Origin of the sequence: Aeromonas lacus (genome assembly GCF_000764665.1) — a bacterium.
In the GTDB taxonomy this organism is placed as follows: Bacteria; Pseudomonadota; Gammaproteobacteria; order Enterobacterales; family Aeromonadaceae; genus Aeromonas; species Aeromonas lacus.
Genome location: NZ_JRGM01000145.1, coordinates 1 through 111,655, shown reverse-complemented (window position 1 = coordinate 111,655; position 111,655 = coordinate 1). Strand labels below are relative to the sequence as shown.

Annotated in this window: 106 protein-coding genes, 4 tRNA genes and 1 riboswitch; of the genes, 77 read left to right on the top strand and 33 right to left on the bottom strand. The window is 59.4% G+C overall.

What is annotated here, in order from left to right; all coding sequences use genetic code 11:
* Positions 1–369 precede the first annotated feature (369 nt).
* Positions 370–861 carry an RNA recognition motif domain-containing protein gene (locus LG31_RS0115300; protein ID WP_033115300.1) on the top strand — a complete coding sequence of 164 codons (492 nt, stop codon included), beginning with the start codon at positions 370–372 and terminating at the stop codon, positions 859–861.
* A 7-nt stretch (positions 862–868) separates the two neighbouring features.
* Here the strand turns inward: LG31_RS0115300 and murI are convergent, their stop codons facing one another.
* The 3 genes from murI to LG31_RS0115285 form a co-directional block, all read right to left on the bottom strand.
* A complete protein-coding gene (murI, locus tag LG31_RS0115295) occupies positions 869–1,672 on the bottom strand; it encodes a glutamate racemase (RefSeq protein ID WP_033115299.1) in 804 nt (267 codons plus the stop codon).
* Between the two features lie 109 nt (positions 1,673–1,781).
* Positions 1,782–3,656 carry a TonB-dependent receptor domain-containing protein gene (locus LG31_RS0115290; RefSeq protein WP_033115298.1) on the bottom strand — a complete coding sequence of 625 codons (1,875 nt, stop codon included), beginning with the start codon at positions 3,654–3,656 and terminating at the stop codon, positions 1,782–1,784.
* Positions 3,657–3,708: 52 nt separating this feature from the next.
* Positions 3,709–3,886: riboswitch (cobalamin riboswitch) on the bottom strand.
* 35 nt (positions 3,887–3,921) lie between these two features.
* The gene (locus LG31_RS0115285; protein ID WP_033115297.1) at positions 3,922–4,824 is read right to left on the bottom strand and encodes a LysR family transcriptional regulator; all 903 of its coding nucleotides are present in this window, start codon (positions 4,822–4,824) and stop codon (positions 3,922–3,924) included.
* Positions 4,825–4,933: 109 nt separating this feature from the next.
* Between LG31_RS0115285 and LG31_RS0115280 the strand changes: the two genes are divergently transcribed.
* The 4 genes from LG31_RS0115280 (at position 4,934) to LG31_RS0115265 (ending at position 7,861) form a co-directional block, all read left to right on the top strand.
* Positions 4,934–5,860 (top strand): sodium-dependent bicarbonate transport family permease, encoded by a 927-nt coding sequence (locus tag LG31_RS0115280; RefSeq protein ID WP_033115296.1) that lies wholly within the window; start codon positions 4,934–4,936, stop codon positions 5,858–5,860.
* Between the two features lie 4 nt (positions 5,861–5,864).
* Positions 5,865–6,167, top strand: coding sequence for a P-II family nitrogen regulator (locus LG31_RS0115275; RefSeq protein ID WP_005321666.1), 303 nt, complete (start codon positions 5,865–5,867; stop codon positions 6,165–6,167).
* A gap of 63 nt (positions 6,168–6,230) precedes the next feature.
* Positions 6,231–6,740 (top strand): 5-(carboxyamino)imidazole ribonucleotide mutase, encoded by a 510-nt coding sequence (gene purE / locus LG31_RS0115270; protein ID WP_033115295.1) that lies wholly within the window; start codon positions 6,231–6,233, stop codon positions 6,738–6,740.
* The gene (locus tag LG31_RS0115265; protein WP_033115294.1) at positions 6,737–7,861 is read left to right on the top strand and encodes a 5-(carboxyamino)imidazole ribonucleotide synthase; all 1,125 of its coding nucleotides are present in this window, start codon (positions 6,737–6,739) and stop codon (positions 7,859–7,861) included. Before purE ends, LG31_RS0115265 begins: the two co-directional genes overlap by 4 nt.
* A 74-nt stretch (positions 7,862–7,935) precedes the next feature.
* Here the strand turns inward: LG31_RS0115265 and LG31_RS0115260 are convergent, their stop codons facing one another.
* From LG31_RS0115260 to fabV, 6 genes are all read right to left on the bottom strand, one after another.
* The gene (locus tag LG31_RS0115260) at positions 7,936–9,126 is read right to left on the bottom strand and encodes an L-lactate MFS transporter (RefSeq protein ID WP_033115293.1); all 1,191 of its coding nucleotides are present in this window, start codon (positions 9,124–9,126) and stop codon (positions 7,936–7,938) included.
* A 109-nt stretch (positions 9,127–9,235) separates the two neighbouring features.
* A complete protein-coding gene (locus LG31_RS0115255; RefSeq protein ID WP_033115292.1) occupies positions 9,236–9,967 on the bottom strand; it encodes a LytR/AlgR family response regulator transcription factor in 732 nt (243 codons plus the stop codon).
* A gap of 46 nt (positions 9,968–10,013) precedes the next feature.
* A complete protein-coding gene (locus LG31_RS0115250) occupies positions 10,014–11,687 on the bottom strand; it encodes a sensor histidine kinase (RefSeq protein ID WP_033115291.1) in 1,674 nt (557 codons plus the stop codon).
* A gap of 78 nt (positions 11,688–11,765) precedes the next feature.
* A complete protein-coding gene (locus tag LG31_RS0115245) occupies positions 11,766–12,950 on the bottom strand; it encodes a BaiN/RdsA family NAD(P)/FAD-dependent oxidoreductase (RefSeq protein WP_084059648.1) in 1,185 nt (394 codons plus the stop codon).
* Between the two features lie 147 nt (positions 12,951–13,097).
* Positions 13,098–13,622 (bottom strand): non-heme ferritin, encoded by a 525-nt coding sequence (gene ftnA, locus LG31_RS0115240; RefSeq protein WP_005339225.1) that lies wholly within the window; start codon positions 13,620–13,622, stop codon positions 13,098–13,100.
* Positions 13,623–13,714: 92 nt separating this feature from the next.
* Positions 13,715–14,902: an enoyl-ACP reductase FabV gene (gene fabV, locus LG31_RS0115235; RefSeq protein WP_033115289.1), complete on the bottom strand. Its 1,188-nt coding sequence runs from the start codon at positions 14,900–14,902 to the stop codon at positions 13,715–13,717.
* 401 nt (positions 14,903–15,303) lie between these two features.
* Here fabV and LG31_RS0115225 point away from each other — a divergent pair, with 401 nt between their 5' ends.
* On the top strand, positions 15,304–15,741 hold the full coding sequence (locus LG31_RS0115225) for a universal stress protein (protein ID WP_033115287.1): 438 nt from the start codon (positions 15,304–15,306) through the stop codon (positions 15,739–15,741).
* A gap of 192 nt (positions 15,742–15,933) precedes the next feature.
* The gene (gene trpS / locus LG31_RS0115220) at positions 15,934–16,947 is read left to right on the top strand and encodes a tryptophan--tRNA ligase (RefSeq protein WP_033115286.1); all 1,014 of its coding nucleotides are present in this window, start codon (positions 15,934–15,936) and stop codon (positions 16,945–16,947) included.
* On the opposite strand, the gene LG31_RS0115215 is transcribed toward trpS, so the two are convergent.
* Positions 16,926–17,885, bottom strand: a complete 960-nt coding sequence (locus tag LG31_RS0115215; protein WP_033115285.1) for a LysR family transcriptional regulator — start codon at positions 17,883–17,885, stop codon at positions 16,926–16,928. The genes trpS and LG31_RS0115215 overlap by 22 nt on opposite strands.
* A 91-nt stretch (positions 17,886–17,976) precedes the next feature.
* On the opposite strand from LG31_RS0115215, the gene LG31_RS0115210 reads away from it, so the two are divergent.
* Positions 17,977–18,876, top strand: a complete 900-nt coding sequence (locus LG31_RS0115210) for a DMT family transporter (protein ID WP_033115284.1) — start codon at positions 17,977–17,979, stop codon at positions 18,874–18,876.
* Positions 18,861–19,022 (top strand): hypothetical protein, encoded by a 162-nt coding sequence (locus tag LG31_RS21450; RefSeq protein WP_104016764.1) that lies wholly within the window; start codon positions 18,861–18,863, stop codon positions 19,020–19,022. The genes LG31_RS0115210 and LG31_RS21450 overlap by 16 nt, the downstream gene beginning before the upstream one ends.
* A 125-nt stretch (positions 19,023–19,147) precedes the next feature.
* Here the strand turns inward: LG31_RS21450 and LG31_RS0115205 are convergent, their stop codons facing one another.
* The gene (locus tag LG31_RS0115205) at positions 19,148–19,606 is read right to left on the bottom strand and encodes a DUF6314 family protein (protein WP_033115307.1); all 459 of its coding nucleotides are present in this window, start codon (positions 19,604–19,606) and stop codon (positions 19,148–19,150) included.
* A gap of 43 nt (positions 19,607–19,649) precedes the next feature.
* Between LG31_RS0115205 and LG31_RS0115200 the strand changes: the two genes are divergently transcribed.
* Complete coding sequence (locus tag LG31_RS0115200) at positions 19,650–20,504, top strand: carboxylate/amino acid/amine transporter (RefSeq protein WP_033115283.1); 855 nt, start codon at positions 19,650–19,652, stop codon at positions 20,502–20,504.
* Positions 20,505–20,511: 7 nt separating this feature from the next.
* Here LG31_RS0115200 and LG31_RS0115195 read toward each other — a convergent pair whose 3' ends face one another.
* Positions 20,512–21,375, bottom strand: a complete 864-nt coding sequence (locus LG31_RS0115195) for a GGDEF domain-containing protein (RefSeq protein ID WP_033115282.1) — start codon at positions 21,373–21,375, stop codon at positions 20,512–20,514.
* Positions 21,376–21,445: 70 nt separating this feature from the next.
* The gene (locus tag LG31_RS0115190; RefSeq protein ID WP_033115306.1) at positions 21,446–22,159 is read right to left on the bottom strand and encodes a 3-deoxy-D-manno-octulosonic acid kinase; all 714 of its coding nucleotides are present in this window, start codon (positions 22,157–22,159) and stop codon (positions 21,446–21,448) included.
* 200 nt (positions 22,160–22,359) lie between these two features.
* Between LG31_RS0115190 and LG31_RS0115185 the strand changes: the two genes are divergently transcribed.
* From LG31_RS0115185 to LG31_RS0115150, 8 genes are all read left to right on the top strand, one after another.
* Positions 22,360–23,415 (top strand): glycosyltransferase family 9 protein, encoded by a 1,056-nt coding sequence (locus tag LG31_RS0115185; RefSeq protein ID WP_033115305.1) that lies wholly within the window; start codon positions 22,360–22,362, stop codon positions 23,413–23,415.
* A 299-nt stretch (positions 23,416–23,714) separates the two neighbouring features.
* Complete coding sequence (gmk, locus tag LG31_RS0115180) at positions 23,715–24,341, top strand: guanylate kinase (RefSeq protein WP_033115281.1); 627 nt, start codon at positions 23,715–23,717, stop codon at positions 24,339–24,341.
* 80 nt (positions 24,342–24,421) lie between these two features.
* Complete coding sequence (rpoZ, locus tag LG31_RS0115175) at positions 24,422–24,697, top strand: DNA-directed RNA polymerase subunit omega (protein WP_026456240.1); 276 nt, start codon at positions 24,422–24,424, stop codon at positions 24,695–24,697.
* Positions 24,698–24,833: 136 nt separating this feature from the next.
* A complete protein-coding gene (spoT, locus tag LG31_RS0115170) occupies positions 24,834–26,951 on the top strand; it encodes a bifunctional GTP diphosphokinase/guanosine-3',5'-bis pyrophosphate 3'-pyrophosphohydrolase (protein WP_033115280.1) in 2,118 nt (705 codons plus the stop codon).
* A gap of 43 nt (positions 26,952–26,994) precedes the next feature.
* Positions 26,995–27,726, top strand: a complete 732-nt coding sequence (gene trmH, locus LG31_RS0115165) for a tRNA (guanosine(18)-2'-O)-methyltransferase TrmH (RefSeq protein ID WP_033115279.1) — start codon at positions 26,995–26,997, stop codon at positions 27,724–27,726.
* Positions 27,726–28,385 (top strand): CatB-related O-acetyltransferase, encoded by a 660-nt coding sequence (locus LG31_RS0115160; RefSeq protein WP_033115278.1) that lies wholly within the window; start codon positions 27,726–27,728, stop codon positions 28,383–28,385. The genes trmH and LG31_RS0115160 overlap by 1 nt, the downstream gene beginning before the upstream one ends.
* Positions 28,385–29,425 (top strand): alpha/beta fold hydrolase, encoded by a 1,041-nt coding sequence (locus LG31_RS0115155; RefSeq protein WP_033115277.1) that lies wholly within the window; start codon positions 28,385–28,387, stop codon positions 29,423–29,425. Before LG31_RS0115160 ends, LG31_RS0115155 begins: the two co-directional genes overlap by 1 nt.
* Positions 29,426–29,514: 89 nt before the next feature.
* Positions 29,515–30,327: a Cof-type HAD-IIB family hydrolase gene (locus LG31_RS0115150; RefSeq protein ID WP_033115276.1), complete on the top strand. Its 813-nt coding sequence runs from the start codon at positions 29,515–29,517 to the stop codon at positions 30,325–30,327.
* Positions 30,328–30,360: 33 nt separating this feature from the next.
* Here the strand turns inward: LG31_RS0115150 and LG31_RS0115145 are convergent, their stop codons facing one another.
* The 6 genes from LG31_RS0115145 to LG31_RS0115120 all read right to left on the bottom strand — a co-directional run bounded on the left by LG31_RS0115145 (position 30,361) and on the right by LG31_RS0115120 (position 32,017).
* Positions 30,361–30,903 (bottom strand): RICIN domain-containing protein, encoded by a 543-nt coding sequence (locus LG31_RS0115145; protein WP_238567528.1) that lies wholly within the window; start codon positions 30,901–30,903, stop codon positions 30,361–30,363.
* Positions 30,900–31,382, bottom strand: a complete 483-nt coding sequence (locus LG31_RS0115140; protein ID WP_033115304.1) for a ricin-type beta-trefoil lectin domain protein — start codon at positions 31,380–31,382, stop codon at positions 30,900–30,902. Before LG31_RS0115140 ends, LG31_RS0115145 begins: the two co-directional genes overlap by 4 nt.
* A gap of 181 nt (positions 31,383–31,563) precedes the next feature.
* Positions 31,564–31,640: transfer RNA gene (locus LG31_RS0115135), tRNA-Pro, on the bottom strand.
* A gap of 67 nt (positions 31,641–31,707) precedes the next feature.
* A tRNA-Leu gene (locus LG31_RS0115130) sits at positions 31,708–31,793 on the bottom strand.
* Positions 31,794–31,813: 20 nt separating this feature from the next.
* Positions 31,814–31,889, bottom strand: a tRNA-His gene (locus tag LG31_RS0115125).
* A 51-nt stretch (positions 31,890–31,940) separates the two neighbouring features.
* Positions 31,941–32,017 (bottom strand) — tRNA-Arg (locus LG31_RS0115120).
* Positions 32,018–32,269: 252 nt separating this feature from the next.
* On the opposite strand from LG31_RS0115120, the gene LG31_RS0115115 reads away from it, so the two are divergent.
* From LG31_RS0115115 to LG31_RS0115070, 10 genes are all read left to right on the top strand, one after another.
* Positions 32,270–32,866, top strand: a complete 597-nt coding sequence (locus LG31_RS0115115; RefSeq protein WP_033115274.1) for a TetR/AcrR family transcriptional regulator — start codon at positions 32,270–32,272, stop codon at positions 32,864–32,866.
* Positions 32,863–33,996: an efflux RND transporter periplasmic adaptor subunit gene (locus LG31_RS0115110; protein ID WP_033115273.1), complete on the top strand. Its 1,134-nt coding sequence runs from the start codon at positions 32,863–32,865 to the stop codon at positions 33,994–33,996. Before LG31_RS0115115 ends, LG31_RS0115110 begins: the two co-directional genes overlap by 4 nt.
* Positions 33,997–34,011: 15 nt before the next feature.
* On the top strand, positions 34,012–37,092 hold the full coding sequence (locus LG31_RS0115105; protein WP_033115272.1) for a multidrug efflux RND transporter permease subunit: 3,081 nt from the start codon (positions 34,012–34,014) through the stop codon (positions 37,090–37,092).
* A gap of 119 nt (positions 37,093–37,211) precedes the next feature.
* The gene (locus LG31_RS0115100) at positions 37,212–39,179 is read left to right on the top strand and encodes a PAS domain-containing sensor histidine kinase (RefSeq protein ID WP_033115271.1); all 1,968 of its coding nucleotides are present in this window, start codon (positions 37,212–37,214) and stop codon (positions 39,177–39,179) included.
* Positions 39,180–39,255: 76 nt separating this feature from the next.
* A complete protein-coding gene (gene gorA / locus LG31_RS0115095) occupies positions 39,256–40,605 on the top strand; it encodes a glutathione-disulfide reductase (RefSeq protein WP_033115270.1) in 1,350 nt (449 codons plus the stop codon).
* A 303-nt stretch (positions 40,606–40,908) separates the two neighbouring features.
* The gene (gene kdpA / locus LG31_RS0115090; protein WP_033115269.1) at positions 40,909–42,585 is read left to right on the top strand and encodes a potassium-transporting ATPase subunit KdpA; all 1,677 of its coding nucleotides are present in this window, start codon (positions 40,909–40,911) and stop codon (positions 42,583–42,585) included.
* Positions 42,586–44,643, top strand: coding sequence for a potassium-transporting ATPase subunit KdpB (gene kdpB / locus LG31_RS0115085; RefSeq protein ID WP_033115268.1), 2,058 nt, complete (start codon positions 42,586–42,588; stop codon positions 44,641–44,643). It begins immediately after the preceding gene.
* A gap of 60 nt (positions 44,644–44,703) precedes the next feature.
* Complete coding sequence (locus tag LG31_RS0115080) at positions 44,704–45,231, top strand: potassium-transporting ATPase subunit C (protein ID WP_033115267.1); 528 nt, start codon at positions 44,704–44,706, stop codon at positions 45,229–45,231.
* A gap of 69 nt (positions 45,232–45,300) precedes the next feature.
* Positions 45,301–47,889: a sensor histidine kinase gene (locus LG31_RS0115075; protein WP_033115266.1), complete on the top strand. Its 2,589-nt coding sequence runs from the start codon at positions 45,301–45,303 to the stop codon at positions 47,887–47,889.
* Positions 47,889–48,572, top strand: a complete 684-nt coding sequence (locus LG31_RS0115070) for a response regulator (RefSeq protein ID WP_033115265.1) — start codon at positions 47,889–47,891, stop codon at positions 48,570–48,572. Before LG31_RS0115075 ends, LG31_RS0115070 begins: the two co-directional genes overlap by 1 nt.
* Positions 48,573–48,576: 4 nt before the next feature.
* Here the strand turns inward: LG31_RS0115070 and LG31_RS0115065 are convergent, their stop codons facing one another.
* A complete protein-coding gene (locus tag LG31_RS0115065) occupies positions 48,577–49,704 on the bottom strand; it encodes a multidrug effflux MFS transporter (protein ID WP_033115264.1) in 1,128 nt (375 codons plus the stop codon).
* Positions 49,705–49,796: 92 nt separating this feature from the next.
* On the opposite strand from LG31_RS0115065, the gene LG31_RS0115060 reads away from it, so the two are divergent.
* Positions 49,797–50,579 carry an AraC family transcriptional regulator gene (locus LG31_RS0115060; protein WP_033115263.1) on the top strand — a complete coding sequence of 261 codons (783 nt, stop codon included), beginning with the start codon at positions 49,797–49,799 and terminating at the stop codon, positions 50,577–50,579.
* Between the two features lie 206 nt (positions 50,580–50,785).
* Positions 50,786–52,036: a valine--pyruvate transaminase gene (locus tag LG31_RS0115055; RefSeq protein ID WP_033115262.1), complete on the top strand. Its 1,251-nt coding sequence runs from the start codon at positions 50,786–50,788 to the stop codon at positions 52,034–52,036.
* A 72-nt stretch (positions 52,037–52,108) separates the two neighbouring features.
* Here LG31_RS0115055 and LG31_RS0115050 read toward each other — a convergent pair whose 3' ends face one another.
* Both LG31_RS0115050 and LG31_RS0115045 read right to left on the bottom strand, forming a co-directional pair.
* Positions 52,109–52,549: an Hsp20 family protein gene (locus tag LG31_RS0115050; RefSeq protein WP_005339297.1), complete on the bottom strand. Its 441-nt coding sequence runs from the start codon at positions 52,547–52,549 to the stop codon at positions 52,109–52,111.
* A gap of 92 nt (positions 52,550–52,641) precedes the next feature.
* Positions 52,642–53,055: an Hsp20 family protein gene (locus LG31_RS0115045; protein ID WP_005339298.1), complete on the bottom strand. Its 414-nt coding sequence runs from the start codon at positions 53,053–53,055 to the stop codon at positions 52,642–52,644.
* A gap of 280 nt (positions 53,056–53,335) precedes the next feature.
* Between LG31_RS0115045 and LG31_RS0115040 the strand changes: the two genes are divergently transcribed.
* From LG31_RS0115040 to LG31_RS0115020, 5 genes are all read left to right on the top strand, one after another.
* Positions 53,336–54,106, top strand: a complete 771-nt coding sequence (locus LG31_RS0115040; protein ID WP_033115261.1) for an MBL fold metallo-hydrolase — start codon at positions 53,336–53,338, stop codon at positions 54,104–54,106.
* A 90-nt stretch (positions 54,107–54,196) separates the two neighbouring features.
* A complete protein-coding gene (locus tag LG31_RS0115035) occupies positions 54,197–55,156 on the top strand; it encodes a helix-turn-helix domain-containing protein (protein WP_033115260.1) in 960 nt (319 codons plus the stop codon).
* Positions 55,157–55,221: 65 nt separating this feature from the next.
* Positions 55,222–55,926, top strand: coding sequence for a helix-turn-helix transcriptional regulator (locus LG31_RS0115030; protein WP_033115259.1), 705 nt, complete (start codon positions 55,222–55,224; stop codon positions 55,924–55,926).
* Positions 55,927–55,992: 66 nt separating this feature from the next.
* Positions 55,993–56,370, top strand: a complete 378-nt coding sequence (locus LG31_RS0115025) for a VOC family protein (RefSeq protein WP_033115258.1) — start codon at positions 55,993–55,995, stop codon at positions 56,368–56,370.
* A gap of 80 nt (positions 56,371–56,450) precedes the next feature.
* Positions 56,451–57,215 (top strand): GNAT family N-acetyltransferase, encoded by a 765-nt coding sequence (locus tag LG31_RS0115020; protein WP_033115257.1) that lies wholly within the window; start codon positions 56,451–56,453, stop codon positions 57,213–57,215.
* A 68-nt stretch (positions 57,216–57,283) separates the two neighbouring features.
* Here the strand turns inward: LG31_RS0115020 and gyrB are convergent, their stop codons facing one another.
* Genes gyrB through dnaA form a run of 4 tightly spaced genes read right to left on the bottom strand, consistent with a single transcriptional unit; the run spans position 57,284 to position 63,293 of the window.
* Positions 57,284–59,695: a DNA topoisomerase (ATP-hydrolyzing) subunit B gene (gyrB, locus tag LG31_RS0115015; RefSeq protein WP_033115256.1), complete on the bottom strand. Its 2,412-nt coding sequence runs from the start codon at positions 59,693–59,695 to the stop codon at positions 57,284–57,286.
* Complete coding sequence (gene recF / locus LG31_RS0115010) at positions 59,692–60,795, bottom strand: DNA replication/repair protein RecF (protein WP_033115255.1); 1,104 nt, start codon at positions 60,793–60,795, stop codon at positions 59,692–59,694. Before recF ends, gyrB begins: the two co-directional genes overlap by 4 nt.
* Positions 60,796–60,797: 2 nt before the next feature.
* Positions 60,798–61,901: a DNA polymerase III subunit beta gene (gene dnaN / locus LG31_RS0115005; RefSeq protein WP_033115254.1), complete on the bottom strand. Its 1,104-nt coding sequence runs from the start codon at positions 61,899–61,901 to the stop codon at positions 60,798–60,800.
* Between the two features lie 15 nt (positions 61,902–61,916).
* Positions 61,917–63,293, bottom strand: coding sequence for a chromosomal replication initiator protein DnaA (gene dnaA, locus LG31_RS0115000; RefSeq protein ID WP_033115253.1), 1,377 nt, complete (start codon positions 63,291–63,293; stop codon positions 61,917–61,919).
* 311 nt (positions 63,294–63,604) lie between these two features.
* Between dnaA and LG31_RS0114995 the strand changes: the two genes are divergently transcribed.
* The 34 genes from LG31_RS0114995 (at position 63,605) to LG31_RS0114835 (ending at position 96,316) form a co-directional block, all read left to right on the top strand.
* Entirely contained in the window at positions 63,605–64,363 is a 759-nt protein-coding gene (locus LG31_RS0114995; RefSeq protein ID WP_033115252.1) for an amino acid ABC transporter substrate-binding protein, read from the top strand.
* Complete coding sequence (locus tag LG31_RS0114990; RefSeq protein ID WP_152598406.1) at positions 64,364–65,032, top strand: amino acid ABC transporter permease; 669 nt, start codon at positions 64,364–64,366, stop codon at positions 65,030–65,032.
* Positions 65,033–65,044: 12 nt separating this feature from the next.
* The gene (locus LG31_RS0114985) at positions 65,045–65,779 is read left to right on the top strand and encodes an amino acid ABC transporter ATP-binding protein (RefSeq protein WP_033115251.1); all 735 of its coding nucleotides are present in this window, start codon (positions 65,045–65,047) and stop codon (positions 65,777–65,779) included.
* A 270-nt stretch (positions 65,780–66,049) separates the two neighbouring features.
* Positions 66,050–66,184 (top strand): 50S ribosomal protein L34, encoded by a 135-nt coding sequence (gene rpmH, locus LG31_RS0114980; protein WP_005307156.1) that lies wholly within the window; start codon positions 66,050–66,052, stop codon positions 66,182–66,184.
* Positions 66,184–66,543 carry a ribonuclease P protein component gene (gene rnpA / locus LG31_RS0114975; protein WP_005342318.1) on the top strand — a complete coding sequence of 120 codons (360 nt, stop codon included), beginning with the start codon at positions 66,184–66,186 and terminating at the stop codon, positions 66,541–66,543. The genes rpmH and rnpA overlap by 1 nt, the downstream gene beginning before the upstream one ends.
* Positions 66,510–66,758: a membrane protein insertion efficiency factor YidD gene (gene yidD, locus LG31_RS20540; RefSeq protein ID WP_010672280.1), complete on the top strand. Its 249-nt coding sequence runs from the start codon at positions 66,510–66,512 to the stop codon at positions 66,756–66,758. The genes rnpA and yidD overlap by 34 nt, the downstream gene beginning before the upstream one ends.
* Positions 66,759–66,763: 5 nt before the next feature.
* Positions 66,764–68,410: a membrane protein insertase YidC gene (yidC, locus tag LG31_RS0114970; protein WP_033115250.1), complete on the top strand. Its 1,647-nt coding sequence runs from the start codon at positions 66,764–66,766 to the stop codon at positions 68,408–68,410.
* A 110-nt stretch (positions 68,411–68,520) separates the two neighbouring features.
* Entirely contained in the window at positions 68,521–69,882 is a 1,362-nt protein-coding gene (gene mnmE / locus LG31_RS0114965) for a tRNA uridine-5-carboxymethylaminomethyl(34) synthesis GTPase MnmE (RefSeq protein WP_033115249.1), read from the top strand.
* A gap of 413 nt (positions 69,883–70,295) precedes the next feature.
* On the top strand, positions 70,296–70,745 hold the full coding sequence (mioC, locus tag LG31_RS0114960; RefSeq protein ID WP_033115248.1) for an FMN-binding protein MioC: 450 nt from the start codon (positions 70,296–70,298) through the stop codon (positions 70,743–70,745).
* A gap of 508 nt (positions 70,746–71,253) precedes the next feature.
* Positions 71,254–73,143, top strand: coding sequence for a tRNA uridine-5-carboxymethylaminomethyl(34) synthesis enzyme MnmG (gene mnmG / locus LG31_RS0114955; RefSeq protein WP_033115247.1), 1,890 nt, complete (start codon positions 71,254–71,256; stop codon positions 73,141–73,143).
* 8 nt (positions 73,144–73,151) lie between these two features.
* Positions 73,152–73,778, top strand: a complete 627-nt coding sequence (gene rsmG / locus LG31_RS0114950; protein ID WP_033115246.1) for a 16S rRNA (guanine(527)-N(7))-methyltransferase RsmG — start codon at positions 73,152–73,154, stop codon at positions 73,776–73,778.
* Between the two features lie 26 nt (positions 73,779–73,804).
* Positions 73,805–74,608 carry a ParA family protein gene (locus tag LG31_RS0114945; RefSeq protein ID WP_033115245.1) on the top strand — a complete coding sequence of 268 codons (804 nt, stop codon included), beginning with the start codon at positions 73,805–73,807 and terminating at the stop codon, positions 74,606–74,608.
* Entirely contained in the window at positions 74,605–75,513 is a 909-nt protein-coding gene (locus LG31_RS0114940; protein ID WP_033115244.1) for a ParB/RepB/Spo0J family partition protein, read from the top strand. Before LG31_RS0114945 ends, LG31_RS0114940 begins: the two co-directional genes overlap by 4 nt.
* A 190-nt stretch (positions 75,514–75,703) precedes the next feature.
* A complete protein-coding gene (locus LG31_RS0114935) occupies positions 75,704–76,114 on the top strand; it encodes an ATP synthase subunit I (RefSeq protein ID WP_033115243.1) in 411 nt (136 codons plus the stop codon).
* A gap of 8 nt (positions 76,115–76,122) precedes the next feature.
* Entirely contained in the window at positions 76,123–76,902 is a 780-nt protein-coding gene (gene atpB / locus LG31_RS0114930; RefSeq protein ID WP_033115242.1) for a F0F1 ATP synthase subunit A, read from the top strand.
* A 61-nt stretch (positions 76,903–76,963) separates the two neighbouring features.
* The gene (gene atpE, locus LG31_RS0114925) at positions 76,964–77,206 is read left to right on the top strand and encodes a F0F1 ATP synthase subunit C (protein WP_005307205.1); all 243 of its coding nucleotides are present in this window, start codon (positions 76,964–76,966) and stop codon (positions 77,204–77,206) included.
* A gap of 55 nt (positions 77,207–77,261) precedes the next feature.
* Positions 77,262–77,732: a F0F1 ATP synthase subunit B gene (gene atpF, locus LG31_RS0114920; RefSeq protein ID WP_005342350.1), complete on the top strand. Its 471-nt coding sequence runs from the start codon at positions 77,262–77,264 to the stop codon at positions 77,730–77,732.
* 13 nt (positions 77,733–77,745) lie between these two features.
* Positions 77,746–78,279: a F0F1 ATP synthase subunit delta gene (gene atpH / locus LG31_RS0114915; RefSeq protein WP_033115241.1), complete on the top strand. Its 534-nt coding sequence runs from the start codon at positions 77,746–77,748 to the stop codon at positions 78,277–78,279.
* 15 nt (positions 78,280–78,294) lie between these two features.
* Entirely contained in the window at positions 78,295–79,836 is a 1,542-nt protein-coding gene (gene atpA / locus LG31_RS0114910; protein WP_033115240.1) for a F0F1 ATP synthase subunit alpha, read from the top strand.
* Between the two features lie 43 nt (positions 79,837–79,879).
* Complete coding sequence (gene atpG / locus LG31_RS0114905; protein ID WP_005339343.1) at positions 79,880–80,746, top strand: F0F1 ATP synthase subunit gamma; 867 nt, start codon at positions 79,880–79,882, stop codon at positions 80,744–80,746.
* Between the two features lie 33 nt (positions 80,747–80,779).
* The gene (gene atpD, locus LG31_RS0114900) at positions 80,780–82,168 is read left to right on the top strand and encodes a F0F1 ATP synthase subunit beta (RefSeq protein WP_005342353.1); all 1,389 of its coding nucleotides are present in this window, start codon (positions 80,780–80,782) and stop codon (positions 82,166–82,168) included.
* Between the two features lie 18 nt (positions 82,169–82,186).
* The gene (locus LG31_RS0114895) at positions 82,187–82,615 is read left to right on the top strand and encodes a F0F1 ATP synthase subunit epsilon (protein WP_033115239.1); all 429 of its coding nucleotides are present in this window, start codon (positions 82,187–82,189) and stop codon (positions 82,613–82,615) included.
* A gap of 94 nt (positions 82,616–82,709) precedes the next feature.
* Positions 82,710–84,077, top strand: coding sequence for a bifunctional UDP-N-acetylglucosamine diphosphorylase/glucosamine-1-phosphate N-acetyltransferase GlmU (gene glmU, locus LG31_RS0114890; RefSeq protein ID WP_033115238.1), 1,368 nt, complete (start codon positions 82,710–82,712; stop codon positions 84,075–84,077).
* A gap of 20 nt (positions 84,078–84,097) precedes the next feature.
* Positions 84,098–85,501 (top strand): undecaprenyl-phosphate glucose phosphotransferase, encoded by a 1,404-nt coding sequence (locus tag LG31_RS0114885; RefSeq protein WP_033115237.1) that lies wholly within the window; start codon positions 84,098–84,100, stop codon positions 85,499–85,501.
* The gene (locus LG31_RS0114880) at positions 85,485–86,804 is read left to right on the top strand and encodes an outer membrane beta-barrel protein (protein WP_033115236.1); all 1,320 of its coding nucleotides are present in this window, start codon (positions 85,485–85,487) and stop codon (positions 86,802–86,804) included. The genes LG31_RS0114885 and LG31_RS0114880 overlap by 17 nt, the downstream gene beginning before the upstream one ends.
* 1 nt (position 86,805) lies before the next feature.
* Positions 86,806–87,345: a polysaccharide biosynthesis/export family protein gene (locus LG31_RS0114875; protein WP_033115235.1), complete on the top strand. Its 540-nt coding sequence runs from the start codon at positions 86,806–86,808 to the stop codon at positions 87,343–87,345.
* A 15-nt stretch (positions 87,346–87,360) separates the two neighbouring features.
* Positions 87,361–89,502 (top strand): GumC family protein, encoded by a 2,142-nt coding sequence (locus LG31_RS0114870; protein WP_033115234.1) that lies wholly within the window; start codon positions 87,361–87,363, stop codon positions 89,500–89,502.
* Positions 89,499–90,713: a lipopolysaccharide biosynthesis protein gene (locus LG31_RS0114865; RefSeq protein WP_033115233.1), complete on the top strand. Its 1,215-nt coding sequence runs from the start codon at positions 89,499–89,501 to the stop codon at positions 90,711–90,713. Before LG31_RS0114870 ends, LG31_RS0114865 begins: the two co-directional genes overlap by 4 nt.
* Positions 90,710–92,089, top strand: coding sequence for a capsular biosynthesis protein (locus LG31_RS0114860; protein ID WP_238567527.1), 1,380 nt, complete (start codon positions 90,710–90,712; stop codon positions 92,087–92,089). Before LG31_RS0114865 ends, LG31_RS0114860 begins: the two co-directional genes overlap by 4 nt.
* Complete coding sequence (locus LG31_RS0114855; protein WP_033115232.1) at positions 92,086–93,096, top strand: glycosyltransferase family 2 protein; 1,011 nt, start codon at positions 92,086–92,088, stop codon at positions 93,094–93,096. Before LG31_RS0114860 ends, LG31_RS0114855 begins: the two co-directional genes overlap by 4 nt.
* Positions 93,093–94,310 carry a glycosyltransferase family 4 protein gene (locus LG31_RS0114850; protein ID WP_033115231.1) on the top strand — a complete coding sequence of 406 codons (1,218 nt, stop codon included), beginning with the start codon at positions 93,093–93,095 and terminating at the stop codon, positions 94,308–94,310. The genes LG31_RS0114855 and LG31_RS0114850 overlap by 4 nt, the downstream gene beginning before the upstream one ends.
* The gene (locus LG31_RS0114845; protein ID WP_050513473.1) at positions 94,307–94,798 is read left to right on the top strand and encodes a serine acetyltransferase; all 492 of its coding nucleotides are present in this window, start codon (positions 94,307–94,309) and stop codon (positions 94,796–94,798) included. Before LG31_RS0114850 ends, LG31_RS0114845 begins: the two co-directional genes overlap by 4 nt.
* Entirely contained in the window at positions 94,785–95,912 is a 1,128-nt protein-coding gene (locus LG31_RS0114840) for a glycosyltransferase family 4 protein (protein ID WP_033115230.1), read from the top strand. The genes LG31_RS0114845 and LG31_RS0114840 overlap by 14 nt, the downstream gene beginning before the upstream one ends.
* Complete coding sequence (locus LG31_RS0114835) at positions 95,909–96,316, top strand: hypothetical protein (protein WP_033115229.1); 408 nt, start codon at positions 95,909–95,911, stop codon at positions 96,314–96,316. Before LG31_RS0114840 ends, LG31_RS0114835 begins: the two co-directional genes overlap by 4 nt.
* 32 nt (positions 96,317–96,348) lie before the next feature.
* On the opposite strand, the gene LG31_RS0114830 is transcribed toward LG31_RS0114835, so the two are convergent.
* From LG31_RS0114830 to blrA, 6 genes are all read right to left on the bottom strand, one after another.
* The gene (locus LG31_RS0114830; protein WP_033115228.1) at positions 96,349–97,746 is read right to left on the bottom strand and encodes a DUF4832 domain-containing protein; all 1,398 of its coding nucleotides are present in this window, start codon (positions 97,744–97,746) and stop codon (positions 96,349–96,351) included.
* 135 nt (positions 97,747–97,881) lie between these two features.
* The gene (gene creD / locus LG31_RS0114825) at positions 97,882–99,231 is read right to left on the bottom strand and encodes a cell envelope integrity protein CreD (RefSeq protein ID WP_033115227.1); all 1,350 of its coding nucleotides are present in this window, start codon (positions 99,229–99,231) and stop codon (positions 97,882–97,884) included.
* A 117-nt stretch (positions 99,232–99,348) separates the two neighbouring features.
* Positions 99,349–99,828, bottom strand: a complete 480-nt coding sequence (locus LG31_RS0114820; protein WP_033115226.1) for an Lcl C-terminal domain-containing protein — start codon at positions 99,826–99,828, stop codon at positions 99,349–99,351.
* Between the two features lie 111 nt (positions 99,829–99,939).
* The gene (gene blaOXA, locus LG31_RS0114815; protein WP_033115225.1) at positions 99,940–100,734 is read right to left on the bottom strand and encodes an OXA-12 family class D beta-lactamase; all 795 of its coding nucleotides are present in this window, start codon (positions 100,732–100,734) and stop codon (positions 99,940–99,942) included.
* Between the two features lie 77 nt (positions 100,735–100,811).
* Positions 100,812–102,233, bottom strand: coding sequence for a beta-lactam sensor histidine kinase BlrB (blrB, locus tag LG31_RS0114810; RefSeq protein ID WP_033115224.1), 1,422 nt, complete (start codon positions 102,231–102,233; stop codon positions 100,812–100,814).
* Positions 102,230–102,901, bottom strand: a complete 672-nt coding sequence (gene blrA / locus LG31_RS0114805) for a beta-lactam response regulator transcription factor BlrA (protein ID WP_033115223.1) — start codon at positions 102,899–102,901, stop codon at positions 102,230–102,232. The genes blrB and blrA overlap by 4 nt, the downstream gene beginning before the upstream one ends.
* 122 nt (positions 102,902–103,023) lie before the next feature.
* Here blrA and LG31_RS0114800 point away from each other — a divergent pair, with 122 nt between their 5' ends.
* Positions 103,024–103,797: a DeoR/GlpR family DNA-binding transcription regulator gene (locus LG31_RS0114800; RefSeq protein ID WP_033115222.1), complete on the top strand. Its 774-nt coding sequence runs from the start codon at positions 103,024–103,026 to the stop codon at positions 103,795–103,797.
* 56 nt (positions 103,798–103,853) lie between these two features.
* A complete protein-coding gene (gene glmS, locus LG31_RS0114795; protein WP_033115221.1) occupies positions 103,854–105,686 on the top strand; it encodes a glutamine--fructose-6-phosphate transaminase (isomerizing) in 1,833 nt (610 codons plus the stop codon).
* A gap of 60 nt (positions 105,687–105,746) precedes the next feature.
* Here the strand turns inward: glmS and LG31_RS0114790 are convergent, their stop codons facing one another.
* Positions 105,747–106,523 (bottom strand): helix-turn-helix transcriptional regulator, encoded by a 777-nt coding sequence (locus LG31_RS0114790; RefSeq protein ID WP_033115220.1) that lies wholly within the window; start codon positions 106,521–106,523, stop codon positions 105,747–105,749.
* Positions 106,524–106,733: 210 nt separating this feature from the next.
* On the opposite strand from LG31_RS0114790, the gene LG31_RS0114785 reads away from it, so the two are divergent.
* Genes LG31_RS0114785 through LG31_RS0114760 form a run of 6 tightly spaced genes read left to right on the top strand, consistent with a single transcriptional unit; the run spans position 106,734 to position 111,561 of the window.
* A complete protein-coding gene (locus LG31_RS0114785) occupies positions 106,734–107,495 on the top strand; it encodes a DUF3450 domain-containing protein (RefSeq protein ID WP_033115219.1) in 762 nt (253 codons plus the stop codon).
* Positions 107,492–108,796 carry a MotA/TolQ/ExbB proton channel family protein gene (locus tag LG31_RS0114780; protein ID WP_033115218.1) on the top strand — a complete coding sequence of 435 codons (1,305 nt, stop codon included), beginning with the start codon at positions 107,492–107,494 and terminating at the stop codon, positions 108,794–108,796. The genes LG31_RS0114785 and LG31_RS0114780 overlap by 4 nt, the downstream gene beginning before the upstream one ends.
* Positions 108,793–109,323: a MotA/TolQ/ExbB proton channel family protein gene (locus LG31_RS0114775; protein WP_005339367.1), complete on the top strand. Its 531-nt coding sequence runs from the start codon at positions 108,793–108,795 to the stop codon at positions 109,321–109,323. The genes LG31_RS0114780 and LG31_RS0114775 overlap by 4 nt, the downstream gene beginning before the upstream one ends.
* Positions 109,320–109,721, top strand: a complete 402-nt coding sequence (locus LG31_RS0114770; protein ID WP_005339369.1) for an ExbD/TolR family protein — start codon at positions 109,320–109,322, stop codon at positions 109,719–109,721. Before LG31_RS0114775 ends, LG31_RS0114770 begins: the two co-directional genes overlap by 4 nt.
* On the top strand, positions 109,718–110,380 hold the full coding sequence (locus LG31_RS0114765) for an energy transducer TonB (protein ID WP_033115217.1): 663 nt from the start codon (positions 109,718–109,720) through the stop codon (positions 110,378–110,380). The genes LG31_RS0114770 and LG31_RS0114765 overlap by 4 nt, the downstream gene beginning before the upstream one ends.
* A 2-nt stretch (positions 110,381–110,382) precedes the next feature.
* Positions 110,383–111,561, top strand: coding sequence for a hypothetical protein (locus tag LG31_RS0114760; protein ID WP_033115216.1), 1,179 nt, complete (start codon positions 110,383–110,385; stop codon positions 111,559–111,561).
* Positions 111,562–111,655 lie beyond the last annotated feature (94 nt).

Genomic DNA, 111,655 nt, shown 5'->3' with positions numbered 1-111,655 from the left:
TCTTTCGGCGCCCACTTCATTAAGAAGCTGGCTCATCAGTTCGGCGTGTTCCGCCGTGCTGGTAGGGGCGCATTATAGGGAGCCGCGCCGCGATGACAATAGTTTTTTTGAAGAAAATCACGAAAATTTCAAATTATTCAATTAGAAACAGCTTATTCAGTGTATATATACAAGGTTATCCACAATCCAGCTGTTTCACTCCCCTTTTAGCGTCATTAATATCGCCGCCAGAGCCTTTGGGAGTGCCATACTGGAGCCGATAACCTCTTCCGAGTGGACCATGGTAGCGCCAATCAGGAAAGCTGGTTACCATGGAGGTGAATACAGTGTTGCACCTTTTTTGCTTTCATTTACAAAAGGTCTTTTAAGATGAATTTATCCAAGTTTCCCGTCTATATGCAGGCCGCAATCCTTGCTCTGGTATTGGCAGTGGTTGGCTACCTGGTTGCCCAGGCCCTGCAATTCTCTTTGAAAGCGGAAGTCATTTTTGCAGCAGGTCTGGCGATTGGCGGTTTTGTGGTACCGCTGCTCCTGAAAAAAAACCCGGCTAATGTAGCCGAAGCGATCGCCAATCAGGAGACTTGCACCTTATATGTAGGCAACCTGCCATATCGCGCCAACGAGATTGCCGTGCGCGAATTGTTTGCCGAACAGGGCCAGGTAATTTCCGTACGTCTGATGAAGGACAAGGCAACCGGCAAGCGCAGAGGATTTGGTTTCGTCGAAATGCCTGCTGCCGATGCCGCCAAAGCGATTACCGCATTGAATGACAAAGAGTATCAGCAGCGTACCCTCAAGGTACGCGAAGCGAACGACAAGCGAGACAAAGAGGAGAAGGAGGGTGGTGAAGTCGAGGCTTGATCCCTCGTCAGAACCCCACCTCTTCCAGTGATGACAGCCCCCATGCTTGCAAGGGGGCTGTCAGTTTTTGGGCCTCCCCATCCAGCCGGGTACAGTAAGCCCTGGCAATCACCTCTTCTATATGTACAGGCTGCACGGCGGCATGCCCGCCATTGTTCAGCAACCAGGCTACCCGTTTGGCAACGGCACTACCGGAATCAATTAACTGACATTGCGGCATCAGCTGCCCAATCTCTTCATTGAGTAGCGGGAAGTGGGTACAACCGAGCACCAGCGTATCCGGCTGCTCTTCCCCCTCCAGCCAGTCAGCCAGCACTTCACGCAGCAGCGCCATATTGACCGGCAGGCCCGCCAGCTTGTGCTCCGCTTCTATTACCAGCTCGGTGGTGCCCTTGAGCAACACCCGCTTGCCGGGAGCAAACTGGGCGATCAGTTCGTGGGTATAGTCGCGGCTGACGGTGCCCGGTGTAGCCAGCAGACCGATACAACCGTTGCGAGTCTGCGCGGCGGCGGGCTTGATGGCAGGCACCACCCCCACTACGGGAATATCAAGTGCCTCACGCAGAGCCGGCAACGCTATGGTACTGGCTGTGTTGCAGGCGATCACCACCAGATCGATCTGATGACGGGCCACCATGGTGGTAACCAGTCGGGAACAGGCTGCGATGAGAGCGGGCTCGCTCAATTCACCATAGGGGAAGTTGGCATTGTCGAAGCAGTAGAAATAGTTGTGTGCCGGCAGAACGCGACGGATCTCGCGGTAGATGGTCAGGCCACCCATACCGGAGTCAAACACGAGAATATTGGCCACTTGACCTCCCCCTTTGGTGCAAGGCGGCGATCATACTCCCGCCTACCGCCAATAGAAAAGGCCCTGCCAATGGCAGGGCCCCTGATTTTTCCGCTTGGCCGGATCCGGCTTAGAGTGAGTAATCCATTGTCACGTAGTAAGCGCGCTCATCGGCAGGATAACCCACCGCCGTCTGATAGTGCTTGTCCAGCAGGTTGTTGATCTTGCCCGATACCTTGAGTGCTGGCGTCACCTTGTAGCCGACGGCCAGATTCCAGAGGCTGTAACCACCCAGTTCGGTGGTGTTGGCCACATTGCCATAGCGCTCACCCTGATAGATCCAGCTCAGCGAGCCATCAAACTGTTGCCACTGCGCCTGCGTAATCCACTTGGCCCCTTTGCGGGAGATCAGCTGCAACTGCTTGTCAGTCACCTTGTCTTTGGGATCCTTGTACTCGGCAGAGACCCGATGGCTCAACCAGCCGGTGTCGAACTCCCCTTCCAGCTCGACCCCTTCAATGCGTGCCTTACCAACGTTTTGTGGTGATGACCCACCATTGCCATTAGGGGCCCACTGGATCATCTGCTCGAAGTCATTGCGATAACCTGTCATGCGCCACTCGACACCCGCAGTTTGACCGTCCAGCATCAGCTCGCTGCTCTTCGACTCTTCCGGTTCCAGGTTGGGATTACCTGGCATGGATTTACTGGGGTAGTAGAGATCATTGAATGTGGGGGCCCGGAAACCGGTGCCGTAACGGGCACTCAGGCGGTAATCCTCCACAAAGCGCCAGCCTGCGCCGGTCTGCCAGGTGTTGTGGCGGCCATACTGTTCATTGTCATCGCTACGGCCGCTCAACTCTGCCTGCCAGGTCTGGTTATCGAACTGGGCAAGGGCATAGACCCCGGTATTGTCCCGTTCCTTGGCCCCTGCCGGATAGGGAGAGCCAGAAGATCGCGAGCGATCGTCCAGCATATCGCGCTGCCAGTCAGCCCCGCCGCCGAGCGTCCACAGCTCGTTCAGCTTGAGGCTGTTGACCCAGTTCAAGGTGTATTGACGGGTATAGCCACGATCATTGGCCTGATCGCGGCCACTGTTGTCCTGATAGTCGTAGGCATCCTGTCTGGAGAAGGCGCCACGCAGTTCGCTCAGATAGCGCTCGTTGTGATAGCGGGAACCCAGCTGATAGCTCTGGTTTTCAGTCCAGGTCTCGTTGCGCTGATGGGTGGCTGGACCCCAGGCTGAGGCAGTGGAAGAGCGATCGTACTGGGCCACATTGCGGAACCAGCGGGTCGTACCGAACAGATCCCAGTTGCTGCCGAGCGCCTGCTGATAATCGAGCATGGCGTTGTAACCACGATGCCCGTGACGGTCGCCATCGTTGATGCCGGGCAAGGGGTGTACGTTGTAACCCTCTTCATCATCAAAACCGCCAGCCACCTTGAGCTGACCCGCCTCGCCCACCTGACCGGTGCTGCTGAAAGAGGCTTGGCGTTGTTGATGAGAACCGGCCCCTACATTGAACTTGTGCTGGCTCGCCCCCTTGTCGGGACGGGTAATGATGTTGATCACCCCGCCGATGGCATCGGAACCGTAAATGGTAGCGCGCGGGCCACGAATGTATTCGATGCGTTCCACCTGATTGAGCGGCAGGTTGTTCAGTTCGGTCATCCCTGCGGTCAAAGAGGCACTGCGCACCCCGTCCACCAGCACCAGTGTCTGGGCAGAGGTGCCGCCACGCACCCGCAACGTGCTCATCTGGCCACGGCCGCCATTGCTGACCACTTCCACACCGGGCAGGGTCTTGACCACATCGGTCACGGTCTGGGCTTGCAGACGATCGATCTCGTCCCGGGTCACCACATTGACCGGGGCCAGAACGCTGGAGGCAGGTTGGGCGACGCGGGTAGCGGTCACCACCATGGTGGGATTAACGGGAATGGTCAGCTGCTGGGCAAACGCCGCCGTCGGCAACAGGGCAGCCGCCAGAAATTTCTTCGACATGAGAGATCCTTAAGTTCGCGTAAGTATCTACTTCGTGGCCGGTTTCTCTCGGCCCGAAATACGAACTCTGGCAGGTCTTCGGGCTCGGGGGCTGATAGCCTACGGCGACGGCTTCCCGCCTGACGGCAGTGCCCTGATGTCGCTTCGTTCCCCCTTACCGCTGCGCGCCAGCTCCGGATTCTCACCGGATTCCCTATTAAGCATGATGCGCCAAAGCGGGAGGATTATAGGCAGAGCAAAGCTGGATGTATAGCCATCCAGATTTCTATTTATTGCCAGCCAGCGCCGCCAGCCGCTGCTGGGCCCCCTCCATCACCGCCTGCACCCCGGGATGGGAGAGATGGCGCCCTGCCGAGACCAGATAATAAGAGAGGGTGACGTCGGCCAGGGTCGCAATTCGCTCCACCCCGTAGAGACGGCCAATCTCGTCGGCCATCGCCAGCGGCGCCGGAAAAATCCCCATCCCCGCCTTGCCGAACGACTTCATCAGGGTGGAGTCATCAAACTGCCCCACCAGATGGGGATGAATACCCTGCTGGCGATACCACTCCAGCAGCCGATCGTGAGTGGCCGACTTCTCTCCGGGAATAAGCAGCGGCAACCCCTCTAGCGAGGCGGGAAAGCCATCCCGTGCCCGAGCCGCCAGCTCGGGGCTGGCAAACAGCGCCAGCGGGCTGCGTCCCAGTTCGTGGTTATAGCCGCGCACACCGCTGTCGGGAGGAAGCGGGCGATCGATCAGCACCATGTCAAGCTTGTGGCGGGCCAGCTCGCTGAACAGCTGCTCGGCCCGCTCCTCGTGACACACCAGCCGCAGCGGCGTCGCCAGCGCCATGGCGGGGGCCAGCAGCTCGAACGCCAGAGTACGGGGCACCGAATCGGCGATCCCCACCTGCATGGTCAGCTCTTGGCTTGCATGGCGCAGGGTGTGCTCCAGCTCGGCGCCGAGCGAGAAAATCGCCCCCGCCTGCTCCTGCGCCTGCCGTCCGGCGGCGGTCAGCACCAGACGCCGACCCACCCGGTTGAACAACGCCACCCCGAGGGACTGCTCCAGCTCGGCCACCTGACCACTGATGGTCTGCGGCGTAAGGTGCAACTGTTCAGCGGCCTGCGTCACGCTGCCACTGCGTGCCACGTGCCAGAAGTAGTAGAGCTGTTTGTAGTTGAGCATGCCGTTCCCTATCAGTTTTTACCGAACAACCATCAGCGAGAATCTGATTTTATCGAACCATCGCGGGCTCTAGCATGCAACCATTATCTGAACTGCCCTGCGAACCATCATGCTGGACGTCGTTGTTCTCTTCTTTCTGTTTGGTCTGCTGGCCGGTCTGATGCGCTCCGAGCTCAAACTGCCGCCCGCTCTCTACGACACCCTCTCCCTCTTTTTGCTACTGGCCATCGGCCTCAAGGGCGGCGTCGGTCTGGCCCAGCAACCCTTGTTGCCCCTGCTGCCACAGCTGGCGCTGGTGATCCTGCTCGGCGTGGTGCAAACCCTGATCGGCTTTGCCGTGCTGCGCCTCAAGATGAACCGGGTCGATGCCGCCGCCACCGCTGCCCACTACGGCTCGGTCAGCGTCGCCACCTTTGCGGTCGGGGTGAACTGGCTCACCGAACGGGGCATCAGCTTTGAATCCCAGCTCTCCATCTTCCTCGCGGTGATGGAGATCCCGGCCATTCTGGTGGGCATAGTGCTGGCCCGTGGCATCAGCCGCGAGACCCGCTGGCGCATGCTGGCCCACGAGACTTTTCTCGGCAAAGGGGTAACCCTGCTGCTGGGCGGCATGGCCATCGGCTATCTGGCCGGGCCGGACGGGATTGCCCCGCTCAAACCGCTGTTTGTTGACCTGTTCAAGGGAGCGCTGGCGCTGTTCCTGCTGGAGATGGGCCTCATCGTCGCCCGCCAGTGTCAGGATCTGCGCCGCCACGGCCTGTTCCTGCTCGGCTTTGCGCTGTTGATGCCACTCGCCTCGGCTGGATTGGGGCTGGTGGTTGGCCAGATCATCGGGCTCTCCCTCGGCGGCCTGACCCTGCTGGCGACTCTGGCGGCCAGCGCCTCCTATATTGCCGTACCAGCCACCATGCGCATCGCCGTGCCTCAGGCCAACCCGGGGTTCTCCCTTAGCGCCGTGCTGGGGGTCACCTTCCCGTTCAACATCATGCTGGGGATCCCGCTCTACCACAGCTGGGCCCGCCACTTTACGGAGTAGCCACATGCAGACCGAGACCCGCACCCTGCTGACCGTCATCACGGAAGCCAATCTGGAGCCCACCCTGCTGCGCACTCTCACCCGCGAGGGGCTGCGCGGCTACACCATCACAGATGCTCGCGGCCGGGGAGATCATGGCGAACGCAACGCCAGCTGGAGCGAGAGCGGCAACATCCGGCTGGAGGCGATCTGCAGCCGGGAGCAGGCGGAGCGGCTGCTGGCCCACCTGCAGAGTCGCTACTACCCCGACTACGCCATGATCGCCTTTCTGCAACCGGTCGAAATCGTGCGACCCGAGAAATTCTGAGCCGGCTTGCCGGCTCTTTTTGTTCACCGAAAGCAAACGTTTCACCTCAAGGATTTAGAAAAAATGAACACCCCTCCCCTGATCGGCCTGGTAATGGGCTCCGACTCCGACTGGCCCGTGCTGCAGGCCGCCGCCCGTATCCTCAAGGAGCATGGCGTGCCCTACGAGGCGCGCGTAGTCTCGGCCCATCGCACCCCGGATCTGCTGTTCGAGTATGCCGCCACTGCCCGCGATCGCGGTCTGCGCGCCATCATCGCCGGAGCAGGTGGTGCCGCCCACCTGCCGGGCATGGTCGCCGCCAAGACCACATTGCCGGTACTGGGTGTGCCTATCCCTTCCCGCCATCTCAAGGGGATGGACTCCCTGCTCTCCATCGTACAGATGCCTAAAGGCGTGCCGGTCGCCACCTTCGCTATCGGTGAGGCGGGGGCGGCCAACGCCGCCCTGTTCGCGGTCTCCCTGCTCTCGGTCGCCCGGGATGACGACGCCCCCCGCTACCGGCAGCAGCTCGACGATTTTCGCACCCACGAGCGCGACCGGGTGCTGGCGCTGCAGCTGGAGGAGCCGACATGACAGTGCCACCCGCCACCCTCGGCATGCTGGGAGGCGGTCAGCTTGGCCGCTACTTCGTGATGGCTGCCCACCGCCTCGGCTACAAGGTGGTGGTGCTGGATCCCGACCCGGCCAGCATCGCCGGTGCCGCCGCCGATCACCATATTGTCGCCCCCTATGACGACCAGACCGCCCTGCACGATCTGGCCAGCTGCTGCGCCGCCATCAGCTGCGAGTTCGAGAACGTGCCCGCCGCCACCCTAGCGCTGCTGGAAAAGCATAAACCGGTGCGGCCAGCCGCCAGTGCGGTGCGCATCTGTCAGGATCGCCGCGAGGAAAAAGCCTTTCTGCGCGGAGTCGACGTCCCGGTCGCCCCCTATCTGGCGCTGCTGCCGGAAGAGCCCATCCCCGCACAGGCCAGCGAACTCTTGCCCGCCATCCTCAAGACGGCCCGCGAGGGGTATGACGGCAAGGGGCAGTGGCAAGTGAACAATCTGGATGAGCTGGCGAGCGCGCTGACTGCCAGCGGCGTACCTTGCGTACTGGAAAAACGGCTGGCGCTGGAGGGGGAGTTTGCCCTGACCCTTGCCCGCAGTCCGAGTGGCGCCATCAGCGCCCTGCCGCTGGTGCAGAACTGGCACAGCGGCGGCATTCTCGATCAGACCCGCTCCCCGGCCAACATGCCTGCGCTGGAGCGCGAAGCCAAGGGGATCGCCGAGCGGCTGATCGCCGCACTCGATTATGTCGGGGTGCTGACGGTGGAGTTCTTTCTGGTGGAGGGACGACTGCTAGTCAACGAGCTGGCGCCCCGCCCCCACAACTCGGGCCACTCCAGCCTCGACAACGCCGCATGTAGCCAGTTCGAGTTGCAGGTACGGGCCCTGTGCGATCTGCCGCTGCCGGAACAGAAAGCCGTGCGACCCGCCCTGTTAATCAACCTGCTGGGGGATCTCTGGCAGAACGGCACGCCCGACTGGGGCGCCCTGCTGGCACTGTCCGGCCTGCATCTGCACCTCTACGGCAAGGGCGACCCCCGCCCCGGCCGCAAGATGGGCCACATCACCATCACGGGTAACGACTGGCCAACAGTGGAGGAGATCTGCCGCAAGGCTCGCCAGCTGCTGGGGCTAGCGCCACGCTGATCGATCATCGGAAATGCAAAGACCCGGGCATGGCCCGGGTCTCTGTTTTTGCTTGCTGTGGCAGGGAGGCTTAATCAGGCCCGCTCCACCGATACCGGCGCCGGCAGGCGGATGGTGAGGGAGAGCACCAGCGCCACCACCAGCAACACCAGGATCAGGTGGAAGGTCGCCATAAAGCCGCCAAACAGGGAGGCCACGATGGAGCCGATGATGCTGCCCAGACCAAAGCCCAGGTAGATGACGCCGTAGTTCTTGGTCAGGTTGTTGAGACCGAAGAAGTCGCTCACCAGCGAGGGGTAGACGGTGATGGTGCCACCGAAGCTGAACGCCACACAGGCGACCGCCACGAAGAACAGGTTGGCATTGAGCGGCACGAACAGCAGCAGCGCCATGCCCGCCAGGGTAATCAGCTGGGCGATGGTGATAACCCGGATGCGGGACATCTTGTCGGAGAGGATACCCAGTACCAGACGGCCACCCAGGTTGGCCATGGCGATGATGGCGACGGCATTGGCGGCAACTACAGCAGGCAGACCCACCATCTTCTCGCCGATATCCTTGGCCACGCCGATAACGTAGAGGCCACTCATGCAGGCGGTGAGGAACATCAGCGCCAGCATCCAGTACTGCGGCTTGCGCATCGCCTCGGCCAGAGTGAAGTCACGGCTCTCGCTCTGCTGCACGGAAGCGGCCTGCTTGGGCGCATCCTTCATCAGCATGCCGCCCACCAGCACCATGGACATGGCGATCAACCCCCACAGCTGGAAGGTGGTCTCAAGGCCGGAGCTGGAGAGCAGCAGCAGGTTGATGTATTTGAAACCGAGACTGCCGAGACCATAGGCACCGATGGAGCAGGCGGAGATGAGCCCCTTGCGCTCCGGGAACCACTTCACGCAGTTGGAGAGGGTCATCAGGTAGCCGGTACCGTCGGCAAAGCCGACCAGAATGCCCGCGCAGAGGTAGAGCATCGCCAGATTGCTGGCATGGGCGGTGAGGAAGAAGCCGATGCCGAGCAACACACCGGCGCCCAGGGTCACGTTGCGTACCCCGAATCGCTCCTGCAGCTTGCCCGCCATGGAGGAGGCGACCGCCAGCGACAGGCTGAGCAGGCCGAAGGCGAAAGCGACCTGACTCACCGGCTCGTCCAGCTTGTCGGAGAGCTGGGCGTTGAACAGGCTCCAGGTATAGACAGAACCCAGTGCAAACTGGGTGATGATGGTACCGATCAGTGTCAGGTACCGGGTGCGATTCATCTCTTTGGTCATGATGCGTCTCGGTCGATGGCCTTAAGGAAATTGAGGCCACTATAGGCAAGACGCAGCTCGCGCCGATCGATTAAGGCATGAAATGCAGATCGGCGGGAATGAATGACAATCAGAGCCGCATCAGCTGACGGAACGCCTTGATGTTGCTGCGACTGACCGGCACCTCGAACGGCAGATCATGGAGCCGGATGAGATAGGTGCTGTTAAACCAGGGGACGATTTCGCGGATTTTGTTGATGTTGACGCAGTAGGAGCGGTGACAACGGAAGAACCCCTCGGCAGGCAGCCGGCTGACAAACTCGCTGATGGTCATGGTCATCACGTAGCGGTCATCGCGGGTGTAGACATAGGTAAGCTTCTCGTCTGCTTCCGCGTAGTAGATCTGCTCGCAGGGGGTGACGATGATGCGCTCCCCCTTCACCAGATTGACGGTGCGATTTTGCGCTGCCCCCGGCTCGCTCCCCTGCCCCGCCTGCGACTTGCCCGCCTGCTCCAGCTTTTGCAGCAGGCTGATGAGGCGCGGCTCGTTGTAGGGTTTGAGGATGTAATCGAATGCCTCCAGCTCGAACGCCTCCACCGCAAACTCCTTGTAGGCGGTGACGAAGACGATGTGGGGCGGATGGCTCGACTTGTGCAGGTTCTTGGCCAGCAACAGGCCATCGATGGAGGGGATCTGGATATCCAGAAACACCACGTCCACCTCGTGATCCTGCAGGTATTTGAACGCCTCCAGCCCATCCTCAAAGCTCGCCACTATCTCGATCTGGCTGTGCTGATTCACCAGATAGATCAACTCCTCGCGGGCCAGATACTCGTCTTCCACAATGATCGCTTTCAGCATGACAACACCTCTCGCGGCACACACTTATCCTCAACCATGATGGCACTCAGCATGGCATCGACTCCTGATCCGGCAGATAGAAACTCACTTCGGTACCCGGTTCCAGCCGTTTGAGGTGCAGGCCGTCGCCATAGAGCAGCTTGACCCGCTGATGCACGTTCATCAGGCCGATGCTGCGGCTCTCCACCCGCCCGGCGGCCACCCCGTCGATCACCTCCTGACTGATGCCGTAACCGGTGTCCCGCACCGCCACCCGGATGCCACCTGCCAGCTGTTTCACCTCGATGGTGACCCGACCCGGCGCACTGCGGGGCTGGATGCCGTGCAGGATGGCGTTTTCCACCAGCGGCTGCAACAGCAGGCTCGGTACCTCGATATGCACGTCATCCACATCGAACACCACCTCCAGCTTGTCGCCAAAGCGGGCCTGCTCGATGGCCACGTAGTCGCGCACCTGCTGCAACTCCTCCTTGATGTCGATGAGGGTGTCACCCTTGTTGAGGTTGTAGCGCAGGTAATCCGCCAGATTGGCAATGAGCTGGCGCGCCTGCTGGGGGCGGATGCGGATCAGCGACGAGATGGCGTTGAGGGCATTGAACAGGAAGTGCGGATTGATCTTGCTCTGCAGGGCGGTGAACTCCGCCTTGCGGGTCATCTCTTTCAACTGCTCGATGCGCGACACCTCCATCTGGGTGGAGATGAGCTGGGAGAGGCCGACCGCCATCTCCCGCAGCGAACTGGTGATGCTGTGGGTACGGCGGTAGTAGATCTTGAGGGTGCCGCTGACGGCGCCATTCTCCCGCAGCGGAATAATGATGACCGAGTGGAAGTCGGCCAGATGGTACTGGCGCAGATCGTTGTTGATGATGATCTGGTCGAGCAGCACCGCCTGCTGGGTCATGCCGCTAATGGCGTGGTGCTCCTCCAGCTCGTAGTAATCCTTGCCCACCCCGACATAGGCCAGCACGTCACGGGTGTCGGTAATGGCCACGGCATCGGCACTGATCTCGCTGCGAATGATGGCGCAGACCTGGCTCAGGGAGTGGCGATCGATGTTCTGGAAGAAGGGCAGCGTCTTGTTGGCGATATCGAGCGCCAGCTTGGCCTGCTTGGCGGCAATCAGCTCCTTCTCGTCATCCAGATCCTGCACCAGCTTGATGATGAGACCGATGCAGAGCGCCCCGGCAATCATCGGGTAAGCGATATGGCTGACGATCTCGACGCCCACCTCGTGCGGCTCGGTCAGCAGCCAGATCAGCAACATGGTGAGCCCTTCACAGAGCATTCCCGCCAGAATGCCGTAGAGCCAGAGCCGCGACTTGCGGCAGCGCAGGTGCAGCCAGGTGGCGAGCAGGCCGGCGATGATGCTGGCGATGAGGCACGGGATAGAGGTGTGGCCATCCATGTCAATGAGATAGCGGTGCAGGCCGGAGATGACCCCGGCCGGAATGCCGACCCAGGGGCCAAACAGAATGCCGCCGGAGATAATGGCGATGATCCGCACGTTGACCAGCGCCCCCTCCACCGGAATGCCGGTGTAGGTACTGAACACCGCAAACAGACAGAAGATGGTGGCAACCAGCACCCGCTCCGCCGGGGTGTGATCCTGTTTCTGGAACAGCCGCTGGAACGGCCGGGTGCGGGTCAGGAAGAAGAGGGTCATCAGCATCAGCGCCGCCCGTTCGAACACCGCCAACAACATCATCTGATTTTCAAGCATCCAGACCCCCTCGTTGTCACTCGTTCAATCCGCAATCATCACCAAAAACCGGGGCCGGATAAACCAGCCCCAGCGACATCAACAATATTGGCCAGCTACCCAGCCGGAGGACCAGGCCCACTGGAAGTTGTAGCCACCGAGCCAGCCGGTCACATCCACCACCTCGCCGATGAAGTAGAGACCCGGCACCTTGCGCGCTTCCATGGTCTTGGAGGAGAGCTCGTTGGTATCGACGCCACCCAGGGTCACTTCGGCGGTGCGATACCCCTCGGTGCCGTTGGGCAGGATCTGCCAGTCACCCAGCAGGTTGGCGATCGCCTCAAGTTCCCGCTCGTTGTACTGGCGCATCGGCTTGCTGACCAGCTGACCCAACTCCACCAGCTTGTCGACGAAGCGCTTGGGCAGCTCGCGCCCCAGCACGGTTTTCAGCTCCTGCGCCGGATGCGCCGACGCCCATTCGCGCAGGGCAGCCGGAATATCCAGCTCCGGCAGCAGGTTGATATGGATCTTCTCGCCGGCGTGCCAGTAGGAGGAGATCTGCAGGATGACGGGGCCGGAGAGGCCGCGATGGGTGAACAGCATCGCCTCCTTGAAGCGGGTGCCATCCTCGGCGGTCACCGCGACCGGCAGGCTGATGCCCGCCAGATCGGCAAAGGCCTCTTTCTCCGCCTGATGGAGGGTGAAGGGCACCAGACCGGCGCGGGTCGGAATGACCTTGAGGCCAAACTGCTCCGCCAGCTTGAAGCCGTAGGGAGTCGCCCCCAGCTTGGGCATGGAGAGGCCGCCGGTGGCGATGACCAGCGAGTGACAACCGATCTCCCCCTTGCTGGTCGTCAGCACGAAGCCCTCGTCCTGCTTGCTGACGGTGAGGATCTCGGTCTGAAACTGCAGGGTCACCCCGGCCCAGTCACACTCGGTAAGCAGCGCATCGACGATCTCCTTGGCGCTCTCGAGACAGAACAGCTGCCCCAGAGTGCGCTCGTGATAGTTGACCCCGTGGCGATCCACCAGATCGATGAAGTCCTGCTGGGTGTAGCGAGCCAGCGCCGACTTGCTGAAGTGGGGATTCTCCGACAGGTAGGCGTGAGCGCCAGCCTGATGGTTGGTGAAGTTGCAGCGACCACCGCCACTGATGAGGATCTTGCGGCCCGGTTTCTTGGCATTGTCGAGCACCAGCACCGAGCGGCCCCGATAGCCCGCCTGCGCCGCACACATCAATCCGGCCGCACCGGCCCCGATCACCACCACATCGACCTGCTTCATCATCACTCACTTATCAAAATAGAAACGGCACTTGGCCAGAACCGTGATTGCCTCTGGCGGAACAGAACGTTGGTTTCGCATCAGAATAAACAACGGCCCTTAAAAGGGCCGTTATTGTACTGGCTGAACACTAAGTGTCCACGACTATCAGGCGTTGCTGTCCATGATGCTGGCAGGGGCACCCTTGGCCAGTTCGGCCAGCTCTTTGTCGATGAAGTAGAGGCCTTTGCCATCTTCACCCACCAGACCCAGACGGTCGACGATGCTCTTGAACAGCTTCTCCTCTTCATGCTGCTCGGCCACATACCACTGCAGGAAGTTGAAGGTGGAGTAGTCCTGAGTGGTGAAGGCTACGTGAGCCAGACCATTGATGCACTTGGTGATGTGGTACTCGTGCTCCAGGGTGGTGCGGAATACGTCGCCCAGCGACTTGAACTCGTGGGGAGGGGCATCGATGGCACCCAGTTTTGGCATGGCGCCGGTCTCGCTCACATAGGTGAACAGACGCTCCATATGCTGGCGCTCCTCGACCGCATGCTGGCGCAGGAAGGTCGCCGCCCCTTCAAAGCCCTTGTCTTCGCACCAGGCGCTCATCTGCAGATAGAGATTGGAGGAGTAGAACTCCAGGTTAATCTGCTCGTTCAACTTCTCGATCATGGCTTGGGCCAGCATCTTGTTTCTCCTCAGTGATTTGGTATCGATTGTCGCCACACTCCCGCCATGAATCAACCCGCCAACGAGAGGGAGATCCCGTTTCTTTCAGCTCAGGGGGTCAGCTCGCCAAGGGAGGCGACATCCACCGGGGCACCGTAATCGACGCCCGGCAGCGCAAAACCGTTGAGCAGCATGAAATCCTGGCGCAGCCCGGCAAAGTCCCCCAGAGCGTGGAAATTGTCCGGCGTCACCTTGGGCCAGAGCGCCGAAACGGCGGCCTGAATGGCCGGGTCGAGCTCGTGGTCATCCATCCGGATCAACCTGTTGCCATCGGCCACCACCCCATTGGGCCCATACATCTTGGCGGCAAACAGTCGCTGCATCTGCTCGATGCAGCCCTCATGGACACCGCGCTCCTTCATCACCCCCATCAGCAGCCCCAGATAGACCGGCAGCACAGGAATATAGGCGCTAGCCTTGGTCACCAGCGCCTTGCAGACCGATACCCAGGCGTGGCCGCCAATCTCGGCCAGCTGCAGGTTGATGGTCTCGGCGGTGGCGTGCAGATGCTCCTTGGCATAACCGATGGTGCCATCGCGATAGAGGGGATAGGTGGATTCGGGGCCGATATAGGAGTAAGCAACAGTTTGCGCGCCCGGCGCGAGACAATCCGCCTGCTGCAACGCCTGCATCCAGAGCTGCCAATCCTCGCCCCCCATCACGGTGACAGTATCGCGGATCTCCTCCGGGGTGGCGGGCGCCAGCGACTGCTGCACCAGAGTATCGCGCTCCAGATCCAGCCCCCAGCCGCTGAACGGCTGGCCTGTAGTCTTGAGCACAGAGCGCACCTGCGTGCCATCGGGCAGCACCCGGATGCCGCTCGCCAGCGAGTAGATCACCAGATCCACCTGCCCCAGCTGCTGACGAATGGTGTCGATGGCCTGCTGGCGCATGGCATCGGAGAAGGCATCACCGATCAGGTTGATGGCGGTACGCCCCTCCTGCTCTGCCTCCTTGCGAAACCAGATGTTGTTGTACCAACCGGCGCTACCCAATCCCTTGTCGGAGGGGCCCCGCTCGAACGAGATGCCAATGGTGTCGGCACCGGCACCGAAGGCGAGCGCAATACGTGACGCCAGCCCGAAACCGGAGGAGGCCCCCAGCACCAGCACCCGCTTGGGCCCGTTGAACGGGCCAGCCGCCTTGATGCGTTCGATCTGCTGCTGCACGGCGGCGCGGCAGCCGATGGGGTGACAGTTGCGGGCTACACAGCCCTGGATCTGCGGATGAATGATCATGAGAAGGCCTCCAAAGAAACTGGCTACAGCATAACCAACTCGCGGGAGATTAACTTGATACCGGATCGCTATCAGCAAGAAAAGCAGCGGGGAATGAGGCAGAAAAACAAAAGGGAGCACGTGGCTCCCCAAAGCGGTATTCAGATGCTTTTTGTTGTTTTGTGTTCATTGCGAAGCACGGGCCCATCCTATGCCTCTCCCCCCTGATCGGCAAGCCGAGGGGTGTGACCGGCTTCAAACTCTTGTTTAATTTACAGGCAAATAATGGTTAATAACTGAGTGGCTGACCCTGTGCCACAGGAAATTAAACTCATTTAAATCCCAAAACTGTGCCTGAGACACCATTTTAGTTTCAGCAGAGATTGGTATAGTGGGCTGAAGGATCGGTAAGGAGAACCCCCATGAGTGGAACAACCTATTACAAGCATATTCTGGCCGCGATCGACCTCTCTGAAGATAACCGCAAGGTGATCGACAAGGCGGTGGACAGAGCCCGTTCCAACGGCGCCAAGCTGTCGGTTATCCATGTCGATGTGGACCTCAAGGATCTCTACACCGAAATGATCGATATCGACATCGACAACGTGCAGGATCAGGTGATCGCCGAAGCGAAAGAGAAGCTGGAGTCCTTCCTCGCCTCGGTGGACTACCCCATCGAGAAGAAGCTGGTGATCTGCGGCGATCTGAGCGAGCGGGTCAATCAGGCGGTCAAGGAGTACGAGATCGACCTGCTGGTGTGCGGCCATCGCCAGAGCTTCTGGAGCCTGCTCACCTCGAGTGCGCGCCAACTGATGAATACCGTGCCCTGCGATCTGCTGGTCGTCCCCTTGCAGAAGTAATGAAACCGGCGTAGTTTGATTTGCTATGAACATGACCGCATTCAATCACAACTACTGGTGGTGCTGCTCCTAAACAGGCGGCACCGCGTTTCTATTGTAGATTTCCCAAAGAAAACACCGTGACCGCCGAGAGGCGGTCAACTGTTTTTATCCCTTTGTCGCCTCCCGGCTCACCCAACTGGAGAGAGTGACATGCACAACCCCGTAATCCTGACTGGCGATCGTCCCACCGGTAAACTGCACATCGGCCACTATGTCGGTTCCCTGCGCCAGCGCGTCGAAGCCCAGCACCACTACCGTCAATTCGTGATGATCGCCGATCTGCAGGCGCTGACCGACAACGGCCACAACCCGGCCAAGGTGACCGACAACGTGCTGGAGGTAATGGCCGACTATCTGGCGGTCGGCCTCGACCCGGCCAAGACCACCTTCTGTCTGCAGAGCGCCCTGCCCGCCCTCGCCGAGCTCACCTGCTACTACCTCAATCTGGTCAGCGTCGCCCGGCTGGAGCGCAACCCCACCGTCAAGGCGGAGATCCAGCAAAAAGGGTTCGAACGCACGCTGCCGGCCGGTTTTCTGGTTTATCCGGTGAGTCAGGCCGCCGACATCACTGCCTTTCGCGCCAGCCATGTGCCGGTTGGGGAAGATCAGCTGCCGATGCTGGAGCAGACCAACGAGATCGTTCGCCGCTTCAACTCACTGGTGGGCAAAGAGGTGCTGACCGAGTGCCAGCCGATCCTGAGCGACACCGGCCGCCTGCCCGGCATCGACGGCAAGGCCAAGATGTCCAAATCCCTCGGCAACACCATCGAGCTCGGCATGTCGGCGGAAGAGGTCAAGCAGGCGGTGTTCGCCATGTATACCGACCCCAACCACCTCAAGGTGAGCGATCCGGGTCAGGTGGAGGGGAATACGGTGTTCGCCTATCTCGATGCCTTCCACCCCGACAAGGAGCTGGTCGCCGAGATGAAGGCTCACTACCGGCGCGGCGGACTGGGGGACATGCGCTGCAAACAGGTGCTCAACGACTGCCTGCAGACCCTGCTCGCACCGATGCGGGAGCGCCGTGAGGCCGCCATCGCTGACAAGGAGAAGCTGCTGGATCTGCTCTATCGGGGCACCGAGCAGGCCCGCATCATCACCGACGAGGTCTTGGCTGAGGTGAAAAGCGCCATGGGGCTCGACTACTTCGCCAGCATCCGCTGAGTCGGCGTACCGAGCGCATCGGCGCCGTAGAGGTCATACACCAACTGGTGCAGCAGGCTCTTGAACCAGCTGATCGCCTCGTCATGGGCGGTCAGCGGGTGGCCCGCCATCAGATAGACGATGGGGATCTCCGGGTCCAGCTGATGCATCCGCAGCGGGTAGTAGCGGCAGAAGTGGCGCCCGATCATCTCGGGCACCACCACCAGATAGCGGCCGGTCGCCATCAGCGGCGGCACTGCCATAAAGCTCGGCAATCTGACCCCCAGCTCCCGCTCCACCCCGAAGCGGGCCAGCCAGAGCTCCACCATCGCCTGACTGTGGCCCCAGCTGGAGGTGTGGATATGGGGGCGGCTGACCAGCTCGACCGGAGTCAACAGGTCGGGCAGCTCGCTGCCAAGGGGCGACAGGCAGACCAGCGGATTGCTGAACCACTCCTCGCGCCAGAGACGGGGCGAGAGGTGGTTGGCACCGGCAAAACCGATCACCAAATCCAGCTCTCCCTTCTCCAGCTCCCGCTCGTAGTCGCTGTCGGCCAGTTCGCACACCTCCAGCCGGCAGTGGGGCGCAGCGCGGAACAAACGATCCACCAGCAGCGGCACCAGCCCGTGCTCTACCGAACCCGGTGTGGCAATACGGAAAATCCGCCGCGCGCTGGCAGGTTCGAATCCCTTGGCCTGACGCAACCCCTGCTCCAGCATCGCCAGCGCCTGCCGGACCGGCCCAGCCAACGCCTTGGCGCGCTCGGTCGGCATCATCTCCCGTCGGCTCATCACGAAGAGAGGGTCATCCAGCGCGATCCGCAGTCGACCCAGCGCATGGCTGACGGTGGATTGGGAGAGATGCAGCCGCTCGGCAGCGCGAGTGACGTTGCGCTCCTGCATCAGCATGTCGAATACCGCCAGCAAGTTGAGGTCGAGGCGGGAGAGAGAGCTATCCATCGATATTAGCCATAGTTGAATGCCGACAATTCATTTTTACCATAGTAACAGATTGCCTAGAATGCGCAGGCTTAATACATCGGAGATTAAAATGCGTAGCTATCTGTTATTGCTGGCCATCGGCCTGCTGTGGGGTTCCCAGTTCATTTTCATGCACCAGGCCGTTGCCGAGCTGCCCCCCATTCTGGTGGCTGCGGGTCGTGCCCTGTGCGGCAGCCTGACCCTGGGTCTGCTCTGCCTGTTCATGCGCCTCAAGAGTGAACACACCCCGTGGCGTACCTACATGCTGATCGCCCTGCTGGATGCCACCATCCCCTTTATCATGGTCGCCTGGGGCCAGCAGTACGTGGATAGCGCCATCGCGGCCGTGGTCATGGGTTGTATCCCGTTTGTGACCATTCTGGCTGCACCGCTGTTTATTTCTGGTGAAAGAATCACCAAAACCGGTTTGCTTTCCGTGATCATCGGCTTTGCCGGTGTGCTCACCCTGTTCTGGCCAAAACTCTCCCAAGGCATGAACGCCGGTCTGCTCGGTGCCATGGCCATCCTGCTGGGCGCCAGCTGCTTCGCCATCGGTCTGCTGATGATCAAGCGCTTCGCCAAGGATCACCCTGTAGTCGTTGCCCGCAACATCCTGATCTCCTCGGCAATCCAGTTGCTGCTGGTCGCACCCTTCATGGTTGACCTGAGCAGCCTGACCCTGCCGAGCAGCCAGGCCCTGAGCGCGATTACCGTGCTGGGTACCCTCTGTACCGGTCTGGTCTACTTCCTCTACATGGCGCTGATCCAGAAGGCCGGCCCGACGTTCGCCTCCTTCAGCAACTATCTGGTGCCGCTGTTCGGCGTGATGCTGGGCGCCCTGTTCCTCGGCGAACAGATCCACCCCACCACCGGCGTGGCACTGGCTCTGATCCTCGGCTCGGTCGCCATGAATCAGTGGGCCCAGCAGCGTCGTGTACAACGTGAGGCAACCCTATGTCAGGCATCTTGACCACCCTGTGCGGCGGCCTGGTCCTGATTGCCGGCTGGCAATATCGCCAGCGACTGGCGGGCATGCTGGGGCTGTTGATGGTACTGCTGCCCTGGTTCTTCGATAGCAAGCTGCAAGCCATGCTGAGCTATGCCCTGAGTGCCTGAATAGCTTTTCTGAGTGTGTGAAGAGAGTTCATCTCTCCTGTTTTTTGGGACTGTTTTAAAAAACCTCCGATTTGTCCCCCGCTACCGGCGCTCTGCGCCGGTTTTTTTATGCCTGCCAGCCGGCGTCAGAGCAGATAGCGATAGCTGAGCCGCTCGTTCTTGCGCGGCCCGGTGATTTGCCAGCTCAGCAAAAAACCGCCGTCGATCTCGGTCAGCTCGGCGCTGTAGTGATCCGCCCCGCACAGATGAGGCTCGGCGGTCAGCCAGCGGCCATCCCCCTGCGGCAGCAGCTCGAACAGTTTGACCGGCGCCTCATAACGCAGGTGAGAAAGGCGGATCCCCCGCTCGCTACGTTGCCACCAGAAACGGTTGTGCATGGTGAGCACCCGGCCATGGGGCGTGGTGTAGCGGCCCTGCTCGCTAAACAGCCAGCCCCCCTGATGATCGGTCACCTGCACACGCCCCTCGCCCCGACCATTCCAGTCGGTCGCCGATCCCTCGCCATTGCTGGCGGTGAAGCCAAATGCTCCGACCTGTGGCAATCGTGCCCATAAACGCTGGATTGCCGCTTCCATCTCGGCCATCATAGCCCCCTCAAAAATTGACAACTGATGACAAATCAACCACATGAACTACTTGATAGGGGTCACCCTGCTCTGGTCATTCTCCTTCAGCCTGATCGGGGTCTACCTCGCCGGTCAGGTGGATGCCTACTTTTCGGTGCTGACCCGCATCGCTCTCGCCACCCTCGTCTTTCTGCCCTTCCTGCGCCGCCGCTGGCTACGCCCGGCTCTGGCAGGCAAGCTGATGGCTCTCGGTGCCATCCAGCTCGGCATCATGTATCTCTTCTACTACCACTCCTTCCTGCTGCTGACGGTACCGGAAGTGCTGGTCTTTACCATCTTCACCCCCATCTACGTCACCCTGCTCCACGACCTGCTTGAACGGCGCTTCAACCTCGCCTATCTGTGGGGAGCCCTGCTGGCCGTCGCCGGCGCAGCCGTGATCCGCTTTGACGGGTTGACCGAGAGCTATGCGCTGGGCTTTCTGGTGGTGCAGGGAGCCAACCTCTGCTTTGCCATGGGTCAGGTGGGCTACAAGGTACTGCTGGCGAGGGAGGCGGAGCAACCGCCACAGCTGGCGATTTTCGGTTGCTTCTATCTGGGGGCGCTGGTGATCGCCCTGCCCGCCTGGTGGTTGCTGGGCAAACCCCAGTACCCGAACAGCGGGCTGCAGTGGGGCATTCTGCTCTGGCTGGGGGTGGGCGCTTCGGGGCTGGGCTACTTCCTGTGGAACAAGGGGGCAACGCTGGTCAGTAGCGGGGTGCTGGCCATCATGAACAATGCGCTCATTCCGGCCGGCTTGCTGGTCAATCTGCTGATCTGGGGCAAGGATACCGATTTGACCAGACTGGCCATCGGCGGCGTGCTGATGCTGGCATCCCTCAAGGTGTGCCAGCATCGCAAGGTCACTTCATCCTGAGTGATAGCTAGCCGACGACGGCGTTGCGCTCCCGTCTGGCCTGACCATGGCAGGTGGCCAGCCGGGCCAGCAGATGGTCAAGCTGCTCGCCGGACTGGCTCTGTACCAGTCCGATGCTGACGGTCACCGGCCGCTGTGGCAGCAGGCTGGCGTCGGCAATCTCGAGGCGCAGCCGCTCGGCAATCTCCAGCCCCTTCATCCGCTCGGTGCGGGAGAGCATCAGAATAAAGCCATCCTCATCCCTGCGGGCGAAGGGATCTTCGCGGCGCAGCTCGTGGCGCACGATGCGCGCCAGCTTGGCCAGCATGGCGTCACAGGCAACCTCGCCAAAGAGCTGGCGGATCTTGGCCATGTGATCGACGGAGAACTGCAGCAGACTGAAACTCCCCCCCTCGGCCAACAACCTCTCCTCCAGCAGTTGCTCGAAGCGGCTGCGACTCTCCAGCCCAGTCAGCGGATCGGTGCCGTGCCGCTCTTCCACCAGCACGACGGCGGGATCGAGATGGCGCACCACGCCAAGCAGATGGCCCCGCTCGTCACGGCGGATCCTCTCTTCCAGCCGGATGTAATGGCCGTGGTGGTGAAGAATGCGATATTCGAGGCGCAGACCGCTGCTGCGGCCGCTCTGGCAGGCGCTCAGGGCATCTGCCAGCCGGGCAACGTCGTCGGGATGCACCCGCTCCAGCCAGCCGAGATCATCCGGCCAGCTTTCGCCAAGCCCCAGCAGGCGCAGGCAGGAGGGATCGCGGCGCAGTCCCTGTTGCGGGGACCAGGTCCAGATCCCGGCCTCCAGCAGCGCCATGGCATCGAACAGCAGACCCGGATCAAGCCGGGCGGTGACATCCACCAAAGGTGTCTTGAGCATTTCCATGGGGCACCTCGAAACCGAATCTGAAGAGCTGATTCATAAGTAACATTGGCCATGGCGGCGAGCAACAGGGTCAGCTCGCTTTTCCGTGATAACCCTCCATCAGGGTTTGCCAGTTGTCCGGTACGAAGTGGAAGCTGGTGTGCAGTTGGGACTCCTTGTTGAAGGAACGCAATAGCCGCTCCAGATTGCCCTTCTGCCACTCGCCGGGGGAGCGGATCGCCCCCTTGTCGAAGTCGATCACCCACACCTTCTCATCCTGATCGAGCAGCAGGTTGTGGCTGTTGAGATCGGCGTGGTAGACCCCGGCATCGTGCAGCTGGCGTACCGTCTGGCCAATCTTGTACCACACCTCGCTGGCAACCGGCCCCTGCTTGAGCAGGGCGACCATGTCCTTGGCACCGCGAATACGCTCGATCAGGATGTCGGCGCGATAAAATGGGCCCTGTTTGGCCATCCGTGCACCAAACGGACGCGGCACCGGCAACCCCAGCTCGCACAACTTGGCCAGCAGGGTGTATTCCGCCATGGCGCGGCTCGATTCGACCCCTTCGAACCAGAAGCGATCCCGCACCACCTTGCCCACCATGCCGCCGCGATAGTAGTGGCGCAGCACCAGATGGCGGGACTCATCCTTGACGAACCAGGTCACGCCGCGGCCAATGGAGGTTCCCACCACCTGACGGTTGTTCTGCCACCAGGCCGGTTCGAATAACTGGGAAGTGGGGTCACGAAAGGCCCCTTCGGCGAACCAGCAAACCTGGTTGTGTTCGGTCTGTATCAGCATCATGGAGATCCCGCTCGGTGGGTCGTTGATCGCCCCTGTTTATGGGCGATGAGGCTGCGACTGTGGCATGCCCGCAACATGTGCCAGCCATGGCGGCTATTCGGGTGGCAAAGCCCGGCTGACGATTGCGCGCAATTTTACAATCCACAGGGGAGTTTGCATAATGCCATCCACCCTTTTTGCCAGCCGTGCGCCACATCATGCCGCTATTTCAAACGCCTCCCTCCTCCATCTGCATTCTGCGGCTCTCCGCCATCGGCGACTGCTGCCACGCACTGGCACTGGTACGGGTCATCCAGCGGGAGTGGCCGCAAACCCGCATCACCTGGATCACCGGCAAAATCGAGGCAACCCTGTTTGCCGATCTGCCCGGCGTCGAGGTGATCCCCTTCGACAAGAGCAAGGGGTGGCGCGGCTATCGCGACCTGTGGCAGACCCTCAATGGACGTCAGTTTGATGCCCTGCTGCATCTGCAGGCGGCCATGCGCGCCAGCATCGCCACCCTCGGCATCAAGGCCAAGGTCAAACTCGGGTTTGATCGGGAGCGAGCCAACGACGGCCAGTGGCTGTTCACCAACCATCGGGTACCCTCGCCCGCCTCTCCCCACGTGCTGGACGGTTTCCTCGCCTTTGCCAAAGAGCTCGGCATCAAGGATCTGACGCCGGATTGGCAGCTGCCCATCAGCGCCGAACATCAGGCTTGGGCAAAGGAGAAGATTGGCGGCAAACCGACCCTGCTGATCTGCGCCGCCGCCAGCAAGGCATTCAAGAACTGGACGGCCGCCGGCTATGCCGCGCTGGCGGATCACGCCGCCAACGAGGGTTTTCAGGTCTACCTCTGTGGCGGGCCAGCCAAACTGGAGCGGGATCTGGCCGCCGACATCCAGCAACTCAGCCAGAGCAAACCGGTCGATCTGGTTGGCCAGACCAACCTCAAGCAGCTGTTGGCGCTGATTGGTGAGGCGAGTCTGGTGCTGGCCCCCGACACCGGCCCAACCCATATGGCCACCATTGTCGGCACACCGGTGATCGGCCTCTATGCCCACCACAATCCGGCCCGCACCGGCCCCTATCTCTGCCGGGATTATGTTGTCAGCGTCTATCAGACCCTGATCGAGCAAGAGACCGGCAAGCCGCTGGCCGAACTCGGCTGGCGCACCCGTCTCAAGGATCCCGATGCCATGAGCAAAATCACCAGCGAGCAGGTGATCGCCGCCTTCGATCGCCTCTGCGCCGATCGCCACCTGCCTGACTGAAAGCAGCTCGGAAATCCCGAGCAGTGAGGCAGGGATAACCTGATGGCCCCATGCCGGAGCGACAGGCAGAATAACGACCGATGTGGGTTACGCTCCCGCAACAAGCTACGAACACTTTGATCGGCCGGAATATGATTCCGGCCGTTTTTTTATTCGCCACCTTCTGTTAAAATTCGCCGCCTTTACATCCCCCTGATCCAAGAATTTATCCGCATCATGCGTTTGGCTGTCTCCCTTTCGGGCACAAGACGGCGGCCTCTGCTACAACCAAAATGCGGGTTCCGATTAAAGGTAATAACATGGCGCAACAAGGCACTCTCTATATCATCTCCTCCCCGAGCGGCGCAGGTAAATCCAGTCTGCTCAACGCCTTGCTGACCAACCACAATCAAGCTGGCAAGATGCAGCTGTCGGTCTCCCACACCACGCGCGCCACTCGTCCCGGCGAAGAGCACGGTGTCCACTACCACTTCGTCAAGGTGGAAGAGTTCAAGGAGCTGATCGAGCGCGGCGATTTTCTGGAGTGGGCCGAGGTATTCGGCAACTACTACGGCACCTCCCGCGCCGCCATCGAAGCCTGTCTGGCGCAGGGAATTGACGTATTCCTCGACATCGACTGGCAGGGCGCACGCCAGATCCGCGAACTGATGCCGACCAAGTCCATCTTCATCCTGCCTCCCAGCCGTGAAGAGCTGGAACGCCGTCTGATTGGCCGCGGTCAGGACAGCGCAGAAGTGATCGCCGGCCGGATGGCGAAAGCCATTGCCGAAATGGTGCACTACGACGAATATGACTACGTGATTATCAATGAAGAGTTCGAGCAGGCACTGTTCCAGCTCAGAGCCATTATTGAGTGCCAACGGCTGGAGATGCGTCATCAACAGCAGGCACAACAAAACTTGCTGCAACAGTTACTGGCAGAATAAGCCAAAAACGAGTAAACTTTTGCGTCATTTTTAAACACCGCTTTTCTAAACACAGAAAGCCCACATAACTGGAGTCCTGCATGGCACGCGTTACTGTAGAAGATGCTGTAAAACAGGTTGGTAACCGTTTTGACCTGGTGCTGGTCGCCGCACGCCGCGCCCGTCAAATCGCGGTTCAAGGCAAAGATCCGCTGGTTGAAGAAGAGAACGACAAGCCGACCGTGATCGCCCTGCGTGAGATCGAACTGGGTCTGGTAAACAACCAGGTAATGGACACCCAGGACCGTTACGAGCAGCAAGAACAGGAAGCCGCCGAGCTGGCTGCCGTTGCTGCCATCGCCGAAGGCCGCGGTTAAGTCACTCTTTCCCCATAGTCGGCACCCGCCCGGGTGCCGACTGTTCATCCCCATTTACAACCGCTCGAAAACCTCGCAAACTCAGGTCTACACGCTCAACTCCACGAATTGCCGTTTCACCGCTGCGGGGACTGTCTTGTATTTATTTGAAAATCTTAAAGAAATAGCCAGTTCCTACCTGCCTCCAGAGCAGGTCGAGAAGCTCAGGCAAGCCTACGTGGTGGCCCGTGATGCCCACCAGGGACAGATGCGTTCCAGTGGCGAGCCCTATATCACTCACCCCGTCGCCGTAGCCCGAATTCTGGGCGATATGCGCCTCGATCATGAAACCCTGATGGCCGCCGTGCTGCACGACGTCATCGAGGATACCCCTATCACCAAGGCCGATCTGGCCGAACAGTTTGGCGATGCGGTCGCCGAGCTGGTAGCCGGGGTCTCCAAGCTCGACAAGCTGAAGTTTCGCGATCGCAAGGAGGCCCAAGCCGAGAACTTCCGCAAGATGGTGATGGCGATGACCCAGGATATCCGGGTCATTCTGATCAAGCTGGCCGACCGTACCCACAATATGCGCACCCTGGGCTCGCTGCGGCCGGACAAGCGCCGCCGCATCGCCCGGGAAACCCTCGAAATCTTCGCCCCCATCGCCAACCGCCTCGGTATTCACACCATGAAGAACGAGCTGGAAGAGCTGGGCTTCGAGGCGCTCTACCCCATGCGCTCCCGCGTGTTGCGCGAATCGGTGCGCCGCGCCCGTGGCAATCGCCGCGAGATCATCGACTCCATCCAGAGCGAAATCAGCGGTCGCCTGCGTGAGGCTGGGATCGAACATCAGGTCAGTGGCCGCGAGAAGAACCTGTTCTCCATCTACAACAAGATGGAGAAAAAAGAGCTGCAATTTCATGAGGTAATGGATATCTACGCCTTTCGGGTAAAAGTGAAGGACATAGATACCTGTTACCGGGTGCTGGGGCAGATGCACAGCCTCTACAAGCCGCGCCCCGGCCGCTTCAAGGATTACATCGCCATCCCCAAAACCAACGGCTACCAGTCGCTGCACACCTCGCTGGTGGGGCCGCACGGGGTGCCGGTCGAGGTGCAGATCCGCACCGAGTTCATGGATCAGATGGCCGACAAGGGGGTTGCCGCCCACTGGGCCTACAAGCAGGATGGCGACAGCTCGGGCACCACCGCCCAGATCCGCGCCCAGCGCTGGATGCAGAGCCTGCTGGAATTGCAGCAAAGCGCTGGCAGCTCCTTTGAATTTATCGAAGGGGTCAAAACTGACCTCTTCCCCGACGAAATCTACGTCTTTACCCCCGAAGGGCGCATCATGGAGCTGCCTGCTGGCGCCACGCCGGTGGACTTTGCCTATACGGTGCACACCGACATCGGCCACGCCTGCGTCGGTTCGCGGGTCGACCGTCACCCCTACCCACTCAGCAGCCCGCTGCACTCCGGTCAGACGGTGGAGATCATCACAGCGCCGGGCGCCCGTCCCAACGCGGCATGGCTCAACTTCGTGGTGACCACCAAGGCGCGCTCCAAGATCCGCCAGTTCCTCAAGAACCTGCGCACCGAAGAGTCGGTGGTGCTGGGTCGCCGCTTGCTCAACCATGCGCTGGGCGCCAAGAATATCGAAGACATTCCCGAGCCGCGCATCAAGCAGGTGCTGGCCGATACCAAGCACGAGAACCTGCAGGGGCTGCTGGCCGATGTGGGCCTCGGCAACGCCATGAGTGTCATGGTGGCGCGCCGCATGCTGGGGGATGAACTGCCGCCGGAAGAACAGCACAAAACCAGCAGCAAGAAGATGCCGATCAAGGGTGCCGACGGTATGCTGGTCACCTTCGCCAACTGCTGCCGCCCGATCCCGGGGGATGCCATCATCGCTCACATCAGCCCGGGCAAGGGACTGGTGATCCACCAAGAGTCCTGCCGCAACATCAAGGGCTACAGCAAGGAGCCAGACAAGTACCTGCCGGTGCAGTGGGAAGTGGACAAGGAGCAGGAACAGGAGTTCCGCACCGGCATCAGCATCGAGATCATCAATCATCAGGGTGCGCTGGCCGAGCTGGCCAACGTGATTGCCGCTACCGGCGCCAACATTCACGCAATCAGCACCGAAGAGAAGGATGGCCGGGTCTATCAAGTGAGCCTGCTCATCACCACCAAGAGCCGCATCCACTTGGCCAACATCATGCGCAAGATCCGCGTGATGCCCAACGTGCTCAAGGTGAGCCGACAGAAGAACTGAACACAGGCGGCGCAAGCCGCCTGCTGCTTTTTAAGAGACAACCATGACCCCCGAACGCTTCAAGCGCATCACCGATATGCTGGCCCAGCGTCAGCTCGATTTGACCGTCTGTATGGAAGAGGTACACAAACCTCACAATCTGGCCGCCATCGTGCGTACCGCCGATGCCATCGGCATCCACCGGGTACACGCCGTCTGGCCCAAGACCTGGATCCACAAGCGCAAGGGCACCGCCCGCGGCAGCCAGAACTGGGTGGATGTAAAACTGCACCCGGACATCGGCAGCGCGGTAGCCGAGCTGAAAGCCTCCGGCATGCAGATCCTGGCAACCCATCTCTCCGACAGCTCGGTCGATTTTCGCGCTATCGACTACACCAAGCCGACCGCCATTCTGGTGGGACAGGAGAAACACGGCATCGGCGAAGAGGCACTGGCGCTGGCCGATCACCATATCGTCATCCCCATGGTGGGCATGGTGCAGTCCCTCAACGTCTCGGTGGCCGCAGCCGCCATCCTCTACGAAGCGCAGCGCCAACGCGAGCTGGCCGGTTGCTATCAACGCGGCTGCCCGCTCACTCTGGAGGAGCAGAACAGCATCCTGTTCGAAGGGGGTTATCCCATCTATGCCCAGCTCTGCAAGGAGAAGGAGATGCCCTACCCCCAGCTCGGCCCTGCCGGTGAAATTCTGGCAGACGAAGAGTGGTGGCAGCGGATGCAGCTGACCCGCAAAGGCTGGGCCCAGCAGAGCGAGCAGGACGACCTACAGGAGACGTGATGGAGAACCCTTTTGGCAGTTGGCTGGAATCGCAAATCATCCGGGATCACCTGACCAACCCGAACATAGAGGCTGGCGACTACAGCTACTACTCCGGCTACTACCACGGCAAGCCGTTCGAGGATCACTGTGTCCGCTACCTGCTCGGCGATGGCTCGACCCGCGAAACCTGGGAGAGCGGCCTCTGGGGCGAAGTGGATCGGCTGATCATCGGCAAGTTCTGCTCCATCGCCTCGGGCGCCACCTTCATGCTGGCAGGCAATCAGGGCCACCGGCTGGATTGGGTCTCCACCTTCCCGTTCAACCCCGACACCTTTGGCAAAGGGGCCCGTAGTGGCTTTCTGCGCAAAGGAGATACCCGGATCGGCAACGATGTCTGGATCGGCTCGGAAGCGATGATCATGCCCGGCATTACCATAGGTGATGGCGCCGTCATCGCCACCCGCGCCGTGGTGACCAAGGATGTGGCCCCTTACACCATAGTCGGCGGCAACCCGGCCCAACCGATCCGCCGCCGTTTCAGCGATGAGCAGATCGCCATACTGCAAGAGATGCAGTGGTGGGACTGGCCTCTGCCCACTCTGCAAAGCGCCATGTCGCTGCTCTGTTCCGGCGAAATCGCAATGCTTTATCAATACTGGCAAACGGAGTGTGCCTGATGAAATCCCTCTCGATTCCCCTGTTGGCCCTGACCCTGTTTTCTGCCGGAGCCCTTGCCGTGACCAATCCCTATGCGCTGACCAGCGAAGCCGATGTGCCCACCCTCTACCAGCAAACCCTGCCCGACTTCTGGCGCCAGCATGCCATAGAAGGAGAGTTCAAGGGCAAGGATGGCATCGCCATCCGCTATGCCGCGCTGCGGCAGGAGAAGGTTGATCGCGCCATCCTGATCGTCAATGGGCGGGTCGAGAGCTACCTCAAGTATCAGGAGCTGGCGTGGGATCTCTGGCGCCAGGGCTACAGCCTCTACCTTATCGACCATCGAGGTCAGGGGATGTCCGGCCGCATGCTAAGCGACCATGACAAGGGATATGTCGACCAGTTCGACGATTATGTCGTCGATCTCAAGCAGTTTCACGACCAGATAATCATGGCGGACAAGCCCGCCAAGCTGTTTCTGCTGGCTCACTCCATGGGGGGTGCCATCTCAGCCCGCTATCTGGAGCGCTGGCCGGATGATATCCGCGCCGCCGTGCTCTCATCCCCCATGATGGGCATCAATCTGGGCGGCCTGCCCAAATGGCTGGCTAGGGGACTGGCCACCACCATAGGCACGGTCGGCGGCTGGTTTGGCCAACCACCCTATGGGCCGGGTCAGGGCCCCTATCAGGATCATGGCTTTGCCGATAACGAACTGACTCACAGCCAGTCCCGCTATCAGGCTTTCCGCCAGATGTATGAGCAGCACCCGCAGATCAAGCTGGGGGGTGCTACCGCCCACTGGATTTATCAGGGGATCACAGGTGCCGATGCCGCCATCGCCGATGCGGGCGCCATCAAGACGCCGCTGCTGCTACTGCAGGCTGGCAACGACAGCGTGGTGGATAACGCGGCGCAGGATGCGTTTTGCACCAAAGCCAGCTGCGAAGGGGGCAAACCGCTGCGTATCGAGGGGGCCTGGCACGAGCTGTTTATCGAATCCGACGACAAGCGCCAGCCTGCACTGACCGCCATGCTCGATTTCTTCGCCCGCTACTAGGCTGGCTATTTTTTGTAACCCTAAATAAATGGGGTGACCATGCAGGCTGGGGTAAACTGCCCCCGCTTTCAATTGATGCCGAGGTAAAGATGTTCAAGGTAGTTGTATCCGATCTCGATGGAACTCTGCTCAACAAGCAGCACCAGATCTCCTCCCGCACCCGGGAGACCGTCCGCCGTCTGGTTGAGCAGGGCGTGAAATTCGTGGTCGCCACCGGCCGTCACCACGTCGATGTACGCAGCTTCCGCGATGCACTCGGTCTGGATATCTACCTCATCACCTCCAACGGCGCCGTGGTGCATGACAAGCAGGGCAAGCTGGTGTTCAACCAGCCGCTGCCGGCCGACATCGCTGCCGAGCTGATCGCCCTCGAACGTGACCCATCCATCCATCTCAACGTCTATCAGGGCGATGACTGGGTGGTCGAGGAGGAGCTGCCCTGGTTGCTGCAATTCCACGACGAATCCGGCTTCACCTATCGTCTGGTCGATGACCTGAAACAGGAGTCGATGGAGCAGATCAACAAGGTTTTCTACATCGGCGAGCACGAGAAGCTGCTGAAGATCGAGTCGCACCTCAATCAGCTCTATGGCGACCAGCTCAACGTCACCTTCTCCCTGCCGGATTGTCTCGAAGTGATGCACGCTTGCGTCCACAAAGGCAATGCAGTGCGCGCCGTATTGGAGCAACACGGGCTGGAGATGTCCCAGGCCATCGCCTTCGGTGACGGCATGAACGACTTCGAAATGCTGAGCATGGTGGGTCGCGGCATCGTCATGGGTAACGCCCACGACCGCCTTAAAATGGCGCTACCGGAGCATGAGCAAACACTCACCTCCGATGAAGACGGCGTTGCCGTCTATCTGGAGCGCTGTTTCGAACTGGAACCGGTCGCCAGCTAAATAAAAACGGGAACCTGATGGTTCCCGTTTTTATTACTTCCGCCGAAAGCGCTGGTTGCCACCACCATGGCACTGCCAGAGGATCAGGGGAGTGCCATTGGCGCTTCCCCCCTGAGAGACATCCAGACAGAGCTTGCTGCTGCGGCTGATCAGCCGCTCCCGCTCCCAGCGCCACTGCTGGTTGTCGCCACCATGGCAATCCCAGGCAATCACCTTGGCTCCGGCATCGCGGCCACCACCGGCAACATCCAGACACTTGTCGCCAACCCTTATGGCATTGCCATCAAGACGAAAACGCTGGTTATCCCCTCCGTGACAATCCCATAGCTGCAAGCGGTTGCCATTACGTACTCCACCGGCAATATCGAGACATTTGCCATTGGCTGCCACGATTTGCCCACCATGCTCTTCCCGGGCGCGAGCTTCTTTCTTTTCCTGCTTGTGGCCGTAATACGCAGCAGCACCGATGGCGCCAATCACTACAGTGCCCAACAGCAGATCAGAAGAGTCGAGATTCTGGCACCCTCCCAGAGACAGCGAGAGGCACGCCGCAATCACAGGTGACGGGCGTATCATTCAATCCCCCCTACCAGAAAGCTCTGGTTGGCCCCACCGTAACAGTCGGCCAAGCGCAGAGGCGTATTCGGGGAGTGACGTCGGCCAGCGACGTCCAGACAACGGGAGACCTTGCTGTTAAAGAGTTTGTCCTCCTGCCACACCCACTGCGCATGGCCATCGCAGGGAGCCAGCATCAACTCATTGCTGTTTCTGGCCTGCAGGCAGGTCTGCTGCAACTTCAACTCGCCCAGATCCCACTCCAATGGTTGCGCATCTTTATCAGTGCAAACCTGTGTCACCGCCAGCTGGCGGGCAATGCCGACACAAAAACCGTTGTTGGTCAGCAAAAGCGAGGGTGCAGACTCATTCTTCGGATGGGCAACCACGATAGTGCTCAGCATCTCATCCGTCGATGGCGGTTTAAGGGTACACCCGCCCAGTACCATGGCCGCTATAAGTGCGGGGTAGCGGGAGAAAATCGAAATTCTGTTATGCATAAAAACAAGCCTGAAAGAGGTCTGTGACATCCGGTCACCAAGGACTCCAGCTGGCAGGATAACTGAAGAGAGGTCAAGACTGTCCGGATAGAGTGTAAACAGACGTTACAGCAACGCAGAAAAACGAGGATGGAAGCGGCAGAAAGCAAAAAACCTCGCCGAAGCGAGGTTTTTCAGAATGTGGTCGGTGATAAAGGATTCGAACCTTTGACCCTCTGGTCCCAAACCAGATGCGCTACCGGGCTGCGCTAATCACCGAGAATATTTTGTCTTACAAAAAACAAAGACGACCTACCTAGTGGTCATCCTCGTTATACAGCAAGTATGGTGCGAAGAGAGGGACTCGAACCCTCACACCCGGGGGGCACTAACACCTGAAGCTAGCGCGTCTACCAATTCCGCCACCTTCGCGTACCTGACAAGCTGTAAAATGGGGTGGCTGATGGGGCTCGAACCCACGACAACCGGAATCACAATCCGGGACTCTACCAACTGAGCTACAGCCACCACAGCTGTTTTCGTTCCACAACAACGCCCGTTTAACCGGCGCACTTTGGATGGTGCGCCCGACAGGATTCGAACCTGTGACCTCTGCCTCCGGAGGGCAGCGCTCTATCCAGCTGAGCTACGGGCGCTACGCTGTCGAACGGGGCGCAATATTAATGATGGGGGGCATGCTTGTCTACACTTTTTTTATCCCTTTGCACCAAGCGTTGTTTTTTCAAACAAACAGCGCGTTTTTGGCTCATTTTTTCCCCTACAACACACCCGCTTGTCCGCCTGGATGATCGCTTCCGGCGCTATTTTCCGTATTAACCATGTTGCCGCCTTGACTTGATCTCTTCCCCACCTAGAATGAATGAACGTTCATTCACGAGTTCATTCTGATGAGTCACGACAAGAAAGAGATCATCTTCAATGCAGCCCACGAGGTGCTGGGTGAACGGGGTTTTCATGGCCTGTCGATCGCCGAAGTTGCCAAGAAAGCCGGCGTCGCCGCTGGCACCATCTATCGCTACTTCAATGACAAGGATGATCTGATTCGACAGTTGCATCAGCACACGATATTGCAGTGCGTGCCGCTGGTCATAAGAGAAGTGAATTTCAATGAAGTTTCATTTCAACAATTTCGACAATTATGGCTCAATATTCATGCCATTTTTGTGAACGAACCCAACGCTCTGAAATGCAAATTACAGTATGAGAGCTCGCCCCTCGGGGCCGAGCTGGCCACCAATCCTGTTCTGCTGTCGGCATGGGAGCCACTGGACAGATTTTTTGAGCGAGGTGTTGAGCAAGAATTGTTTATTGATTTACCGATACGAGCACTCCAGGTATTGAGCCTGGACAGTGTGGTACACCTGGCCCTGCAGTGCGGGGTTCACAAGATCACGCTGACCGAACAGCAGTTGGAAACTGTTATTCGTGCCAGCTGGAATGCAATTTTATCTCCCAATACTTCCACCTCAGGAGCCTGTTCATGAAAAAGTGGATGGCCATTATGTTGCTGATAGCGATCGCCTTGTTTGGCAGCGTCATCGGCTTCAATTTGTTTAAACAGAAAATGATTGCCAAATACATGGCCAACCGGCCAGAGCCAGATTTCCCGGTAACGGCCATGGTAACCAAGGCGCAGGACTGGATCCCGACCATCGAGGCGATCGGCTTCATCGAGCCGAATCAGGGTGTTACCCTCTCGACCGAGCTGGCCGGCACCATTGATGCCATCACCTTCGAATCAGGCAAGCCGGTCAAGGCTGACCAGCTGCTGCTGAGCCTCGACTCCAGCGTGGAGAAGGCCAATCTGCGCGCCTCCCAGGCCAAGCTACCGGCGGCAAAAGCCAAATTCGACCGTTTCCAGAACCTCTACAAGACCAGCTCCATCTCCAAAGAGCAGCTGGATGAAGCCGAAGCAGCCTATCGCTCGCTGGAAGCGGATATCGAGAGTCTGAAGGCGACCATTGCCCGTCGTGAAGTCCGCGCCCCCTTCAGCGGCGTGGTCGGTCTGCGCAATGTCTTCTTGGGTCAGTACCTGCAACCGGGTACCGATATCGTGCGTCTGGAAGACACCAGCGTGATGCGTCTGCGCTTCACCGTGCCCCAGACCGATATCTCCAAAATCAAACTGGGTCAGACCATCAAAATCAATGTGGATGCTTATCCCCAGACCCAGTTTGATGGCCACATCACCGCCATCGAGCCTGCCGTCAACTACCAGAGCGGCCTGATCCAGGTGCAGGCGGATATCCCGAACAACGATGGCCAGCTCCGCTCCGGCATGTTTGCCCGCGCCAGCATCATCCTGCCAACCGTACAGAACCAGATCGTGGTGCCACAGTCTGCCATCTCCTTCACTCTCTACGGTCAGAACGTCTACGTGCTCAAAGAGAGCGAAGAGACCGACAAAGAGGGCAAGAAGGTGATGGTCAAACGCGCCAAGCAGGTAGTCGTCAAAGCGGGTGAGCGCCGTGGCAATGACGTGCACGTGCTCTCCGGCATCCAGGCTGGCGACGAGATCGTACTGTCAGGCCAGGTTCGTCTGAGCAATGACACCAAGGTGCATGTGGTCGAGAACGATGCTCTGGCCGTTCCGGCACAAACCCCGATGCTGTAAGCGCGGAGATCTGCGATGCGATTTACTGACATATTCATAAAACGACCCGTGCTGGCGATCTCGCTCAGCTTCCTGATCGCCCTGCTGGGCTTTCAGGCAGTCTTCAAGATGCAGGTACGGGAATACCCCGAGGTGACCAACACGGTGATCACGGTCAGCACCAGCTATTACGGTGCCAGTGCCGACCTGATCCAGGGGTTCATCACCCAGCCGCTCGAACAGGCGGTCGCGCAAGCCGACAACATAGACTTCATGACCTCCTCAAGCCAGCTGGGCAGCTCCACCGTCACCGCGTACATGAAGCTCAACACTGACCCGAATGCCGCGCTGTCCGACATCCTGGCCAAGGTCAACTCGGTGCGCTCCCAGTTGCCCAAAGAGGCGGAAGACCCCTCGGTCACCTCCTCCACCGGTTCAACCACAGCGGTGCTCTACCTCGGTTTCACCAGCCCGGAGCTCAACTCCAGCCAGATCACCGACTATCTGGAGCGGGTTATCAAACCGCAGCTCTTTACCGTCGGCGGGGTCTCCAAGGTTGACCTCTACGGTGGTGTGAAGTTTGCGCTGCGGGTATGGCTGGATCCGGCCAAGATGGCGGCGTTCAATCTGACCGCCAGCGACGTGATGACAGTGCTCAACAGCAACAACTATCAGTCGGCCACGGGTCAGGCGACCGGTTACTTCACCCTCTTCAACGGCAATGCCGAAACGCAGGTCGGTGATATCGAAGAGCTGAAGCGTCTGGTGGTAGCAAGCCGTGACAGCAAGGTGATCCGTCTCTCCGACATCGCCAAGGTCACGATGGAGAAGAGCCACGACGTCTACCGTGCCAGCGCCAACGGCCGCGAAGCCGTGGTTATGGCCGTCAACGCCGCACCGACTGCCAACCCCATCAACATCGCCCACGATGTACTGGAGCTGCTGCCGAGTCTGAAGCGCAACATGCCGAGCACCATGCAGGTGAACGTGCTGTATGACTCAACCATCGCCATCAACGAATCGATCAGCGAGGTTATCAAGACCATTCTGGAAGCGGCCGCCATCGTACTGGTGGTGATTACCCTGTTCCTGGGCTCGTTCCGCGCGGTCATCATCCCGATCATCACCATCCCGCTCAGTCTTATCGGCGTGGTGATGATGATGGACATGTTCGGCTTCTCGATAAACCTGATGACTCTGCTGGCGATGGTACTGGCCATCGGTCTGGTGGTGGATGACGCCATCGTGGTGCTGGAGAACGTGGACCGTCACATCAAGGAGGGTGAAGAGCCCTTCCGGGCAGCCATTATCGGTACTCGCGAAATCGCCGTGCCGGTTATCGCCATGACCGTCACGCTGGCGGCGGTATACGCGCCGATCGCCCTGATGGGCGGTATCACAGGTTCACTGTTCAAGGAGTTTGCCCTGACCCTGGCGGGCGCCGTGTTCGTTTCGGGCATCATCGCCCTGACCCTGTCGCCGATGATGTGCTCCAAGATGCTCCGGGCCAACGAAACGCCAAGCAAGTTCGAAAGCACAGTCCACCACCTACTGGAGCGGATGACCGATCGCTATGACCGCATGCTGCACGCCGTGATGCAAAAACGCATCGTGGTAGTGCTCTTTGCCATCATCGTCTTCGCCAGCCTGCCGCTGCTGTTCAAGTTCATTCCGAGCGAACTGGCACCGTCGGAAGATAAAGGGGTAATGGCGGTACTGGGGACAGCCCCCTCCAACGCCAACCTGGACTACATCGAAAACACCATGGCCGATGTGAACAAGATCCTGGATGAGCAGCCGGAAATCGCCTACTCCCAGGTCTTCTCCGGTGTGTTCAACTCCAACCAGGCGTTCGGTATCGCCTCCATGGTGCCCTGGAGCCAACGTGACGCGAGCCAGAAAGAGGTGCTGGATCGAGTCGCCAAGCTGGTGAAAGACATCCCGGGCATGGCCATCACCACCTTCCAGTTCCCTGAACTGCCGGGTGCTTCCAGCGGTCTGCCGATCCAGTTCGTCATCACTACTCCGAACAGCTTCGAAAGCCTGTTCCTGGTGGCTGGCGAGATGCTGAGCGCGGCCGAGAGCAATGGTCAGTTCGTCTACTCGGATCTCGATCTGAACTACGACTCTGCCACCATGAAGATCAAGATCGACAAGGACAAGGCGGGTGCCTACGGCATCACCATGCAGGACATAGGTATCACCATGGGTACCATGATGGCGGACGGTTACGTCAACCGTATCGACCTGGATGGCCGCTCTTATGAAGTGATCCCGCAGGTCGAGCGCAAATATCGCCTCAACCCGGAATCCATGAAGGGGTACTACGTCCGCGCCGCTGACGGCAAGTCGATCCCGCTGGGCAGTCTGATCAGCATTGAAGTGGTCGGTGAGCCGCGCGCCCTGCCCCACTTCAACCAGCTGAACTCCGCTACCATAGGTGCGGTTCCGGCGCCCGGGGTTGCCATGGGTGATGCCATCAACTGGTTCAAGACCACTGCCGACGAGAAGCTGCCGCAAGGCTATCGCTACGACTTCATGGGTGAAGCTCGCCAGTTCGTCACCGAAGGTAATGCGCTCTACGCCACCTTCGCACTGGCACTGGCCATCATCTTCCTGGTGTTGGCCATCCAGTTCGAATCGGTACGCGACCCGCTGGTGATCATGGTATCGGTTCCGCTGGCCATCAGTGGTGCCCTGATCGCGCTCGCATGGGGTCTGGCGACCATGAACATCTACTCTCAGGTAGGCCTCATCACCCTGGTGGGTCTGATTACCAAGCACGGTATTCTGATCTGCGAGGTGGCCAAGGAGGAGCAGCTGTTGCACGGCATGAACCGGATGGAAGCTGTGATGCAGGCCGCCAAGGTACGTCTGCGTCCAATCCTGATGACCACGGCCGCCATGATTGCCGGTCTGATCCCGCTGCTCTATGCAGCAGGTGCAGGTGCCGCCCAGCGGTTCAGTATCGGTATCGTCATCGTGGCCGGTCTGGCCATCGGTACCCTGTTCACCCTGTTCGTACTGCCGGTGATCTACACCTTCCTCGCCTCCGAGCACAAACCGCTGCCGGTCTTTGATGAGACCATTCCGCCCAAGGCAAACAGCGGAAACTAAGCGTTCATCTCAAGCAAAAGGCCCCGTTACGGGGCCTTTTTTATGCTTTGCAGGAAAGACGACATAAGTCCATGAAGCAGTTAAACTAAAAAACATCACATCCAGACCGCAAGGACGCCATGTCAGGACATTTCTTCAAGACCGCCAGGGCCGTCGGCAGTAACGGACTCTCATACCGTCTGCTCTCCTACATTCTGGTCTGCAGTACCGTACTGGCGATGATCATCACTGCACTGCAACTTGCCTGGGATTACCGCAAGGACGTTGCCGTCATCGAAGACAGCATTGGCCAAATCGAGGCCTCTTTTCTGCAGCCTATCGCTGCCAGCTTGTGGAACCTGGATGAAGAGCAGGTGAAGGTGCAGATCGAGGGCATCATGAACCTGCCCAACATGCAGTTCGTGATGGTCAAGGAGATGCTCGGCAACTCCGAAGTCCCGCTGCTGACCCAGGGGGTGGAGCGGGAAAGCTACGATATCTCCCGCGAATTCAACCTCACCTATCAGGGCGAAATTGTCGGCAAGCTGTTCGTAGCCGCCTCGCTGGAGCAGATCTACCAGCGCCTGATCGAGAAATCGGTGCTCATCATGGTCAGCCAGACTATCAAGACGCTGGTAGTCTCGTTTTGCATCCTGATCATCATTTACTATCTGGTGGTTCGTCACATCAACCGCATCGCCAGCTATGCCCAGAAGTTCAATCTGGATCGGCTCGACATGGAGCTTGAGCTGGAAGGGCGCCCCCTGCCCCGCAAAAAGCCTGATGAGCTGGATACCCTGGTCGCAACCCTCAACCAGATGCGCACCCGGCTGCGCGATGAGCTGCTGGCTCGCCATCAGGCCGTCGAGCAGTTGCAACAGGAGCGCGACTTCTCTGCCACTTTGATAAATTCGGCCAATATGGTCATCTGCTGCATGGAGCCGGATCTCACCATCGCCAGTATCAACCCGGCAGCAATTCTGCTTACCGGCTACCACCAGCAGGAGCTGTTGCAGCACAACTGGCTCGATCTCTTTGTCAGCAACACCCAACGTCAGGAGCTGAGCAACATTCTCTCGGCAGAAGGCTCACTCGCCGACAAGGTGGTCATCATGCATGACCAGCAGGCCCATGAACTGGTGCTGCAGTGGACCTTTGTCCCCTTCTACGAAGGGCCCAACCTCAAATACCAGATCGGGTTTGGCTACGACATCACCCAACTGAAGAAGGTCGAGCGGGAGATTATCCAGCTCAACGAGCAGCTGGAAGGCAAGGTTGCCGAGCGGACGCGCAGCCTGAGCGAAGCCAACACCCAGCTAGGCAAGGCTTACGACGATCTGAAGCAGGCTCAACAGACCCTGGTCGAGTCGGAAAAAATGGCGTCCCTCGGTTCACTGGTGGCCGGTGTGGCCCACGAGATCAACACCCCGATCGGTATCAGTGTGACCGCCTCCTCCTATCTGCAGGAGCGGGTTGCCGACTTCAAATCGCACATTGAGTCAAAACAGCTGTCACGCTCCTATCTCAACGAGTTCACAGTCAACCTCGACGAGTCCATGCAGCTGCTGCAAGGCAACCTGCGCCGCGCCTCAGAACTGATTGCCAGCTTCAAGCAGGTGGCTGTCGATCAGTCATCGGAAGCTCGCTACAACTTCAGCCTCGCCGACAACCTCCATCAGGTGGTCGTCTCCCTCGGCCACAAGCTGAAAAAGGCCCAGTGCGAGGTCGATATCCAGTGCGATCCCAAGCTGTCTATCTTTTCCTTCCCCGGCAGCTTTACCCAGATCTATTCAAACCTGATCCTCAACTCCATCAACCATGGTTTCGACAACTGGGACAAACCCAAGAAGATCACCATCAAGGTGGAGCAGCAGGGAGAAGAGCTGCTGATCGACTACAGCGACAACGGTCGCGGCATTCCGCCGGAGATATTGCCGCGCATCTTCGATCCGTTTGTCACCTCCAAGCGGGGTCAGGGCGGTAGCGGCCTCGGTACCCACATCATCTACAACCTGGTGGTGCAACTGCTGCGCGGCCGCATCCACTGTGCCAGCGAACCGGGCAACGGCGCCGAGTTCCATATTCGCCTGCCGATCCAACATAACTGAGCGCTGGCTCTTGTGAGCCAGCCGCTTTATCCCCATCATGCTGTGATTGCATTCTTAATGAGCGGAGAACCTCGCAATGGCACAGCATTTTGACTATATCGCCATCGGCGGCGGCAGCGGCGGTATCGCCTCTGCCAACCGGGCTGCCATGTACGGTAAGAAAGTTGCCCTGATTGAAGCTAAAGAGTTGGGTGGAACCTGCGTCAACGTAGGCTGCGTCCCGAAGAAAGCCATGTGGTATGCCGGCCAGATTGCCGATGCTCTGAAATATGGCGCCGATTACGGCTTCGACACCACTCTCAACCACTTCGACTGGGCCAAGCTGGTCGAGTCCCGCCAGGCCTACATCGGCCGTATCCACACCTCCTATCAGAATGTGCTGGGCAAGAACCAGATCACCGTCATCAAGGGATTCGCCCGCTTCGTCAATAGCAACACGATCGAGGTCAATGGCGAGCAATACACCGCAGATCACATCCTGATCGCTACCGGTGGCCGTCCGGAAATTCCGGCCATCCCGGGTGCCGAGCTGGGTATCGACTCCGACGGTTTCTTTGACCTGCAAAGCCAGCCCAAACGGGTTGCCGTAGTGGGTGCCGGCTATATCGCCGTCGAGATCGCCGGGGTGATGCAGGCGCTGGGCTCAGAAACCCATCTGGTGGTGCGCAAGCACGCGCCGCTTCGCAACTTCGACCCCATGATCCACGAGACACTGGTCGAAATCATGGCGCAGGAAGGGCCCAAGCTGCACACCCACGCCATTCCCAAAGCCGTGCTCAAGAACGCTGACAACAGCCTGACCCTGCAGCTGGAAGATGGTCGCCACCTCACCGTTGACTGCCTGATCTGGGCCATCGGTCGCGTACCGGCTACCGACAACCTGAATCTGGCCTCCACCGGTATCGAGCTGGACGAGAAGGGCTTCATCCCGACCGACAAGTTCCAGAATACTGCCATCGCCAACATCTATGCAGTAGGTGACAACACTGGTCGCATCCAGCTCACGCCGGTAGCCGTCGCAGCGGGTCGTCGCCTCTCCGAGCGGCTGTTCAACAACAAGCCGAACGAGCACCTCAACTACGATCTGGTGCCGACCGTGGTCTTCAGCCACCCGCCCATCGGCACCATTGGCCTGACCGAGCCGGAAGCCATCGCCGAATACGGTGAGGGTCAGGTGAAGGTCTACCGTAGCCAGTTCACCGCCATGTACTCGGCGCTGACCCAGCATCGCCAACCTACCCGGATGAAACTGGTCTGCGTCGGCCCCGAAGAGAAGGTGGTTGGTCTGCATGGCATCGGCTTTGCCATGGACGAGATCCTGCAAGGCTTTGGCGTCGCCATGAAGATGGGTGCCACCAAGGCGGACTTCGACAACTGCGTCGCCATTCATCCGACCAGCGCGGAAGAGTTTGTAACAATGCGATAAGCATATTGGAAGCTGGCCTGTCACTATCAGGTCATCTTCATCCACCAGCGTTCAAACCCGGCTCAGGCCGGGTTTTTTGATCCCGCCTCGCCACCAGAACTCTCGCAAAAGCGTCGTTCTTTACGCCGATTTTACGCCTGTCAAATGGGGCTTTATGGCGCCTTTACGCCGGTTCTTCTTACCATTTAAGCGTCAATTACACCAATGGAGTCGATATGAATTGGCTATATCTGCTGCTGGTCCTCGCCTTGATGGTCTATCTGCTGCGCGCACTCACGCGCAGTCACGAGTGAGGAATCCGCTATGTGGCAAGAAATGATCTACCCCGTCGCATTTGTGCTGCTGGTACTGCTGCCAGCACCTCTGCTTGGCAATTATCTCTACCGGGTATTTGAAGGCCAGTGCCGCTGGCTGGCCCCCGTGGAGCGTGCCACCCTGTTCTGCTGCGGCACGGACGGACGGGAACAGGACTGGAAGTCCTATACCCTCAGCCTGCTGGCCTTCAATGGCGCTGGCTTCGGCCTGCTGTTCCTGATCCTGATGGCGCAGGGTCTGCTACCCCTCAACCCGCAGCAGTTGCCGGGCCTGAATTGGCAGCTCGCCTTCAACACTGCGGTCAGCTTTATGACCAACACCAACTGGCAAGCCTATTCTGGTGAGGCCAGCCTCTCCTACTTCAGCCAGATGGTAGGACTGACCACCCAGAACTTCGTCTCTGCAGCCACAGGTGCTGCCGTAGCGGTTGCGATGTTCCGCGGTATCGCCCGCCAGCAGACAACCCACCTTGGCAACTTCTGGCTGGATCTGGTGCGTTTCTGCCTCTACGTGCTGCTGCCGATGTCGCTGATCCTGGCGCTGCTGCTGGTATGGCAAGGGGTTCCGCAGAGCCTGTCAGCCTATCTGCCGTTCCACACTCTGGAAGGCCAGGAACAGCTGCTGCCGCTCGGCCCGGCCGCTTCGCAAATTGCCATCAAGCAGCTCGGCTCCAACGGTGGTGGCTTCTTTGGCATCAACTCCGCCCACCCGTTCGAGAACCCGACCGCCCTCTCCAACTGGCTGGAGATGGTCGCCCTGCTGACCCTGGCCGCCGCCATGGTCTTTACCCTGGGTCGCTATGTGAAAGACATGGCCCACAGCCGCGCTATCGTCATTGCCATGACCATCATGCTGGCACTGGGACTCTTCGTTTCCATCACTCAGGAGATGAAACTGGATCCGGCCCTGACTCATCTTGCCAGCGAAGCGGGCAACTGGGAGGGCAAAGAGAGCCGCTTCGGCCCTGTGCTCTCCAGTATCTGGGAAGTGGCGACTACCGCCGCCTCCAACGGCTCGGTCAACGCCATGCACGACAGCTTCGCCCCGCTCTCCGGCATGGTCGCCATGATCAACATGCTACTGGGTGAAGTAGTGTTCGGCGGCGTAGGGGCCGGCATCTACGGCATGATGCTGTTCGTGCTGCTCACCGTCTTCCTGTGCGGTCTGATGGTGGGTCGTACCCCGACCTATCTGGGCAAGCGCCTCGGTATCACCGAGATGAAATGGGTCGTCGCCAGCATGCTGGTGATGCCGGTGGGGGTTTTGGTGATCGGCGGTGTCACTCTGCTGATGCCGGATGCGGCCACGATCATAGGTCACGATGGCCCGCACGGTCTGTCACGGCTCATCTATGCATACGCCTCGGCTGCCGGCAACAACGGCTCCGCTTTCGCCGGCTTTGCTGCCGGTGACAACTGGCAGTGCATTGCCATCGGTCTGGCCATGCTGCTCGGTCGCTTCGGCTACATCATCCCCATCATGGCCATTGCCGGCCAGCTCGCCCGCGCTCCGCGCCAGGAGATAAGCGAGGGGGATTTCCCGATCCGCGGCCTGCTCTTCATTACCCTGCTGATCATCACCGTATTGCTGATTGGCGGCCTCTCCTTCCTGCCGGTGCTGGCACTGGGCCCCGTGGCAGAACATCTGATGCTGGGAGCTTTCTAAATGAGCAAGTCCACTTCAATGAGTTCCGACACCATGCTGGTGAAGGGCAAAAAACAGCAATCGCAGATCCTGCAGGCCATGGTTGAAGCCATCTACCGCTTCAATCCCAAGGCGCTGTTTGGCAGCCCCATTCTGTTCACCCTCTGGCTGGCAGCAGTCATGGCGACTGTGGAGTCACTGCTGGGGCAGCCGTTCTCCGGCGTCGCCCCCTCGCTGGCCTGGCAGCTGACAGCCTGGCTCTGGCTCACCCTCTGGTTTGCCAACTTCGCCGAGACGCTGGCCGAAGGACGTGGCAAAGCGCGGGCCGACAGCCTCAAGGCAGGCATGAGCCAGCTCAAGGCCCGTCGGGTGGCCGATGCCAAAGATGGACAGGGCGAGTGGGTACCTGCCACCAGCCTGATGAAGGGTGATCTGGTGTTGGTACGCAGCGGCGAGATGATCCCGGCCGACGGCGAGGTGATCGCAGGTATCGCCTCGGTCAACGAGGCCGCCATCACCGGCGAATCCGCCCCCGTCATTCGCGAGTCGGGCACCGACCGCAGCGGCGTAACCGGCAACACGACGGTCGTCTCCGACGAGATCTGGGTGCGTGTCAGCAACAATCCGGGCGAAAGCACACTGGATCGCATGATTGCACTGGTGGAAGGGGCCAAGCGCCAGAAAACTCCCAACGAGATGGCGCTGGATGCCCTGCTGGTTGGGCTGACCCTGATCTTCCTGCTGGTGGTCGCCACCCTGCCCTGGTTCCTCGACTACAACGGCACTCAGGTACCGCGCCTCTACCTGATCGCTCTCTTTATCACCCTGATCCCGACCACCATCGGTGGCCTGCTCTCCGCCATCGGCATTGCCGGCATGGATCGACTGGTGAAACTGAACGTCATCGCCAAATCGGGCCGGGCCGTCGAAGCGGCTGGTGACGTGCGCACCCTGCTGCTGGACAAGACCGGTACCATCACCTTCGGCAACAGGATGGCTGACGAACTGATCCCGGCTCCCGGCGTTGACCCTGCCCTGCTGGCACAAGCGGCCATGCTGGCCTCTCTGGGTGACAACACTCCCGAGGGTAAATCTATCCTGACTCTGGCGGGCAAGAGCCACACCAAACCGAGCCAGCTGGATGATGACAAGGTGATCCCCTTCAGCGCCGAAACCCGTCTGAGCGGGCTGGATCGCAACGGTCACCAATATCGCAAGGGGGCTGTCGATGCGGTACTGAACTACCTCTCCCTCGATCGCAAAGCGGTACCGGAGCTGGTGCTCAAGTCAGTCGACAACATCGCCCGCCAGGGTGGTACTCCGCTGCTGGTCTGTACCCATGAACAGTTGCTGGGGGTGGTCTACCTCAAGGACATCATCAAGCCCGGCATCAAGGCCCGCTTCCAGATCCTGCGCCATATGGGGATCCGTACCGTGATGATCACCGGTGACAACCCGAAAACGGCCGCAGCCATTGCTGCCGAAGCCGGAGTGGATGACTTCATCGCCGAAGCGACGCCGGAGAAGAAGCTTGCCTATATCCGCCAGGAGCAGGCCGATGGCCGTCTGGTCGCCATGTGTGGTGACGGTGCCAACGATGCGCCTGCGCTGGCACAGGCTGATGTGGGTCTGGCCATGAACGAGGGTACCCAGGCCGCCAAGGAGGCGGGCAATCTGGTGGATCTCGACTCCAACCCCACCAAGCTGCTGGACGTAGTGCTGGTCGGCAAACAGCTGCTGGTGACCCGTGGCGCCCTGACCACCTTCTCCATCGCCAACGACGTGGCCAAGTACTTTGCCATCCTACCGGCCCTGTTCATCGCCGCCTACCCGCAACTGGGTGTGCTGAACCTGATGCAGCTGGGCAGCCCGCAGAGCGCCATCCTGTCTGCCATCATCTTCAACGCCCTGATCATCGTAGCGCTGGTGCCGCTGGCCCTGCGCGGTGTCGACCTGAAGGGGTCGGCCGCCAGCCTGCTGCGCCGCAACCTGCTGATCTACGGCGTCGGCGGCCTGCTGGTGCCTTTCATTGGAATCAAGCTGATCGACCTGGTCATCACCGGCCTGGGTCTGGTGTAACGGCATAACCGGGATGCGGGTCAGCCCGCATCCCCACAACGAATTCGGAGCATATCCATCATGATCGCAATCAGAACCCTGCTGACCCTGACCCTGCTGCTGGGCGTGGGCTATCCGCTGGCCGTCACCGGACTGGCCCAGTTGATCTTCCCCTGGCAAGCCAACGGCAGCCAGCTGACCGACAGCAAGCAACAACTCATCGGGAGCGCCCTGCTGGGGCAGAAATTCGAGCGAGCTGACTATTTCCACCCCCGCCCCTCTGCCAGTGATTTCAACACCATTGGCGGTAGTGCCAGCAATCTGGGGATGAGCTCACCGCTGCGGGCAGAGTTCGCCGAACAGGCCGCCAAGGCACAGCCTGAAACCAGCTCTCCCGCCATGCTGACCCGTTCCGCCTCTGGCCTTGACCCCCATCTGCCACTCGATGCGGTGCTGGCGCAGGTGGATCGCGTCGCCAGAGAACGTGGACTGGATCCCGCCCAACTGACGGAGCAGGTCAAGTCGGCCACACAAGCTGGTATCCTTGGCCCGCAGGTGGTCAACATTCTCCAGCTGAACCTGCAACTGGATCATCAAAAGGGCGCCTGAGGGCGCTCCTTGCCGATCTGGCGTTGACCTCCATTTTCGACGCGGGCAGTTGGCTCGATAGGGATAAGCATGCGTGATGAGGTAAGGGCTGACGCCCTGCTGGCAAGTCTGGAACAGGAGCACAAGGGCAAGCTGAAGGTTTTTCTCGGGGCCGCCCCCGGTGTGGGCAAGACCTACGCCATGTTGCAGGCGGTACGGGAACAAGCCAAGGAGGGGGTCGACATCCTGATCGGCGTGGTGGAGACCCACGGCCGGCAGGAGACGCTGGCCCTGCTCGACAAACTCGCCATCCAGCCGCGCAAGATCCACATGCACCGTCAGCAGCGGCTGGAGGAAATGGACCTCGACGGCCTGCTCGCGCGCAAACCGGCCATCGCCGTGGTGGATGAACTGGCCCACAGCAACGCCCCCGGCAGCCGCCACGAGAAGCGCTGGCAGGATGTGGAGGAGCTGCTCAACGCCGGTATCGACGTCTACAGCACCCTCAACGTCCAGCATCTTGAGAGCCTCAACGATCTGGTGTGGCAGCTGACCGGTGTCAGGGTCAAAGAGACCCTGCCCGATCAGGTTCTGCTCGATGCAGACAGCATTATCCTTATCGACCTCCCCCCCAAGGAGCTGCTCGGCCGCCTGCGCGAGGGGAAGGTTTATGTCCCCCATCAGGCCAAAGCCGCCCTGCAATCCTTCTTCTCTCTCAACAACCTCACCGCATTGCGGGAGCTGGCGATGCAGACCGCTGCCAGCCATGTGGAGGGCGATCTGCAACTGCAATGGCAGGCGGCGGGCAAGACCACATTGCCGCTGCGGGGCAAGCTGATGGTCTGCCTCGGCAACCAGCACGGGGCTGCGCTGGTGCGCTATGGCCACCGCTTTGCCCAGCGTCGTCAGCTGCCCTGGCTGGTGGTTCACGTGGACAGCAATGGCCACAGCTCGGCCGACGTGGAGCAGGCGCTGGCACTCGCCTCCCAGCTGGGAGCCAAGGTGCTGACCCTCTCCAGTCCGGCGGTCGCCAACACCCTGCTGGAGACCGCCGAGCAGCAGCAGGTCTCCCAGCTGCTGCTCGGCAAACCCCACAAGGCGCCGTGGCGTCGCTCGCTGGTACAGCACCTGCTCAAGCAGGCACAGGGGCTGGAGATCACCCTGGTCGATACCGAGAAGCAGAAACACAGAGTGGGGATGCGCTCCCCGACTCCAAAGGATATTCACCACAGCCTGCTGGCGGTTGCCATCATGGGGATCACCTCGGCCATTGCATGGGGGCTATCCTACTGGCTGCCCCCCGCAGCGTTGCCGCTCATCTTCGTTCTGGGGGTGCTGGCGACTGCCCTTACCACCAGTCTGGTGCCCGCCACGCTGGCAGCAGTGCTGGGCTTTATCGCCCACAATCTGCTCTTCACCGCCCCCTACTTCTCCCTGAGCGTCGCCAACCACAGCGACCTGCTCACCCTGTTCGTACTGCTTATCGTCGGCATGACGGCGGGGCGCCTCGCCTCCCGCCAGCGCCAGCAGCTGATCGGCCTGCGCGAGACCCAGCAGCTGGGCAATGCCCTGCTCTCCCTCAGTCAGGGGCTGGCGACCGCCAACAGCCCGGAGGAGGTACTGAGACAAGGGGCCCAAGCGATCTCGCTGGCACTGGGCCAGCCGACCGTAGTCATCGACAAGGACTTTCACGATCGCCTCGGCAACGAGAAGCACAGGCCCGGCCAGACCGACAAGGCGGCCATCGACTGGTGTCTGGCCCAGAAGCAGAGTGCCGGAGCCCACACCGCGACCCTCAATGCCGCCGAGGCACAGTATCACCACCTCAGCGATGATCTGGTGATCGGCATAACGCTGGCCAATCCGCTCTCCTCCTCTGCCGAGCATCAGCTGCAGGCATTGCTCACCGACATTCGCGCCGCACTGGCGCGGATCGACCTCAACGAGCGGCTGGCCGACAGCCAGCTGCAGGCGGAGACCGACCGGATGCGCGCAGCCCTGCTCTCCTCGGTCTCCCACGATTTGAAGACGCCGCTGGCCACCATCATGGGCGCCGGCAGCACTTTGCTGGAATATGGTGACCGGATCCCGCCGGATGATCGCAACGAACTGCTCCACTCGGTGCAGGACGAGGCGCGCCGCCTGCACAGCTATGTGCAGAACCTGCTGGATATGACCCGCATCGGCTCCCCCGACTTCCAGTTGAAGCGGGACTGGGTCGACCTGACCGATCTGGTGGAGAGCGCCCGCAAGCGGCTCGACTCCTCCTGGCGCCAACACAAGCTGCTGGTACACATCGATCAGCATGTGCCCCAGCTCTATGTGCATGGCGCCCTGATCGAACAGGTGCTGGTCAACATCCTCGACAACGCCTCCCGCTACTCGCCGGCAGGCACCCCCATCGAGTTCAAGGTGATGGTGGCCGAACCCGATCTCATCATCGACATCATCGATATCGGGGTCGGTATCGCCGAGTCGGATCGGGAGAAGATCTTCAACCTCTTCTACACCCAGCCGGTGGGCGATTGCGGTAGCCGTGGCACCGGGCTTGGCCTCGCCATTTCCCGCGCTATGATAGAGGCCCACGGCGGCAAGATTTGGGCATTCTCTGGCCCGAACGGCAACGGCACCTGCATGCGCATCTCCCTGCCGCTCGCTCTCAATTCACCGGAGGTTTGATGGCGCACATTCTGGTCATAGATGATGAAGCGGCGATCCGCCGCTTTCTGCGGATCAGCCTGATTGCCGAAGGGCATCAGGTAAGCGAAGCGGTCAGCGTCACCGAGGGGCTGGAGCAATACCGCCACCTCAACCCCGACCTGGTGATCCTCGATCTCGGCCTGCCGGACGGCGATGGTATTCAGGTATTGCAGGCCATTCGCGAACACCACCCCAATCCGGTGCTGGTGTTGTCGGCCCGCGATTCCGAGCAGGAGAAGGTGCGCTTGCTGGATGCCGGAGCCAACGACTACATGAGCAAGCCGTTCGGCATCGGCGAGATGATGGCCCGCATTCGCGTGCTCTTGCGCCAGCGGGCCGGGGTCAGCAGCGGCGAGCGGCGCCACTTCCCCCAATGCGGCCTGACGCTCGATATCAGCAGCCACAAGGTGACCATGAAGGAAGAGGAGATCCCCCTCTCCCGCAAGGAGTTCGCCCTGTTGCAGGCGCTGGTGTGCCACCCGGGCAAGCTGGTAATGCAAACCCAACTGCTCAACGATATCTGGGGGCCAAGCCACAAGGAGGACACCCACTACCTGCGCATCGTCATCGCCAGCCTGCGCAAAAAGCTGGGGGATAACCCCCAGCAACCGACGCTTATCGAGACCGAATCCGGTATTGGCTACCGCTTTATCGGTAACTGACGTTTCACGTGGAACGACGCCCGCAGCAAAGCAGTGCCAGCAGACCGCAGCCACTGAGCAACAGGCCGAGATCCTGCAATCCGGCCGCCACCGCCAATCCCAGACTGAGCAGCAGGTAGTAGCCAAGCCCGAACAGGGCGCCAGCACTGCCTGCCACCTCGCGATAGGCCAACAGAGCCTGACTCAGCACGTTGGGGATCGCCAGTCCGAAGGCCACCACGATTCCCATCATGGGCAGCAGGAACCAGAGGCTGGCCTGAGTCGTCCAGACCAGCAGCCCGGCAACCAGTGCCAAAACGCAAGCCAGTCTGATCAGAGATGACGGCAGCCACCCCCTCCCCAGCAGATGCTTGTTAAGCAGGCTGCCAAGCAGGGTCGCCAGTGCCAGCAAGATCCCCGAGTAACCAAACTCGCCGGTGCTCAATCCCAATTCGGCAAACAGGAACGGGGCCAAACTGTAGTAGCCAAACAGCATGGTGTTGAACAGGGCGACCAGCATGGCACTGCGCCAGAGCCCGCCATCCTTCATCATCCGGCACGCCAGCGGCCAGAGTGCGACTTGCCGGGTGGTGGCCGGACGGGTTTCCGGCAGTTGCCAGCAGGCAACCAGCAGCAAGAGAGCCGCAAGCACCAGCAGACCGCAGAATACCCCGAGATAACCGAACCCGCTCGCCAGCTGACCGCCACTGAGCAGCCCCAGCACCGGACTGAGTGAGAGCGCAATGCCCATCACCGAGAAGACCCGCGCCAGATCGCAGCCCTGATAACTATCGCGCAGCATGGTCTGGGTCACCACGGAGCCCACGGCGGCGCCAAAGGCCGAGATGACCCGGGCCAGCAGCAGGGTTTCAAACTGATTGGACAGCAGTGCCAGCAAGGTGCCGACGCCATAGGTGAGCAACCCGGCCAGCATGGCGGGACGGCGCCCGATCAGATCGCAGAGCCGTCCCCAGCAGACCACCCCCACAGCAAACGCCAGAAAATAGACCGACAGGGTCTGGGATGCCTGCCCCTCGCTCACCCGAAATTGGATGGCGATGTGGGTCAGTACCGGGCTGTAGATGGTCTCCACAATTTGGGGAAACATCATTAATCCCACCACCAGCCAGAGCGGTGGCAACTTGTTGTTCATGACACACCTCCTTCACAAGAGGTCGCCATTCTAGAGAGATGCCAATTGTCTGATTACAATAAGCAGGACTATAAACATCAAAAATCGGACATATGGCCTTTATTCTTCCCGATCACCCTTTTGACCCCGACCAGCTGACGGGCAGCGTGATCGGCATAGCCTCCGCCCTCGGCTGGCACGACTCGGGTCTGCATCAGCATCAGCGCCATCAGCTGCTGTTCGCCCAATCCGGCTGCATGACCATGGAGCTGGAAGGTCGGGTCTGCCTGCTACCGCCCACCCGCGCCGCCTGGCTGCCTGCAGGCACCGCCCACCGGATCTTGATGCGTGGTGTGGTGGCCTACCGCTCCCTCTACTTCCAGCCGCACCCCGAGTTGCCCGGCACGATGGAGGTGTTGGCGGTCAATCCGCTGCTGCACGAGCTGATCGAACGGATGGCGCTCTGGCCGTGGGACAAACCGCAAGAGCAGCAACAACGGACGGTGGCACTGTTTATGGAGGAGTTGGGGCAGGCGCCGCGGGAGTCATGGCAGCTGCCGCTACCGACCGATCCCAGACTGGGCGGCTGGCTACAACAGTTGAAACGGGGAGATGCCCTGCCGGAGCGGCTAAATCAGTTAGCCGGACAGATTGGTGCTAGTGACAAGACCATTGGCCGCATCTTTATGCGGGAGACCGGCATGAGCTATCAGGCGTGGCGTCAGCAGTGGCGACTGCTACGGGGGATGGAACTGTTGGCCGAGGGGCAATCCATCAGTCGCATATCCTCGGCACTGGAGTTCTCCAGCGACAGCGCCTTTATCAGCTTCTTCAGGCAACACACCGGGCAGACTCCTGCGCGCTATATCACTCCCCACCAGGGAGTAGCTGAATAGTTGCTACAACCAGCTGATTTGGTTCAAATAAATCCATTTCCCCTGTGCGCTTGTCCGGTTAATGTTTCTTTCGAAACCGCTGTGCTTCCGCGCTTAATTTTTACTCCATGTTCCACGTGGAACGTCCCATCTTTTTGATCGACACCCGCTTTTAAACTGAGCTATGGTGCTACATCCCCGTAACTCAAATCTGGATCTGTCACTGAATGGAATTTTCCTTGTTCGGCGAGAAGTTCACTCGCCACGCCGGCATTACCCAACTCATGGATGACCTCAATCAGGGGCTGACCAATCCGGACGCCATCATGCTGGGTGGCGGCAATCCGGCCCCCATCCCCGCCATGCTGGAGCGCTTTCAGGCCGAGGCCAAAACCCTGCTCGACAACGGCGAACTGGTGAAGGCGATGGCCAACTACGATGGCCCGCAAGGCAAAGACAGGTTCACCAAGGCGCTGGCAGCCCTGCTCAGCAAAGAGCTGGGCTGGGATATCTCGGCCCGCAATATCGCCCTGACCAACGGCAGCCAGAATGCCTTCTTCTACCTCTTCAACCTGTTGGCCGGTGAATTTGCCGATGGCCGCAAGAAGAAGGTGCTGTTCCCGCTCGCCCCCGAATACATCGGCTATGCCGACTCGGCGCTGGCAGATGACTACTTCGTGGCCTACAAGCCCACCATCGAGAAACTGCCCGATGGCCAGTTCAAATACCACGTGGATTTCGAGAGCCTGCAGGTGGGTGACGATATCGGGGTGATCTGCGTCTCCCGCCCGACCAACCCCACCGGCAATGTGCTGACCGACGAAGAGATCGAACACCTCGATCAGATCGCCCGCGACAGGGGGATTCCGCTGCTGATCGACAACGCCTACGGCGTGCCCTTCCCGGGTATCATCTTCAGCGAAGCCAAGCCATTCTGGAACGCCAACACCATCCTCTGCATGAGCCTCTCCAAGCTGGGCTTGCCGGGCACCCGCTGCGGCATCGTTATCGCCGACGAGAAAATAATTCAGGCCATCACCAACCTGAGCGGCATCATCAATCTGGCACCGGGAAGTCTGGGCCCCGCCATCACCATCCCGATGATCGAGAGCGGCGATATCATCGCCCTCAGCGAACAGGTGGTGAAGCCCTTCTATCAGCAGAAGGCGGAGCTGGCGGTGCAGCTGCTGCGCGAAGCGATCCCCGACCCGCGCTTCCACATTCACAAGCCGGAAGGCGCCCTCTTCCTCTGGCTCTGGTTTGAAGATTTGCCGATCCACTGTCAGGAGCTCTATGAGCGACTGAAGGCGAAGAACCTGCTGATCGTGCCGGGTCACTACTTCTTCCCCGGCATTGATGACCCCGAGTGGCGCCACAGCCAGGAGTGCATCCGCCTCAACTACTCCCAGAGCGAGGAGCTGGTGCGCCGTGGCATCGCCATTCTGGCCGACGAAATCAACGCCCTCTACGCCGGCTAAGTCAGTCCGGCCAGCCAAAAACAGAAAGGCCTGCAGATGCAGGCCTTTATTGTTTATCGGAATCCGGTTTGCTTAGCCGGGCAACGCCAGCTGCTCGGGTTTACCGATGGGGATGGCGCGGGGCTTCAGCGCCTCCGGCAGCTCACGGGCCAGATCTATGGTCAGCAGACCATGCTCCAGCTTGGCACCCTGCACTTCCACGTGCTGGCTCAGCTTGAAGGCAAGCTCAAAGTCACGCTCGGCAATTCCCTGATGAAGGAACTGACGCTCACCGGCTGCCGCCCCTTTGCGCCCCTTCACCTTGAGGGTGCCGTTTTCAGTCTCCAGCTCCAGCTCTTCGCGCTCGAAGCCAGCCACGGCGACCGTGATGCGATAGCCATCCTGATCGCGCTTTTCAATGTTGTACGGGGGGTAAGCGGCGGTCTTCTGCTCGAACAGACCTTCCAGCTCACGGGCCATCCGCTCGAAGCCGACGGCGTTGGAATAGAGATGAGAAAAATCGAGGTTACGCATAATCCTATCCTTCTAATAAGCAACAGGTTCAACTCTCCACAGGCCCGTCATCGGCACCCGGGAAATTTTAAAATTTCAGTGAATTCAGGCTATCAGCCGTTGATCTCAATCTTGCGCGGCTTCATCGCCTCGGGCACTTCACGCACCAGCTCGATGTGCAGCAAGCCGTTTTTAAGGTCGGCCCCTTTCACCCGCACATAATCGGCCAGCTGGAAGCGGCGCTCGAAACCGCGTTCGGCGATCCCCTGATAGAGATAGTTGCGCCCGGTGTCGGCCTGCTTGTTGCCCTTCACCGTCAGCAGATTTTCCTGGAAGCTCAGCTCCAGCTCTTCCTGGGTAAAGCCCGCCACCGCCATGCTGATGCGGTAGTCGTTGTCGCCCAGTTGCTCAATGTTGTAGGGGGGATAACCGGCATTGCCATTGCTGGCCGCAGATTCGATGAGATTGGCCAGACGATCGAAACCGATGGCAGAACGATAGAGCGGAGAAAAGTCGATAGAACGCATAGTATTACCCTCTTGTGAGCGATAACGGATTGTTTGCCCTCCTTATGGACGGGCGCGTGGTCGAAACCTCTGTCGAGCGTTTCGGCCTTGTTACCTATATAGGGGCTCACTTTTTCCTTTCAAGGGGATTTTTTCAAATTTTTTAAATGGCCGAGCCGACCTTTGGCGCATCAATTTGTTGGCCCGATAGTGATGATAATCGACCCGTGGGCCACTAATGGCAACTCGCTCCTCGCCCCATAATTGGTTGCATATCCACCAGCCAACATGGAGCCATCCCATGAAGATTACCCAGGTTCGCAACGCCACCCTGCTGCTCGACTATGCCGGCACCCGCTTTCTGATCGACCCCATGCTCTCGGCCAAGGGGGCCTTCCCCGGCTTTGAGGGCACCGCCAACAGCCAGCTGCGCAATCCGCTGGTCGAGCTGCCGCAGCCGATCGATGAGCTGGTCGATGTGGACGCCGTTATCGTCACCCACGACCATCCCGACCACTGGGATGACGCCGCCAGAGCACTAATCCCCAAGCATCTGCCGCTCTTGGTACAACATCAGAAAGATGCCGATGCCATTCGTGCCAGTGGATTTGAGGATGTGCGCCTGCTGAGCGACCAGCCCGAGTTTGCCGGCATTCTCCTGCAGCAGACCGGTGGCCAGCACGGCAGCGACCAGCTGATGGCGGTACTGGGCGAGCGCATGGGAGAAGTATGTGGCGTGGTCTTCTCCCACCCCGATGAGCAGTGCCTCTATCTGGCCGGTGATACCATCTGGCATCCCTCGGTCGAGCAAGCCCTGCAACAGCATCAGCCCGAGGTCATCATCCTCAACTGCGGCGATGCACAGGTGCCCGGGCTCGGTTCCATCATCATGGGCAAGGAGGATGTCGCCGCCGTTTATCAAGCGGCACCGCAAGCCACGCTGATCGCCAGCCATATGGAAGCGGTCAACCACGCCGTGCTGTCACGCCAGGAGCTGCGCGAATATCTGGCGGAACGGGGCATGATGGATCGGGTGCGGGTGCCGGAAGATGGCGAGGCGATATCGCTGTGATCCGCAGGATGGCCAGCCAGACATGGCCCTTCGGCTTTCACTGCCGAACGCTTATGATGAGAGTCCTGCGCGCAGAGAGGAGTCAACATAATGCCCACCCCGATCGTTGCCGTGGTGACCTTCGATCACTTCAGCCCTTTTCACTGCGCCGTCCCCTGCCTCATCTTCGGCGATATCCTGCCGGGCCAGCCGCTGTTCGAGCTCAAGACCTGCTGCGGTGATGGCAACCGCCACTCACACTCGGCGCAAGGCTTCACCATTCAGGCCCCCCATGGGCTGGAGGTGCTGGCCGAGGCGGAGATCATCGTGATCCCCTTCTGGCATGACCCGGCAGCACGGCCACCCGCAGCGCTGCTCGATGCCCTGATTGCCGCCAGAGCCAGAGGTGCACGGCTGGTCGGGCTCTGTCTCGGCACCTATGTGCTCGCCTACGCCGGGCTGCTCAATGGTCGCAAGGCATCGACCCACTGGGAGTACGAACAGGATTTCTGCCGCCGCTTTCCCTGCGTGCGGCTCGATACCAACGCCCTCTATGTCGATGACGAGGGGCTGGTCACCTCGGCAGGCACCGCCGCCGGACTGGACTGCTGCCTCTATATGGTACGCCAGTACCACGGCTCGGCCATCGCCAACAAGGTGGCGCGGCGGCTGGTGATCCCGCCTCACCGGGAAGGGGGTCAGGCCCAGTTTATCGAGCAGCCGGTGCCCGCCTCCACCCGCGATGTCCGGATGAACCGGTTGCTCGATCACCTGCGTGCCCATCTGGATGAACCCCATACCCTGGATTCTCTGGCAGCCCACACCCTGATGAGCCGACGCACCTTTACCCGCCGCTTTCATCAGGCTACCGGCCTCTCGGTAGGTGAATGGCTGTTGGCGGAGCGGCTCAGGCGCAGTCAGGAGCTACTGGAGGTAAGCGGTCATTCCATCGATCGCATTGCCGAGCTGGTCGGCTTCAAGAGTGCTACCTCACTACGCAATCACTTCCGTGCCCGCTTTGCCATCTCCCCCAGCGAGTGGCGACGATCTTTTCGCGGCCAGAACTCCTGATGATGCCCGCTGTACCAACTCACTCCGCTATGGCAGGCTAACCAGAGATCCCGAGGAGTCATACCATGTCTCGTTCCGAACGTCTGCTGGCCCTGCTCCAGCTGCTGCGCGGCCACCGCTACGCCATCACTGGCACTGAACTGGCCAGCCAGCTTGGCATCAGCCTGCGCACCCTCTATCGGGATATTGCCACCCTGCAGGCACAAGGTGCCCACATTGAGGGCGAACCGGGTATCGGCTATGTGCTGCGTCCCGGCTTCATGCTGCCACCATTGATGTTCAGTGAAGAGGAGCTGGATGCGCTGGTGCTGGGATCGCGTTGGGTGGTTGCCCACGGTGATGGAGCCTTGAGTGCATCGGCCAGCAGTGCGTTGGCCAAGATAGAAGCCGTGCTGCCCGCCGACTATCGCCAGCAGCTCCAGAGCAATGCCCTGCTGATCGGCACCTCCCGCAGCGACAGCCTCAATGATGAAGCCCCGTTGCGCAGCGCCATCCGCCAGCAACGCAAGGTGACCTTGGGCTATCGCGACCTCAAGGATGAGGCCTCTGAGCGCACCGTCTGGCCCTTTGCCCTTGGCTACTTCGAACAGGTGCGGGTACTGGTGGCCTGGTGCGAACTGCGTCAGGGCTTTCGCCACTTTCGGGTCGATCGCATCACCCGGATGCAGCCTGAAGATTGCCGCTATCCCAAAAGCAGAGAGAGCCTGCTGAAGGAGTGGCGCGCCACCCAGCAGATCCCGCAGCCGAAATTCATTGCTGACAGAAACTGACAGCAGGTGACGCCATGCTGAGGGGGTCGGCGCCGATACGCCATCTCATCAACAAGGAGCATCGCCATGTTAGTCCCCCAATTCACCATCCTCTACGTTGCCAACCCGACCCGCAGCGCTCTCTTCTACCGCGAGCTGTTCGGGCGTGAACCGGTGGAGGAGTCACCTACCTTTGCCATGTTCGTATTCGATTCAGGCGCCAGACTGGCGCTCTGGTCCAGCGCCACGGTCGAACCTGCCGTGACCCAAACGGCCGGAGCGATGGAGCTGGCCTTCGCCCTCCCCGATGATGATGCCGTCGATCGCCTGTCTGCCGAGTGGCTGGCGCGCGGGCTCCCCCTGATCCAGGCTCCAACCAAGATGGAGTTTGGCTACACCTGCATGGCGCTTGATCCGGACGGCCATCGCCTGCGCCTTTACTGCCCGGCACCTGAGCTGAGGTAATCAGGCTCAATGTTCCACGTGGAACGTGCCCATCCCATCGGCTGTGTTATCATCTGCGCGCATCATTTTATGGATAAACAATGACCACTCGACATAATCCACTCAAACTGTATCAGCCAGAGAACTGCACAGCCGATGAACTGAGCGAGAAGCAGCTGGCGCTTTTCGCCCTGCTGCAACTGCGTGAGCAGGAGTTTGGCTTCAACCCTAACGTCATCGTCCACTACCCGGAAGCCAGCTTTCTCGGTACTCCGCTCGATTATCTGGATCAGCTGATCGATGAACAGCGGCAGCAGGGCCACCTCATCAATGAGGTGGTGATACTCACCACGTATCAGGAGCTCTATTCCCCTCTCATCCAAAGCGGTTATCAGCACGAAGCCGTTCATATGCCCGCAGGCCCGGATCACACGGCAATCTTCCGATTGGATTATGGTGCTAATCCGGCAGGCAAAACCCTCTATATCGAGGCCGTCAATGAGCAGGATCCCAAAATCCGGCCGACCTTTGTCTTGATGCTGCATGATGAGAATGGCGAACTGCAGGGAGGTATGTCAGGGTCTATCTACTCCACAGACAATCGGCGATACGCCTATATCGGCACTGTGGTGGTGCAACCTGGGCAACCCGCAGGAACTGGCACCCTGCTCGCCAATACCGTGCTGGAGTACCTGACGCAGCAAGGGGTTTACGAGGTCAATCTCGGTACCCAGACCGCCGAGCCTTTCTATACCAAGCTGGGGTTCAGGGTCATCCACCACATAGTGCCAGCGTTGCGCCATCGCACGGCTAGCGATGGCGCTGTGCTACCTCACAACCTGGTCATCATGAGCAAAATGCTCTGATAAAGCAGACTGCAGATGTAAAAAAGCCGCTCTTGTGAGCGGCTTTTTATTGCAATCAGCGAGTCTGATTAAACGTCGAGGTTGGCTACGCGCAGGGCGTTGGTCTCGATAAAGTCGCGACGCGGCTCTACAGCATCACCCATCAGGGTGGAGAAGAGCTGGTCGGCACCAACGGCGTCGTCGATGGTGACGCGCAGCATGCGGCGAGCTTCCGGATCCATGGTGGTTTCCCACAGCTGATCCGGGTTCATCTCACCCAAGCCTTTATAGCGCTGGATATAGATGCCGCGTTTGCCTTCGCCCATCAGCCACTCGACCGCTTCGACGAAGCTGGAGACCGGCTTCACCTTCTCGCCGCGCTTGATGTAACCACCGTCCTCGATCAGGTTGGCGATCTCCTTGCCCAGCGAGACCAACTGACGGTACTCGGAGGATTGCAGGAAGTCGTAGCTGATCGGGTATTCGCGGTCGACACCGTGCTGACGTACCACGGCATGCGGCACGAACAGGCGGCGCTCTTCATCGCGGCGAACCTGCATCTGGTACTGGATGCCCTGGTTGCTCTCGTTGAGCACGGCTTCCATACCCTGACACCAGGCCAGCAGATCGCTCTCGCTGTTCAGCAGCGCTTCGTTCAGCTCCGGCTGATAGATCAGCTGGGTCAGTACAGCTTCCGGTGCACGGCGAGACATGCGGGTAATCAAGTGAGTCACCGAGCGATGCTGGTTGACCAGACGCTCCAGCGCCTCGCCACCGATGGCCGGAGCGGACTCATTGACGTGCAGGGTCGCACCATCCAGCGCCATGGCGGTCTGGTACTGCAGCAGCGCATCTTCGTCTTTCAGATACTGCTCCTGCTTGCCCTTCTTCACTTTGTAGAGCGGCGGCTGGGCGATATAGACATAGCCACGCTCGATGATTTCCGGCATCTGACGATAGAAGAAGGTCAGCAGCAGAGTTCGGATGTGCGCACCATCGACGTCCGCATCGGTCATGATGATGATGTTGTGATAACGCAGCTTGTCCGGGTTGTACTCGTCGCGACCGATACCGCAGCCCAGTGCGGTGATCAGGGTGCCCACCTCTTGCGAAGAGATCATCTTGTCGAAACGGGCCTTCTCCACGTTCAGGATCTTGCCCTTGAGCGGCAGGATGGCCTGGTTCTTACGGTTGCGACCCTGCTTGGCGGAACCGCCAGCAGAGTCCCCTTCCACTATGTAGAGTTCGGAGAGCGCCGGGTCTTTTTCCTGACAGTCAGCCAGCTTGCCGGGCAAACCGGCGATATCCAGCGCGCCTTTGCGGCGGGTCAGTTCACGGGCCTTGCGGGCCGCTTCACGGGCACGAGCCGCATCGATGATCTTGTTGACCACGATCTTGGCGTCGCCCGGGTTTTCCAGCAGGAAGTCGGCCAGCTTCTCACCCATAGCCTGTTCAACGGCGGTCTTCACTTCGGAAGAGACCAGCTTGTCTTTGGTCTGGGAGGAGAACTTGGGATCCGGCACCTTGACGGAGATAACGGCAATCAAACCTTCACGCACGTCATCACCGCTGGCGGCAGATTTGGCCTTCTTGCTGTAGTCCTCTTTCTCCATGTAGGAGTTGAGGGTACGGGTCAGCGCGGTACGGAAACCAACGAGGTGGGTACCACCATCGCGCTGCGGAATGTTGTTGGTGAAGCAGTAGACCCCTTCCTGATAGGCGTCATTCCACTGCATGGCGACTTCCACACCGATGCCATCCTGTTCGGTGGTGAAGTGGAACACCTTCGGGTGGATCGGGGTTTTGTTCTGGTTCAGGTACTCAACGAACGCCTTGATACCGCCTTCATAGCAGAAGTGCGCCTCGCGGCCATCACGCTCATCCATCAGACGGATGGAAACGCCGGAGTTGAGGAAGGAGAGTTCGCGCAGGCGCTTGGCCAGGATCTCGTAGTGAAACAGGGTGTCGCTGAAGATAGTCGGGCTCGGCCAGAAGCGAACTTCGGTACCGGTGCCAGTGCTGTCACCAATCTGCTTGAGCGGAGCCTGCGGCTCACCCAGATGATAGGTCTGTTCGTAGACGTGGCCGTTACGACGAATGGTCAGCAGCAGCTTGTCAGAGAGCGCGTTAACAACGGAGACGCCGACGCCGTGCAGACCACCGGAAACCTTGTAGGAGTTGTCATCGAACTTACCGCCAGCGTGCAGCACGGTCATGATGACTTCAGCAGCGGAGCGGCCCTCTTCCGGGTGAATATCGACCGGAATACCACGGCCGTTATCGCGTACGGAGACGGAGCCATCGGAATGGATCTTGACCTGAATATCGGAGCAGTAGCCAGCGAGCGCCTCGTCAATGGAGTTATCGACGACTTCGAACACCATGTGGTGCAGACCCGAGCCATCATCCGTATCGCCGATATACATCCCCGGGCGCTTGCGGACCGCATCCAGGCCCTTCAGCACCTTGATATTCGAGGAGTCGTAAGTATTTTCACTCATAGCTTACTCTCTGCCTTCTCTAACGTTTCGGAGATCTTGCCTTGTTCCACGTGGAACAACTTGCAGTCATTCGCATCCATCATGTCTGCGAGCTGACCGGTATCGATGGCGGTGATAAACACCTGGGACGCGCACTGCTTCAGCCTTGCGGCTAGGAGGCGACGCTTCTCGACATCCAGTTCAGAGGCAAAATCGTCAATTAAAAAAATACAGCCACGGCTGCTATGTTGATTCAAATAGAGCCCTTGGGCCAAGCGCATGGCACAAACCAGCAGCTTGAGCTGACCCCGGGACAAAATATCCTGAGCAGGCACCCCGTTCGCCTTGAGGCGCACATCGGCTTTCTGCGGACCGACACCGGTGTAGCCCAGCGCCCGATCCCGCTCAAACCCCGCCTCCAGCAGTTCGTTGAGGGGGGTATCTTTCTCCCAGCCCCGGTAAAAACCAAGACTGATATCGAATTCCGGCAGGAAATCCGCCGTCATCTCCTTGATCAGGGGCGTAATGGCCTGACAATAACTGGCGCGAAAGCCTGCCAGTTCACCACCCAGCCGCACCAGCTCCTGATCCCAGAACGCCAGCTGGCGATATTGGGTACTCTGGCGCAGCAGCGCATTACGCTGTTTCAGCAGCCGCCGCACCCGCCCCCACAGGGCGAAGAAGGTGGGTTCCTGATGAAACACCCCCCAATCGAGCCAGGCCCGACGAGCCTGCGGCCCCCCGGTCAGCAGATTGAAGCCATCCGGATGAATGAGTTGCACCGGCAGCAATTCGGCCAGATCGGCCAATCGCTGCGCCTGCGCTCCGGCAATCTTGAGCTGGGTCTCGCCACTCTTGTCCTTGGCAAGACCGATAGGCACCTGACGCCCATCCAGTTCGCACTGGGCAAACAGGGTAAACGCCCTCTCCCCCTGGCGGATAACCCGCCCGGTCAGATGAGTGCGAAAGGAGCGCCCCAGACCAAGGTAGTGAATGGCTTCCAGCACGCTGGTCTTGCCGCTGCCATTGCACCCGACCAGAATATTGAGGCCGGGTGACAACGCGAGACTGGCTTGCTGGATATTGCGAAAGTCGCTGAGCTGGAGTTTGACCAGAGACACGACTAGATCCGCATCGGCATTACCACGTACTGAGCATCCTGATTTTCAAAATCCTCAATAATGGCGCTGCTGACGGAATCGCTCAGGCTAACCCGGATTTGCTCACATTTTAACGTATTCAGCACGTCCAGCACATAAGAGACGTTGAATCCGATCTCCATCTCGCCAGCAGCGTATTGTACGTCAAGCAGCTCTTCCGCTTCTTCCTGTTCCGGGTTGTTGGCGGTGATGCGCAGCAGGTTTTCCTGCAGATTGAGACGCACCCCACGGAATTTTTCGTTGGAGAGGATCGCCGCGCGGGCAAACGCCTGACGCAGATCCTCACGGCCGGCGATCAGAGCCTTGTCGCTGTTGCGCGGAATGACCCGGCGCCAGTCCGGGAAACGACCATCCACCAGCTTGGAGGTGAAGATGAAGCCGTCGAGGGCGGCACGCAGGTTGCTGCGACCGATCTGCAGTCGCACCGGCTTGTCTTCCGCTTCCAGCAGACGCACCAGCTCCAGCACCCCTTTGCGCGGCAGGATAACCTGATGATCGGGCAGCGATTCCCCGACCACCTCGCGGCGGCAGGTGGCCAGACGGTGACCGTCGGTCGCCACGGTACGCAGACCGTGACCTTCACTCTCGAACAGCATGCCGTTCAGGTAGTAACGCACATCCTGGCTGGCCATGGAGAACTGGGTCGCGTCGATCAGCTTCTTCAGCTCCAGCTGGCTGATATCGAACTCGAGCACGGACTCCCAATCCTCGATGTTCGGATACTCAGTCGCTGGCAGGGTCGACAGATTGAAACGGGAACGGCCGGAACGGATGATCAGGCGATCGCCTTCGGTGTTGAGGCGGATCTCGGCGCCTTCCGGCAGACCACGGCAGATGTCCAGCAGCTTGCGTGCCGGCACAGTGGTGCGACCATCTTCGCTGGCGCCATTCAGATAGACCTGACCGATCATCTCTACTTCGAGATCGGTACCGGTCAGCGACAGCAGACCGTTGCTGACATCAAGCAGCACATTGCCGAGGATCGGCAGGGTCGGTCGGCCACCCAGGGCACCGGACACCAGTTGCAGAGGACGTAACAGGGCCTCACGGCTAATTTCGAGCTGCATCTGTGCTCTCCGTTATCAGGAAGAAAGGGTACGGATCAGGTTGGAGTAGTCCTCCTTGATGTCGTGACTCTCCTCCTTCAGCTGCTCGATCTTGCGGCAGGCATGAAGAACGGTGGTATGGTCACGGCCACCAAAGGCATCACCTATCTCCGGCAAACTGTGGTTGGTCAGCTCCTTGGCCAGTGCCATCGCCAGCTGGCGCGGGCGGGCCACGGAGCGGGAACGGCGCTTGGAGAGCAGATCCGCAAGCTTGATCTTGTAGTACTCCGCCACCGTCTTCTGGATATTGTCGATGGTGACCAGCTTCTCCTGCAACGCCAGCAGATCGCGCAGCGCTTCGCGTACGAAGTCGATGTTGATGGCGCGACCGGTGAAGTTGGCGTTGGCGATCACCCGGTTGAGGGCCCCTTCCAGTTCACGGACGTTGGAACGCAGCCGTTTGGCGATGAAGAAGGCCACTTCGTCCGGCAGGTGGATCTGGTTCTCGTCCGCCTTGCGCATCAGGATGGCGACGCGAGTCTCCAGCTCCGGTGGTTCGATCGCCACAGTCAGGCCCCAGCCGAAGCGGGACTTGAGGCGATCCTCGACACCGTTGATCTCTTTCGGATAGCGATCCGAGGTGAGGATGATCTGCTGGTTGCCTTCGAGCAAGGCGTTGAAGGTATGGAAGAACTCCTCCTGGGAGCGCTCCTTGTTGGCGAAGAACTGGATGTCATCGATGAGCAGGGCATCGACGCTGCGATAGTAACGCTTGAACTCTTCAATGGCGTTGTTTTGCAGCGCTTTCACCATGTCCTGCACGAACCGCTCGGAGTGCATATAGATGACTTTCGCATCTTTTTTGCTCTCCTTGATGGCATTGCCAACGGCGTGCAGCAGGTGGGTTTTACCTAAACCGGTACCGCCATAGAGGAACAGCGGGTTGTAAGCGCCACCCGGATTGTCCGCCACCTGACGGGCAGCCGCACGAGCCAACTGGTTGGACTTACCCTCGACGAAATTCTCGAAGGTATAGTTCACGTTGGTGTTGCTCTTGTGATTCGGCTCGGGCTTGGTTTCGGGCTTGCTTTCCCAGCTCTTCTGCAAGTTATTCACAGGCGCAGCTCCCTGCGCCGGCGCTCTGCTTGCAGCGACGGTGACGGGGTGGGGACGATTGCCAATATCAAAACGCAGGGCGGGGCCATCGACTCCGCAAAGTTCGTTAATGATGCCGTTCACCCGGATGAGGTACTTGTCTCGTACCCAGTCCAGAACGAAGCGATTCGGTGCATACAGGGTCAGAGTATTGTCACTCAACTCCGCTTGAAGCGGCCGGATCCACATGCTGAATTCTGCCGAGGGCAACTCATCTTGCAGCCGGTTAAGGCACTGCTGCCATAGCGAAGCAGTCACTCTAAACTCCTGTCGATTGATTAACTAAAGACCGGCTATTCTACGTTTTTAGCCGCCGGATCTCCAGCCGTGCCCCCACGGATCCAGCAAATAAGATCCTTGACTTTCAAGGATCCAGCGCCTCCGGATCATCTTTCATCCCCAAAGTTACCCACAGCTTGATCCACTGCTGCAACTGGCGGATCTCATGCTGCACTCCTGTTATTTCATATAACCAAATGTCATTTATTTTTTAAATTTTATTCCAATAACATCAGCGCCAAAGCAGTTATTACAACTACAAATACAAGATATTTAGAGAGAGAAACCCCATGAAAACTTCCATCAAGCTTATTTCCGGCGCAGCCATCCTGTTGGCCACCCTGTCTGGTCAGGCCATCGCCCAGGAGACCATCAAGGTCGGCATGTCCGGCAAGTACTTCCCGTTCACTTTCGTCAAGCAGGACAAACTGCAGGGCTTTGAAGTGGATATGTGGAACCAGATCGGCGAGCGTACCGGCTACAAAGTCGAGTTCGTGACCGCCAGCTTCTCCGGCCTGTTTGGCATGCTGGAAACCGGCCGTGTCGATACCATCTCCAACCAGATCACCATCACCGACGAGCGCAAGGCGAAGTACGACTTCTCCCAGCCCTACGTCTATGACGGCGCCCAGATCGTGGTCCGTCAGGGCAACAACACCATCCACGGCATCAAGGATCTGGAAGGCAAGAAGGTCGCGGTCAACCTTGGCTCCAACTTTGAAGAGCTGCTGCGCAAGAATGATCCGAACCACAAAATCGATATCCGCACCTATGACTCCGCCTTCGAGCAGGATGTCGCGCTGGGCCGCATCGACGCCTTCGTGATGGACCGCGTCTCCACCGCCCAGCTGATCAAGGAGTCCAAGCTGCCGCTGCAACAGGCTGGCGCACCGTTCGAGACGATCGAGAACGCCCTGCCCTTCCTGAAGACCCCGGAGAAGCAGGCGCTGCTGAAGAAGGTCGATGAGGCGCTGACCGCCATGCGCAAGGATGGCTCCCTGCGTCAAATCTCCGAGAAATGGTTCGCGTCCGACATCACCGACAAATAAATGATGCACTTCGATATCGAGTACACCCTGGGGCTGTTTCCCATCCTGCTCAAATATCTGGGCACCACGATGGAGATGGCCCTGTGGGGATTCGCGTTGGCACTCGTACTGTCGCTGGCCCTGGCGATAGTACGGGTCTTTCGCATCCCCGTGATCCACTGGCTGGCGATGCTCTATATCTCGTTCTTTCGGGGTACACCGCTGCTCGTCCAGCTGTTTCTGCTCTATTACGGGCTACCGCAACTGTTCCACATATTTTCCGGGATGGATGCCTTTACCGCTGCCATCATAGGTTTGACCCTCCACTTTGCCGCCTACATGGCCGAGTCGATCAGGGCGTCGATCCTGGGTATTCACAAAAGCCAGATGGAAGCGGCGCTCAGCATCGGCATGAGCCGTTATCAGGCGATGCAGCGGATCATCCTGCCGCAGGCGGCACGCATCGCCACCCCGTCGCTGATGAACTACTTCATCGACATGATCAAAAGCACCTCGCTGGCCTTTACCCTGGGTGTGGCCGAGATCATGGGCAAGGCACAGATGGAAGCCTCTTCCTCGTTCAAGTTCTTCGAGAGCTTTATGGCGGTGGCGCTCATCTACTGGGTGGTGGTCATCTTCTTCACCCGCTTGCAGCACCTGCTGGAAATTCGTCTCAATCGTGCCTATTAAAGGAGGGCTCTCATGATCAAGCTAACCGGCCTCTCCAAGGCATATCACGGCAATCAGGTGCTCAACGGCATCGATCTGGAGGTAAAGAAGGGGGAGATAGTGGTCATTATCGGCCCCTCCGGCACCGGCAAATCGACCCTGTTGCGCTGCCTGAACCTGCTGGAGACCCCGGATGCAGGCTCGCTTGCCATCGACGATCTGCAGCTCAATCTGGCAGATGCCAGCGAGCAGCAAGCCATCGAGCTGCGCAAACGGGCATCCTTCGTGTTCCAGAACTACGCCCTGTTTGCCAACAAGACGGCGCTGGACAACATCGCTGAAGGGTTGATTACCGTCTGGAAACAGCCGAAGGCGGAAGCTCGTGCTACCGCCCTCGGCATCCTTGAGGACATTGGTCTTGCCGACAAGAAGGACGCCTATCCGGCCTCCCTCTCCGGCGGCCAGCAGCAACGGGTCGGCATCGGCCGGGCCATGGCGGCCCACTCCAAGGTGATCTTGTTTGACGAACCCACCTCGGCGCTCGATCCGGAATGGGTCGATGAAGTGCTCGGGCTGATGAAAAAGCTGGCTAGCCAGCACCAGACCATGGTGGTGGTGACCCACGAGATTGAATTCGCACGGGATGTGGCCGATCGGGTGATCTTCATGGAAGGTGGCCGGATCGTGGAGCAGGGCCCGCCGGATCAGATATTGGTCGATCCCAAGGATCCCCGTACCCGGGAGTTCTTGCGGAAAGTCCTTAAATAGCTCTCTCTTTGGCGGCCTGGCCGCCTTTTTTATTGAGGGATCCCTTGTTTAACCCCGGGTTGCCAGTATAATCCGGAGCCCTCGATCCTCTGGATCCTCACGCTCGGCAGTGGCCTTTTCAAGACCACCGCAGGATGAGAGGGAACGGCGGATTGACTAAAAGCCGAACTCTGTTTAGAATTCGGCCTCTTTTGCTAGTCGTCACACGCTATAGCTGGCGCGTCGGCTAAGTGTGACAATCAAAACTGTACAGTAATACGGAATCGAATCATGAAACGTACTTTTCAACCGTCCAACCTGAAGCGCAAGCGCTCTCACGGTTTCCGCGCCCGCATGGCAACTGCCAACGGTCGTAAAGTTCTGGCCGCTCGTCGTGCCAAGGGTCGTGCCCGCCTGGTAGTCTAATGCCTACCCAGCACACCTTCTCTCGGGAGTTACGTCTGTTAACTCCCGAACACTTCAAACGCGTTTTCGCCGAGCCTGTCCGGGCCGCCTCTCCGCAGATTACTCTTCTCGCCTCTCCCAATTCGCTCGAACACCCTCGTCTTGGTCTCGCTGTGCCCAAAAAAGCACTCAAGCGTGCCGTTTGGCGTAACCGTGTCAAACGGGTGGTTCGGGAAAGTTTCCGCCTCAAACAACATCAGCTGCCCGCTATCGACATCGTGGTGATCGCCAAGGCCGGTGTGAAAGAGATGGATAACGAGGAACTGTTCAAGTTACTGGAAAAGCTATGGCGCACTCTGTCACGCCGTTGCAATGGGTAGCTATCAAACTGATACGTCTGTATCAGCTAATCATTAGCCCTCTGCTGGGGCCGCGCTGCCGTTTTACCCCGACTTGTTCCCAATTTGCGATAGAAGCAATCCGACTTCACGGTTTCATAAAAGGCGTTTGGTTAGCCAGCAAACGTCTATTAAAATGCCATCCCTTATCCGAGGGTGGTTATGACCCGGTTCCGCAACCAAAGCGAAGAAACTGAAGACTATGGAATCACAACGCAATCTACTCCTGATCGGTTTGCTGTTCGTGAGCTTTTTGCTCTGGCAACAGTGGGAGTCCGACAAGGCTCCCAAGCCGGCCCCGACTACCGTGGCCCAAACCGAACATTTCGTACCTGAAGCCGGTCAATCCGGTGATATTCCTCAGGTTTCCGAGCAAGCCAATGCGACTGCCGCACGCAAGCTGATCACCGTCTCCTCCGACGTGCTCAAGCTGACTCTGGATACCCAGGGTGGCGACATCGTCTCTGCTGAACTGCTGGCCCACAAGCTGGAAGAAGGCAAGGATCAACCGTTCGTACTGCTGACCAGCCAGCCTGAGCATCTCTATGTTGCCCAGAGCGGTCTGGTTGGTCGCGATGGTCCTGACAGCCAGGCCCAGGGTCGTCCCACCTATGAAGCCGCCCAGACCAGCTACCAGCTGGCCGATGGTCAGGATCAAGTCGTCGTACCGATGACCTGGACCGACAGCAAGGGCGTTGTCTTCACCAAGGAGTTCATCCTCAAGCGTGGTGACTATGCCGTTGGCGTCGACTACAAGATCGACAACAAATCCGCCGAGCCGGTACAGGTGCAGTTCTACGGTCAGCTGAAGCAGACCGTGGCGACTCCGAAAGACCAGCAAGGCCATGCCATGGTAGCCAGTGCTTACCGCGGCGGTGCCTTCTCCACTGAAGATACCCGCTACAAGAAGTACACCTTCGATGAGATGAAGGATGCCGACCTGAGCAAGACCACCAAGGGTGGTTGGGTCGCCATGCTGCAACACTACTTCGTCTCTGCTTGGGCTCCGAACGCAAACGATACCAACAGCTTCTACAGCCGTGTGATCCCGGGCAAAGGCCAGGCTATCATCGGTTACAAGGCGCCGATGGTTGACGTGGCTGCCGGTCAACAGGCCGAAGTGACCAGCAAACTGTGGGTTGGTCCCAAGCTGCAAGACCAGATGGCCAAGGTGGCAAACCACCTCGACCTGACCGTCGATTACGGCTGGCTGTGGTTCATCGCCCAACCGCTGCACTGGCTGCTGACCGTGTTCCACGGTTTCGTCCAGAACTGGGGTGTAGCCATCATCATGCTGACCTTGCTGGTACGCGGCATCATGTTCCCGCTGACCAAGGCCCAGTACACCTCCATGGCCAAGATGCGCATGCTGCAACCCAAGATTGCGGCCCTGCGCGAGCGCTTCGGCGACGATCGCCAGAAGATGTCTCAGGGCATGATGGAGCTGTACAAGAAGGAGAAGGTCAACCCGCTCGGTGGCTGTCTGCCGATCCTGGTTCAGATGCCCATCTTCATTGCCCTCTACTGGGCACTGATGGAGTCTGTTGAGCTGCGCCACGCGCCGTTCGCCCTGTGGATCACCGACCTGTCAGTGAAGGATCCCTTCTTCGTGCTGCCAATCCTCATGGGTGCGTCCATGTGGTATCTGCAGAAGATGAGCCCGACCACCATTACCGACCCGATGCAGCAGAAAGTGATGCAGTTCATGCCGATCATCTTCACTTTCATGTTCCTCTGGTTCCCGGCTGGTCTGACTCTCTACTGGCTGGTGAGCAACGTTATCTCCATCACCCAGCAGACCATCATCTATCGTCAGCTGGAGAAGAAAGGCCTGCACACTCGTAACTGATGCGCAGCTAATCTTCCCGTGATGACAAAAGAGGCGGCCTTCGGGCCGCCTTTTTTATTACAATGTCTCCCACTACGTTTTCCTATCAGCGAACAAACGAGCCAAGCAAGATGACAACAGATACGATCGTGGCCCAAGCCACCGCGCCAGGCCGTGGTGGCGTCGGCATAGTCCGGGTATCCGGCCCCGCCGCCGAACAGGTTGCCGAGATAGTGCTCGGCAAGTGCCCGCGGGTACGCTACGCCGAATATCTGCCGTTCAGGGATGAGCAAGGCGAAGTACTGGATCAGGGCATAGCCCTGCTGTTCAAGGCCCCCAACAGCTTCACGGGCGAAGATGTGCTGGAGCTGCAGGGCCACGGCGGCCCCGTCATCATGGACATGCTGATCCGCCGCATTCTGCAAATCGACGGGATCCGCCCTGCCCGCCCCGGCGAGTTCAGCGAGCGCGCCTTCATCAACGACAAGCTGGATCTGGCACAGGCCGAGGCGATTGCCGACCTTATTGAAGCCTCCAGCGAACAGGCTGCCCGCAGCGCCATGCACTCCCTGCAGGGGCAGTTCTCCAGCAAGATCCAGCAGCTGGTGGAAAACCTGACCCGGCTGCGCATCTATGTGGAAGCGGCCATCGACTTCCCGGACGAGGAGATCGACTTCCTATCTGATGGCAAGGTAGCGGGCGACCTCTACGCCATCATGTCCGAGCTGGACGACGTGCGTGGTGAAGCCAAGCAGGGCGCCCTGCTGCGGGAAGGGATGAAGGTGGTGATCGCCGGTCGCCCCAACGCCGGCAAATCGAGCCTGCTCAACGCTCTGGCAGGCCGTGAGTCAGCCATCGTTACCGAGATTGCCGGTACCACCCGCGACGTACTGCGCGAGCACATCCATCTCGATGGCATGCCGCTGCATATCATCGACACCGCCGGCCTGCGCGACACCCAGGACAAGGTGGAGCAGATCGGAATCGAGCGCGCCTGGGCCGAGATTGAACAGGCAGATCGGGTGCTGTTTATGGTGGATGGCACCACCACAGACGCGGTCGACCCGCGGGAGATCTGGCCGGAATTTGTTGATCGGTTGCCAAAAAACATCGGCCTCACCGTTATTCGCAACAAGGCCGACCTGACTGGCGAAGATCTGGCACCGAGCCAAGAGCAGGGCCACGCCGTCTACCGCATCTCCGCCAAGACCGAGCTGGGGCTGCCCGCCCTGCGCGAGCACCTGAAGGCTTGCATGGGCTTCCAGGGCAACACCGAAGGGGGCTTTATGGCCCGCCGCCGCCATCTGGATGCGCTGGAGCGCGCCGCCGAGCGCCTGCTGGTGGCCAAAGAGCAGCTGGAAGTGTTCGTGGCCGGCGAGCTGGTAGCCGAAGAGCTGCGCCTCGCGCAGGAGTCCCTCTCCGAGATCACCGGCGAATTCAGTTCTGACGATCTGCTGGGCCGCATCTTCTCCAGCTTCTGCATCGGCAAATAAGCCGGTACCGCAGACAACAAAAGCCCGGGTTCATCCCGGGCTTTTGTTGTGCATTTTTCATCCACCAACCTAGAGGCGGCGCAGACACCACATGAAGTAAGCACCTCCTTACTGCTGCTTTATATCGTGCAATAAAGGGAAATCCCCACCATTTCACATGCTCAAGCACTTGATGAAAAGGAAGTAGAAAGAGCCCAGCCACCTTAAAATGCCATCGGGAATGGCCCCCAAGTATCCTGACAAGCCTCTTTTATTTCATCCGCTCAACAGCACCACCCAGCTGGCCTCACAGAGACAAGATCCACAGCTATCTCTGAGTGGATCCATTATCCCCAAGCTTTATCCATATTTATCCACATCCTTTGGAGTTAGAATCCGGCTTCGCCTCTTTTCTCTGAATCAGGATCCATTCCATGGCAAAACTCAATATCGTCGTCGGTTCCATGCTGGGGGCCGCCGAATATGTCGCCGATCATGTGGCCAATCTGCTGGAACAGGCGGGTCACCAGACCCGGATCCACAACCCTGCCTCGCTGACCGAAGTACTGGATGAGCCCGGATCCATACTGCTGGTGGTCACTTCCACCCATGGTGCAGGAGATATACCGGACAACCTGCAGCCCTTCGCCAAGGATCTTGCCGAGCAGCATCCGGATCTTAACTCACTGAAATATGGAGTGATCGCTCTTGGTGACAGCAGTTATGACACCTTCTGTCAGGGCGGCAAGACGTTGGATCGGCTGCTGGCCAAGTGCGGTGCCAGCCGGATCGGCGAACGGCTCGATATCGATGTAACCCGTTACGAGATACCGGAAGATGCAGCAGAAGCCTGGATCCATAACTGGATGACCATGATCGCCTGATCACTCACGGGAGATCCGCAATAAAAGTGCGATCTCCCGACTTATCCCCAGATCGGCTATCCACCAGGTTATTAACAGCTGGATCTTGCAAAGTTGTTCTACACGGTTACCCACAGCAATCCATATAAATGTGCATAACTACAGGTTTAACCTCTGTAAAACCTATAGTTATCCTATGAATGAGATCTTGCGCAGGTTTGCCCTGTGTATAAATGTCAGGGTTGTCCCATGGTTCAAGGAGCCAGGATCCAAGCTTTTCCACAAGCTGGGATCGCCTTTAACTGAATGATCTTTATGATCAAAAAGTGCTTATCAACAGATCTTGCTGATCCTAATAAAAGATCCAGTAAAAGATCGATCTAAAGATCCTTAAGATCTATTTAGTGGATCCTCTCTTCATACTGAACGTTAAGTAGACGTTCCCCTCAGGGCGTGAAACAGATAGAATGTTCCGCCTTTTAGCTCAGGCAAATACAGATCTTCAGGCGTGCAGATCAAGGTGATCCCAATGCAATACCATGAACAATTTGATGTGATCGTCGTCGGTGGCGGTCATGCCGGAACCGAAGCAGCAACAGCGGCAGCCCGTATGGGCATGAATACCCTGTTGCTGACCCACAATATCGATACGCTGGGGCATATGTCCTGCAACCCGGCGATCGGCGGGATCGGCAAGGGACACCTGGTCAAGGAAGTTGACGCTCTCGGCGGGATCATGGCTCGAGCCATCGATCTTGGCGGGATCCAGTTCCGCACTCTCAACTCATCCAAAGGGCCAGCAGTACGCGCTACCCGCGCTCAGGCAGATCGCCTGCTTTACAAGGCTGTCGTACGCCAGATGCTGGAGAACTACCCCAACCTGAAGATCTTCCAGCAGGCCTGTGACGATCTCATCATGGACGGGGATCGTGTTGCCGGTGTGGTGACCCAGAGCGGGATCCGCATTAGCGGCAAGACTGTGGTGTTGACTGTAGGCACTTTCCTGAATGGTTTGATCCATATCGGGATGGAGAACTACAAGGGCGGCCGTGCCGGGGATCCTCCCTCGATCGCCCTCGCCCAGCGCCTGCGCGAACTGCCGCTGCGCATCGATCGCCTCAAGACCGGCACTCCGCCCCGCATCGATGCCCGCAGCGTCGATTTCTCCGTAATGCAGGAGCAGCACGGTGACGATCCGCGTCCGGTATTCTCTTTCATCGGTGATGCCAGCCAGCATCCCCGTCAGGTGCCTTGCTACGTAACCCATACCAACGAGCGCACCCATGATGTGATCCGCAATAACCTGGATCGCAGCCCCATGTACGCCGGGGTGATCGAAGGGATCGGCCCGCGCTACTGCCCGTCGATCGAGGACAAGATCACCCGCTTTGCCGACAAGACTGCGCACCAGATCTTCGTCGAGCCGGAAGGCCTGACCACCCACGAGCTCTACCCGAACGGGATCTCCACCAGCTTGCCGTTTGACGTGCAGGTGCAGATCGTTCGCTCCGTGCGCGGCTTCGAGAATGCCCACATCACCCGCCCGGGTTATGCCATCGAGTACGATTTCTTCGATCCGCGGGATCTCAAGGCCAACATGGAGAGCAAGTGCATTCCAAACCTGTTCTTCGCTGGCCAGATCAACGGGACGACCGGTTACGAAGAGGCGGCAGCACAAGGCCTGATGGCCGGTCTGAACGCAGCCCTGCGTGCGCAGGACAAGGATCCCTGGAACCCTCGCCGGGATCAGGCCTACATGGGCGTGATGATGGACGACCTCTCCACCCTGGGTACCCGTGAACCCTATCGCATGTTCACCAGCCGTGCCGAATATCGTCTGCTGCTGCGTGAAGACAACGCCGATATCCGCCTGACCACCATCGGTCGCGAGCTGGGTCTGGTGGATGACGAGCGCTGGAGCAAGTTCAACGCCAAGATGGAGCAGGTAGAGCTGGAGCGTCAGCGTATGCGCTCGACCTGGATCCACCCGCAGCATCCGTCGCTGGAGGCGGTCAACGCCCTGGTCAACACCCCGCTGACGCGCGAACAGAGCCTGGAAGAGCTGCTGCGTCGTCCGGAAGTGACCTACGATGCCCTGATGACCATCGACGGGATCGGCCCTGCCGTGGCGGATCCTGCCGCTGCCGAGCAGGTGGAAATCCAGATCAAGTACGCCGGTTACATCGATCGTCAGCAGGACGAAGTGGAGAAGCAGCTGCGCAACGAGAACACCCTGTTGCCGCTGGATCTCGACTATCGCGATGTGAATGGCCTCTCCAACGAGGTGAAAGCCAAGCTCAACGATGCCAAGCCGCAGACCATCGGTCAGGCTTCCCGCATCTCCGGCATCACCCCGGCGGCCATCTCCATTCTGCTGGTGCACCTGAAAAAACACGGCCTGCTGCGTAAAACAGCCTGAGGAATCCCATGTTGGAAAGATTGAACGGCCTGCTCATGCAGGCCGGAATTGTTATCACCGATACCCAAAAGAGCCAACTGGTGCAGCTGGTCGAGTTGCTGCACAAGTGGAACAAGGCTTACAATCTCACCTCGGTTCGTGATCCGGACGCCATGCTGGTCAAGCATATCCTCGACAGTCTGGTGGTAAGCCCCCACTTGCATGGGGAGCGCTTCATCGATGTGGGGACCGGTCCCGGCTTGCCTGGACTGCCGCTGGCCATCATCAACCCGGACAAGCAGTTCGTTCTGCTGGACAGTCTGGGCAAACGGATCAACTTCATCCGCCAGGTCATTCTGGAGCTGGGGTTGACCAATGTGACGCCGATCAAATCCCGGGTGGAAGAGTATCAACCCGAAGTCGGGTTTGATGGTGTACTCAGCAGAGCGTTCGCTTCGCTGGAGGACATGCTGAGCTGGTGTCACCACCTGCCGTCAGAACAGGGCAGCTTCCTCGCGCTCAAGGGACAATATCCCGCAGAGGAGCTGGCCCAGTTGCCTGCCAATATCCGTCTGGTAGCCTGTCATGAGTTGCGGGTGCCGGAGCTGGAAGGCGAACGTCATCTGCTGGAATTCAAACATATCCAGCCCGAATAGGGTCGCAGTTTCATTTAGGGGATAGTGTGGGAAAAGTCATTGCCATAGCCAACCAGAAGGGTGGAGTGGGTAAAACCACCACCTGTGTGAACCTGGCCGCCTCCATGGCCGCCACCCGGCGCAAGGTGCTGGTGATCGATCTGGATCCGCAGGGCAATGCCACCATGGGCAGCGGCGTCGACAAGTACGAAGTCGAGCGTACAGCCTATGAGCTGCTGATCGAAGATGCCCCCATCAGCGAGGTGATCATCCCCGAAACTTCCGGTGGCTATCACCTGATCGCCGCCAACGCCGACGTGACCGCGGCCGAAATCCGCCTGATGGAATTTTTCGCCCGCGAGATCCGCCTGCGCAATGCGCTGGCCTCGGTGCGGGACAAGTACGACTACGTCTTCATCGACTGTCCCCCTTCCCTCAACATGCTGACCGTGAATGCCATGGCCGCCGCCGACTCCGTGCTGGTGCCCATGCAGTGCGAATACTACGCGCTGGAGGGGCTCACCGCCCTGGTCGACACCATCAGCAAGCTGGCTGCCGTGGTCAATCCCGATCTCAAGATCGAAGGGGTGCTGCGTACCATGTACGATCACCGCAACCGGCTGGCCAATGATGTGTCCGATCAGCTAAAACAGCACTTCGGCGACAAGGTCTACCGCACCATCATTCCCCGCAACGTCAGACTGGCGGAGGCGCCGAGTTTCGGTGCGCCGGCCATGCACTATGACAAATCATCGGTGGGCGCCAAGGCCTACCTGGCTCTGGCTGGCGAGATCCTGCGCCGCCAGGAGCAGGAACGTCAGGCGACCATCGCAGACCGAGAGAGCGTATGACTCCGAAAAAACGTGGACTGGGCAAGGGGCTGGATGCTCTGCTCAGTACCAGCACGGCTGCCCGCCAGAAACAGGTGATGAGCGATCAACGTACCGAGCAGGCTATGGCCCCGACCAATCAGGGTGAGCTGCGCAAGCTGCCGGTGGAGTGGCTGCACTCGGGCAAATACCAGCCGCGCAAGGACATGTCGCAGGATGCGCTGGAAGAGCTGGCCAACTCCATCCGCGCCCAGGGGGTGATCCAGCCCATCGTGGTGCGCCCGGTCGCCGAACACTCTTTTGAAATCATCGCTGGCGAGCGGCGCTGGCGCGCGTCCCAGCTGGCCCGGCTTGAAGTGGTGCCCTGCATCGTCAAGGATGTGCCTGACGAAGCGGCGGTGGCCATCGCGCTGATTGAGAACATCCAGCGTGAAGATCTCAATGCCATCGAAGAGGCCGTCGCCCTGCAGCGACTGCTGACCGAATTTGAACTCACCCACCAGCAGGTGGCCGAGGCAGTGGGCAAGTCCCGCACCACGGTAACCAACCTGTTGCGTCTCAACCAGCTCAACGATGACGTGAAGCGTTTCGTCGAGCATGGCGATCTCGACATGGGCCACGCCCGTGCCCTGCTGGCCCTGAGTGGTCAGGCCCAGTCCGAACTGGCCAAGCTGGTTGCCCAGAAAGGGCTGACCGTGCGCGATACCGAAAAGCTGGTGCAAAAGGCGCTGGAGCCGGCAAAAACCAAGGTCGAGCCGGTTCGCGATCCCCAGTTCGGTTACCTGGAGCGCCAGCTGGCTGAAAAAATTGGCAATCAGGTACAACTTCAGCCTGGCAAGCGGGATAGCGGAAAGTTAGTAATTAGTTACGAGAACTTGTCCGATTTGGACCGCATATTGGGCTATTTTGGCGTGTCGGAATCGTGATTTTTACGCTTTTTGTAGTAATAAAACATCCATTCCTTTTGATATGGGCATAACCCTGATTTTGCGCTGAAAGCCGCAAAAATTAAGGATTTTTGTCATATTGCAATAGTGGCCCTCAAGGGTATAATTTGACCGGCTTTTAGAGCTGTTAACATGGGGTCTTCGGATCCCGATTTTTTACAGTTCTGTAATGTTCAGGGGTAGGTTGGTGAAGCAGAAAATAGCCTTGGAAGGTTTGACACTGGCCTTGGTTATGCTCGTTTGTCAGCTGGTCCTGATCCTGGCGATGAGTGCCGTCTGGTATTACCTGACTGGTGCCAGCGCCGGTTATTCCGCCCTTTACGGAGGGGGGATGTACTGGGTTCCTCAAGCCTTGTTCACTCTCTGGGTACTGCGCCGCAAGGTAACGGCCGAGAGTGTGGGTCTGGTTCTGCGGGACTTTTATGGTGGGGCAGGGATTAAGCTCATTACTACAACAGGTCTATTCGCCCTGATGTTTGGTGCGGGAGTCGAGGTCGTTACCGTCTCGTTTTTCGCCACTTATATCCTCGCCCTCGTTGTACAGTGGATAGTCTCATTCACGCTTAACAACCACTATTAGGAAAACTCATGTCTGCAACCGGAGAAGTCCTGACTCCTCAGGGATATATCTCCCACCACCTGACCCACCTGCAAGTCGGGTCCGGGTTCTGGACGGTCAATATCGACTCAATGGTATTTTCCGTCGTGCTAGGCGCCCTGTTTATCCTGTTGTTCCGCAAAGTAGCCGTCAACGCTACCAGCGGGGTGCCGGGTAAGCTGCAGTGCTTTGTGGAGATGCTGGTCGAGTTTGTGAATGGTAACGTCAAAGACATCTTTCACGGTCGCAACAAGGTCATCGCACCTTTGGGGCTGACGGTGTTTGTCTGGATCTTCCTGATGAACCTGATGGATCTGATCCCTGTTGACTTTATCCCTCACGCTGCACAATTGATGGGTATTCCCTATCTGCGTGTGGTTCCCTCTGCTGACGTTAACATCACCATGTCCATGGCTTTGGGCGTGTTCTTCTTGATCCTGTACTACAGCATCAAGGTCAAGGGTATCGGCGGGTTTGTGAAGGAGCTGACTCTTCAGCCTTTCAACCACCCGGCTGCCATCCCGGTTAACCTCATCCTGGAAACTGTTACGCTGGTATCCAAACCGGTCTCTCTGGGTCTTCGACTGTTCGGCAACATGTATGCTGGCGAACTGATCTTTATCCTGATTGCGGGTTTGCTACCCTGGTGGTCACAGTGGATCCTGTCCGTGCCTTGGGCAATTTTCCACATCCTGATCATCACTTTGCAGGCATTCATCTTCATGGTTCTGACCATCGTCTATCTGTCGATGGCGCAGGAAGACCATTGATAATGCGACTCAAATAATCCTTTTTATACAATCAATTACATCTAAATAAATGGAGATCCTCATGGAAAACTTGAACATGGACCTGCTGTACATCGCTGCTGCAATGATGATGGGTCTGGCTGCTATCGGCGCTTCCATCGGTATCGGTATTCTGGGTGGTAAATTCCTGGAAGGTGCTGCTCGTCAACCTGACCTGATCCCTGTTCTGCGTACCCAGTTCTTCATCGTAATGGGTCTGGTCGATGCGATCCCGATGATCGCCGTTGGTCTGGGTCTGTACGTGATGTTTGCGGTTGCTGGCTAAGTCGTTACGACATCTCCAGGCATAACCCATTAACTAACTAAAGAGGACATCGGCTGTGAATATCAACGCCACCCTCCTCGGCCAAGCAATTGCTTTTTTCTTCTTCGTAGTGTTTTGCATGAAGTACGTATGGCCGCCGTTGATTGCTGCCATCGAAGCCCGTCAAAAAGCTATTGCTGACGGTCTCTCTTCTGCAGAGCGTGCCAAGAAAGATCTGGATTTGGCCAAGGCCAACGCCGTCGATCAGCTGAAAGAAGCCAAGCTCCAGGCTGCTGAAATCATTGAACAGGCCAACAAACGCAAGGCCCAGATCATTGATGAGGCAACTGTCGGAGCTCAGTCTGAGCGGGAGAAAATCCTGGCTCAAGGCCGTGCCGAGATTGAAGCTGAACGTCATCGTGCCAAAGAAGAACTGCGCAAGCAGGTTGCTGCTCTTGCCATTGCTGGTGCAGAGAAGATCCTGGCGCGCCAAATCGACCAGGCTGCCAACAGCGACATCGTCGACAAACTGGTAGCAGAACTGTAACGGGAACGGGGCTATGTCTGAACTGACTACAATCGCTCGCCCCTACGCCAAGGCTGCTTTCGAGTTTGCCGTTGAGCACAAGGCGGTTGATCAGTGGCTGGGGATGCTCAGCTTCGCTGCGGAAGTAGCGAAGAACGAGACCATCCACTCCCTGGTAAACGGCTCTGTGGCTGCCGAAGAGCTGGCAAAACTGTTTGTCAGCATCTGCGGTGAGCAACTCGACGAGCATGGCCAGAACCTGATCCGGGTAATGGCTGAGAATGGTCGCTTGGGTGTGCTGCCGGCGGTCGTTGCCGAATTTGTGGTGTTCAAGGCTGAACTGGATAAAGAAGTTCAGGCTGACGTGACATCGGCGATTGCACTGACCGACCAGCAGAAAGCCAATATTCAGGCTTCTCTGGAACAACGTCTCGCGCGCAAAGTGAAGCTGAATTGCAGCATTGATGCGTCCTTGATGGCCGGGGTGCTCATCAAGGCCGGTGATCTGGTAATCGACGGCACAGTCCGCGGTAAGCTGGATCGCATGGCTGACGCGCTGCAATCTTGATTGGGGTATTAGAGCATGCAACTGAATTCCACTGAAATCGCCGAGCTGATCAAGCAGCGCATTGCGCAGTTTGATGTAAAGAGCGAAGCGCGTAACGAAGGTACTATCGTCTCTGTGAGCGACGGTATCATTCGTATTCACGGCCTGGCTGATGCCATGCAGGGTGAGATGATCGAGCTGCCGGGCAACCGTTACGCTCTGGCATTGAACCTGGAGCGTGACTCCGTCGGTGCGGTGATTATGGGTTCCTATGACGGTCTGTCAGAAGGAATGAAAGTAAAAGGTACTGGCCGTATTCTGGAAGTGCCGGTAGGTCGTGGTCTGTTGGGCCGGGTGTTGAACACCCTGGGTCAGCCGATCGACGGTAAAGGTCCGATCGACAACGATGGCTTCTCGCCGATCGAAGTGATCGCACCGGGCGTTATCGAGCGTAAGTCTGTTGACCAGCCGGTCCAGACCGGTCTGAAAGCCATCGATGCCATGATCCCGATTGGTCGTGGCCAGCGTGAGCTGATCATCGGTGACCGTCAGGTTGGTAAGACCGCCATCGCGATCGACACCATCATCAACCAGAAAGATTCCGGCATTAAGTGTGTCTACGTTGCGATTGGCCAGAAGGCCTCCACCATCGCCAACGTGGTGCGCAAGCTGGAAGAGCACGGCGCCCTGGCCAACACCATCGTGGTTGTTGCCTCTGCCTCCGAAGCGGCTGCCCTGCAGTACCTGGCTCCGTATGCCGGTTGCTCCATGGGTGAGTACTTCCGTGACCGCGGTGAAGACGCGCTGATCATCTATGATGACCTGTCCAAACAGGCCGTAGCTTATCGCCAGATCTCCCTGCTGCTGCGCCGTCCGCCAGGACGTGAAGCTTACCCGGGTGACGTTTTCTATCTGCACTCCCGTCTGCTGGAGCGTGCTGCTCGCGTTAACGCCGAGTACGTAGAGAAGTTCACCAATGGTGAAGTGAAAGGCAAAACCGGTTCTCTGACCGCGCTGCCGATCATCGAAACCCAGGCGGGTGACGTATCAGCGTTCGTTCCGACCAACGTGATCTCCATCACCGATGGTCAGATCTTCCTGACTTCACAGCTGTTCAACTCCGGTATTCGTCCGGCGGTTGACCCGGGTATCTCCGTATCCCGTGTAGGTGGTGCTGCTCAGACCAAGATCGTCAAGAAGCTGTCCGGTGGTATCCGTACCGCGCTGGCCCAGTATCGCGAACTGGCGGCGTTCGCCCAGTTCTCTTCCGATCTGGACGAGGCGACTCGCAAGCAGCTGGATCACGGTGTGAAAGTGACCGAGCTGATGAAGCAGAAGCAGTACTCTCCGCTGAGCGTGGCTCACCAGTCTCTGGTGCTGTTCGCCGCCGAGAAAGGCTATCTCTCCGATGTCGAGCTGAACAAGATCGTCGACTTCGAAGCCGCTCTGCTCTCTTACGCCAATACCCAGCATGCCGAGCTGATGGCTGAAATCAATGCCAAGGCCGATTACAACGACGCGATCGTTGGCAAGCTGACTGCGTTGCTGGATGACTTCAAGGCAACCCAGACCTGGTAAGCGTGTGTGGCAGCGCGAGCTGCCACCTGATGGAGAGTAAGAGATGGCCGGCGCAAAAGAGATACGTAACAAGATCGGGAGTGTGAAAAACACTCAGAAGATCACCGGCGCTATGGAAATGGTGGCAGCAAGCAAAATGCGCCGTGCGCAGGAACGCATGTCTGCCAGCCGTCCGTACGCTGAAACCATGCGCAAGGTGATCGGCCATATCGCTCAGGGGAACTTGGAATACAAGCACCCCTACCTCATCGAACGTGAGGTCAAGCGAGTGGGTTACATCGTCGTCTCCACCGACCGTGGCCTGTGTGGCGGTTTGAACATTAACCTGTTCAAGGCTGCCCTCAATGATATGAAGCAATGGAGCGCGAAAGGTGCCAAGGTTGACCTGGCACTGATCGGTAACAAGGCCTCCAACTTCTTTGAACGGCACGGCGCCAAGGTTAAAGCTCATGTCGCAGGACTGGGCGATAGTCCGAGCGTCAATGACCTGATTGGTTCAGTCAAGGTCATGCTGAAGGCTTACGACAACGGTGAGATTGACAAGCTGTATCTGGTGTACAACAAGTTCGTCAACACCATGGTGCAGCAACCACGGGTCGATCAACTGCTGCCTTTGCCCGTAACTGAAGACAGCAAGCTCGCCAAGAAACACCACTGGGATTACCTCTATGAGCCGGATCCCAAGAAGCTGCTGGATACCCTGCTGGTTCGCTATGTCGAATCCCAGGTGTACCAGGGTGTAGTGGAAAACTTGGCAAGTGAACAGGCAGCCCGAATGGTTGCCATGCAAGCCGCGACTGACAACGCCGGTAACCTGATTAACGATCTGCAACTGGTATACAACAAGGCCCGTCAGGCCAGTATTACCCAGGAGCTGACAGAGATCGTATCCGGTGCTGCTGCGGTGTAAGGCAAGGGTTATCAAAGGTTTAGAGGATTTGACATGAGTAACGGTTTCATCGTCCAAATCATCGGCGCTGTGGTGGACATCGAGTTCCCGCAGGATGCCGTGCCCCAGGTGTACGATGCACTGAAGGTCGTTAGCGAAGGTCAAGGCCAGGGTCTGGTGCTGGAAGTTCAGCAACAGATCGGTGGCGGCGTCGTTCGTTGCATCACCATGGGCTCCTCCGACGGTCTGCGTCGTGGGTTGGAAGTAGTGAATAGCGGTAAATCCATCCAGGTTCCGGTCGGTACTGCGACTCTGGGTCGGATCATGAACGTACTGGGCGAGCCAATCGACGAAAAAGGTCCGATCGGTGAAGAAGAGTGCTGGTCTATCCACCGCGCTGCCCCCAGCTACGAAGATCAGTCCAACAGCAACGATCTGCTGGAGACCGGCATCAAGGTTATCGACCTGGTATGCCCGTTCGCCAAGGGTGGTAAAGTTGGTCTGTTCGGTGGTGCCGGTGTAGGCAAAACCGTAAACATGATGGAGCTGATCCGTAACATCGCGATCGAGCACAGTGGTTACTCTGTGTTCGCCGGTGTAGGTGAGCGTACCCGTGAGGGTAACGACTTCTACCACGAGATGATGGAGTCCAACGTACTGGACAAAGTATCTCTGGTTTACGGTCAGATGAACGAGCCGCCCGGAAACCGTCTGCGCGTAGCGCTGACCGGCCTGACCATGGCCGAGAAGTTCCGTGACGAAGGTCGTGACGTGCTGTTCTTCGTGGACAACATCTACCGTTACACCCTGGCCGGTACTGAAGTATCCGCACTGCTGGGCCGTATGCCTTCCGCAGTAGGTTACCAGCCGACCCTGGCCGAGGAGATGGGTGTTCTGCAAGAACGTATCACCTCCACCAAGACTGGTTCTATCACCTCCGTACAGGCCGTTTACGTTCCTGCGGATGACTTGACTGACCCGTCTCCGGCGACCACCTTCGCCCACCTGGATGCGACTGTCGTACTGTCCCGTCAGATCGCGGCACTGGGTATCTACCCGGCCGTTGACCCGCTGGACTCTACCTCTCGTCAGCTGGATCCGCTGGTAGTTGGCAAAGAGCACTACGAGACCGCTCGTGGCGTTCAAACCGTACTGCAGCGCTACAAAGAGCTGAAGGACATCATCGCCATCCTGGGTATGGATGAACTGTCAGAAGAAGACAAACTGACCGTAGCCCGTGCCCGTAAGATCGAGCGTTTCCTGTCCCAGCCGTTCTTCGTAGCAGAAGTGTTTACCGGTTCTCCGGGTAAATACGTGCCGCTGAAAGAGACCATCCGTGGTTTCCAGGGCATCCTGAAAGGCGAGTATGACGATCTGCCCGAGCAGGCGTTCTACATGGTTGGCGGTATCGACGAAGTCGTCGAGAAATCCAAGAAACTGTAAGCCTCTACTGGAGGGCCCATGGCTGAGATGATCTCCTTTCACCTGGATGTGGTGAGCGCCGAAGGAAAACTGTTTTCCGGTCGCGTGCAATCCGCTCAGGTATCAGGCTCCGAAGGTGAGTTGGGTCTCCGCCACGGTCATGCTCCGTTGCTGACTGCCATCAAGCCGGGCCTGGTCCGCTTGGTGAAGCAGAATGGAACTGAAGAGGTGCTGTACATCTCCGGCGGTATGCTGGAAGTACAACCCGAAGCCGTGACCGTGCTGGCGGACACCGCGATTCGTGCCGATGACTTGGATGAGGCGAAAGCCCAGGAAGCCAAGCGCGCAGCCGAAGAGCGGATCCACAGCTCCCATGGCGATATGGACTATGCCCAGGCCGCTACCGAGCTGGCCAAGGCGATGGCTCAACTGCGAGTCATCGATATCGTCAAAAAGAATTACCGCTAATAACGGTGATGTAAAAAGCGACCTTCGGGTCGCTTTTTTTTTGCCCGTTGGATAGACTCCGCCGAGTATTTCCTCATGTTCCAAAGGTCAATTTATGTCCCTCAACGTCGTGATCCTGGCTGCGGGTAAAGGCACCCGCATGCGCTCCTCCCTGCCCAAGGTACTGCACCCGGTCGCCAACAAACCCATGGTCTCCCATGTGATCGATACCGCCCGTCAGGTCGGTGCCGAGCAGTTGCATCTGGTTTATGGCCACGGTGCCGAGCTGCTGAAAGAGCGGATCGTGGCGGCTGATGTCAACTGGGTGCTGCAAGCCCAGCAGATGGGAACCGGTCACGCCGTTGCCCAAGCCATCCCGTTCTGGAAGGATGAGGATGATGTGCTGGTACTGTACGGCGATACCCCGCTGATCCAGCCCGAGACCCTGCAGCGTTTGCTCGCCGCCAAAGCGGAAAACGGGATGGCACTGCTGACCGTGGTGCTGGACAACCCCACTGGCTATGGCCGCATCGTCCGTGAAAATGGTCAGGTAGTCGGCATCGTCGAGCAGAAGGATGCCAATGCCGAACAGCTGGCGATCCGTGAGGTGAACACCGGCGTGTTGGTGGCCAATGGGGGCCAGTTGCGTCAATGGCTGTCTCGTCTCGATAACAAAAACGCCCAGGGCGAGTTCTATCTGACCGATGTGATCGCCATGGCTCACGACGATAATTGCCCGATTGCCGCCGTTCATCCGGAGCGCGCCGCTGAAGTGGAAGGGGCCAACAATCGGGTGCAATTGGCCCAACTTGAGCGCAGTTATCAGCAGATGCAGGCCGAGAAACTGATGATTGCAGGTGCAACCATGATCGACCCCGCACGCTTTGATTTGCGTGGGGTTTTGGAGATTGGTGAAGAGGTTGTTATTGATGCAAACGTCATCATTGAGGGCAAGGTGATTCTCGGCAATCACGTTCGTATCGGAGCCGGTTGCGTACTGAAAGATTGTGTCATTGGCGATCACACCGAGGTGAAACCCTACTCGGTTATCGAGGGTGCACAGGTGGCAGATCAGTGCTCAGTGGGTCCGTTTACCCGCTTGCGTCCGGGGGCGGTTCTGGAGCAGGATGCGCACGTTGGCAACTTCGTCGAGATGAAGAAAGCCCGTCTTGGGGTTGGTTCCAAGTGTGGTCATTTGACCTATCTGGGTGATGCCGAGATCGGAGCCGGGGTGAACATCGGTGCCGGTACCATCACCTGCAACTACGACGGGGTCAACAAATTCCAGACCATCATCGAGGACGATGTGTTCGTCGGTTCTGATACCCAACTGGTAGCGCCTGTTCGCATCGGCAAAGGGGCCACCCTGGGTGCCGGCTCTACTATTACCAAGGACGTGGGTGAAAATGAACTCGTGATTACCCGGGTACCCCAGCGTCACATCAAGAACTGGGCTCGTCCGGTCAAGAAAACTGATAAGTGATATCAGTATGAAGGCGACCCATGAACAAACGAATCATCAAGCTCGCAGACGCGAGCCACAGTCTGTTTTCCCGCTTTGTCGATCTGGTGGGAATTTCAGTCTCAATGGTGCTGCTTTCGCGGCACTTTGGTTTGTTTCATGGGTTGGACGAGATGTCACTGGCCACGCTGGGCATGGTGGTCTTCTTTCTGGTTTCCCAGAATACCGGGCTCTATTGCAGCCGGGTTCGTAAACATCTGGCGCAGTCTCTGCTGCGCCTCATCTTCTCCTGGTTGGTAACAGCTACCCTGCTCTACCTGCTGGTCTATCTGGTTCCCATCTTTAAACCCTACCACCCTTTCCCGCCGGAGCTGGCTGTGCTTTGGCTTGCCATGGCCTGCCTCATTTCCACCGGTTACCGGGTGCTGTACCGGCTGGTGACCATCTGGTTCAGCAGTGCCTCCTGCTGTCGGCGTGTGGCCATAATTGGCGTGACTCCGGCCGGACTGGCGCTGGAAAAATCCCTGTGGGAGAGCCCGCGTCACGATATCCAGATGCTCGGATTTTTCGATGCCCGTAGCGAAGAGCGCTTCGGTTACCCGACTCGCAGCCCCTTGCTGGGGGATGTCGACGAGCTGCTCGAGCTGGCCCGCAAAGGGCTGGTCGACGAAGTCTATCTGGCGCTGCCCCTGACTGCCCGGGAGCGCATCAATCACTACCTCTACGAACTCTCCGACACTACGGTAGATACCTATCTGGTACCCGATTTCTACGAGTACGGCCTGACCGTATCCCACATCGATCGGGTAGGCGATATCTATACCTTCAGCTTTTTCGATTCGCCGTTTGAAGGGGGCGCCGCCCTGCTCAAACGGATTGAAGATCTGGTGCTGGGTTCACTCATCCTGCTGCTCATCTCTCCGGTCATGGCGCTGGTGGCTCTTGGGGTGCGTCTCTCTTCGCCCGGACCTGTGCTCTTCAAGCAGGATCGCTACGGCCTGGGGGGGAAACGGATCCAGGTATGGAAATTTCGCTCCATGCGCGTCATGGAGAATGATGCCGTGGTGACTCAGGCAACCAGAGGCGATCCCAGAGTGACACCATTCGGTGCGTTCTTGCGTCGTACCTCGCTGGATGAGCTGCCACAGTTTTTCAATGTGATTCAGGGTTCCATGTCGATCGTTGGGCCGCGTCCCCATGCCGTGGCGCACAACGAGCAGTACCGCACTCTGGTGGAGCGTTACATGCTGCGCCACAAGGTTAAACCGGGGATTACCGGGCTGGCCCAGATAAATGGATTTCGTGGTGAAACCGACACCCTCGACAAGATGGAGATGCGGGTCAAGTTCGATCTCAAGTACATCCAGTACTGGTCGCTCGGACTGGATTTCAAAGTCATTTTCCTGACTGTATTCAAGGGGTTTGTCGGTGCATCCGCTTACTAGCCTCGTTTGCGCCGGACTGCTGCTCTTCCCCTCTCTTTCAGTCCGTGCCGAGGTCACTCCCGTATCGCATCAGGGGCCGCTTGGTCTGGAGATCCAGACCGAGGTGGAGAGCCGTTATGGTCACGACAGCAACCTGCTATGGCAGCGTGACAGTGGTCAGGCGATTGGCTCCGATTTCGTCGGGATCACCCCGGAATTTCGCATGGTGGGTGAACGCGGCCTGGATCGCTATCAGTTCAGCTATCTGGGTGATTATCGTCGCAATGGCAGCAGTCATGCCGATGACTATGCCGATCACCAGTTCCAGTTTGACGGCAGCTGGCGTTTCTCCCTGCGCAACGCCTTCAAGCTGATGTATCAGTATCGGCTGGGCCATGAGGCTCGTGGCGAGGGGCTGACCGAAGGCTTTATGTTGCAGGGGGATGGGAAGGATGGCGGTGATGCCACTTTCGGCGGGTTCAACATTGCCGAGCCGTTGCGCTTCAAACACAGCGAAGTGGGTGGCCGCTACAGTTACGGCGCTCCCGATGCCAGAGGCAAGCTGGAGCTGGCGCTCTCCCACAAGGAGCTGGGCTATCTCGACAAGCACCTCTACCAGCATGACTTTGAACGCTATATGGCCGAGCAGGAGTGGCAGGAGAACACCGCCATCGTCGAGCTGTTCGATCAGGTGAGCCATGTCAGCCGTTTTCGTTACACCCTTCAGGCCAACCTGCGGCGCTACCCGGCCAATCCACGCAAGGATTCCGACGAGTTTTTTCTTATCACCGGGGTGATGAGCCAGCTGACCGGCAAGACCCGGATCGATGCCAATATCGGCGGGATCTTCAAGCGTTTCGTCAACGATCCGCAGGCGGAAAGTTTCAAAGGGCTGAACTGGGATCTGCGTCTGGAGTGGCAACCGCTCGATTACAGCAAGCTCGCGCTGATCTCCAGCCGGACCATTCGTGATCCGGGTGGTGACGGCGGCTATGTCAGCAGCCAGCTATATGGCGCCGAGTGGCAGCACCATTGGTCACCCGGAGTGGCAACCACTCTCTCGTATCACGATATCCGGGATGATTATCACCAGTCGGTGGTCTGTGGTAACGACAACAGCCACCGTCAGGACGACATCCATCGCTGGGGCATGGGCATCAGCTACGACATTCGTCCCTCCGTCAATCTGGGGCTTCACTACCAGCAGGCCGACTCCGGCTCCAGCTTTGCCGGGCAGCCCATCGACATCGGCGGCAAGTGCTATCGCCGTGCGCTCGGTTACGACAAACAACAGCTTTCTCTTTCACTCAAGGTAGCCATTTAACATGAACAAAAGCGTGATGGTGCTTCTGCTTGGCTGGTTGTTCAGCCTGTCGGTCTGGGCTGGCCAGGGCCTACAAGGCAACGATTCCGCCTATCGGCTGGCGCCGGGGGACGAGGTCGAAATCCGGGTGTATGGCGAGCCGGATCTGTCGATGAAGTTCAAGGTCGATACCAGTGGCCACGTCAATTACCCCTATCTGGGTCAGGTGCTGCTGATGGGCCATACCACCACTGAGGTGGCCGAGCAGCTGACCAGAGGGCTCAAGCACGGCGTGCTGCTCGACCCCATGGTGACGGTCAACGTGACCACTTTCCGTCAGGTATTTGTGGCTGGCGAGGTGGCTCACCCGGGTGGCTACGAATACCAGCCAGGCTTGACGGTAGAGAAGGCCGTTGCGCTGGCGGGTGGTTTCACCGATCGCGCCGCCAGACGGGATATCAGCCTGCGCCTCAATGGCAGCGATCAGTTGCTGGAAGAGGTGAGCCTGCAACGGCAACTCAATCCCGGCGACATCATCACCATCGAACAAAGTTTCTTCTGATTCAGGACTCTCTTCATGACTTCATTGTTGGTTGAAAATGGCCGTGCGCTAGAGAGCCGCCTCGATTTCAGCGGCCCCTGGCGGGTGCTCAAGGCAAACTGGTGGAAGGTGGTGCTGTTTGCCGCCGTGGTGACCCTGACGGCTGCCCCCTTTATCCTCAGCATGCCGCCCTACTACCAGTCCAGTGCGACCCTGCTGCTGAAGGCGGATGCCAATAGCGCTTCCCCTATCGAGCCCGTCTATCGGGTCGATACCAGCCGCCGCGAGTACTACAACACCCAGTTCGAGCTGCTCAAGTCACGCCGGGTGGCCGAGAAGGTGGTTACTCATCTGGGTTTGGCCGAGTTGCCGGAATTCAACGGGCAGCCCAATCCGGACAGCTGGCTGAGCCGCATCAAGGGGCTCTGGAGTGCCAGACATCAGGAGGATGCCTCCTCACGCCACCAGCATGCGCTGGAGTATCTGGCCAGACACCTGACGGTCTCGCCGGTGCGCGATACCCAGCTGGTCAGCATCGGGTTCGAATCCCGTTCTCCCGAGCTGGCCGCCAGCGTCGCCAATGAGGTGGCCCAGACTTACATCGATCTCAATGTGGAGGAGCGGGTCGATGCCAACACCACGGCATCACACTGGAACCAGAGCCGGCTGGTGGAGATAAAGGCCAGTCTGGAGAAGCAGGAGAAGCAGCTCGGCGATTTCCTTGCCCGCAATGATCTGCTGACGTTTCGCGGCGTAGATGGCCTGCAAACCGAAGAGCTCGGCATCATTACCAACAAGTACGCGGATGCCCGCGAGCGGCGGCTGGCGGCGCAGGCCGAATTCCAGTCCATTCAGGAGTACGGCCGCAATCCGTCTGCGCTGGCCTCCCTGCCCGAGGTCTCCAACCACCCCCAGATGCAGGATCTGCGGATCGCCCTCATCAAGGCCCAGCAGGAGCTCTCCGAGCTGGCCAAGCGTTATGGCCCCAAGCATGACCGCATTCTGCAGGCAGAGGCGCGCATCAAGGCGCTCAATACCCAGTCAAACCAGCTGATGCGGGAGATTGCCGACGGTATCGAGGATCGCTACCAGAGCAGCCTGCGCAAGGAGCAGGAGTACCTCGCCCAGCTTGACGAGAAGAAGCGGGAGTTCTCCTCGCTGGCAGTCAAGAAGGATGAGTACAACAACCTGAAGAACAATATCGACAAGACCCGTCAGCTCTATAACGAGCTGTTCCGCCGTCAGGAAGAGACCCGCCTGAACGCTCAGCTGCACGAGTCGAATGCCATCCTCTACGACGCGGCATCGGTGCCCTTGTTGCCAGCCAAGCCAAACAAGATGCTGTTTCTGCTGATGGTGGTGATCATGGCGGGCATGGTTGCCGTGCTGGCCGTCATCACCGCCGGAGCGCTGCGCAATACCCTGGATCGTCTGAGCCAGCTGGTTTCCCAGCTCGGTGGTCGGGTGCTTGGAGAAATCCCGCGGCTGGCAGCCCTGCAGGATCAGAGTGCCCTGCTGCGGGTGGGGGCGGTCAATCCCAGAGTGGGCGCCAGTGCCGATGACCTCTACGCCATCATGCGGCTGGAGCCGGGTCAGCTGCAGCGCATCATGATCACTTCGACCCGTGCGGGTGAGGGCAAGTCGACGCTGGCGGCCCTCTGCGCCGCCAGCTTTGCCCGCCATGAGCGGGTGCTGCTGGTGGATGGGGATCTGCGCCGGGGATCCCTCGGTCGCCAGTTGCTGGGGCAGGCAGCCAGACCGGGGTTGGCTGAGCTGCTCGCTGGCGAAGCCGACCTGGCTGCCTGTCTGGTGCAGAAAGAGGGGGTGACCCTGCTGCCGGCTGGCCAGCCGGTCTCCTCCCCGCTGGCGCTGCTTGGCTCGCCACGCTGGAGCGAGCTCCTGGCAGCCCTGGCCGGGCAGTTTGACCGCATCATAGTGGACACTCCTGCGCTGGAGGTCGGCAAGGATGCCCTGCTGCTGGGGCAGCCGCTGGATGGTGCCATTCATGTGATCCAGTCCGGCCAGCTGCCGGCCAGCCGGGTGCTGAGCGTGCTGGCGCAGCTGCGGGATGCCAGAGTGGCGGTGCTGGGGACTGTGCTGACCCAGGTCACCGAGCGGGATCTGGAAGGGGCGGAGAACTTGAGATTCTGTGGTGCACCCACCCGGGGCGCGCTATGAAACTGCTGCGCAGCATCACCACCATAGGTGGTGCTTCCGTGCTATCCCAGCTGATCGGGGCATTCTCGGTCTGGTCACTGTCGCACAAGTTCGACATGGCTGCGGTTGGGCTCTATGCCCTCAGCTACAGTCTGGTGCTGATCGGTGCCCAGCTTGCCACCTTTGCCTCGCAGCTGTTGCTGCCCAAGCTGGAGGAGGCCGAGCTGCCCGGCAACCTGATCTTTTCCCTGTTGCAGGTCTGGCTGCTCCCCATCCCCTATGTACTGGTGGTGGTCTGTTTTTTCTCGCTGCCGCTCTGGCCGCTCTACCTGCTGACCGTGACCCACGGGCTGATCCTCATCGCCGAGAATCTGGCGCTGCGGGCCGGTCACTACCAGCGGCTCGGTCTGCAACGCATCTCGGCCTCCGCCGTGGTGCTGCTCTGCCTGCTGCTGGCCCCTGACATGGCGTACTTCTATCAGTTATGGGCCTGTCTGTTGCTGCTGGTGATCGGGGGCTGGTTGTGGTCTGCCTTTGCCTGGCACAGTTCCATGCTGAGAGAGGCGGCCCCGCGCCGCCTGCTGCACTTCTTTTCCCATCATAAAGCGCATCTGGCTGGTGTCGGCAGTGCCGAAGTGCTGGCGATGGTGACGGCCAATCTGCCGACCGTGCTGATCAACTTCTGGTTTTCCCCTCTGGTGGCGGGCTACTTTGCCGTGGTCAACCGCTTCTGCCTGGCGCCCGTGGTGATTGTCGGCAACGCCATCCGCCACTCCATCTTCTCGCGATGGTCGGAGGATTTTCGCCTGCGCCGTTTCAACGGAGAGGAGTTTCGCAAGGTGAAGTGGCTGCTGCTGGCGATGGGCAGTGCGGCCACCCTCGGGATCCTCATCTGCTATCCGCTGGTGATGAAATGGTTCTTCAATGCGGAGTGGATCGCCTCCATCGATACCTCCCGCTACATGTTGCCCTATGTGTTTACTGCGGTGGCCATCTGCCCGCTGACGGTGATCGAGCTGGTGTTCGGCTCGCCCGGCTACTTTTTGCGGATCCAGCTTGAGCAGCTGCTGGTCGTGGTGATCGCCTTCGTGCTGTTGCCCTGGTTGCATCAGGAGTACGAGCTCTGCGTGCTGGCCTTCTCTCTGCTGACTGCGGTGCGCTACGGCTTGGTCTTTCTGCGGGTCAACCGCCGGGCTGCCGAGTTGCAGGGTCGAATGGGGCTGGCCTCGTGAACAGTGCCCTCATCATGCAGGCCAACCTGCTGCTGTCGCTGGTGATCTGTGGCCTGGCCCAGTACGTCACCGGTATTACTGCCTTCCTCTGGCTGCCCTTCCTGCTGGCGATTGCCACCTTGATGCTGCTGCCGCTGCAGACGCGTTACAGCCCGTTGCGGCTCGACTATCAGGAGAAGGTGCTGCTGCTGCTCTACTGTGGCTTGCTGGTGCTGGCGCTGCTGGGCACCCTGCTTCAGCAGGGGGGCATGGTGACGATCATCGGTTTCAAGAACGAGCTGGCGCTCTCTCTGCTGCTTCCCTGCCTGTTGCTGGGTTTCTGCCGTGAGTCACAGATTTACCGCATCATGAAGCTGGTGGAGTGGGTCTTCTACCTGCAGATCCCGGTGGTGCTGTTTCAGGTGCTGGTGGTGGTGCCGAAACGGGTGGCACTGCGCGGCGAGTTTGAAAAGTGGGACTCGGTGGTCGGCACCTTCGGGGGGGATCCCATGGGGGGCGGCAATACCGGTGCACTCGGCTTCTTCTGCCTGCTGGTGATGCTGATCAAGCTCTCCGAGTTTCGTCACGGCCTCATTTCGCGTCGTTCGGTCGCTTTCCACATTCTTGCCGCCTTTGCCATCTGCGTGCTGGCCGAGGTGAAGTTCGTCATCCTGCTGTCCCCCTTGCTGCTAGCCTGGGTCTGGCTCTCGCCAAGCTATGTCAGGGGGATGAAGAGCTATGACATCAAGCGTCTGCTGCTGATTGCGCTGGCGATGACGGCGCTGGTGGCAGTGGCCGTTCTGGTGCTGGCTGCCTCCTACTCATCCGCATTCGAGGGGGCCGGACAACAGGGGGCCATTGAGCTGTTTATCGACTCCCTCGGCTATATCTTCGATCCCAACCACATCAACCCGGAGACCGGCGAGTTGGGGCGGGTAACGACGCTCTTTTTCTGGGCCAGCAACGGTGATCACCACGGTCTCAGCAATCTGCTGTTTGGCTATGGCCTCAACACCACCAACCATGGCAGCACCCTGCCCGGTTTTCTCAACCCCCTGTTCAACGTGCTGCTCGACTCCACTTCCCTTAGCGTGTTGTTGTGGGAGGTGGGACTGATGGGCACCCTGATCTTCATCGCGCTGATCGTTCTGCTGCTCTGGTGCTGCCGCCCCCGCCCGTTGTTGGATCGCCAACTGCTGAGCACAGCAGATGTGCGTCTGCTCAGCTACCAACCCGCTTTCATCGCGTTCGGGATCGCCTGCCTGCTGAGCTTGCCTTACAGCCAGTTGCTGATGCTGATCCCGGTGCAGCAGTTTCTCTTCTATTTCGTGCTGGGTGCCGCCCTGGTGATCCGTTCTTCGGTTCGGCAGGCCACCTGTTCCTGTGAGGTGTCATGACTCCATCCCCCCTTATCTCCGTCATCATCAAGACCTACAACGAGGAGGCAGGGATTGCCGACACCATAGCCAGCATCAGGAGCGCTCTGGCCGACTACTCCCACCAGATTATCGTGGCGGACAGTCTCTCGACCGACAGCACCCAGGCGATCGCCTGCCAGCTGGGGGTGACTGTGGTGAGCCTGACCGACCCGGCTGATCGCTGTTGTGGCGTGGGGCCACAGCTTGGCTACCTCTTCAGCGAAGGGGAATTTCTGCTGCTGCTCGATGGCGACATGAAGCTGGAGCCGGAGTTTGTGCCGGCCGCCATTGCGCATATGCACTCCCATCCCGAGTGCGGTGGCGTGGCCGGGCGGGCCGAGATGGATGATGCCCACAGCTATGAGTTCAAGTCGCGCAAGCAGCGCATCAACCAGATCTACCCGCTGGGCGAGTCGCGCTGGCTGTGTGGTGGCGGTCTGTTTCGACGCAGCGCCATCGAGCAGATCGGCTATCTCACCAATCACAACCTGCACGGTTACGAAGAGGCGGAGCTGGGTATCCGGCTGCGTCAGGCGGGCTATCGGCTGGAGCGGCTCGATGTCCCCTTCTTCTTTCACACCTCCCACACCATGGATTCCCTTGCCCTGATCCGTTACCGCTGGCGCATGGGGTATCTGTTTGCCAGCGGCGAGCTGGTACGCTCTGCGTGGGGGCAGCCCTATTTTCGCGAGGTGCTGTCGGTGATCCGCTCCGAGCTGCTGTTCGGGCTCTACCTGCTGGCACTGCTGCTCAGCGTGCTGCTTTTCGTAGCTGGTTTTCCGTTCTGGTTGCCACTGCTGGCGCTGGCACCGCTGGGCGGCTTCATCGCACTCAAGTGGTGGAAGAACCGCTCCCTGCAAGATGCCCTGCGCAGTGTCATGAACCTCTCCATCTATGCAGCCGGGCTGGTGCGCGGCCTGCTGTTGCCCCAGCGCTCCCCGCGCGAGGCGCCCGCCCATCGTCTGATCCAGGAGTCATTGCCGTGAAGGTGCTCTTTGCCAACAAGTTCTTTTTCATGAAGGGGGGCGCCGAGACCGTCCTTTTTCAGGAGCGGGAGATGGTGCGTCAGGCGGGTCATCAGGTGATCGACTTTGCCATGCAGCATCCGGATAACCTCCCCTCTCCCCAGAGCGGCTACTTTCCTACCAACGTCGATTATCACCAGCGGCACGGGCTCTTCGATCGGCTGAAGATAGCCGCTCGCTTCATCCACAATCAGGAGGCCTGTGATCGGCTGGCGGAGCTTATCCGTGCCGAGCGGCCCGATATCGTTCACTTTCACAACATCTACCACCAGCTCACCCCGGGGATCATCCGGGTGGCCAAATCACTGGGCTGCAAGACGGTGCTGACCGCGCATGACTACAAGGTGGCCTGCCCCAACTACAGCATGCTGGTCGATGGCGAGCCGTTCGATCTGACCCGGATCGAGGGGTCCTGGCTCAAGCTGTTTCGCCATCAGTGGCAGGAGGGGTCGTGGGGCAAGAGCCTGCTGCTCTCTGCCGAGGCCGCCTGGCAGCAGTGGCGCCGCAACTATGAGCAGGTCGATGCATTGGTGGCGCCGAGCGCCTTCATGGCCGGGAAGCTTCGCACCAGGCTGCCCGCTTCCCGCATCGAGGTGATCCTCAATGGCATAGATATCGAGTCGAGCCGCGAAAGCGGAGAGGATCGGGGGTACTTTCTGTTTCTCGGCCGCCTGATGACCGAGAAAGGGGTCGAGACGCTTGCCCGTGCCCATCAGCGCATGACGCGGCCGGCGGGCCTCAAGATTGTGGGCGGCGGCCCGCTGCTGGCGCACCTCGGGCAGCATTATCCCAATGCCGAACTGCTGGGGTTCAAGCAGGGTGAAGAGTTGCTCGCTCTGCTGCGCCACGCCAAGGCCGTGGTGGTGCCGTCCGAGTGGTACGAGAACTGCTCCATGTCGGTACTGGAGGCGATGGCCTACGGCAAACCGGTGATCGGGGCTCGAATTGGCGGGATTCCGGAGCAGATCCGCGATGGTCTCGATGGCCTGCTGTTCGAGGCAAGCAATGCCGACGAGCTGGCCCGTTGCATGGACAGGCTGGTGGCCGAGCCGGAGCAGACAGCGGCCATGGGGCGTTCGGCCCGTCAGCGGCTGATCGACAGCTACTCCCTCGCCAGCCACCAGCAAGCCCTGCTGGCGCTCTACCAGTCGTTGCTGGAGGAGAAACAGAGATGAGTTTCTGGCACGAGTTGAAAGCCGAACTGGCGCTCAATCCGAGCAAGACGGCGCGCCTGTTCCTGCTCTGCTACCGGCTGGCACAGGGAGGCCGCTTTATGAGGTTGCCCGGCTTGTTGCTGCTCAAGGGATTCAAGCTGCTGTGCGGCCTCGATATCTCGCCACGAGCCCGGCTGGGTTGGGGTCTGCGCCTCTATCACCCGCAGAATATCGTCATCGGTGACAGTGTGCAGATGGGGCGTGACTGCACTCTGCGCCACAACTGCACCCTGGGCAACAAGAGTGATCGCCAAAGCGGCCAGCTCCTCTCGCCCATCGTGGGGGACGGGGTCGAGTTTGGCACCGGCGCCATCGTCATCGGGGCCATCGCCATTGGTGATCATGCCTGTGTCGGTGCCGGCGCCGTCGTCACTCGTTCCGTTCCGGCTCGCGCCGTTGTTGCGGGCAATCCCGCCAGAATCATTCGAGAAGACCATGAAGCCGATTAGTGTGAGCGTGCTCGGTACCCGGGGGATCCCCCATGTACTGGGCGGTGTCGAAACCCATTGTCAGTCCCTTTATCCGGAGCTGCATCGCCAGTTCGAAGTGGCCGCGACCGTGCTGGCTCGCGCCCCCTATGTGAATTACCTAAGCGGCGAATTTGAAGGGGTGGCACTCAAGGCGTTGCCCGCCCCCAAAAAGAAGTCGCTTGAGGCGATTCTCCACTCTCTGCTCGCGGCTTTTTACTGCCGCAGCCATGCCTGCGATCTGGTGCATGTCCATGCCATCGGCCCGGGTCTGGTGGTGCCGCTGCTGAGGTTGCTTGGCAAACGGGTGGTCTTTACCCATCACGGCCCAGACTATGACCGCCAGAAGTGGGGGGCGCTGGCCAAGTGGGTATTACGCCTTGGCGAGCGCTGGGCGGTACGTTATGCCAGCGAGGTGATCGTCATCTCCGAGGTGATCAACGAGGCGATCCGCCGCCAGTACGATCGCCAGGATGCCCACCTCATCTACAACGGGGTGAAACGGGTCGAGCTGCCAGCAGCGGACAAGAGGGAACTGACGCTGGCCCGTTTCGGGCTGAGTGCAGGCAACTATCTGGTGGCGGTGGGCCGCTTCGTCGAGGAGAAGGGGCTGCACGATCTCATCGTAGCCTACCGCCAGCTCGATACAGAGCTGCCGCTGGTGCTGGTGGGGGATACGGATCACCCGACCCCCTATAGCGAGCGCCTGCAGCGGATAGCGGATGAAACACCGGGGGTGATCCGTACCGGTTTCCTCAATGGCGAGGCGCTGATCAGCGTCTTTTCACAAGCCGCTCTGTTTGCCATGCCCTCCTATCACGAGGGGTTGCCGATCGCCCTGCTGGAGGCGCTCTCCTTCTCCCTGCCGGTGGTGGTGAGCGATATTCCCGCCAATCTGGCGGTGGCGCTGCAACAGGAGTGCTATTTCCCGGTCGGCGATGTGAGTGCGCTGGCTGAGCGACTCAACGCCCAGCTGACTCGCGGCAAGGTCGATTACAGCGACTATCTGCAGCGGTATGACTGGCAGCGGATCGCCGGCCAGACCATGGCGGTCTACCGCAAGGCCCTGGGCCAGCCCGAAGGAGAGAACCAATGAGCCAATTACCGCAGAAACCGCAGGGGGCGATAGACCGCTTCTACCGTGCTCTCTCCCCCGAGGTGGCCGAGAGCCTGAGCGAAACCCAGCGCGACGGCATCGAGCAGGCGCTGCGGCTGATGAGTGATGGCAAGTCGCACGCCATCAACGTCAACAGCGCCTTCGGCATCGGTCGCTGGCGCTGCTATCTGGTCGTGCTGATGGGACGGGATCGCCGTCACCGCGGGCGGGAGAGCGGCTTTCGCTTTCACCTCAAGGTGCTGCTGACTACCCTGCTGTTGCTGCTGGGGATCTGCGGCATGGTGCTGCTGCTCTATCTGGTGAAGTCAGCCCTTGGCATCGATATCTTCAAGCACTTCTCGTTCGGGGTGTGGGATCTGTTTAAAAAGAGCGTGCTGATGTGACGAAAGAGGGCTCCCGCGGGAGCCCTCTTTCGTTACTGGATGTCGATCTCGGCCAGACGATACCAGCCACTCTCTTCCAGACCTGCAATACCGAGCTGCAGGGCGGGCTGCTTGTCCTGACCGATGAAGGCCAGCTCCAGATAGTAGTGACCGCGTGCCATCCGGCCCGGCAGGGTCAGGCTGTCGCGAGTGGTAGCCTTGCTGCCCGGGATCCAGCGGGTCATGTCGTTGCGGGTCACCAGCATGGCGCCGACCTGCCCTTCCTCGTTGACCAGCCGGTAGGTGAGCGGCCAGTTGCGATAGGCCGGCGCTACCCCGTCGTTGTGCCAGTCGCCGTTGAGGGTAAGGGTAGCCCCCGGTTTCATGGTTCCCTTGAGGGTCAGCTGGTCCAGCACGATGCGATAGCCCATCTTGCGCAGGGCATTGTCGACGATGGGTCGATATTGGGGGGGAACCGGATCCGACTTGAGGTTGATGGTGGAGGCGTGTTGGGCCAGCGCCCAGTCAAAGGTGGCCTTGACCTCCTCCATGGTGTACAGCTGCTGGCCTGGCCACTCGCTCAGTTTGCCGCACACCTCGAAACTGACCGGCGCCCGCTGCCAGCTGGAATCGAAGTTCGCCACATCGGCGCGGGCGCTCGCCAGTCGTTCCGGGTAGGCATTGCGCATGTGGCTCCAGCTTTGGGAGAAGTGGTGCCAGTCGCCGAGGCAGTCTGCCCGCCAGCCAGCTCCCTTGCCCACGGCATATTCGAACATGGGCAAGTTGTTGATCAGTATCAGTTTGGGGGTTCGCGGAAAAGCGGCCATCTGCAGGTCAACATAGGGTTTGAGCTGCTCGCTGCTGTAGCGCTGCTCCAGCGTCGGGCCGGGGAAGTTGCTCATGTGCCACTCTCCCCATGAACCTATCATGCCGATATCGACATGACTCAGCGCCGGGTTGCCATCGTAATGGGCGCCCAACGCCTGAAACAGCCGGGTGGCACGGGCGAGGAACTGCGGGTCGCTGTAGTCGGGCACAAAGGTCTGGTGGTTGTTCACCCACTCTCCCCTGATTCCCTTGTTGATGAGCCAGGCCGGGATCTTGCTGCCAGAGAAGGGCTCGTCAAGGGTCATGACTCTGAGGGTGATCGACTGTTTCGGGGTGGCGTGCTGCGCCTGATCGATGGCCCTGTCAATCAGGGCAAAGTTGTATTCGCCCTCCTGTGGCTCCAGCTCGCTCCAGTAGAAGCGGAAGTAGTCGACCGTGCTGACCGGATGTTCAGCCAGAGAGAGGGGATGACCCCAGCTGTTGTGAAACTCTTCGATGCCGACGCCGGGATTGTGCAAGAGGTCGTCGACCGGTTCGGGATGAATGGTGAGGGAACCTGCCAGCACGCCTTGCGTCCATAGCAAGCCGGAATAGAGCAGGATCCTGCCCGGATGCATTTTCATGTGATCGTCCGCCAGTGGAACATGGTTGCATGCTAGACAAATTGGCCGGCAAAGGCCCAGCCGGTTCAGTTATTTTTGAAAAGAACCGACTGAAGCCTTTGTTGTTTCGGTCAGAGATTGACGGAGGTTGTGCCCTCAGTCGTCATTGTCATGTCGGGCTGGGCGGGACTCGACACTCTGTTGCCCCATCACCTGATACCAGTCGAGCTTGCGGGTCAGCATCATGATCAGCGCCAGGGTGGCGAACAAGAGCAGGGCGCCGAGCAACAAGGCGATCTCTTCGGCCTGCAGCAGGCTGTAGAGGATGGCATAGACCAGCCCGAGCAGCGCCGCAAAGCCGATCCCCTGCTTCGGGCCGCCCAGCACATGACTGAGGTAGAAGCCGTTGAGCAGCACGCTGGCCAGTGCGGCCACCAGATAGGCCCAGCCAAAGCCGAGGTGTTCGGTCAGCGCCAGCAGCACCAGATAGAAGATAGCCTGCCCCATGCCTACCAGCGCGTACTGGATCGGGTGGACCCTCAGTCCCTTGAGCAGCTCGAACATGAAGAAGCTGATGAAGGTAAGGCCAATGAAGAGCAGGGCGTATTTGGCTGCCCGTTCGTTGAGCTGATAGTGATCCACCGGCTGCACCAGACTGACGCTGAAGGTCGGCAGCACTCCATCCCCGCCATTCATCGCCAGGTTGAAGCGGCTCTCCATGTCGGTGGCGAACCAGCTGGTCTGCCAGTTGGCGTTGAACCCCTCCTGATTGAGGCTGCGACTGGCCGGCAGGAAATCACCGATAAAGTTGGGGTGGGGCCAGTTGCCGGTCAGTTGCAGCTTGCTTTCCCGCCCGAGCGGCACCACTTCCAGCTCGTTCATCCCCTGCAGATTGAGCTCCAGATGGAAGGTGCCATTCTGCTGCGGCAGGCTGTCGAGAAGTGCGTGGATCCCGGCCTGGGTGCTGCCGAGGCGGGCACCCGGGGCAAAGGGGGTGCGTTGCTTGCCGAGCTGCAACTCGGGCACGCTGTTGATACCGCGGGCATCGGAGAGCACCAGACTCAGGTAGGGTTTGCCTGCCACCAGCTCGTTATCCCCGGCGAGCGGCGCGATCTCTTCTAGTTGAGCTGCTGTCGGCAGACGGCCGGAGAGGGAGAGGCGGGTCTGATAGACCTGCGCCTGATAGATGCCGAGCTTGCGCGGGGTCACCTCCATGGTGGCCTGCACGTCGAGCTGTTCCGGCAGCAGGTAGCGATAGGTCTGCTCCTGACGGACGAAGCGCTTGCCATCCTGCTCGACCGTCACCGAACGGGTATAGGGCTGCACGATAATCGGCCCCATCAGCCGTTGCGGGCCACTGCTGCTGGCCATGATGCTCTGGATCGCCTGATTGCGGTAAATCTGCCGCTCCCGGTTCAGCTCCATGATGGATTGCACCGGTACCATCAGCAGTAGGCTGAGCAACAGCAGCAGAAAGATCTTGTGGGTGAATATCTGTTTGACCATGACGCGTCTCCTTGTTCTGTGGAGCGAGTCTGTCAGTCCGGCGTGAAGTGGTGATGGGCTTGTGTGAAGTGGCGGTGAACTGTTGAAAAACGGCGCCATCAGGCGCCGCGGGATTGTTCAGGGGCGGGAGCGCACCAGTCGGGCGGCTTGCGCGAAACGATCGGTATGGCCATCGATCACTCCGTGTATAAAGTCGATGTAGTAGACCAGTTCCGGCATCTCCTCGATGGTGCTGGATGTCCAGTAGGGAGCGGCATTTTCTCCGTTGTCATGGATGTCCGGAAAGAAATTGGGATCTGTCATCGGTGCCCGGCAATCTTCGTCGAGCAGGGTGAAGAGCTCCTCGATGGTGGGGAGTCGCCACCCCTCGCCAAGGCGGGCCGCTTCATCCTTGGCTTCAAGCAGCGTCAGCAGGGCCGGTGTGCCCACGCATCCTTTCCCCTCCTGCCACTGGCTGCCAAGGCTGCACGCCTGCCATTCGAGCTGGTTGAGCCGATCATGGATGACCGCCCCCTGCCGGGTCAGGCGGTCGGAGAGGTCGCAGGCGGCCAGCGCCATGCTGGCCGGAAGCCAGAGCAGCCACAGGAATAATTTCATTTTTGTCTCTTGTGCGGATGGCGGTCAGCCCGGTGTCGGCGGGCTGACCCTGATGATCGGAGCGGGCTGCGAAGCTTTGGCCTCGAGCCCTGTCGTCAGGTTATGTGGGGATCAGAGCTTCTTGAGTTGCGCGGGCAGGGCGGCCAGCACCTCTTCTTTCGCCTTGAGGGAGGCGAATTGCTTGCCCGGTTTCTGCACCACGGTGTGGACGAAGATGAGCTGCTTGCCCGGTTTGCTGGCCCAGCCGACGAACCAGCCGATCTGCTGATCGCGGTTGAGGCTGCCATCCAGCTTCTTCGGGTAGCCCATGCCGGTCTTGCCGTGGATCTGCCAGCCGTCGATCTCGCTCACCTTGAGGATATTGGCGGTGTACTGCAGGGTCTGCGCCGAGACTGGCAGCTTGCCGCTCACCATCTTGCCGAGGAAGCGAGCCTGCTCCTCCGGACTGATGGCGAGGCTGGAGCTGAGCCAGGCCTGAGTCAGACCGTCATGCTTGCCCGGATTGCCGGAGAGATCCCGGTTGCCGTAGTCGAAGCGGTCGACATACTGCTGGAAACGCTCCATCCCCAGCCATTCGGTGATCTGCTGGGAGAACCAGACCACCGAGTAGGTTTCCCAGCGGCGCGGGGTAGTGGTTTCGCGCCAGGCGGGCAGCCAGCCGTCATAGCTCGGCTTGTAGGGCAGCGCAGGATGCTCTTCATCCACCAGAAAGCCGCTGTCATAGCCCATCAGCGCCAGCGGGATCTTGAAGGTGGATGCGGGCGGCAGCTGGCTGGAGCAGTCCCCTTTGCTGGAGAGGGTCTGACCGTTGCCATCGGCATAGAGAAAACAGCCGCTGGCGGCGGAGGCCGGCACTGCGCAGAGCAGACCGGTAGCCAGCAGGCCGGAAAGAAGCAGGCGAGACATGGGCGATTCCTTGGGTTGATAAGTGAAAGAGCGGCAGGATAGCGCCGCTCTGTGTGGTCAATGTGAAGTGGCCGTTGCTAGATGAGCGGCAGCCAGAATTCGGCGATGGCGCCACCTTCCGGCCGGTTGGCGAGGGTCAGACGGCCGCCATGCTGGTGGGCCACCTCATGGGCGAAACTGAGCCCGAGGCCGCTGCTCTTGCCCTTGTCGGGGCGCGGCAGTGAGTAGAAGCGCTCGAAGATCCGTGGCAGAGCGTAGTCGGGAATGCCGGGACCACTGTCGGTTACCCGAAAACAGTAGCCATCCTCCTGCTGGGTGCCACTGAGAGTGACGCTGGCGCCTGCCGGTGAAAAGTCGATGGCGTTGTCCAGCAGGTTGCCGATGGCCTGTTCCACCAGCAGCGGGTCCCACTTCTGTTTCGGCGCGCTGGCCAGCTCGGCCACCAGCACTACCTGCCGGCGCAGGGCGATAATCTGGCGAGCATCGAGCGCCCGCTTGCCGAGCCCGGCTGGCTCTACCGCTTGCCGATCCAGCCCCTGACCCGACTCCAGCCGCGCCAGTTGCAGCATCCGCTCGATCAGCTGCTGCATGCGGGCACTCTCCTGATTGATGTTGCCGATAAAGCGCCTGGCCACCTCGGGCGGCGGCGTTTCGGCCAGGATCTCCCCTGCCCCGCGAATGGCCGCCAGCGGGCTCTTCAGCTCGTGGGTCAGGCTATGGACGTAGTCCTCGATGTAGCTTTTGCCATCGAGCTGGTGGCGCATGGTCTCCAGCGAGCGACCGAGCCGATCCAGTTCGACGGTGTGCAGCCGTGGCAGCGGTGCCGCCTCCCCCTTGCTGACCGATTCGGCGTAGTGCATCAGTTTGCCGATGGAGCGGTTGAGCCACCAAACCAGCAGACTGCCGATCAATAGCGAGATGAACAGCATCTGGCCGGCGGCCTGCAGCAGCTCCCGTTCACCCCGCTCGATGGCGGGCATCAGGGTGCGATTGGGTTTGGCGACGGTGAGGGAGCCGATGATCACTGTCCCTTCCCGCAACGGTGCCGCCACATACATGGTCGAGCTGGCTGCATCGTCGGGATCGGTGCGGGTGCTGCGGGCGCCATACTGACCGCGCAGGGTACGGTAGACATCGTTCCAGCGGGAATAATCCTTACCCAGATCCGTGCCGTCGGAGTCGTAAATCACCATGCCCTGCCGATCCGTCACATAGATGCGGTACTCCGCCTGCTGTTTGAGGTGGCCGTCGATCATCGCATTGATGGGATTCTGGTTGAGGCGGGCGAAGGCGCTGGCCAGCCGCCCGTTCATCATATTGCCCTCTTGCAGATCATCGAGCGCCAGCGGTGCCAGCAGCTGGGTCATGTCCACCAGGGTATCCTCAGTGGCGCTGCGCACCCCCGGTTTGATCTCCTCGACGAAGATCTCCAGCACGAACCAGGCGGCCAGCGCGAAGATCAGCAGCAGGCCGCACAGCAGTTGCAGCCCGAGTCTCATGCCTGCTCCAGGCTGTAGCCCAGTCCGCGGTGGGTGAGGATCAGGTTGGCTTCGGGATCATGCTCGCGCAGCTTGGCGCGGATGGTCTTGATGTGGGTATCGACGGTGCGATCCAGACTCTCTTCCGCATCCTGCCACACCAGATCCATCAGCTGCTGGCGGGAGTAGACCCGGCCCGGCGCCTGCATCAGGGTCTTGAGCAGCAGATATTCGTAACGGGTGAGGGCCAGTGGTTGACCGCGAAAGTGAATACGGGCTCGCTCCTCATCCAGTGCCAGTAGCGGAGCTGGCTGGGCCGATGGCGGGCTGCGGCGCAGGATGACCCGCACCCGGGCACACACCTCCCGCGGCGAGAAGGGTTTGGCCACATAGTCATCGGCGCCGATCTCCAGCCCGATCAGCCGATCAATCTCCTCGCTGCGAGCAGTGAGGAACATCAGGGGAGTGTCGGTCAGCGTTCTGACCTGCTTGCAGAGCTCGAAACCGCTGATGTCTGGCAGCCCCACATCGAGGATCAGAAAGTCGGGCCGGCTCTGGGCCAACCGACTCAGCAGTTGCTGGCCCAGAGTGAACCACTCCACCTCGAAGCCATCGGTCTGCAGGGCATAGATCAGGGTGTCGGCGATGCTGGCCTCATCTTCCACCAGCCAGATAACTCTCTTTTGCATGGCATCCTCGTCGCAAATCGGCTCCTCATTCTGGCATTGAAGCAAAGCGGATCCTATTTGATGTTTTATTTTTCCAAAAAAGGCGCTAATATTTCGATGTTCTTTCGAATCGAAACTTAAAAATGACCAAACGTAATACTCAGCAGCGCCGTCACACCATAGTCACCCTGGTACAAGAGCAGGGGGAAGTGAGCGTCGATGCTCTCGCCAAACACTTTTCTACCTCTGAAGTGACCATCCGTAAAGATCTGGCCGTGCTGGAGACCGGTGGTCTGCTGCTGCGTCGCTACGGTGGCGCCGTCCCTCTCCCCTCCGAGATGGTGGTTGAGTCTAATCCTGAACAAGTTTCGAATCGAAAGCTGGCGATTGCCCGAGCGGCGGCCGAGCGGCTGCGTGATCACAACCGCGTCATCATCGACAGCGGCAGCACCACCAGCGCCATGATCCCGCTGCTCGGTAACAAGCGCGGTCTCATTGTGATGACCAACTCTCTCAACGTGGCGAGCGCCCTGCGTGAGCTGGAGAACGAGCCCACCCTGCTGATGACCGGTGGTACCTGGGATCCCCACTCCGAATCCTTTCAGGGTCAGGTGGCGGAGCAGGTGCTGCGCTCCTACGACTTCGACCAACTCTTTATCGGCGCTGACGGCATAGACCCGGATCGTGGCACTACCACCTTCAACGAGCTGGTGGGGTTGTCGCGGGTGATGGCCGAAGTGTCGCGGGAGGTCATTGTGATGGTCGAGTCGGAGAAGATCGGCCGCAAGATCCCCAATCTCGAACTTCCCTGGTCGAGTATCCATACCCTGGTGACCGACGAGGGGCTGGCCAGCGAGGCCAGAGAACAGATTCAAGCCCAGGGGGTGACGCTTATCTGCGCCCCGGTCACTTGCTGACATCGAGCTCTGAACCATCCAACTGACTTTACGATTTGCATCTCAAGGAGAAGTGTATGTGTGGCATCGTCGGGGCTGTTGCCCAACGTGATGTGGCTGAAATTCTGGTAGAGGGTTTGCGTCGCCTCGAGTACCGCGGTTACGACTCCGCCGGTGTGGCGGTGTTCAGTGCCAATCAGCCGCTGCAGCGGGTGCGCCGTCTGGGCAAGGTGGCCGAGCTGGCCAAGGCGCTCGACGAGCAGTCCGTCCACGGTGGTACCGGCATCGCCCACACCCGCTGGGCCACTCATGGCGAGCCCTCCGAGCGCAATGCCCACCCCCACGTCTCCGACCATATCGTGGTGGTGCACAACGGTATCATCGAGAACCATGAAGAGCTGCGTGAAACCCTCAAGGGGCTGGGCTACAAGTTCAACTCGGATACCGATACCGAGGTGATCGCTCATCTGGTGCACCACGAGCTGAAATCCGCCGACTCCCTGCTGGCTGCCATGCAAAAGGCGGTGAAGCAGCTGCGTGGCGCCTACGGTACCGTGGTGATGGACAGCCGCGACGACAGCCGCGTGGTCGTTGCTCGCTCTGGCTCGCCGCTGGTGATTGGCCGCGGTATCGGCGAGAACTTTATCGCTTCCGACCAGCTGGCCCTGCTGCCGGTAACCCGTCGCTTCATCTTCCTGGAAGAGGGTGATGTGGCCGAAGTGACCCGCCGCGACGTGCACATTTTCGACGTCACCGGCAACCCGGTTGAGCGTGAGGAGAAAGAGTCCGATATCTCCCACGATGCCGGTGACAAGGGCGAATATCGCCACTACATGCTCAAGGAGATCCACGAGCAGCCCAAAGCGATCACCAACACTCTGGAAGGGCGTCTGGGCAGCGATCACGTGGTGGTCGAATCGTTCGGCAACGGTGCGCGCGCCATCTTCGAAAAGGTGGAGCATGTGCAGATCGTCGCTTGCGGCACCTCCTATCACTCCGGCATGGTCGCCCGTTACTGGTTTGAAGAGATCGCCGGCGTCTCCTGCGATGTGGAGATCGCCTCCGAATTCCGTTACCGCAAATCCGTGGTGCGCCCCAACAGCCTGCTGATCACCCTCTCCCAGAGCGGTGAGACCGCTGATACCCTGGCCGCTCTGCGTCTGGCCAAGGAGTCCGGTTACATGAGCTCGCTGGCTATCTGCAACGTACCTGGCTCCTCGCTGGTGCGTGAATCAGCGCTGGCCTTTATGACCCGTGCCGGTGCCGAAATCGGTGTTGCCTCTACCAAGGCATTCACCACCCAGCTGGCTGGCCTGCTGATGCTGGTGGCCTCGGTCGGTCACTGCCGCGGCAATCTGAGTGCGGCCGCCGAGGCCGAGCTGGTCAAGGCGCTCCATGCCCTGCCCCAGCGCATTAAAGAGAGCCTGGCGCTGGCCAAGCAGATCGAGACTCTGGCCGAAGAGTTTGCCGATAAGCAGCACAGCCTGTTCCTCGGTCGTGGCAGCCAGTACCCCATCGCCATGGAAGGTGCGCTCAAGCTTAAAGAGATATCCTATATTCACGCTGAAGCTTATGCCGCTGGCGAGCTGAAGCACGGCCCGCTGGCGCTGATCGATGCCGAGATGCCCATCATTGTGGTGGCGCCGAACAACGATCTGCTGGAGAAGCTGAAGTCCAACGTGGAAGAGGTGCGCGCCCGTGGCGGTATTCTCTACGTCTTCGCCGATGCCGATACCGGCTTCAAGAGCGACGAGACCATGCGGGTCATGAACCTCAACCATGTGGAAGAGGTGATCGCTCCTATCGTTTATACCGTGCCGCTGCAGCTGCTCTCCTACCACGTTGCTCTCATCAAGGGCACCGACGTGGATCAGCCGCGCAACCTGGCAAAATCGGTGACGGTCGAGTAAGTCGCTGTCAGAGATAAAAAAAGAGCCGCAGTTGCGGCTCTTTTTGTTGCTGGCCTCCGCTCAGGAGAGGCGCAGGTTGGTGATGGTCACCTCGTCGAGGGAGGGCACTATGATGCCGCTGGTGATCCCCTTGGCGATGGCCTGACTGCGGTTCTTCGAGTCGGTCTTGTTGGTGACCTGATTGAGATGGAAGTTCACCGTCCGTTCGCTGATGCCAAGGATGGTGGCGATCTCCCAGGAGGTTTTGCCCTCGCTGGCCCAGAACAGGCACTCCTTCTCCCGATCCGACAACTCGGTCAGGTATCTCATCAAATCGGGGCGGCTTTTGATCAGCTGCAGCGCCGAGTTGAAGATGTAGCTGGCGCAGAACGACAGCAGCGGGACATTTTCAAACATCAGATCTGTGTTGGATTTGTCCTTGGTGATGAATGAGAGGATACCGTGCTCCCCCTGCGGGGTGTGGAGCGGAAAGGAGACGCCATTGCGCACCCCGAAATCGGCAGCCAGATTCATCACGTCGCGGCTGGCGCTGGGCAGCCAGGGCGAGTCGCAGTCGAGTTTGTTCCAGAAGATCGGTTGCGTCTGCTTCAGCCCCAGATAGACCACCGGATCCTGGGTCAGATACTGGTTTTCGCTGTAGGCGTCGAACCAGCTGGTCGGACAATTGTTGAACAGTGCCACGTGGGATTTTTGCATGCTGATGGGGAAAATAATCAGCAGCCGGAAGTAATCAAAGCCCATTTGATGACTAAAGCGCTCCAGCAGCTGCTGGATATCGCTGGTTTTTGTTGCCTTGGTGAACTTGTCGATGTGTTCCCAGATAGCATCGTTGAGCATGACTTTCTCCTTTTTCGATCTCTATCACACTGATCGAAAAGATTTTTCTCGTTATTTATGTTTTTTTGAGATGGCACTCGATGCCATTTATCCGTGCGTGTCTAAAAATTATCCTGTTTTTGTGCATAAAGGCCAAGAAAATCCTCTCGTTGCCAGCCCTCACTCCATTTGAGATAATGATAATAGTTATCATTAATAAGACGTGATTCCATGAACAAGTTATGGGGTGTGGCACTGTTGCCACTGTCAGTCCACTTTGCCGCGGTCGGTGACGAGCTGGTTGCTCCCGCCCTCAAGAACAGCATAGCTGCCGGGAAAGCCTCCCAGCAGCGGGTGGAAAAAGCCGCCGATGCCGCCGTTGCCGCACGACTGGAGCTGCAAAATGCCCAGCTGCAACTGCGCGACCTCGAAGCCTACAACCGCTACATGCAATCTCTGGTGGCCGATCAGCAAAATGAGCTGGGTAAATTGAGCCAGCAGCTGGAAGCGGTGCAAGAGACCCGTCAGGGCTTGATCCCGCTGATGCTGCAGATGCAGGCCGACCTGGAACAGCTGGTGCAAAACGACATCCCGCTGCGTAAGGAAGATCGTCTGGCGCGGGTTGAACAGTTGAAAGCGACCCTGGCCCGTGCGGACGTGAGCGAGGCGGAGAAATTCCGTCAGCTGTTGCAGGCCTATCAGATCGAAGCCGAATATGGCAGCCGGATGGACAGCTATTCCGCTGAGCTGGAGCTGGATGGTGCCCCGCGTCGGGTCGATGTGCTGGCGTTGGGTCGGGTCTCCCTGCTGGCGATGACTGCCGATCGCAGTCAGGCATGGCGCTGGTCTGCCGAGGCGAAGCAGTGGCAAGCCCTCGACAGCCAGTGGCTCTCCCCCATTGCCGAGGCGCTGGATGTGGCCGCCGACAAGAAAGTTCCCCAGTTGCTCAATCTCCCCCTCTCTGTCAGCCGTAGTCAGGAGGCCCAATCATGAGAGTCACCATGAAGTGGTTCCCCCTCTTTATTGCCCTCTCCTGCGGTGCCAACGCCGCTGTCGCCGATGAGTGGCAGCAGCAGGAACAGGCTCGTGAGCAGCAGGCTCAGCAAGATCTGGCGACCGTTGCCAAGGAGCTCGGCACTGCCCGCGCCAGACTGGCTGAGGCCCAGCGCCTGAGCAAAGAGCTGGCTGGCAAGTTTGCCAGCAACGAGAAGCAGCTGGTCGAGCTTAACGCCCGGTGGGAGCAAGCCTCCGGCGACATGAACGAGATCTTCGCGGTCACCCGTCAGGGCGCCAGCGATGCGGTCAAGCTGCTGAGCGAATCTGCAGTCGAGGGCCAGCACCCTGAGCGTCTCGCCCCGCTGAAAGCCATGGCACAGGATAAACAGGTGCCGGATCGCGCCGCCCTCGCCCTGCTGCCCGCCACTCTGCTGCAGGAGATCCGCGAATCTGGCCGGATTGCCCAGTTCGATGGCAAGGTGCTCGATGCTCAGGGGGCTGCCAGCGAGCAGCCGCTGACCCGGGTTGGCAGCTTTGCCCTGCTGGGGAGCGAAGGCTTCTTGCAACCGACCGCCGAAGGCTCGAGCCCGGTACTGGGTCTGCCCGGTAGCGTACTCTCTGCCGTTGCGGCTTATCAGGGTCAGGAAGGGGAAGCGCTGCCGCTGGATCCTTCTCATGGCACTCTGCTGGCGATGCTGGCACAGGCGCCCACCTTCTGGCAGCAGGTACAGCAAGGTGGTCAGGTTGGCGCCATTATCGTGCTGCTGGCTGCCATTGGTTTGGGAATTGCGGCGGTACGGCTGTGGAGCCTCTCCCGCGAACTGGGTCGGGTTCGTCGCCAGCTCAAGAGCGGCGAATATCACGCCGACAACGCCCTCGGCCGGGTACTGACGGTGGCGGACAAACACCCCGAGCTGAGCATGGAGACCCTCGAACTGCGTCTTGATGAAGCGATCCTGCAGGAGACCCCTCGCATGGAGCGTGGCATCGGTATGGTCAAGGTGATCGCGGCCATCGCCCCAATGCTGGGTCTGCTCGGTACCGTGACCGGAATGATCGGCACCTTCCAGGCCATCACCCAGTTTGGCACCGGCGATCCCAAGATCATGGCGGGCGGCATCTCCATGGCGCTGGTCACCACGGTACAGGGTCTGGTGGCGGCCATTCCGCTGATCCTGGCCCACAGCCTGCTGCAATCGCGCTTCACCGAACTCTCCAATGTGCTGGAGCAGCAGGTGGCCGGCATTCTGGCTGAGCGCGCCGAGAGCAATAACAACGGGATGGAGCGAGCAGCATGATGCTCGACATCTGGCAACAGCTGCAGAGCTTCATGGGCCGTGGCGGTCCGGTGCTCTGGGTCATTCTGGCCCTGCTGGTGCTGATGTGGATTTTGATGATCGAGCGGCTGCTCTACCTCAATCTTGGGTTCGGCCCGTTGCAGCAACAGCTGCTCGGCCGCTGGCAGGCTCGCAGCGAGCGCCACAGCTGGCACGCCCGGGCAATCCGCAGCCGCTGGCTGGCGCAGGCCGAGCTGGAACTGAACCGTCATCTGATCTTCATCCGCACCCTGGTGGTGCTCTGCCCCATGCTGGGGTTGCTGGGCACTGTGACCGGCATGATCGGCGTATTCGATGCGTTGGCTGCGGCCAACCGCTTTAACCCGGAGAGCATGGCGGGCGGGATCTCCCGCGCCACCATCCCCACCATGGCAGGCATGGTGGTGGCGCTCTCCGGCGTGTTGTTACTCAGTCGGCTCGAGAGTCAGGCCAAGCGTGCGCTGGCCAAGACCCGGGACGGCCTGCGAGAAGAGAAGGTAATGCAATGAGACGGCAATCCAAACGCCAGCGTGACGAAGTGCAGATCGACATGACCCCCATGCTGGATATCGTGTTCATCATGCTGATCTTCTTTATTGTCACCACCTCCTTCGTGCGCGAAGCCGGGCTCGAGGTGCACCGCCCCCAGGCCAGCCAGGCCAAGGCGCAGAAATCCTCCAGCATCATGCTGGCGATCGGGGCTCAGGGTCAGATCTTCCTCGACCGCAAGCAGATCGATGTGGAGCGGGTACAGGCCACCATCGCCCGCCTGCTGGCGGAGCAACCCGATGCCAGTCTGGTGATCCAGGCCGACGAGCGTGTGCCCCACGGCAAGGTCGTGCGGGTGATGGATGAGGCCAAGGCGGCGGGTATCGCCAATATCGCTGTGGCGGTGGCGCCGAAATGAAATACAAGCTGATGAGCCTGGGGCTGGGGATCGCCCTCAGTCTGGGCATCCTGCTGTTCATGGCCACGCTGGTTGAACCGCCTCGAGGTGAGAAGGTGGCGAGCGAGCAGAAGCCCATCGTCATCAATATGCAGAACGAAGTGACCGAGGTGCAGGTGCGCGAGCGTCCGGTGCCGCAGGAACCCGAACCTCTGCCAGAGCCTCCCGCTGCATTGGCCTCCACACCGCTGCCGATGCCCGCAGCGGCCCCCTTGGCGGCCGTTGAGCCGAGTCTGGATCTGGTTTCCAGTCTCAGCGCTGTGCAGGTGTATGCCCCCGGCGTGGCGACCAGTACTGCACCGGTATTGAGTGGCAACTATCACGGCCAGCAGCAGGGTGCGGGTATCAGCGCCGGTGACATGTTGATGCCGTTGCAACGGATTGAGCCGGTTTACCCCTATCGTGCCCAGCAGTCAGGGATCGAAGGATTCGTCACCCTGCGCTTTAGCGTGAATGCCGAAGGTGGCGTGCAGGATGTGGAAGTGGTCGAGGCCAAGCCCAAGCGTCAGTTCGAGCGGGCGGCCATTCAGGCGATCAATAAGTGGCGCTATCAGCCGAGACCGGGTGCCACCGACAAGCTGGTGCAAGTCATCACGCTCAAATTCAAACTGGAGTCATAACTATGTTGCGGATCTGGATCTGTCTGCTGGCCCTGGTCGGCCAAGCCTGTCTGGCGATGGAGGTCAGCCCTCACTTCTCCCGTCAGCTTGAACCCGTGATGAAGCTCTATCAGTCCGGCCAGTGGCAACAAGCCCAGAGCAAGGCATCCGGCCTCAAGCCAAATAGCGATGCCGAGCGTGCCTGGCTGGCACAGTTGCAAGCCTCGCTGGCGGCCAATCTGCAACAGACCGCCCAGGCGAGTCGTTACGTCGAACAGGCCCTTGCCTATAAAGAGTGGCCCGAGCAGCAACAGCTCCAGCTGTTGCGACTGCGCGGCGATATTCAGGCCCAGCAATCCAACTGGTCTGGTGCCATCGCCAGCTACAAGGCGGCGTTGGCACTCAAGCAAGACGATGCACTGCGCCTGCGTCTGGCCGGCCTCTATTACCACAACAAGCAGTACGGTGACGCTGCCAGCCAGAGCGAACAGTTGTTGAAGAAGGGTTGGCATAAGCAGGCCGCTATCATTCGTCTCTCCGCCCTCACCGCTCAGCAACGTTATGGCGTGGCGGCCGATCAGGCGGCCGAGCTGATCCGTCACGAGCCGACAGAGAGCAAATGGTGGCAACAGGGGGTGTCGCTCAACCTCTCCGCCAAACGTGGCGATCAGGCGCTGGCATTGCTACAAACTGCCATCGACAGAAAACTGATGGATGACGCGTCAGCCCGTAATCAGCTGATCCGCCTCTATGCCTGGCAAGGGCTGCCTTATCGCGGTGCCCGTCTGCTGGAAGCGGCCATGGCCAAGGGACAGATGAAGCAAAGTGCTGAAAACCGCCAACTGCTGGCCCAATTGTGGGAAGGTGCCCGGGAGTGGTCACAAGCTGTCGATAGCTGGCAACTGCTGGCCAACCAGCATGGCCAGCCCAAAGCCGCCATGCGCGCCGCCGAACTGCTGCTGCAACAGGGCAAGACAGATGCCGCCATGACCCAGCTCGCCGCTATCAAGTCGGTAAAAGGCGAGCAAGGCAATCGTGCCAAAGCATTGCTGGTGCAGGCACACCTTAATAAGGAGCAGTATGCCCAGGCGCTGGAACTGGCCCGTGAGCTGCAGCAGCAGGATAACTGGCAACAGAAGGCAACCAGCTGGGTCAACTATATCCGGGCACAAAGCGAAGAGTTGAGCAAAAAAGCGGCGTAAAAGAGGCGCCAAGGGGTTGTTTTGGGGTGTTCAGTTCGCTTTTTCAGCAAACGAACGCATTTTTGCAAAAAGCCCTTGTCATCGCGGCGCGGCT

Coding starts and splice junctions, on each gene's coding strand:
- LG31_RS0115100 (WP_033115271.1), top strand. CDS start 37,212: ATGTCAGGACATTTCTTCAAGACCGCCAGGGCCGTCGGCAGTAACGGA.
- mnmG (WP_033115247.1), top strand. CDS start 71,254: ATGCAATACCATGAACAATTTGATGTGATCGTCGTCGGTGGCGGTCAT.
- LG31_RS0115060 (WP_033115263.1), top strand. CDS start 49,797: ATGGCCTTTATTCTTCCCGATCACCCTTTTGACCCCGACCAGCTGACG.
- LG31_RS0115105 (WP_033115272.1), top strand. CDS start 34,012: ATGCGATTTACTGACATATTCATAAAACGACCCGTGCTGGCGATCTCG.
- LG31_RS0115290 (WP_033115298.1), bottom strand. CDS start 3,656: ATGTCGAAGAAATTTCTGGCGGCTGCCCTGTTGCCGACGGCGGCGTTT.
- LG31_RS0115070 (WP_033115265.1), top strand. CDS start 47,889: ATGGCGCACATTCTGGTCATAGATGATGAAGCGGCGATCCGCCGCTTT.
- LG31_RS0115035 (WP_033115260.1), top strand. CDS start 54,197: ATGCCCACCCCGATCGTTGCCGTGGTGACCTTCGATCACTTCAGCCCT.
- rnpA (WP_005342318.1), top strand. CDS start 66,184: ATGCCTACCCAGCACACCTTCTCTCGGGAGTTACGTCTGTTAACTCCC.
- LG31_RS0114870 (WP_033115234.1), top strand. CDS start 87,361: ATGACTTCATTGTTGGTTGAAAATGGCCGTGCGCTAGAGAGCCGCCTC.
- LG31_RS0114885 (WP_033115237.1), top strand. CDS start 84,098: ATGAACAAACGAATCATCAAGCTCGCAGACGCGAGCCACAGTCTGTTT.
- LG31_RS0115075 (WP_033115266.1), top strand. CDS start 45,301: ATGCGTGATGAGGTAAGGGCTGACGCCCTGCTGGCAAGTCTGGAACAG.
- atpH (WP_033115241.1), top strand. CDS start 77,746: ATGTCTGAACTGACTACAATCGCTCGCCCCTACGCCAAGGCTGCTTTC.
- gorA (WP_033115270.1), top strand. CDS start 39,256: ATGGCACAGCATTTTGACTATATCGCCATCGGCGGCGGCAGCGGCGGT.
- blrB (WP_033115224.1), bottom strand. CDS start 102,233: ATGAGACTCGGGCTGCAACTGCTGTGCGGCCTGCTGCTGATCTTCGCG.
- LG31_RS0115255 (WP_033115292.1), bottom strand. CDS start 9,967: ATGCTGAAAGCGATCATTGTGGAAGACGAGTATCTGGCCCGCGAGGAG.
- LG31_RS0115245 (WP_084059648.1), bottom strand. CDS start 12,950: ATGAAGCAGGTCGATGTGGTGGTGATCGGGGCCGGTGCGGCCGGATTG.
- LG31_RS0114785 (WP_033115219.1), top strand. CDS start 106,734: ATGAACAAGTTATGGGGTGTGGCACTGTTGCCACTGTCAGTCCACTTT.
- LG31_RS0114940 (WP_033115244.1), top strand. CDS start 74,605: ATGACTCCGAAAAAACGTGGACTGGGCAAGGGGCTGGATGCTCTGCTC.
- LG31_RS0115210 (WP_033115284.1), top strand. CDS start 17,977: ATGCGTAGCTATCTGTTATTGCTGGCCATCGGCCTGCTGTGGGGTTCC.
- dnaN (WP_033115254.1), bottom strand. CDS start 61,901: ATGCAGCTCGAAATTAGCCGTGAGGCCCTGTTACGTCCTCTGCAACTG.
- LG31_RS0115150 (WP_033115276.1), top strand. CDS start 29,515: ATGTTCAAGGTAGTTGTATCCGATCTCGATGGAACTCTGCTCAACAAG.
- glmU (WP_033115238.1), top strand. CDS start 82,710: ATGTCCCTCAACGTCGTGATCCTGGCTGCGGGTAAAGGCACCCGCATG.
- LG31_RS0114990 (WP_152598406.1), top strand. CDS start 64,364: ATGATGCACTTCGATATCGAGTACACCCTGGGGCTGTTTCCCATCCTG.
- glmS (WP_033115221.1), top strand. CDS start 103,854: ATGTGTGGCATCGTCGGGGCTGTTGCCCAACGTGATGTGGCTGAAATT.
- ftnA (WP_005339225.1), bottom strand. CDS start 13,622: ATGCTGGCCCAAGCCATGATCGAGAAGTTGAACGAGCAGATTAACCTG.
- mioC (WP_033115248.1), top strand. CDS start 70,296: ATGGCAAAACTCAATATCGTCGTCGGTTCCATGCTGGGGGCCGCCGAA.
- blrA (WP_033115223.1), bottom strand. CDS start 102,901: ATGCAAAAGAGAGTTATCTGGCTGGTGGAAGATGAGGCCAGCATCGCC.
- LG31_RS0114895 (WP_033115239.1), top strand. CDS start 82,187: ATGGCTGAGATGATCTCCTTTCACCTGGATGTGGTGAGCGCCGAAGGA.
- LG31_RS0114790 (WP_033115220.1), bottom strand. CDS start 106,523: ATGCTCAACGATGCTATCTGGGAACACATCGACAAGTTCACCAAGGCA.
- LG31_RS0115185 (WP_033115305.1), top strand. CDS start 22,360: ATGCCGCTATTTCAAACGCCTCCCTCCTCCATCTGCATTCTGCGGCTC.
- LG31_RS0115040 (WP_033115261.1), top strand. CDS start 53,336: ATGAAGATTACCCAGGTTCGCAACGCCACCCTGCTGCTCGACTATGCC.
- LG31_RS0114840 (WP_033115230.1), top strand. CDS start 94,785: ATGAAGCCGATTAGTGTGAGCGTGCTCGGTACCCGGGGGATCCCCCAT.
- LG31_RS0114865 (WP_033115233.1), top strand. CDS start 89,499: ATGAAACTGCTGCGCAGCATCACCACCATAGGTGGTGCTTCCGTGCTA.
- LG31_RS0115025 (WP_033115258.1), top strand. CDS start 55,993: ATGTTAGTCCCCCAATTCACCATCCTCTACGTTGCCAACCCGACCCGC.
- LG31_RS0115190 (WP_033115306.1), bottom strand. CDS start 22,159: ATGCTGATACAGACCGAACACAACCAGGTTTGCTGGTTCGCCGAAGGG.
- LG31_RS0114775 (WP_005339367.1), top strand. CDS start 108,793: ATGATGCTCGACATCTGGCAACAGCTGCAGAGCTTCATGGGCCGTGGC.
- blaOXA (WP_033115225.1), bottom strand. CDS start 100,734: ATGTCTCGCCTGCTTCTTTCCGGCCTGCTGGCTACCGGTCTGCTCTGC.
- atpG (WP_005339343.1), top strand. CDS start 79,880: ATGGCCGGCGCAAAAGAGATACGTAACAAGATCGGGAGTGTGAAAAAC.
- LG31_RS0114985 (WP_033115251.1), top strand. CDS start 65,045: ATGATCAAGCTAACCGGCCTCTCCAAGGCATATCACGGCAATCAGGTG.
- LG31_RS0114780 (WP_033115218.1), top strand. CDS start 107,492: ATGAGAGTCACCATGAAGTGGTTCCCCCTCTTTATTGCCCTCTCCTGC.
- LG31_RS0115065 (WP_033115264.1), bottom strand. CDS start 49,704: ATGAACAACAAGTTGCCACCGCTCTGGCTGGTGGTGGGATTAATGATG.
- LG31_RS21450 (WP_104016764.1), top strand. CDS start 18,861: ATGTCAGGCATCTTGACCACCCTGTGCGGCGGCCTGGTCCTGATTGCC.
- atpA (WP_033115240.1), top strand. CDS start 78,295: ATGCAACTGAATTCCACTGAAATCGCCGAGCTGATCAAGCAGCGCATT.
- trpS (WP_033115286.1), top strand. CDS start 15,934: ATGCACAACCCCGTAATCCTGACTGGCGATCGTCCCACCGGTAAACTG.
- rpoZ (WP_026456240.1), top strand. CDS start 24,422: ATGGCACGCGTTACTGTAGAAGATGCTGTAAAACAGGTTGGTAACCGT.
- LG31_RS0114835 (WP_033115229.1), top strand. CDS start 95,909: ATGAGCCAATTACCGCAGAAACCGCAGGGGGCGATAGACCGCTTCTAC.
- fabV (WP_033115289.1), bottom strand. CDS start 14,902: ATGATCATTCATCCGCAGATCCAGGGCTGTGTAGCCCGCAACTGTCAC.
- LG31_RS0114935 (WP_033115243.1), top strand. CDS start 75,704: ATGTTCAGGGGTAGGTTGGTGAAGCAGAAAATAGCCTTGGAAGGTTTG.
- LG31_RS0115260 (WP_033115293.1), bottom strand. CDS start 9,126: ATGACCAAAGAGATGAATCGCACCCGGTACCTGACACTGATCGGTACC.
- trmH (WP_033115279.1), top strand. CDS start 26,995: ATGACCCCCGAACGCTTCAAGCGCATCACCGATATGCTGGCCCAGCGT.
- LG31_RS0114855 (WP_033115232.1), top strand. CDS start 92,086: ATGACTCCATCCCCCCTTATCTCCGTCATCATCAAGACCTACAACGAG.
- LG31_RS0115200 (WP_033115283.1), top strand. CDS start 19,650: ATGAACTACTTGATAGGGGTCACCCTGCTCTGGTCATTCTCCTTCAGC.
- LG31_RS0114830 (WP_033115228.1), bottom strand. CDS start 97,746: ATGAAAATGCATCCGGGCAGGATCCTGCTCTATTCCGGCTTGCTATGG.
- LG31_RS0115045 (WP_005339298.1), bottom strand. CDS start 53,055: ATGCGTTCTATCGACTTTTCTCCGCTCTATCGTTCTGCCATCGGTTTC.
- LG31_RS0115205 (WP_033115307.1), bottom strand. CDS start 19,606: ATGGCCGAGATGGAAGCGGCAATCCAGCGTTTATGGGCACGATTGCCA.
- LG31_RS0115265 (WP_033115294.1), top strand. CDS start 6,737: ATGACAGTGCCACCCGCCACCCTCGGCATGCTGGGAGGCGGTCAGCTT.
- yidD (WP_010672280.1), top strand. CDS start 66,510: ATGGCGCACTCTGTCACGCCGTTGCAATGGGTAGCTATCAAACTGATA.
- LG31_RS0115145 (WP_238567528.1), bottom strand. CDS start 30,903: ATGATACGCCCGTCACCTGTGATTGCGGCGTGCCTCTCGCTGTCTCTG.
- LG31_RS0115215 (WP_033115285.1), bottom strand. CDS start 17,885: ATGGATAGCTCTCTCTCCCGCCTCGACCTCAACTTGCTGGCGGTATTC.
- LG31_RS0115055 (WP_033115262.1), top strand. CDS start 50,786: ATGGAATTTTCCTTGTTCGGCGAGAAGTTCACTCGCCACGCCGGCATT.
- gmk (WP_033115281.1), top strand. CDS start 23,715: ATGGCGCAACAAGGCACTCTCTATATCATCTCCTCCCCGAGCGGCGCA.
- LG31_RS0115080 (WP_033115267.1), top strand. CDS start 44,704: ATGATCGCAATCAGAACCCTGCTGACCCTGACCCTGCTGCTGGGCGTG.
- gyrB (WP_033115256.1), bottom strand. CDS start 59,695: ATGAGTGAAAATACTTACGACTCCTCGAATATCAAGGTGCTGAAGGGC.
- creD (WP_033115227.1), bottom strand. CDS start 99,231: ATGGTCAAACAGATATTCACCCACAAGATCTTTCTGCTGCTGTTGCTC.
- LG31_RS0115195 (WP_033115282.1), bottom strand. CDS start 21,375: ATGGAAATGCTCAAGACACCTTTGGTGGATGTCACCGCCCGGCTTGAT.
- LG31_RS0115300 (WP_033115300.1), top strand. CDS start 370: ATGAATTTATCCAAGTTTCCCGTCTATATGCAGGCCGCAATCCTTGCT.
- LG31_RS0115250 (WP_033115291.1), bottom strand. CDS start 11,687: ATGCTTGAAAATCAGATGATGTTGTTGGCGGTGTTCGAACGGGCGGCG.
- mnmE (WP_033115249.1), top strand. CDS start 68,521: ATGACAACAGATACGATCGTGGCCCAAGCCACCGCGCCAGGCCGTGGT.
- atpE (WP_005307205.1), top strand. CDS start 76,964: ATGGAAAACTTGAACATGGACCTGCTGTACATCGCTGCTGCAATGATG.
- LG31_RS0114995 (WP_033115252.1), top strand. CDS start 63,605: ATGAAAACTTCCATCAAGCTTATTTCCGGCGCAGCCATCCTGTTGGCC.
- LG31_RS0114875 (WP_033115235.1), top strand. CDS start 86,806: ATGAACAAAAGCGTGATGGTGCTTCTGCTTGGCTGGTTGTTCAGCCTG.
- LG31_RS0115020 (WP_033115257.1), top strand. CDS start 56,451: ATGACCACTCGACATAATCCACTCAAACTGTATCAGCCAGAGAACTGC.
- LG31_RS0115285 (WP_033115297.1), bottom strand. CDS start 4,824: ATGCTCAACTACAAACAGCTCTACTACTTCTGGCACGTGGCACGCAGT.
- atpD (WP_005342353.1), top strand. CDS start 80,780: ATGAGTAACGGTTTCATCGTCCAAATCATCGGCGCTGTGGTGGACATC.
- LG31_RS0115155 (WP_033115277.1), top strand. CDS start 28,385: ATGAAATCCCTCTCGATTCCCCTGTTGGCCCTGACCCTGTTTTCTGCC.
- LG31_RS0115030 (WP_033115259.1), top strand. CDS start 55,222: ATGTCTCGTTCCGAACGTCTGCTGGCCCTGCTCCAGCTGCTGCGCGGC.
- LG31_RS0115050 (WP_005339297.1), bottom strand. CDS start 52,549: ATGCGTAACCTCGATTTTTCTCATCTCTATTCCAACGCCGTCGGCTTC.
- yidC (WP_033115250.1), top strand. CDS start 66,764: ATGGAATCACAACGCAATCTACTCCTGATCGGTTTGCTGTTCGTGAGC.
- LG31_RS0115160 (WP_033115278.1), top strand. CDS start 27,726: ATGGAGAACCCTTTTGGCAGTTGGCTGGAATCGCAAATCATCCGGGAT.
- LG31_RS0114770 (WP_005339369.1), top strand. CDS start 109,320: ATGAGACGGCAATCCAAACGCCAGCGTGACGAAGTGCAGATCGACATG.
- LG31_RS0114820 (WP_033115226.1), bottom strand. CDS start 99,828: ATGAAATTATTCCTGTGGCTGCTCTGGCTTCCGGCCAGCATGGCGCTG.
- LG31_RS0115280 (WP_033115296.1), top strand. CDS start 4,934: ATGCTGGACGTCGTTGTTCTCTTCTTTCTGTTTGGTCTGCTGGCCGGT.
- LG31_RS0115115 (WP_033115274.1), top strand. CDS start 32,270: ATGAGTCACGACAAGAAAGAGATCATCTTCAATGCAGCCCACGAGGTG.
- purE (WP_033115295.1), top strand. CDS start 6,231: ATGAACACCCCTCCCCTGATCGGCCTGGTAATGGGCTCCGACTCCGAC.
- atpB (WP_033115242.1), top strand. CDS start 76,123: ATGTCTGCAACCGGAGAAGTCCTGACTCCTCAGGGATATATCTCCCAC.
- LG31_RS0114765 (WP_033115217.1), top strand. CDS start 109,718: ATGAAATACAAGCTGATGAGCCTGGGGCTGGGGATCGCCCTCAGTCTG.
- LG31_RS0115275 (WP_005321666.1), top strand. CDS start 5,865: ATGCAGACCGAGACCCGCACCCTGCTGACCGTCATCACGGAAGCCAAT.
- LG31_RS0114800 (WP_033115222.1), top strand. CDS start 103,024: ATGACCAAACGTAATACTCAGCAGCGCCGTCACACCATAGTCACCCTG.
- kdpB (WP_033115268.1), top strand. CDS start 42,586: ATGAGCAAGTCCACTTCAATGAGTTCCGACACCATGCTGGTGAAGGGC.
- kdpA (WP_033115269.1), top strand. CDS start 40,909: ATGTGGCAAGAAATGATCTACCCCGTCGCATTTGTGCTGCTGGTACTG.
- LG31_RS0115140 (WP_033115304.1), bottom strand. CDS start 31,382: ATGCATAACAGAATTTCGATTTTCTCCCGCTACCCCGCACTTATAGCG.
- LG31_RS0114760 (WP_033115216.1), top strand. CDS start 110,383: ATGTTGCGGATCTGGATCTGTCTGCTGGCCCTGGTCGGCCAAGCCTGT.
- rsmG (WP_033115246.1), top strand. CDS start 73,152: ATGTTGGAAAGATTGAACGGCCTGCTCATGCAGGCCGGAATTGTTATC.
- LG31_RS0115110 (WP_033115273.1), top strand. CDS start 32,863: ATGAAAAAGTGGATGGCCATTATGTTGCTGATAGCGATCGCCTTGTTT.
- rpmH (WP_005307156.1), top strand. CDS start 66,050: ATGAAACGTACTTTTCAACCGTCCAACCTGAAGCGCAAGCGCTCTCAC.
- LG31_RS0115225 (WP_033115287.1), top strand. CDS start 15,304: ATGAGTGGAACAACCTATTACAAGCATATTCTGGCCGCGATCGACCTC.
- LG31_RS0114845 (WP_050513473.1), top strand. CDS start 94,307: ATGAGTTTCTGGCACGAGTTGAAAGCCGAACTGGCGCTCAATCCGAGC.